The sequence below is a fragment of the Acidovorax sp. 107 genome, from assembly GCF_003058055.1.
In the GTDB taxonomy this organism is placed as follows: Bacteria; Pseudomonadota; Gammaproteobacteria; order Burkholderiales; family Burkholderiaceae_C; genus Acidovorax.
The window spans coordinates 3746026-3857669 of the sequence record NZ_QBTZ01000001.1; the positions used below are offsets into that span (position 1 = coordinate 3746026).

107 protein-coding genes (1 of these 107 running past the window's edge) are annotated in these 111644 nt (G+C 66.7%); 38 read left to right on the forward strand and 69 right to left on the reverse strand.

Features of this window, described 5'->3' with window-relative positions:
- Positions 1-103: 103 nt before the first annotated feature.
- From C8C99_RS17480 to C8C99_RS17500, 5 genes are all read right to left on the reverse strand, one after another.
- A complete protein-coding gene (locus C8C99_RS17480) occupies positions 104-1432 on the reverse strand; it encodes an ABC transporter substrate-binding protein (RefSeq protein WP_108626428.1) in 1329 nt (442 codons plus the stop codon).
- Between the two features lie 126 nt (positions 1433-1558).
- Entirely contained in the window at positions 1559-2635 is a 1077-nt protein-coding gene (locus tag C8C99_RS17485; protein WP_056647439.1) for a branched-chain amino acid ABC transporter permease, read from the reverse strand.
- 25 nt (positions 2636-2660) lie between these two features.
- The gene (locus C8C99_RS17490) at positions 2661-3590 is read right to left on the reverse strand and encodes a branched-chain amino acid ABC transporter permease (RefSeq protein ID WP_056647436.1); all 930 of its coding nucleotides are present in this window, start codon (positions 3588-3590) and stop codon (positions 2661-2663) included.
- Between the two features lie 15 nt (positions 3591-3605).
- Entirely contained in the window at positions 3606-4391 is a 786-nt protein-coding gene (locus tag C8C99_RS17495) for an ABC transporter ATP-binding protein (RefSeq protein WP_056060064.1), read from the reverse strand.
- A gap of 35 nt (positions 4392-4426) precedes the next feature.
- On the reverse strand, positions 4427-6373 hold the full coding sequence (locus C8C99_RS17500) for a long-chain fatty acid--CoA ligase (protein ID WP_108626429.1): 1947 nt from the start codon (positions 6371-6373) through the stop codon (positions 4427-4429).
- Positions 6374-6554: 181 nt separating this feature from the next.
- On the opposite strand from C8C99_RS17500, the gene C8C99_RS17505 reads away from it, so the two are divergent.
- Both C8C99_RS17505 and C8C99_RS17510 read left to right on the forward strand, forming a co-directional pair.
- Positions 6555-8312, forward strand: a complete 1758-nt coding sequence (locus C8C99_RS17505) for an AAA family ATPase (RefSeq protein WP_108626430.1) — start codon at positions 6555-6557, stop codon at positions 8310-8312.
- Positions 8313-8317: 5 nt separating this feature from the next.
- Positions 8318-9115 carry a general secretion pathway protein GspB gene (locus tag C8C99_RS17510; protein WP_108626431.1) on the forward strand — a complete coding sequence of 266 codons (798 nt, stop codon included), beginning with the start codon at positions 8318-8320 and terminating at the stop codon, positions 9113-9115.
- A gap of 133 nt (positions 9116-9248) precedes the next feature.
- Here the strand turns inward: C8C99_RS17510 and C8C99_RS17515 are convergent, their stop codons facing one another.
- Positions 9249-10460: an ABC transporter substrate-binding protein gene (locus tag C8C99_RS17515; protein ID WP_056647426.1), complete on the reverse strand. Its 1212-nt coding sequence runs from the start codon at positions 10458-10460 to the stop codon at positions 9249-9251.
- Positions 10461-10624: 164 nt separating this feature from the next.
- Here C8C99_RS17515 and C8C99_RS17520 point away from each other — a divergent pair, with 164 nt between their 5' ends.
- Positions 10625-11350 (forward strand): Crp/Fnr family transcriptional regulator, encoded by a 726-nt coding sequence (locus C8C99_RS17520; protein WP_015012356.1) that lies wholly within the window; start codon positions 10625-10627, stop codon positions 11348-11350.
- Positions 11351-11399: 49 nt separating this feature from the next.
- Here C8C99_RS17520 and C8C99_RS17525 read toward each other — a convergent pair whose 3' ends face one another.
- Positions 11400-13115: a methyl-accepting chemotaxis protein gene (locus C8C99_RS17525; RefSeq protein WP_056647423.1), complete on the reverse strand. Its 1716-nt coding sequence runs from the start codon at positions 13113-13115 to the stop codon at positions 11400-11402.
- Positions 13116-13521: 406 nt separating this feature from the next.
- Between C8C99_RS17525 and C8C99_RS17530 the strand changes: the two genes are divergently transcribed.
- The 7 genes from C8C99_RS17530 to htpG all read left to right on the forward strand — a co-directional run bounded on the left by C8C99_RS17530 (position 13522) and on the right by htpG (position 23082).
- Positions 13522-14418, forward strand: a complete 897-nt coding sequence (locus C8C99_RS17530) for a DUF4394 domain-containing protein (protein ID WP_108626432.1) — start codon at positions 13522-13524, stop codon at positions 14416-14418.
- On the forward strand, positions 14415-15059 hold the full coding sequence (locus tag C8C99_RS17535) for a methylamine utilization protein (RefSeq protein ID WP_108626433.1): 645 nt from the start codon (positions 14415-14417) through the stop codon (positions 15057-15059). Before C8C99_RS17530 ends, C8C99_RS17535 begins: the two co-directional genes overlap by 4 nt.
- The gene (locus C8C99_RS17540; protein ID WP_108626434.1) at positions 15059-17392 is read left to right on the forward strand and encodes a bifunctional diguanylate cyclase/phosphodiesterase; all 2334 of its coding nucleotides are present in this window, start codon (positions 15059-15061) and stop codon (positions 17390-17392) included. The genes C8C99_RS17535 and C8C99_RS17540 overlap by 1 nt, the downstream gene beginning before the upstream one ends.
- Before the next feature lie 162 nt (positions 17393-17554).
- On the forward strand, positions 17555-18556 hold the full coding sequence (locus C8C99_RS17545; protein ID WP_233247256.1) for a pseudouridine synthase: 1002 nt from the start codon (positions 17555-17557) through the stop codon (positions 18554-18556).
- A gap of 45 nt (positions 18557-18601) precedes the next feature.
- A complete protein-coding gene (locus C8C99_RS17550; protein ID WP_233247257.1) occupies positions 18602-19906 on the forward strand; it encodes a triacylglycerol lipase in 1305 nt (434 codons plus the stop codon).
- Positions 19907-20013: 107 nt separating this feature from the next.
- On the forward strand, positions 20014-20949 hold the full coding sequence (locus C8C99_RS17555) for a hypothetical protein (RefSeq protein ID WP_056647400.1): 936 nt from the start codon (positions 20014-20016) through the stop codon (positions 20947-20949).
- A gap of 159 nt (positions 20950-21108) precedes the next feature.
- Positions 21109-23082 (forward strand): molecular chaperone HtpG, encoded by a 1974-nt coding sequence (gene htpG / locus C8C99_RS17560; protein ID WP_108626435.1) that lies wholly within the window; start codon positions 21109-21111, stop codon positions 23080-23082.
- Positions 23083-23238: 156 nt separating this feature from the next.
- On the opposite strand, the gene C8C99_RS17565 is transcribed toward htpG, so the two are convergent.
- Complete coding sequence (locus C8C99_RS17565; RefSeq protein WP_108626436.1) at positions 23239-23547, reverse strand: hypothetical protein; 309 nt, start codon at positions 23545-23547, stop codon at positions 23239-23241.
- A 160-nt stretch (positions 23548-23707) separates the two neighbouring features.
- Here C8C99_RS17565 and xrtH point away from each other — a divergent pair, with 160 nt between their 5' ends.
- Positions 23708-24220: an exosortase H gene (gene xrtH, locus C8C99_RS17570; protein ID WP_108626437.1), complete on the forward strand. Its 513-nt coding sequence runs from the start codon at positions 23708-23710 to the stop codon at positions 24218-24220.
- Between the two features lie 32 nt (positions 24221-24252).
- A complete protein-coding gene (locus C8C99_RS17575; RefSeq protein WP_108626438.1) occupies positions 24253-24864 on the forward strand; it encodes an exosortase H-associated membrane protein in 612 nt (203 codons plus the stop codon).
- Positions 24865-24939: 75 nt separating this feature from the next.
- Here the strand turns inward: C8C99_RS17575 and C8C99_RS17580 are convergent, their stop codons facing one another.
- From C8C99_RS17580 to C8C99_RS17620, 9 genes are all read right to left on the reverse strand, one after another.
- On the reverse strand, positions 24940-25989 hold the full coding sequence (locus C8C99_RS17580; RefSeq protein WP_108626439.1) for a serine/threonine protein kinase: 1050 nt from the start codon (positions 25987-25989) through the stop codon (positions 24940-24942).
- A 52-nt stretch (positions 25990-26041) separates the two neighbouring features.
- The gene (locus C8C99_RS17585; RefSeq protein ID WP_108626440.1) at positions 26042-27136 is read right to left on the reverse strand and encodes a DUF2855 family protein; all 1095 of its coding nucleotides are present in this window, start codon (positions 27134-27136) and stop codon (positions 26042-26044) included.
- A 95-nt stretch (positions 27137-27231) separates the two neighbouring features.
- Positions 27232-28668, reverse strand: a complete 1437-nt coding sequence (locus tag C8C99_RS17590) for a bifunctional serine/threonine-protein kinase/universal stress protein (RefSeq protein WP_108626441.1) — start codon at positions 28666-28668, stop codon at positions 27232-27234.
- A 1-nt stretch (position 28669) separates the two neighbouring features.
- On the reverse strand, positions 28670-29428 hold the full coding sequence (locus C8C99_RS17595; protein WP_108626442.1) for a metallophosphoesterase: 759 nt from the start codon (positions 29426-29428) through the stop codon (positions 28670-28672).
- Between the two features lie 134 nt (positions 29429-29562).
- Positions 29563-29949 carry a DUF1304 domain-containing protein gene (locus C8C99_RS17600; RefSeq protein WP_108626443.1) on the reverse strand — a complete coding sequence of 129 codons (387 nt, stop codon included), beginning with the start codon at positions 29947-29949 and terminating at the stop codon, positions 29563-29565.
- 4 nt (positions 29950-29953) lie between these two features.
- Complete coding sequence (locus C8C99_RS17605; RefSeq protein ID WP_108627223.1) at positions 29954-30370, reverse strand: organic hydroperoxide resistance protein; 417 nt, start codon at positions 30368-30370, stop codon at positions 29954-29956.
- Positions 30371-30453: 83 nt separating this feature from the next.
- On the reverse strand, positions 30454-30918 hold the full coding sequence (locus C8C99_RS17610) for a MarR family winged helix-turn-helix transcriptional regulator (RefSeq protein WP_108626444.1): 465 nt from the start codon (positions 30916-30918) through the stop codon (positions 30454-30456).
- A gap of 269 nt (positions 30919-31187) precedes the next feature.
- A complete protein-coding gene (locus C8C99_RS17615) occupies positions 31188-32006 on the reverse strand; it encodes a crotonase/enoyl-CoA hydratase family protein (protein ID WP_108626445.1) in 819 nt (272 codons plus the stop codon).
- 216 nt (positions 32007-32222) lie between these two features.
- Positions 32223-33071: a 3-hydroxybutyryl-CoA dehydrogenase gene (locus tag C8C99_RS17620; RefSeq protein ID WP_108626446.1), complete on the reverse strand. Its 849-nt coding sequence runs from the start codon at positions 33069-33071 to the stop codon at positions 32223-32225.
- Positions 33072-33200: 129 nt separating this feature from the next.
- On the opposite strand from C8C99_RS17620, the gene C8C99_RS17625 reads away from it, so the two are divergent.
- Positions 33201-34790, forward strand: a complete 1590-nt coding sequence (locus tag C8C99_RS17625; RefSeq protein WP_108626447.1) for a GMC family oxidoreductase — start codon at positions 33201-33203, stop codon at positions 34788-34790.
- A 188-nt stretch (positions 34791-34978) separates the two neighbouring features.
- A complete protein-coding gene (locus C8C99_RS17630; protein WP_056647354.1) occupies positions 34979-35716 on the forward strand; it encodes a hypothetical protein in 738 nt (245 codons plus the stop codon).
- Positions 35717-35743: 27 nt separating this feature from the next.
- On the opposite strand, the gene C8C99_RS17635 is transcribed toward C8C99_RS17630, so the two are convergent.
- Genes C8C99_RS17635 through C8C99_RS17645 form a run of 3 tightly spaced genes read right to left on the reverse strand, consistent with a single transcriptional unit; the run spans position 35744 to position 38447 of the window.
- On the reverse strand, positions 35744-37096 hold the full coding sequence (locus C8C99_RS17635; protein WP_056647667.1) for a GAF domain-containing protein: 1353 nt from the start codon (positions 37094-37096) through the stop codon (positions 35744-35746).
- Positions 37093-37599 carry a hypothetical protein gene (locus tag C8C99_RS17640; RefSeq protein WP_108626448.1) on the reverse strand — a complete coding sequence of 169 codons (507 nt, stop codon included), beginning with the start codon at positions 37597-37599 and terminating at the stop codon, positions 37093-37095. Before C8C99_RS17640 ends, C8C99_RS17635 begins: the two co-directional genes overlap by 4 nt.
- On the reverse strand, positions 37596-38447 hold the full coding sequence (locus tag C8C99_RS17645) for an ABC transporter permease (RefSeq protein WP_056647348.1): 852 nt from the start codon (positions 38445-38447) through the stop codon (positions 37596-37598). The genes C8C99_RS17640 and C8C99_RS17645 overlap by 4 nt, the downstream gene beginning before the upstream one ends.
- A 101-nt stretch (positions 38448-38548) precedes the next feature.
- On the opposite strand from C8C99_RS17645, the gene C8C99_RS17650 reads away from it, so the two are divergent.
- The 6 genes from C8C99_RS17650 (at position 38549) to cynS (ending at position 44292) form a co-directional block, all read left to right on the forward strand.
- On the forward strand, positions 38549-39757 hold the full coding sequence (locus C8C99_RS17650; RefSeq protein WP_108626449.1) for a PAS domain-containing sensor histidine kinase: 1209 nt from the start codon (positions 38549-38551) through the stop codon (positions 39755-39757).
- Positions 39754-40449 carry a response regulator transcription factor gene (locus C8C99_RS17655; protein WP_108626450.1) on the forward strand — a complete coding sequence of 232 codons (696 nt, stop codon included), beginning with the start codon at positions 39754-39756 and terminating at the stop codon, positions 40447-40449. The genes C8C99_RS17650 and C8C99_RS17655 overlap by 4 nt, the downstream gene beginning before the upstream one ends.
- 146 nt (positions 40450-40595) lie before the next feature.
- Complete coding sequence (locus C8C99_RS17660) at positions 40596-42002, forward strand: CmpA/NrtA family ABC transporter substrate-binding protein (protein WP_056647340.1); 1407 nt, start codon at positions 40596-40598, stop codon at positions 42000-42002.
- A gap of 1 nt (position 42003) precedes the next feature.
- Complete coding sequence (gene ntrB / locus C8C99_RS17665; protein WP_056647337.1) at positions 42004-42870, forward strand: nitrate ABC transporter permease; 867 nt, start codon at positions 42004-42006, stop codon at positions 42868-42870.
- Positions 42860-43735, forward strand: a complete 876-nt coding sequence (locus C8C99_RS17670; protein WP_056647336.1) for an ABC transporter ATP-binding protein — start codon at positions 42860-42862, stop codon at positions 43733-43735. Before ntrB ends, C8C99_RS17670 begins: the two co-directional genes overlap by 11 nt.
- 113 nt (positions 43736-43848) lie before the next feature.
- The gene (cynS, locus tag C8C99_RS17675; RefSeq protein ID WP_008905293.1) at positions 43849-44292 is read left to right on the forward strand and encodes a cyanase; all 444 of its coding nucleotides are present in this window, start codon (positions 43849-43851) and stop codon (positions 44290-44292) included.
- A gap of 132 nt (positions 44293-44424) precedes the next feature.
- On the opposite strand, the gene C8C99_RS17680 is transcribed toward cynS, so the two are convergent.
- The 8 genes from C8C99_RS17680 to C8C99_RS17715 all read right to left on the reverse strand — a co-directional run bounded on the left by C8C99_RS17680 (position 44425) and on the right by C8C99_RS17715 (position 52552).
- Positions 44425-45195: an anti-sigma factor domain-containing protein gene (locus tag C8C99_RS17680; RefSeq protein WP_056647333.1), complete on the reverse strand. Its 771-nt coding sequence runs from the start codon at positions 45193-45195 to the stop codon at positions 44425-44427.
- Positions 45192-45758 carry a sigma-70 family RNA polymerase sigma factor gene (locus C8C99_RS17685; RefSeq protein WP_056647331.1) on the reverse strand — a complete coding sequence of 189 codons (567 nt, stop codon included), beginning with the start codon at positions 45756-45758 and terminating at the stop codon, positions 45192-45194. Before C8C99_RS17685 ends, C8C99_RS17680 begins: the two co-directional genes overlap by 4 nt.
- A gap of 109 nt (positions 45759-45867) precedes the next feature.
- Positions 45868-46446, reverse strand: a complete 579-nt coding sequence (locus C8C99_RS17690; RefSeq protein WP_056647328.1) for a DUF3455 domain-containing protein — start codon at positions 46444-46446, stop codon at positions 45868-45870.
- A 150-nt stretch (positions 46447-46596) separates the two neighbouring features.
- On the reverse strand, positions 46597-47919 hold the full coding sequence (locus C8C99_RS17695; protein WP_056647324.1) for an FAD-dependent oxidoreductase: 1323 nt from the start codon (positions 47917-47919) through the stop codon (positions 46597-46599).
- The gene (locus tag C8C99_RS17700; protein ID WP_056647321.1) at positions 47916-49073 is read right to left on the reverse strand and encodes an acyl-CoA dehydrogenase family protein; all 1158 of its coding nucleotides are present in this window, start codon (positions 49071-49073) and stop codon (positions 47916-47918) included. Before C8C99_RS17700 ends, C8C99_RS17695 begins: the two co-directional genes overlap by 4 nt.
- Positions 49074-49116: 43 nt before the next feature.
- Positions 49117-49686, reverse strand: coding sequence for an OsmC family protein (locus C8C99_RS17705; RefSeq protein ID WP_008905298.1), 570 nt, complete (start codon positions 49684-49686; stop codon positions 49117-49119).
- Positions 49687-49771: 85 nt separating this feature from the next.
- Positions 49772-50683, reverse strand: coding sequence for a sulfurtransferase (locus C8C99_RS17710; protein ID WP_108626451.1), 912 nt, complete (start codon positions 50681-50683; stop codon positions 49772-49774).
- Between the two features lie 234 nt (positions 50684-50917).
- Positions 50918-52552: a sigma-54-dependent Fis family transcriptional regulator gene (locus C8C99_RS17715; protein ID WP_108626452.1), complete on the reverse strand. Its 1635-nt coding sequence runs from the start codon at positions 52550-52552 to the stop codon at positions 50918-50920.
- 86 nt (positions 52553-52638) lie between these two features.
- Between C8C99_RS17715 and purT the strand changes: the two genes are divergently transcribed.
- Positions 52639-53853, forward strand: a complete 1215-nt coding sequence (gene purT, locus C8C99_RS17720; RefSeq protein WP_056647312.1) for a formate-dependent phosphoribosylglycinamide formyltransferase — start codon at positions 52639-52641, stop codon at positions 53851-53853.
- A gap of 111 nt (positions 53854-53964) precedes the next feature.
- Here purT and C8C99_RS17725 read toward each other — a convergent pair whose 3' ends face one another.
- The 4 genes from C8C99_RS17725 to C8C99_RS17740 all read right to left on the reverse strand — a co-directional run bounded on the left by C8C99_RS17725 (position 53965) and on the right by C8C99_RS17740 (position 59766).
- Entirely contained in the window at positions 53965-54900 is a 936-nt protein-coding gene (locus C8C99_RS17725) for an ATP-binding cassette domain-containing protein (protein WP_108626453.1), read from the reverse strand.
- A gap of 117 nt (positions 54901-55017) precedes the next feature.
- Positions 55018-56154, reverse strand: coding sequence for a GGDEF domain-containing protein (locus C8C99_RS17730; RefSeq protein ID WP_056647307.1), 1137 nt, complete (start codon positions 56152-56154; stop codon positions 55018-55020).
- Between the two features lie 21 nt (positions 56155-56175).
- Positions 56176-57657: an AMP nucleosidase gene (locus tag C8C99_RS17735; protein WP_108626454.1), complete on the reverse strand. Its 1482-nt coding sequence runs from the start codon at positions 57655-57657 to the stop codon at positions 56176-56178.
- A 45-nt stretch (positions 57658-57702) separates the two neighbouring features.
- The gene (locus C8C99_RS17740; RefSeq protein WP_108626455.1) at positions 57703-59766 is read right to left on the reverse strand and encodes a bifunctional diguanylate cyclase/phosphodiesterase; all 2064 of its coding nucleotides are present in this window, start codon (positions 59764-59766) and stop codon (positions 57703-57705) included.
- Between the two features lie 158 nt (positions 59767-59924).
- On the opposite strand from C8C99_RS17740, the gene C8C99_RS17745 reads away from it, so the two are divergent.
- Entirely contained in the window at positions 59925-61205 is a 1281-nt protein-coding gene (locus tag C8C99_RS17745; protein ID WP_108626456.1) for a DUF4010 domain-containing protein, read from the forward strand.
- Between the two features lie 33 nt (positions 61206-61238).
- Positions 61239-62657, forward strand: a complete 1419-nt coding sequence (dbpA, locus tag C8C99_RS17750; RefSeq protein ID WP_108626457.1) for an ATP-dependent RNA helicase DbpA — start codon at positions 61239-61241, stop codon at positions 62655-62657.
- A 93-nt stretch (positions 62658-62750) separates the two neighbouring features.
- On the opposite strand, the gene C8C99_RS17755 is transcribed toward dbpA, so the two are convergent.
- From C8C99_RS17755 to C8C99_RS17775, 4 genes are all read right to left on the reverse strand, one after another.
- Positions 62751-63443, reverse strand: coding sequence for an ankyrin repeat domain-containing protein (locus C8C99_RS17755; RefSeq protein ID WP_108626458.1), 693 nt, complete (start codon positions 63441-63443; stop codon positions 62751-62753).
- Positions 63444-63483: 40 nt separating this feature from the next.
- Positions 63484-63978, reverse strand: a complete 495-nt coding sequence (locus C8C99_RS17760; protein ID WP_008907144.1) for a heme-binding protein — start codon at positions 63976-63978, stop codon at positions 63484-63486.
- 250 nt (positions 63979-64228) lie between these two features.
- The gene (locus C8C99_RS17770; protein ID WP_108627224.1) at positions 64229-64867 is read right to left on the reverse strand and encodes a response regulator transcription factor; all 639 of its coding nucleotides are present in this window, start codon (positions 64865-64867) and stop codon (positions 64229-64231) included.
- Positions 64857-66401 carry a sensor histidine kinase gene (locus C8C99_RS17775; protein WP_056647281.1) on the reverse strand — a complete coding sequence of 515 codons (1545 nt, stop codon included), beginning with the start codon at positions 66399-66401 and terminating at the stop codon, positions 64857-64859. Before C8C99_RS17775 ends, C8C99_RS17770 begins: the two co-directional genes overlap by 11 nt.
- A 109-nt stretch (positions 66402-66510) precedes the next feature.
- On the opposite strand from C8C99_RS17775, the gene C8C99_RS17780 reads away from it, so the two are divergent.
- The 3 genes from C8C99_RS17780 (at position 66511) to C8C99_RS17790 (ending at position 68436) form a co-directional block, all read left to right on the forward strand.
- Positions 66511-67461 carry a cation diffusion facilitator family transporter gene (locus C8C99_RS17780; protein ID WP_056647278.1) on the forward strand — a complete coding sequence of 317 codons (951 nt, stop codon included), beginning with the start codon at positions 66511-66513 and terminating at the stop codon, positions 67459-67461.
- Positions 67458-67916 (forward strand): D-aminoacyl-tRNA deacylase, encoded by a 459-nt coding sequence (gene dtd, locus C8C99_RS17785; RefSeq protein WP_056647275.1) that lies wholly within the window; start codon positions 67458-67460, stop codon positions 67914-67916. Before C8C99_RS17780 ends, dtd begins: the two co-directional genes overlap by 4 nt.
- Positions 67917-67989: 73 nt before the next feature.
- A complete protein-coding gene (locus tag C8C99_RS17790; protein WP_015015916.1) occupies positions 67990-68436 on the forward strand; it encodes a universal stress protein in 447 nt (148 codons plus the stop codon).
- 179 nt (positions 68437-68615) lie between these two features.
- Here C8C99_RS17790 and C8C99_RS17795 read toward each other — a convergent pair whose 3' ends face one another.
- From C8C99_RS17795 to C8C99_RS17810, 4 genes are all read right to left on the reverse strand, one after another.
- On the reverse strand, positions 68616-69827 hold the full coding sequence (locus C8C99_RS17795) for a nitrate/nitrite transporter (RefSeq protein ID WP_233247258.1): 1212 nt from the start codon (positions 69825-69827) through the stop codon (positions 68616-68618).
- Between the two features lie 116 nt (positions 69828-69943).
- On the reverse strand, positions 69944-70690 hold the full coding sequence (locus C8C99_RS17800; protein WP_233247259.1) for a sulfite exporter TauE/SafE family protein: 747 nt from the start codon (positions 70688-70690) through the stop codon (positions 69944-69946).
- A 180-nt stretch (positions 70691-70870) separates the two neighbouring features.
- The gene (ybeY, locus tag C8C99_RS17805; RefSeq protein WP_056647268.1) at positions 70871-71329 is read right to left on the reverse strand and encodes an rRNA maturation RNase YbeY; all 459 of its coding nucleotides are present in this window, start codon (positions 71327-71329) and stop codon (positions 70871-70873) included.
- A 62-nt stretch (positions 71330-71391) separates the two neighbouring features.
- Positions 71392-72348 carry a PhoH family protein gene (locus tag C8C99_RS17810; protein WP_108626460.1) on the reverse strand — a complete coding sequence of 319 codons (957 nt, stop codon included), beginning with the start codon at positions 72346-72348 and terminating at the stop codon, positions 71392-71394.
- A gap of 80 nt (positions 72349-72428) precedes the next feature.
- Between C8C99_RS17810 and ruvA the strand changes: the two genes are divergently transcribed.
- The 3 genes from ruvA (at position 72429) to ruvB (ending at position 76122) form a co-directional block, all read left to right on the forward strand.
- Entirely contained in the window at positions 72429-73004 is a 576-nt protein-coding gene (gene ruvA, locus C8C99_RS17815; RefSeq protein WP_108626461.1) for a Holliday junction branch migration protein RuvA, read from the forward strand.
- A gap of 118 nt (positions 73005-73122) precedes the next feature.
- The gene (locus tag C8C99_RS17820; protein ID WP_056647258.1) at positions 73123-75039 is read left to right on the forward strand and encodes a trypsin-like serine protease; all 1917 of its coding nucleotides are present in this window, start codon (positions 73123-73125) and stop codon (positions 75037-75039) included.
- Positions 75040-75060: 21 nt separating this feature from the next.
- Entirely contained in the window at positions 75061-76122 is a 1062-nt protein-coding gene (ruvB, locus tag C8C99_RS17825; RefSeq protein ID WP_056647255.1) for a Holliday junction branch migration DNA helicase RuvB, read from the forward strand.
- On the opposite strand, the gene C8C99_RS17830 is transcribed toward ruvB, so the two are convergent.
- The 7 genes from C8C99_RS17830 to C8C99_RS17860 form a co-directional block, all read right to left on the reverse strand.
- Positions 76079-77881 (reverse strand): lysoplasmalogenase family protein, encoded by a 1803-nt coding sequence (locus C8C99_RS17830; RefSeq protein WP_056647253.1) that lies wholly within the window; start codon positions 77879-77881, stop codon positions 76079-76081. The genes ruvB and C8C99_RS17830 overlap by 44 nt on opposite strands.
- Before the next feature lie 79 nt (positions 77882-77960).
- A complete protein-coding gene (locus tag C8C99_RS17835) occupies positions 77961-79130 on the reverse strand; it encodes a DSD1 family PLP-dependent enzyme (RefSeq protein WP_056647250.1) in 1170 nt (389 codons plus the stop codon).
- On the reverse strand, positions 79114-79755 hold the full coding sequence (locus tag C8C99_RS17840) for a histidine phosphatase family protein (protein WP_056647248.1): 642 nt from the start codon (positions 79753-79755) through the stop codon (positions 79114-79116). The genes C8C99_RS17835 and C8C99_RS17840 overlap by 17 nt, the downstream gene beginning before the upstream one ends.
- Before the next feature lie 23 nt (positions 79756-79778).
- A complete protein-coding gene (locus tag C8C99_RS17845; protein ID WP_056647245.1) occupies positions 79779-80390 on the reverse strand; it encodes a DUF4136 domain-containing protein in 612 nt (203 codons plus the stop codon).
- 55 nt (positions 80391-80445) lie between these two features.
- On the reverse strand, positions 80446-81414 hold the full coding sequence (ttcA, locus tag C8C99_RS17850; RefSeq protein ID WP_199226449.1) for a tRNA 2-thiocytidine(32) synthetase TtcA: 969 nt from the start codon (positions 81412-81414) through the stop codon (positions 80446-80448).
- Between the two features lie 4 nt (positions 81415-81418).
- Positions 81419-81790: a dihydroneopterin aldolase gene (locus C8C99_RS17855; RefSeq protein WP_056647240.1), complete on the reverse strand. Its 372-nt coding sequence runs from the start codon at positions 81788-81790 to the stop codon at positions 81419-81421.
- A gap of 40 nt (positions 81791-81830) precedes the next feature.
- Positions 81831-82625, reverse strand: coding sequence for an SDR family oxidoreductase (locus C8C99_RS17860; protein ID WP_056647236.1), 795 nt, complete (start codon positions 82623-82625; stop codon positions 81831-81833).
- 10 nt (positions 82626-82635) lie between these two features.
- On the opposite strand from C8C99_RS17860, the gene C8C99_RS17865 reads away from it, so the two are divergent.
- Positions 82636-83754, forward strand: coding sequence for a class I SAM-dependent methyltransferase (locus C8C99_RS17865; protein ID WP_056647234.1), 1119 nt, complete (start codon positions 82636-82638; stop codon positions 83752-83754).
- A gap of 26 nt (positions 83755-83780) precedes the next feature.
- Positions 83781-83975, forward strand: coding sequence for a DUF2905 domain-containing protein (locus C8C99_RS17870; protein WP_056647231.1), 195 nt, complete (start codon positions 83781-83783; stop codon positions 83973-83975).
- Positions 83976-83994: 19 nt separating this feature from the next.
- Here C8C99_RS17870 and otsA read toward each other — a convergent pair whose 3' ends face one another.
- The 3 genes from otsA to otsB are packed head-to-tail and all read right to left on the reverse strand — an operon-like array spanning position 83995 to position 87962.
- Positions 83995-85374 (reverse strand): alpha,alpha-trehalose-phosphate synthase (UDP-forming), encoded by a 1380-nt coding sequence (otsA, locus tag C8C99_RS17875; protein ID WP_056647228.1) that lies wholly within the window; start codon positions 85372-85374, stop codon positions 83995-83997.
- 48 nt (positions 85375-85422) lie between these two features.
- The gene (locus tag C8C99_RS17880) at positions 85423-87228 is read right to left on the reverse strand and encodes a glycoside hydrolase family 15 protein (protein WP_056647225.1); all 1806 of its coding nucleotides are present in this window, start codon (positions 87226-87228) and stop codon (positions 85423-85425) included.
- On the reverse strand, positions 87225-87962 hold the full coding sequence (gene otsB, locus C8C99_RS17885) for a trehalose-phosphatase (protein WP_108627226.1): 738 nt from the start codon (positions 87960-87962) through the stop codon (positions 87225-87227). Before otsB ends, C8C99_RS17880 begins: the two co-directional genes overlap by 4 nt.
- A gap of 176 nt (positions 87963-88138) precedes the next feature.
- On the opposite strand from otsB, the gene trxC reads away from it, so the two are divergent.
- On the forward strand, positions 88139-88576 hold the full coding sequence (trxC, locus tag C8C99_RS17890; RefSeq protein WP_108627227.1) for a thioredoxin TrxC: 438 nt from the start codon (positions 88139-88141) through the stop codon (positions 88574-88576).
- Between the two features lie 55 nt (positions 88577-88631).
- On the opposite strand, the gene C8C99_RS17895 is transcribed toward trxC, so the two are convergent.
- From C8C99_RS17895 to C8C99_RS17910, 4 genes are read right to left on the reverse strand one after another with little or no spacing between them, the layout of a single operon-like run.
- Positions 88632-89105, reverse strand: coding sequence for a DoxX family protein (locus C8C99_RS17895; protein ID WP_108626462.1), 474 nt, complete (start codon positions 89103-89105; stop codon positions 88632-88634).
- 10 nt (positions 89106-89115) lie between these two features.
- Positions 89116-89877: a DNA-binding domain-containing protein gene (locus C8C99_RS17900; RefSeq protein ID WP_108626463.1), complete on the reverse strand. Its 762-nt coding sequence runs from the start codon at positions 89875-89877 to the stop codon at positions 89116-89118.
- Complete coding sequence (locus C8C99_RS17905; protein ID WP_108626464.1) at positions 89868-90716, reverse strand: DUF692 domain-containing protein; 849 nt, start codon at positions 90714-90716, stop codon at positions 89868-89870. The genes C8C99_RS17900 and C8C99_RS17905 overlap by 10 nt, the downstream gene beginning before the upstream one ends.
- Positions 90717-90718: 2 nt before the next feature.
- On the reverse strand, positions 90719-91006 hold the full coding sequence (locus C8C99_RS17910) for a DUF2282 domain-containing protein (protein ID WP_056647216.1): 288 nt from the start codon (positions 91004-91006) through the stop codon (positions 90719-90721).
- Positions 91007-91218: 212 nt separating this feature from the next.
- Between C8C99_RS17910 and C8C99_RS17915 the strand changes: the two genes are divergently transcribed.
- On the forward strand, positions 91219-91764 hold the full coding sequence (locus C8C99_RS17915) for a sigma-70 family RNA polymerase sigma factor (protein WP_056647212.1): 546 nt from the start codon (positions 91219-91221) through the stop codon (positions 91762-91764).
- On the forward strand, positions 91761-92402 hold the full coding sequence (locus C8C99_RS17920; RefSeq protein ID WP_056647209.1) for an NrsF family protein: 642 nt from the start codon (positions 91761-91763) through the stop codon (positions 92400-92402). The genes C8C99_RS17915 and C8C99_RS17920 overlap by 4 nt, the downstream gene beginning before the upstream one ends.
- 31 nt (positions 92403-92433) lie before the next feature.
- On the opposite strand, the gene C8C99_RS17925 is transcribed toward C8C99_RS17920, so the two are convergent.
- Positions 92434-92892, reverse strand: a complete 459-nt coding sequence (locus C8C99_RS17925) for a GNAT family N-acetyltransferase (protein ID WP_056647656.1) — start codon at positions 92890-92892, stop codon at positions 92434-92436.
- 131 nt (positions 92893-93023) lie between these two features.
- Positions 93024-94277, reverse strand: coding sequence for a multifunctional CCA addition/repair protein (locus C8C99_RS17930; protein ID WP_056647207.1), 1254 nt, complete (start codon positions 94275-94277; stop codon positions 93024-93026).
- A 39-nt stretch (positions 94278-94316) separates the two neighbouring features.
- Between C8C99_RS17930 and C8C99_RS17935 the strand changes: the two genes are divergently transcribed.
- The gene (locus C8C99_RS17935) at positions 94317-94772 is read left to right on the forward strand and encodes a hypothetical protein (RefSeq protein WP_108626465.1); all 456 of its coding nucleotides are present in this window, start codon (positions 94317-94319) and stop codon (positions 94770-94772) included.
- A gap of 24 nt (positions 94773-94796) precedes the next feature.
- Here C8C99_RS17935 and C8C99_RS17940 read toward each other — a convergent pair whose 3' ends face one another.
- From C8C99_RS17940 to C8C99_RS17950, 3 genes are all read right to left on the reverse strand, one after another.
- Positions 94797-95105: an NIPSNAP family protein gene (locus tag C8C99_RS17940; protein WP_108626466.1), complete on the reverse strand. Its 309-nt coding sequence runs from the start codon at positions 95103-95105 to the stop codon at positions 94797-94799.
- 5 nt (positions 95106-95110) lie between these two features.
- Positions 95111-95803 carry a glutathione S-transferase family protein gene (locus C8C99_RS17945; RefSeq protein ID WP_108626467.1) on the reverse strand — a complete coding sequence of 231 codons (693 nt, stop codon included), beginning with the start codon at positions 95801-95803 and terminating at the stop codon, positions 95111-95113.
- Positions 95804-95974: 171 nt separating this feature from the next.
- Complete coding sequence (locus tag C8C99_RS17950) at positions 95975-96547, reverse strand: 5-formyltetrahydrofolate cyclo-ligase (RefSeq protein ID WP_056647195.1); 573 nt, start codon at positions 96545-96547, stop codon at positions 95975-95977.
- 14 nt (positions 96548-96561) lie between these two features.
- Between C8C99_RS17950 and C8C99_RS17955 the strand changes: the two genes are divergently transcribed.
- Both C8C99_RS17955 and C8C99_RS17960 read left to right on the forward strand, forming a co-directional pair.
- On the forward strand, positions 96562-98547 hold the full coding sequence (locus tag C8C99_RS17955) for a lytic transglycosylase domain-containing protein (RefSeq protein WP_108626468.1): 1986 nt from the start codon (positions 96562-96564) through the stop codon (positions 98545-98547).
- Between the two features lie 114 nt (positions 98548-98661).
- Positions 98662-99258 carry a DUF4124 domain-containing protein gene (locus C8C99_RS17960; protein ID WP_108626469.1) on the forward strand — a complete coding sequence of 199 codons (597 nt, stop codon included), beginning with the start codon at positions 98662-98664 and terminating at the stop codon, positions 99256-99258.
- Positions 99259-99334: 76 nt separating this feature from the next.
- On the opposite strand, the gene C8C99_RS17965 is transcribed toward C8C99_RS17960, so the two are convergent.
- The 9 genes from C8C99_RS17965 to C8C99_RS18005 all read right to left on the reverse strand — a co-directional run bounded on the left by C8C99_RS17965 (position 99335) and on the right by C8C99_RS18005 (position 109393).
- Entirely contained in the window at positions 99335-100267 is a 933-nt protein-coding gene (locus C8C99_RS17965) for an MBL fold metallo-hydrolase (protein ID WP_108626470.1), read from the reverse strand.
- A 231-nt stretch (positions 100268-100498) separates the two neighbouring features.
- Positions 100499-100888 (reverse strand): D-ribose pyranase, encoded by a 390-nt coding sequence (rbsD, locus tag C8C99_RS17970; protein WP_108626471.1) that lies wholly within the window; start codon positions 100886-100888, stop codon positions 100499-100501.
- Complete coding sequence (locus C8C99_RS17975; RefSeq protein ID WP_233247391.1) at positions 100885-101781, reverse strand: ribokinase; 897 nt, start codon at positions 101779-101781, stop codon at positions 100885-100887. The genes rbsD and C8C99_RS17975 overlap by 4 nt, the downstream gene beginning before the upstream one ends.
- A 44-nt stretch (positions 101782-101825) precedes the next feature.
- Entirely contained in the window at positions 101826-102848 is a 1023-nt protein-coding gene (locus tag C8C99_RS17980; RefSeq protein WP_063459936.1) for a LacI family DNA-binding transcriptional regulator, read from the reverse strand.
- 56 nt (positions 102849-102904) lie between these two features.
- Positions 102905-103897 (reverse strand): ABC transporter permease, encoded by a 993-nt coding sequence (locus C8C99_RS17985; protein WP_108626473.1) that lies wholly within the window; start codon positions 103895-103897, stop codon positions 102905-102907.
- Positions 103894-105561, reverse strand: coding sequence for a sugar ABC transporter ATP-binding protein (locus C8C99_RS17990; protein WP_108626474.1), 1668 nt, complete (start codon positions 105559-105561; stop codon positions 103894-103896). Before C8C99_RS17990 ends, C8C99_RS17985 begins: the two co-directional genes overlap by 4 nt.
- Positions 105562-105632: 71 nt before the next feature.
- The gene (locus C8C99_RS17995; protein WP_108626475.1) at positions 105633-106586 is read right to left on the reverse strand and encodes a sugar ABC transporter substrate-binding protein; all 954 of its coding nucleotides are present in this window, start codon (positions 106584-106586) and stop codon (positions 105633-105635) included.
- Between the two features lie 303 nt (positions 106587-106889).
- Entirely contained in the window at positions 106890-108572 is a 1683-nt protein-coding gene (locus C8C99_RS18000) for an AMP-binding protein (RefSeq protein WP_108626476.1), read from the reverse strand.
- Positions 108573-108646: 74 nt separating this feature from the next.
- The gene (locus tag C8C99_RS18005) at positions 108647-109393 is read right to left on the reverse strand and encodes a hypothetical protein (RefSeq protein WP_108626477.1); all 747 of its coding nucleotides are present in this window, start codon (positions 109391-109393) and stop codon (positions 108647-108649) included.
- 98 nt (positions 109394-109491) lie between these two features.
- Here C8C99_RS18005 and C8C99_RS18010 point away from each other — a divergent pair, with 98 nt between their 5' ends.
- Positions 109492-110388, forward strand: a complete 897-nt coding sequence (locus C8C99_RS18010; RefSeq protein ID WP_108627228.1) for a triacylglycerol lipase — start codon at positions 109492-109494, stop codon at positions 110386-110388.
- A gap of 811 nt (positions 110389-111199) precedes the next feature.
- Here the strand turns inward: C8C99_RS18010 and phhA are convergent.
- Positions 111200-111644: the 3' portion of a phenylalanine 4-monooxygenase gene (phhA, locus tag C8C99_RS18015; RefSeq protein ID WP_056059511.1), read on the reverse strand. 395 nt of this gene lie beyond the right edge of the window; only the last 445 of its 840 coding nucleotides appear in the window; its start codon lies beyond the right edge, outside the window — the gene reads right to left on this strand; it ends in the stop codon at positions 111200-111202.

Here is a 111644-nt window from a genome sequence, read left to right on the forward strand (position 1 = left end):
ACCGTGCAAGGGCCGCCCCGCCGCACCGGTGGCGTCCCCCTTCCCGCAGCGCGAAGCGCTAAGAGAGAAGGGGGAAGCGGCGCAGCCGCTCAGGGGGATGAGCTCAAGACTGGCAGTCCGCTGCTTCGCGGCGTGTCATCTTCTTGTCGGCCAGGTACTTGTCCGCACCCGCCTTGATCATGGGCTTCAGGATCTGCTCATCGGCCTGGTACCAGTCCGACGAGAAGTTCCACTTGCCGCCGTCCCAGGTGTGCACGCGCGCCCAGGTGGAGCCCATGTGGTCGGCGCAGCTGGTGGACAGCGGACGCATCACGCCGCCAAAGCCCAGCGCGTCCAGCTTCTTCTGGTCCAGGGCCAGGTTTTCCATGCCCCAGCGCACTTGTTCGCCGGTCATGACCTTGCCCTTGCCAAAGCGCTCCTGTGCGCGGCGCACCGACTCGACGGCCAGCATCTGGATGATCACGCCGCGCGTGTACAGCACCGAGCCCACTTCGTCCTTGGGACCCGTGCCCTGGCCCTTGTCGTGCACGTTCTTCAGGATGTCCTGGATCACCTTGGGCTGCTGGCCCGAGGTGTTCAGCGCCAGCGCGTTGTAGCCCTTGGCGCCTTCGCCCACGTCACGCACATCGGGTTCGGCACCTGCCCACCACACGCCGTACATTTTGTCGCGGGGGTAGCCAGTGGCCTGGGCTTCCTTCAGGGCGGTGGAGTTCATCACGCCCCAGCCCCACAGCAGCACGTAGTCGGGACGGCTCTGGCGCACTTGCAGCCAGGTGGCCTTTTGTTCCACGCCAGGTGCGGTCACGGGCAGCATCTGCAGCTCAAAGCCGTGCATCTTGGCGCGCTCCTGCAGCAGCGGGATAGGCTCCTTGCCGAACGGGCTGTCGTGGTACACCAGCGCGATCTTCTTGCCCTTGAGCTTGTCCAGGCCGCCATTGGCCTTGCCGATGTGCTGGATCAGGATGTCGGCACCGGTCCAGTAGCTGCCCATGAAGGGGAAGTTCCACTTGAACGCCTGGCCGTCCTGCGCCACCGACAGGCCATAGCCCAGCGTCATCAGCGGGATCTTGTCCACGGGGGCCTTCTCGGTCAGCGCAAACGTGATGCCGGTGGCCTGGGGGTCGAACAGCGAGACGCCGGGACGGCTCTTCAGGCGCTCGTAGCACTCCACGCCCCGGTCGGTGGCGTAGCCCGTTTCGCATTCTTCAAAAGTGAGCTTCACCCCATTGATGCCGCCGTCGCGGGCGTTGATCATCTTGATGTAGTCCTGCTTGCCGTTGGCCCATGGCACACCGTTGGGTGCGTACGGACCCGTGCGGTACGACAGCAGCGGGAAGAACTGCTCCTTGGCTTGTGCGAAGGCGCTCGTCGCGATGGACGAGGCACCGGCAGCAACCACCGCAGCGGCGATCACGATTTTCGAAAGCTTCATGGATGTCTCCTTTGGATGAATGTGTTGAAGCACGGGAAAAAACACGACAGACAGACAGTTAACGCGGCAATGCAACAGGCTCGTATCGGGACTTGCGAGTAAGGGGTTTCCTGCAGCGCGGTCTGATCAGTGCGGGAAGGGCCACAGGCGCAGCTTCTGCTTGGCGGTGGACCAGAGCTTGGCCAGGCCATGGGGCTCCACGATCAGGAACCACACGATCAGCGCGCCGAAGATCATCAGCTCGGCATGCGACACGCCCGCCGTGGACACCTCGATGCCAAAGAGCCCCATGAAGGCGGGCAGGAACTGGTTGAGCACGATGGGCAACACCACGATGAAGGCCGCGCCAAAGAAGCCGCCCATGATCGAACCCAGCCCGCCGATGATCACCATGAACAGCAGGCGGAATGAAATCTCCACCGAGAAGGCCGCAGGCTCCCACGCGCCCAGGTGCACAAAGGCCCACAGCGCACCGGCCATGCCCACGATGAAGGAGCTGACGGCAAACGCGCTGAGCTTGGCGTACATGGGGCGGATGCCGATCACGGCGGCAGCCACGTCCATGTCGCGGATGGCCATCCACTCGCGGCCAATCGCGCCGCGCACCAGGTTCTTGGCCAGCAGGGCCACGATGACCAGCAACGCCAGGCAGAACAGGTACTTGCTGGTGGCGCTTTCGATGGGCATGCCCAGCACCTGCAGGTTGTTGACTGACACCGAGCCCGAATCGGAGTTGTTGGTGAACCACTTGATGCGCAGGAACATCCAGTCGCTGAAGAACTGTGCGGCCAGCGTAGCCACCGCCAGGTACAGCCCCTTGACGCGCAGGCTGGGCAGCCCGAAAAGGATGCCGAAGAACGTGGCGCACAGCCCGCCCAGGATCAAGGCAGGAATCAGCGGCATGCCCGGAAAGCGCACGAAGAAGTTGTAGGCCCCGTAGGCGCCCACGGCCATGAACGCGCCGGAGCCCAGCGAGATCTGCCCGCAGTAGCCCACCAGGATGTTCACTCCCAGGGCCGCCAACGCCATGATGACGAAGGGGATCAGGATGGCGCGGAAGATGTAGTCGCTGGCCAACATGGGGACGGCGATGAAGGCAATGGCCAGGATGATCCCGATGGCCAGGCGGTCCTGTGCGATCGGGAAGATCTGCTGGTCAGCGCGGTAGCTCGTCTTGAACTGGCCGTTTTCGCGGTAGAGCATGGAAGTCTCCTGTTGTTCTTATGGGTTACACGCGATCGATGATCTTCTCGCCGAACAACCCCTGAGGGCGGAACAGCAAGAACACCAGCGCCAGCACATACGCAAACCAGATCTCGATGCCGCCGCCGACGAAGGGTCCCAGGTACACCTCGGAGAGTTTCTCGCCCACACCGATGATCAGCCCGCCGATGATGGCGCCGGGCACCGAGGTAAGGCCGCCCAGGATCACCACGGGCAGCGCACGCAGCGCCACGGTGGTCAGCGAGAACTGCACGCCCAGCTTGCTGCCCCAGATCATCCCGGCCACCAGGGCCACGACGCCCGCCACGCACCACACGATCACCCAGATGCGGTTGAGCGGGATGCCGATGGATTGGGCCGCCTGGTGGTCGTCGGCCACGGCGCGCAGGGCGCGGCCGGTGGAGGTCTTCTGGAAAAACACCGACAGCAGGGCCACCAGTGCAGCGGCGATGGCGGCCGCGATCACGTCTTCCTTGTTGATCAGGATGCCGCCCTGGAACATGGACTCCAGCGCGAAGATGGGCTCCTTGGGCATGCCCACGTCGATCTTGTAGATGTCGCTGCCAAACAGCGTCTGGCCCAGGCCTTCCATGAAGTAGGTGATGCCCAGCGTGGCCATGAGCAGCGTGGCGCCTTCCTGGTTCACGAGGTGGCGCAGCACCAGTTTTTCAATCAGCCAGGCCACCACGAACATGATGGCGCCTGCGATCACAAAGGCCGCCAGGTTGGCCACGATGGGGCTGCTGATGCCCGTCCACTTGGGGATCCACTCAGCAAAGCGGGCCATGGCCAGCGCTGCGAACAGCACCATCGCGCCCTGCGCAAAGTTGAACACGCCCGAGGCTTTGTAGATCAGCACAAAGCCCAGTGCCACCAGTGAATACAGCATGCCGGCCATGAGGCCGCCGATCAGTGTTTCGAGAAAGAATGCCATGTTGTCGTCTCCTGATCAGTGCGAGGTGCCGAGGTAGGCACTGATCACGTCTTCGTTGCTGCGCACTTCGTCGGGGCTGCCGTCGCCGATCTTCTTGCCGTAGTCCAGCACCACCACACGGTCGCTGATGTCCATCACCACGCCCATGTCATGCTCGATGAGCACGATGGTCGTGCCGAACTCGTCGTTCACGTCCAGGATGAAGCGGCACATGTCCTGCTTCTCTTCCACGTTCATGCCGGCCATCGGCTCGTCGAGCAGCAGCACCTGCGGCTCCATGGCCAGGGCGCGGCCCAGGTCCACCCGCTTTTGCAGGCCGTAGGGCAGCTGGCCCACGGGGGTCTTGCGGTAGGCCTGGATTTCGAGGAAGTCGATGATGTGTTCGACATATTCGCGGTGGCGGATCTCCTCGCGCTCGGCCGGGCCGATGCGCAGCGCCTGCATCAGCAGGTTGCTTTTGATCTTGAGGTTGCGGCCGGTCATGATGTTGTCGATCACGCTCATGCCCTTGAACAGCGCCAGGTTCTGGAACGTGCGGGCCACACCCATCTCGGCCACCTGGCGCGAGTTCATGTGGTCAAACGTCTTGCCCCGGAAGGTGATGGAGCCTTCGGACGGCGTGTACACGCCGTTGATGCAGTTGAGCATGGAGCTTTTGCCCGCACCGTTGGGGCCGATGATGGCGCGGATTTCGTGCTCTTTCACGTTGAACGAGATGTCGGTGAGCGCCTTCACGCCGCCGAACCGCAGGCTGATGTTCTTGACGTCGAGGATGACGTCGCCGATCTTCTTGGTGGTCATGGTGGGGGGCTTCTCCAGCGGGTAGAGCGCGGGCTTCATGCGGCACTCTTCACAGGCGCAAAGGTCTTGGTGTCCGACAGCTTGAGCGTGGCGCTCACGCTGCCCGTGCGGCCGTCTTCAAACTTCACCTGCGTCTCGATGTACTGCTCGGTGCGGCCTGCATACAGTGCATCCACCAGCACGCCGTACTTGTCGGCAATGAAGCCGCGGCGGACCTTGTTGGTGCGGGTGAGTTCGCCGTCATCGGCATCCAGCTCCTTGTGCAGCACCAGGAAGCGGCTGACCTGGCTGCCCGCGAGCATGGCGTCGGTGGCCAGGTCGGCGTTGACCTTTTCGATGCACTCGCGGATCAGCTCATACACCTCGGGCTTTTGGGCCAGGTCGGTGTAGCCGGCATAGGGCAGGTTGCGGCGCTCGGCCCAGTTGCCCACGGCGTCGAAGTCGATGTTGACCATCACGCAGACCTTCTCGCGCTTGTCGCCCAGGGCCACGACTTCCTTGATGTGCGGGAAGAACTTGAGCTTGTTCTCCACGTACTTGGGCGCAAACATGGCGCCGTCGTTGGCGCCGCCCAGGATGCGGCCCACGTCCTTGACGCGGTCGATGATCTTGAGGTGGCCGTGCGCATCCAGAAAGCCTGCGTCGCTGGTGTGGTACCAGCCGTCGGCTGTCAGCACCTCGGCCGTGGCAGCAGGGTTCTTGTAGTATTCCTTGAGCAAGCCGGCCGACTTGACCAGGATCTCGCCGTTGTCGGCGACCTTGATCTCGACGCCACGAATCGGCACGCCCACGGTGTCGGCGCGCGCCTGGTTGTCGGGCTGCAGGCACACGAACACAGCGGTCTCGGTGGAGCCGTACAGCTGCTTGAGGTTGATGCCGATGGAGCGGTAGAAGGTGAACAGGTCGGGCCCGATGGCCTCGCCCGCCGTGTAGGCCACCCGCACGCGGGAAAAGCCCAGGTTGTTGCGCAGCGGGCCGTACACCAGCAGGTTGCCCAGCGCGTACTTGATGCGGTCCAGGGTGCCCACAGGCTCGCCGTCCATCAGGGCCGGGCCCACGCGCTTGGCCACTGCCATGCAGGCCTCGAACATCTTGCGCTTGATGGCGCCCGCGTCTTCCATGCGGATCATCACGCTGGTGAGCAGGCCTTCAAAAATGCGGGGGGGCGCAAAGTAGTAGGTGGGGCCCACTTCCTTGAGGTCGATGGTCACCGTGCTGGCCGACTCTGGGCAGTTGACCACGTAGCCGCAAGCCAGCCACTGCGCGTAGCTGAAGATGTTTTGCCCGATCCAGGCGGGTGGCAGGTAGGCCAGCACTTCCTCGCTGCTGGTGAGCTTGTCGAACTCTGCCCCTGCACTGGCGCGGTCCAGCAGCGTGCTGTGGGTGTGCACCACGCCCTTGGGGTTGCCCGTGGTGCCCGAGGTGAAGAACATTGCGGCCACATCGCCGGGCTGGGCTTTTGCCACTTCGGCCTTGAACCAGCCGGGGTTTTGGGCGGCAAAGGCCTTGCCGGACTCGATCAGAGCGTCCAGCGAGGCGAGGCCTGGCTCTGCGTAATTGCGCAGGCCGCGCGGGTCGTCAAAGTAGATGTTGGAAATCTGCGGGCATTGCTCGCGGATTTCGAGCAGCTTGTCTACCTGCTCCTGATCTTCCACCAGGCAGAAGCGCACCTCGGCATTGTTGAGCGGGTAGATGCATTCGGCGGCCACCGCATCCTGATACAACGGCACCGGGATGGCGCCCAGCGACTGCGCGGCCAGCATGGTAGCGTACAGGCGGGGGCGGTTGGCGCCCACCACCACCATGTGCTCGTGGCGCTTCAGGCCGGCGAGGTGCAGGCCGGCGGCCACCTGTTCCACCAGGCGCACCAGGTCGGCCCAGCTGTGGGTTTGCCAGATGCCATATTCTTTTTCGCGCAGGGCCGGGGCGTCGGGGCGCTCGGCGGCGTGCTTGAGCAGCAGTTGCGGGAACGTGGTCAACATTGCTGGTTCCTGAAAGTGAGAAGGTGTCAGCCCGGTGACTGCCGGGTGCGCAAGCTTGTGTTTGCGCGATGGGGGAATGCTAGGACCCACTTTGACGCCATCTTGTCTTGCCGACGACAATTTAGGGGTAACTCCCGGGTGGGTAAAACCCTGCCCACGGGCGGGCGGTATCCTCCGGGGCATGTACGCCCCGTTCTTCGGCCTTCAGCACCCGCCGTTCTCCATCGCCCCCGACCCCCGCTACCTGTTCATGAGCGAGCGGCACCGCGAGGCGCTGGCGCACCTGCTGTATGGCCTGGATGCGGGCGGCGGTTTTGTGCTGCTGACGGGCGAGGTGGGTGCGGGCAAGACCACGGTGTGCCGCTGTTTTCTGGAGCAGATCCCGTCGCACTGCAACGTGGCCTACATCTTCAACCCCAAGCTCACGGTGGGCGAGCTGCTGCGCTCTATTTGCGACGAGTTTGGCGTGCCGCACCAGCCCTCGGGGGCCGGGGTGGAAACGGTCAAGGATTACATCGACCCGCTCAATGCCTCGCTGCTCGCGGCGCATGGCGCCGGGCGCAACACGGTGCTGATCATTGACGAGGCGCAGAACCTGTCGGCCGACGTGCTGGAGCAGTTGCGCCTCTTGACCAACCTGGAAACCAGCGAGCGCAAGCTGCTGCAGATCATCCTCATCGGCCAGCCCGAGCTGCGCACCATGGTTGCCAGCCCCGCGCTGGAGCAACTGGCCCAGCGCGTGATTGCGCGCTTTCACCTCGATGCGCTGAGCGCGCAGGAAACCCAGCAGTACATCGCCCACCGCCTGGCTGTGGCGGGGCTACATGGGCCGTTGCCCTTCAGCCGCAGCGCCCTGCGGCGGGTGCCTGCGCTGTCGCGCGGCATTCCCCGGCGCATCAACCTGCTGTGCGACCGGGCGCTGCTGGGCGCCTATGCCGCCGGGGTGCGCGAGGTCAGCGCCCGCATCGTCCAGCGTGCGGCGGCTGAGGTGTTTGATGCACCCGCGTCGGCCGCTGCAGCGCGCAGCGCCCGGGGCCAGTGGCCCCGCTGGGCGGTGGCGGGCCTGGGCGTGGCGGCGGGTGCCGCCCTGGTGGCGGGCGGCTGGGCACTGGGGACCTGGCCGCAATGGTCTCGGCAGGGCGTCGTGTCATCCGCCGCGCCTGCGGGCGCCACGGCCAGCAAAACATCTGCCAGCGCGCCATTCAGCGCCCCACCCAGCAGTGCTGCCAGCACGGCAGCGGTTACAACACCCACCGCCCCTGCGGCAGGGGCTTCGGCCCCGCGCGGTGGGGCGCCGGTGGCCATGTCGGACCTGCAGCAGTTTGTGGCCGCACTGCCCGCCAGCGACAACGCGGCCTGGCAGACGCTGGCCTCGGCCTGGGGTGCCAGCGTGGCCGACAGTGCCGATGCCTGCGCCGCATTGCCGCGCTACGGCCTGCGTTGCTACCGCAACCGCCGTGCGGGCCTGAACCTGGTGCGGCAGATCGACCGCCCGGTGCTGCTCACGCTGTTCCCGTCCGAAGAGGGCGATGTGGCGGTGTCAGCCGTACTGCGCCGTCTGGAAGGCGACATGGCCACGCTCGAAGGCGCGGGCCGTACGGTGCGCGTGCCGGTGGCCGAGCTGGCGCAGGTGTGGCGTGGCGACATGGCCACGCTGTGGCGCACGCCGCCCGACATGCCCGACAAGGGCGACCTGGCAGAGACCCCCGCCGGTGCCGCCTGGCTGGACCAGCAGCTGGCGACGGCTGCGGCCGGTGGCTCGCGCGCTGGCGCACCGGCAGTCGGCCGTGCGATTACGCCGGCCCAGCGCCAGACACGCATCCAGCGCTTCCAGCTGGCCCAGGGGGTGACCCCGGACGGCCGGGCGGGGCCCTTGACCCTCATGCTGCTCAACCGTGTCAACGGCGTGAGCGAACCGCGCTTGCGCACCGGAGGCTGAACCCAGTGTCTTACATCCTTGACGCGCTGCGGCGCGCAGAAGCCGAACGGGGCCGTGGCGCCGTGCCCGGCATCCATACACCGGCGGTGCCCGTACCCGGTGCCTTGCCGGTGGCAGAGCGGTCGGCCATCAGCCCGGTGCTGGTGGCTGTGGCGGTGGTTGCTGTGGCCGCCGCGGCGGCCGGCGGCACCTGGTGGGTCTTGCAGCGGCCGGTTCCTGCGGGTGCCGTCGTGGTGGCTGCAGCGCCTGCTACTTCTGCGGCCGTGGCTCCGTCCATGCCGGCGGTAGCGTCCACGGCGCCACCCGCTGCCGTCGCCCCCCCGGAACCGGCCCCTGCCGCTGCGCCAGCGGTAACGCCCCCTCCGGCACCCGCGCCGCGCGCGGCGGCACCGGAGCGGGAGCGGCCTGCGCCCAGCCCTTCCATAGCGCCTCGCTCCCCTGCCGCCGACCCCGAGCGGCCGCGCCCTGCAGCGCCCGCCCTGCGCGAGCGCACGCCCGCAGCCCCCGCCCCGCGTGCCGCAGACGTAGCAGCGGCCAACCCCGCTCCTGCCGCAGCCCCGGCCGCCACGGGCACCGTGTTTGCGCAAGCCGATCTGCCCGAAGCCGTGCGGGCACAGCTGCCGTCACTCAAGATTTCTGGGGTCACCTATTCCAGCAACTCGGTGTACCGCATGGCCATCGTCAACGGCCAGGTGCTGCACGAGGGCGACCCGGCCGGGCCGGGCCTGCTGCTGGAGAAGATCGAACCCGGTCGCACCATCTGGTCGTTCAAGGGCTACCGGTACGGGCTGGCGTCGCAGTAACGGTATTTGAACAAAATCGGCCGGTAGCGCTAGTGCAATATGCGCTGATAGCTATCTGATTTATAGCAATTGAATGGGCGGCCCCGCCGCAGCGCGCCCCTGTCATCAGCGTGCCAGCGGCGGGCCCTTCGGGCTATCGCAAGAACCGCCCATCGCGCCCCACCAGCGTGAGTTCGACAAAGCGCGAGGCGTTGCGGTCGGGCGTGCTGGCGCTGATCTCGAACCCGCCCAGGTCCCACTTTTTCAGGTTCCAGGTGGCGTCGATGAAGGCTGCGCGGGTGGGGTTGCGGCCTGCGCGCTGCAAAGCCTCGGCAAACACGCGGGCGTTGATGTAGCCCTCCAGCGCCAGATGCGAAGGCTCGGCCGTGGCGCCCGAGGCCTTCCAGGCGGCCTGGAACTCGCGCACCACGGGCATCACCACGTTGGAGGGCAGGGGCACCACCTGCGAGATCGCCATGCCCGTGGCGTCCGCGCCCAGGGCCTTGACGGTGGCCGGGGTGCCCATGACCGACAGCGCGTACAGCGTCACGCCCCGCTTGAGCGCGCGGAACGCCTTCACAAACTCCAGCGTGGGTTTGCCCGCCAGGCCAATCACGATGGCCTCCAGGTTGCCGCCGGCCAGCTTGGCTGCGGCGCTGCCCGCGTCCGAGGCATTGTTCTCCACGGTCACCGCGACGGCCTCGGGCAGCTTGAGCCGGTCCATGGACTGCTTGGCCGCGTTGAACACCTCTTTGCCGAACGAGTTGTTCTGGTAGACGATGCCAATGCGCTGGATGCCGATGGTGGACAGGTGCTGCACCAGCTTCTCGGCCTCGTCGGCATAGCTGGCGCGGATGTTGAACACGTTGCGGGCGTTCTTGGTGCGGCTGAGCTGCGCGCCGGTGAAGGGCGCAAAAAACGGGATGCCGCTCTCGATCACCTTGGGCAGCATGGCGTCGATCATGGGCGTGCCCATGCAGTTGAACAGCGCAAAGTACCCAGGGTCGGCCAGAAACTGCTCCACGTTGGCCAGCGCCTTGGGCACGTCGTAGGTGTCGTCCTGGGTGACGAGTTCGATGGCCTTGCCGTGCACGCCGCCGCGCGCATTGATGCCCGCAAACGCGGCCTTGGCGCCCTGGTGCATGGCCGAGCCCAGATCGCCCAGCGGGCCGGTGAGGGCGGTGGACTGTGCGATCTTGATGGCGCCCTCCTGCGCGCGGGCTGCGCCGCTCCAGCCCAGCCCGGGCAGGCCCACGGCCGCTGCGGTGGCGGCTGCAGCGGCCAGCACTTGGCGGCGGGCCAGGGGGCGCAGTGCGGTGGGCGCGGGGTGGTGGGGGCGTGCGGTGGTGGAAGATGGTTGGGTCATGGTGCTTGTCTCCTCGGGGCGCCCTCCCTGTATGGCGGGGGCGCGAGGCGACATCATCCCGTCACGATTGGCATTTTTTTGTCGGTCTGACGACAATTGGGGTCGTGGTATTCCCGCATGCCCAGGCGGCCGCGGGGCCCCTTTTTCGTGAGAACCTTTGTGCCATGGACCCACGCACCCACCAGGACTTGTCGCTGCACCAGCGGCGCCGTTCGCCCACACCGCAGGAGCTGGAAGGCATTCCCTGGCTCCCCCTGCTGCTGCCCGCTGAACGGGAGCGTGCGGTGGCCTCGCTGCTGGTGGGTGACGCCAAGCCGGGCGACTATGTGTGCCGTGTGGGACGCCCGGTGACCTATTGGTTTGGGGTGGTGGAGGGTCTGCTCAAGATGAGCACCGACAACGCCCAGGGGCAGACCATGACCTATGCGGGCCTGCCGCCTGGCGGCTGGTTTGGCGAGGGCACGACCATCAAGCGCGAACCCTATCGCTACAACATCCAGGCCCTGCGCAAGAGCGTGGTGGCGGGGCTGCCCATCGACAGCTTTCACTGGCTGCTGGACCACTCCATCGGCTTCAACCGCTTCGTGATGAACCAGCTCAACGAGCGCCTGGGTCAGTTCATCGCAGCGCGCGAAATCGACCGCCTGAACAACCCCGATGTGCGGGTGGCGCGCAGCCTGGCATCGCTGTTCAACCCGGTGCTGTACCCGGGCGTGGGCGAGGTGCTGCGCATCACGCAACAAGAGCTGGCCTATCTGGTGGGGCTGTCACGCCAGCGGGTGAACGAGGCGCTGTCTGCGCTGGAGGCGCAAGGCGCCATTCGTGTGGAGTACGGCGGCCTGCGCGTGCTGGACTTGGCTGCGCTGCGGTCCAGCGTGACCGCCCCCTGAGGCGCTCTGCGCTTTCCCTCTGGGAGCGTACGCCCGTGGGAAAGTCTCGTCAGCTGCGCGGCAGTGCAGGAGCGCGTGACGGGGCAGAGGCCAGTGGGCGTGGGGCTGTGGTGCGTGTGGGCGCCGGCACCGCCGCCGGTGCTGCGGCGGGGCTGGCGGTACCCCAGCTGTCTTCGCCGCCGCCATCGTTGCGCGTGAGGCGGAAGGTGCCCACCATCTGCGTGAGGCGCCCCGCCTGGTCCTTGAGGCTGTCGGCGGCGGCCGCGCCTTCTTCCACCAGCGCGGCGTTCTGCTGGGTCATTTCTTCCAGCGCGCCCACGGACTGGCTCACATGGCCGATGCGCTGGCTTTGCTCCTGCGTGGCGGCCGTGATCTCGCCCATGATGTCGGACACGCGGCGCACCGACTGCACCAGTTCTTCAATGGTCTTGCCCGCGTGGTTGACGAGCGTGCTGCCTTCTTGCACCTGGTCCACGCTGGTGCCGATCAGGGCCTTGATCTCGCGCGCAGCCTGGGCCGAACGGCCCGCCAGGTTGCGCACCTCGCCCGCCACCACGGCAAAGCCCCGGCCCTGCTCGCCGGCACGGGCGGCCTCAACGGCGGCGTTCAGCGCGAGGATGTTGGTCTGGAACGCGATGCCATCGATCACGCTGATGATGTCGGCGATCTTGCGTGAGCTGGCGCTGATGGTGTCCATGGTGCGCACCACCTGGCCCACCACTTCGCCGCCGCGTGTGGCCGCATCGGACGCGGTGGACGCGAGTTGGTTGGCCTGGCGGGCCGAGTCGGCGCTTTGCGACACCGTGCCGGTCAGGTCCACCAGCGAGGTGGCAGCGCTTTGCAGGTTGTGCGAGGTCTGCTCCGTGCGCTGGCTCAGGTCCAGGTTGCCCGAGGCCACCTCCGAGCTGGCCACCAGGATGGAGTCGGCAGTCTGGCCGATCTCGCCCACCAGGGTGCGCAGACGCTCCTGCATGGCCGCAATGGCTTCGAGCAGGCGCCCGGTTTCGTCGTGGATGCGCACCTCCACCTGCGAGGTGAGGTCGCCGCGCGCAATGCGCTCGGCCACCACCACCGCACGGCCGATGGGGGCAGTGATGCTGGCCGTGATGCGCCAGGCGATCAGTGCGCCCAGCCCGATGGCCAGCAGCACCAGCAGCCCGCCCACCACACGGGCGCTGCTCTGGGTTTGCTCTGCAGAAGCCGTGGCTTCGGCATTCAGGGTGTTTTGCAGTTCGATCAACTCGCGCAGCTTGGCACGCCAGGCGGTTTCGGCGGGGGCCACGCGCGTCATGAGCGCCAGCGTGGCGCTCACGGTGTCGCCGTCGTCCGCCGCCTTGATGGCGTTGTCGAGCTCGGGGCGCGTCTTGCCGCCCAGGGCCTGCACCTCGCCCAGCAGCTTGAGCTCTGCGGGGGTGGCGGTGGCTGGGGTGAGCAACTGGGTCAAAGCGGCTTCCTGCGTGGCGTACTCCTTGAGCGTCTTGCCCACGGCCACGATCTGCTCGCGCGCCTGCTTGGGGTCGATGTCGTTGAGCATGGCGGCGGAGCGGCTCTGGATGCCGATGGCGCTCACGCCCTCCAGCATGCCGTTGACCAGCTTGGCCTTGTTGGCACCTACGTCGGTGATCTGAATCATCTGATCGTGCACCTTGCCAGCGGACAGTTGGCCCACCGCCGCCACAGCCACCAGGAGCACCAGCATGCAGCCGAACCCCAGGCCGAGTCGGCTGGAGATCGAGAGGGATTTGAGGGTGGAAGCAGCCGACATGGGGGTCCTTGGGTCTCGAAAAGGATCAAAGCGTGATCAAACGGTGGGCTTTTGCGCAAAGCAATAAGGGTGCCCACCGGCCGCTGTGCGCCCATTGGGCGGGCGCTGGGGTCGGTGCAGTGTAGGTAATAACAACCAAATGTGTCATGAGCGTTGCGGATGGCCCCATGCCCGATCTGCATGGCCGCCGTTGTTACAAATGCGGCCATGCACGAGCCGGGTGCGCTGGAGGCAAAGTGCAACAGAAGGTCGCGCTGAAATCATGATGAAAAACGCTGATGGCGCCATCGAAATATGGCTTTGTTGCTATCAAAAACAAAGTAAATGCAAGGCTTGGGGTTTGCCCTTGCCCACGCCGTGGGCGCAATCGATCAGGTATAAACCTGTAACACTTGCGAGGCCTTTCATGCATCCGTTTTTTCCCTCCTCCACGCTGCGCGCGGCCGCCGCCTCTGCGGCGGCCCTGGCCGTGCTGGCCGGCTGTGCGGCGCCTCGGCCCGACACCGGGTTGCGCGAAACCCTGGTGGCGGTGACGGCCTCGCAGGAGCTCATCACCTTCCAGGCTGTGCAGCCCGAGCGCATCCTGGAGCGGCGCCCGGTGACGGGCCTGGCGCCTGGCGAACGGCTGGTGGGCATCGACTTCCGCGTGGCCAAGGGCGTGCTCTATGCGCTGTCGCAAGCGGGCCGCCTGTACACACTCGACATTCCCACGGGCGCGCTGCGCCCGGTGGGCCCCGCGCCCGCTGCGCTGGCGCTGCAGGGCACCGTGTTCGGCTTTGACTTCAACCCAGCGGCCGACCGCATCCGGGTGGTGTCCAGCACCGGCCAGAACCTGCGTCTGCACCCCGACACCGGGGCTGCCGTCGATGGCGACGCTGCCGTGGAGGGCGTGCAGCCCGACCCCAGCCTGCGCTACGCCTGGGGCGACGTGAACGCCCGCCGCAAGCCCGACATTGCCGGTGCTGCCTACACCTACAACCCCAACGACAGCAAGATCACCACCAACTACGTCATCGATCGCGCCCTGGGCGTGCTGGTGATGCAGGGCTCGCGCGAAGGCACGGTGCCCGTGGTGTCGCCCAATGCCGGGCAGCTGCGCACCGTAGGCCCGCTGGGGCTGGGGCCGCTCACCGATGTGAGCTTTGACATTGCCGACGTGGGCAACACCGCCCTCATTGCCGTGCGCACCGCCGCCGATACCCAGACCCGGCTGCACCAGGTGGACCTGGCCACGGGCGCCACCCGCCCCCTGGGCCTGGTGGGCGACGGCGCCCCACTGGTGGGCCTGGCGATCGAACCATGAGCCAGAGCGGTATGCCCAGGCTGCCGGTGCGTGCGGGGCGCAGGACTTGGTGCGCGGCGCTGCTGGCCACGTTGGCCGCTGGCGCCGGTGCGGGCACGGTGCAGGTCGATGTGTCTGACGCCGCGGGCAAGCCGCTGGCCGATGCCGTGGTGTTTCTGGACTCTGCCGAGGCGCGCAAGCAGGTCAAGCCGCTGTCTGGTGCGGAGATGGCGCAGGAGAAGCGGCAGTTCGTGCCCGGCCTGCTGGTGGTGCCAGTGGGCACCGAGGTGCTGTTCCCCAACCGCGATTCGGTGCGGCACCATGTGTACTCCTTCTCGCCTGCCAAGAAGTTCGAGCTCAAGCTGTACAGCGGCACGCCGTCCAACCCGGTGCTGTTTGACAAATCCGGGGTGGTCACCCTGGGCTGCAATATCCACGACCAGATGGTGGGCTGGGTGCTGGTGGTGGATACGCCGTACTACGCACGCACCCCCGCCGCCACCGGCAAGGCGCAGCTCGACAACGTGCCGCCCGGCACCTACACGCTGCGCACCTGGCACACCCGCCTGCCGGTGGGTGCCCCGGCGCTGGAGCAGACGTTGGCCGTGCCCGCCACGGGCATGGCCACGGCCTCGGTGCGCATGACGGGGTTGCAGCCTTGATGCGGCTGCGCCTGGCCCGGCGCAGCCTGATCCTGCGGTTGGTGGGGTTGTCGCTGCTGCTGCTGCTCATCGTGCAGGCGGCGGGTTTTGCGGTGGTGCGGGCCTCCATCGACCGCAATGCGCGCGCCCAGATCGCGCGTGCCCTGGACCTGGACGAAAACATCTGGCGCCGCCTGCTGGACCAGAACGCCGAGCAACTGCGCCAGGGCTCGGCCTTGCTGGCTGCCGACTACGGGTTTCGCGCTGCGGTCAACTCGGGGGACGAGGAAACCATCCAATCGGTGCTGGAGAACCACGGCAGCCGCATCGGCGCGGCCGTGACCGCGCTGCTGGGGACCGACCTCACGCTGCGTGCGGTCAGCCTCACGGGCAGCATGGACCAATTTCCGGCCACGCTGCGGCAGGTGGTGCCCCGGCTGGCGCAGCAGCCCCAGGGAAGCCAGATTGCGGTCATGGACGGCGTGCCCTACCAGTTTGTGATGGTGCCCCTGCGGGCGCCGGTGGTCATTGGCTGGGTGCTCATGGGTTTTCGCATCGACCAGTCGCGTGCCGACGAAATGCGCCAGCTGTTGTCCGTGCATGTGACCTTGATGGTCAAGGCTCCCGACGGCACGGTGACCCTGCCCGTCAGCACCTTGCCCGCCGATGCGCGGGCCTTGCTGCTAGGCAGCGGTGGCGCCGCGGGCGAGCTGCAGACGGAAGAGGGCGCATTGCTCGCGCGCTCCAGCCGGATGGACAGCGTGGGGGGCGAGGTGCACTCGCTGCTGCTGCGCTCGGTGGACGAGGTGGTGGCGCCGTACCGGCAACTGCAGGTGCTGCTGGCCATCATCACCGTGGCGGGTGTGCTGCTGTTTGCGGCGGGCACGGGCCTGGTGGCCCAGCGGCTCACCACGCCCCTGCGCTCGCTGCTGGCGGCCACGCAGCGGCTGTCGCGCGGCGAATACGACGTACCGCTGGAGCACACCGACCGCACCGACGAGATTGGCAACCTGGCGCGCTCGTTTGACCACATGCGGGTGGACATTGGCGCGCAGCAAGCCGAGATCCGCCGGCTGGCCTACTGGGACCGGCTGACGGGCCTGCCCAACCGGGAGCGTTTTCGTGACGCCGTGGTGCAGGCCATTGCAGCCAGCACTGCACCCGTGCAACCCTTGGCGGTGCTCACGCTGGACCTGGACCGGTTCAAGCATGTCAACGATGTGCTGGGCTACGCATTTGGCGACCGCCTTCTGCAGGCGGTGGCAGAGCGCCTGAGCCAGCAGCTGCCATCCCCCGACGACATGGTGGCGCGGCTGGGCGGCAATGAATTCGCCATCCTGCTGCGACGTGCCGACGCCGCCGCCGCGCACGACATTGCGCAGCGCATCAACCGTTCGTTCGAGCAGCCGCTGGCTTTTGAAGACCAGACCGTGGACCTGAGCGCGGGCATTGGCTTTGCCTGCTGGCCGGGCGATGCGGACGATGCCGACACCCTGCTCAGCCGCTCTGAAATCGCCATGTATGCCGCCAAGCGTCAGCTCAGTGGCGCGCTGCAGTACGACGCAGCGTTTGACTCGTCCAGCGCCCAGACCCTGTCGCTGCTGACCGAGCTGCGCCAGGCTGTGGAGCACCATGAGCTGCGCCTGTACCTGCAGCCCAAGGTGCCCTTGCACGGGCAGCCGGGTCTGGCGGCCGAGGCGCTGGTGCGCTGGCAGCACCCGCAGCGCGGGCTGGTGCCGCCCATGCAGTTCATTCCGTTTGCCGAGCAGACCGGGTTTGTGCGCCACCTCACGCTGTGGATGTTTGAAGAAGTCGCGCGCCTGCTGGCAGACCCGCGCGCGCGGGGCCTGCCGCTCAGGGTGTCGGTCAACCTCTCCACCCGCGATCTGCTCGACCCCGAACTGAGCCACCGGCTGGCCGACATCCTGGCACGCCACGGGGTGCTTGCGAGTGCCTTCTGCCTGGAGATCACCGAGAGCGCGATCATGGACGACCCGCAGCGCGCCGAGGCCATGCTCAACCGCCTGTCGGAGCAGGGCTTCAAGCTGTCCATCGATGATTTCGGCACGGGTTATTCGTCGCTGGCCTATCTCAAGCGCCTGCCGGTCGATGAGCTCAAGATCGACAAGTCGTTTGTGATGGGCATGGAGTCCGGCGAGGACGACGCGATGATCGTGCGTTCGACCATCGATCTGGCGCACAACCTGGGACTCACCGTGGTGGCCGAGGGCGTGGAGACGGCGGCCATCCTGGAGCGCCTGCGTGTCCTGGCCTGCGATGAGGCGCAGGGTTACCACATTGCGCGGCCTCTGCCGGTCGATGATTTTCTGGCCTGGCAGGCGCACCAGGGGTAGGCGGCGCCAGGGCCGTTGCATTTCATTTGGGGCCCGGGCGGTCCGCAGGCGAAAATACGCGCAATGTCTTCTTCTTCCTCTCGCCCGCCTGCGGGCCCTGCTGCGGCCCCAGCCTCTGACGCTGGCGCGTCCCCTTCCTCTGCGCCCGCGTCCGTCCGACCCGTGCTGCGCCGCCCGACCCTGGCGGCCAAGCCCGCTCCCGCGCGGCCTGCGCCGCCGCCCAGGGCTCCCCGCCCCGCCCGCGCGCCCGCGCCGTCTGGCTACCGTGTGGCGTCGGGCGCATTTGTCGCGCCGGTGCGTCAGGTGCCTGCGCCCGCCACCAGCACCGTGGGAGGCTTGCCCACCTCGCGCCTGAACAAACGCATGGCTGAACTGGGCTTGTGTTCGCGGCGTGAGGCCGACGACTGGGTGGAGCAGGGCTGGGTCAAGGTCAACGGCGTGGTGGCCACCATGGGCCAGCAGGTCACGGCGGCCGACCGCATCGAGGTGGACAAGATTGCCCAGGGTTTCCAGGAGCAGCGCGTCACCATCCTGCTGAACAAGCCCATTGGCTATGTGAGCGGCCAGGCCGAAGACGGCCACACGCCCGCCGTGGCGCTGATCAACCCGCGCACCCACTGGCGCGATGACCCCAGCCGCAACCGCTTCTCCCCGCCGCAGCTGCGGGGCCTGGCGCCCTGCGGGCGGCTCGATATCGACTCGGTGGGCCTTTTGGTACTGACGCAGGACGGCCGCGTGGCCCGGCAGATCATTGGCGAGGACTCCGTGATGGAGAAGGAGTACCTGGTGCGCGTGGTCTACCAGGCTCCGGGCCAGGCAGCGCCACGCCATCCCAGCGAGCGCTCCGCGCCACTGCAGGAAATCAACGAGCGTGACCCGGTCAGCACCAATGTGCAGGCGGTGTTTCCCAAAGAGCTGCTGGAGCGCCTGCGCCATGGGCTGAGCCTGGACGGCGAGGCACTCAAGCCTGCCAAGGTCGATTGGCAGAACCCCGAGCAGCTGCGTTTTGTGTTGACCGAGGGCAAGAAGCGTCAGATTCGCCGCATGTGCGAGCTGGTGGGGCTCAAGGTGGTGGGCCTCAAGCGCATCCGCATCGGCCGCGTGACCCTGGGCAACCTGCCCGTGGGCCAGTGGCGCTACCTGTCGCCCAACGAGCGGTTCTGAGAGCCCCGGGCTCCTTGCGAATATTTTCTGAACGGAGCCCCTCTCATGCCCCTTCCTTCCGCACCTCGGCCACGCAAGCCTCCTGCTTCTACCCCTGCGGGCGACGGCGCCAAAGCTGCGGCAACCAACCCGCTGCGGCAGTTGCGAGCGTCCGACCTGCGCGCTGTGGCGCGCCTGGCCACGCAGGCCACCACCGGCATCACCCGGGTGGCCGAGGGGGTGCACCAGTCGGTGCTGGGCACGCTGGGGCTGCCGGGCGGTGCTGAGCCTGGTCGCACGCGGGGGCTGACGGGGCTGGTGTACCAAAGCATTCGCGGGGTGACGCAGCTGGTGGATGTGGGCCTGCAGGCCGGTCTGGCAAGGCTGGAGCCTTTTTTTGCCCCGGCGACGCCTGCTGGTGAGGTGCATTGGGAGCGCGAGGCGGTCATTGCCGCGCTCAACGGTGTGATGGGCGACCGCCTGCAGCGCGACAGCAACCCGCTGTGCACGCAGATGGGCTGGTACCAGCGGGGCTTGCCCCTCAACCTGCAGGCGCTGGACTCTGCGGGCGCTGCGACGGGCAAACTGCTGGTGCTGGTGCATGGCCTGTGCATGAACGACCTGCAGTGGCTGCGCCACGGCCATGACCATGGCGCCCATCTGGCCCATTCCCTGGGCTACACCCCCGTGTACCTGCGCTACAACACGGGCCAGCACACCTCCACCAACGGGGCCGAGCTGTCGGCTCTGCTCGAATCCCTGGTGGCCTCCTGGCCCGTGCCGGTGACCGAGCTGTCCATCCTGGCACACAGCATGGGCGGGCTGGTGGCGCGCAGCGCCTGCCACCAGGCAGCCCAGACACCGGCAAGCGCCAGCGGCTGGCTGCCTCGGCTGCGCCATCTGGTCTTTCTGGGCACCCCGCACCACGGCGCGCCCCTGGAACGCGCCGGGCATTGGGTGGATGTGCTGCTGGGCAGCACCGCCTATTCGCGCCCGTTTGCACGCCTGGCCCAGCTGCGCAGCGCGGGCATCACCGACCTGCGCTACGGCCACGTGCTCGACACCGACTGGCAAGGGCGCGATCGCTTTCGCAAAAGCCCCGACCAGCGCACCCCGGTGCCTCTGCCCGCCGGGGTGGCCTGCCACGCGGTGGCTGCAACGCTGGCCGCGCGCCGCAGCCCGGTGGGCGAGCGGCTGGTGGGGGATGGGTTGGTGCCCTTGCACAGTGCGCTGGGCATCCACGATGATGCCGGCCGGACGCTGGGATTTGACAAGGCTCGGCAAGCGGTGTTTTACCGCCTGGGGCACCTGGACCTGCTGGCGGATGCGGGCGTGGCCCGGCAGCTGGAGGACTGGATGAAGGTCCATTGATGGATCGATCAATGCCTGGGCGGCCTGCTTTTCGACGCAGGCGGTGCTTGCCAGGCGTCGGGGCGCGGCTACCATGTCGCGTTGCGCTATATAACAAGGAGAATTGAGTGAGTGATGCGAAATACCGCCTGGTGACCCGCAGTGACTTTGATGGCCTGGTCTGCGCGGTGCTGCTCAATGAGCTGAACCTGATCGACGAGATCACCTTCGTCCACCCCAAGGACATGCAGGACGGCAAGGTGCCCATCACCAGCCGCGACATCACCACCAACCTGCCTTACGTGCCCGGTGCGCACCTGGTGTTCGACCACCACGAGTCCGAGACCATCCGCAACTCGGGCCGCCGCGACGAAAACCACATCATCGAGGCCCATGCTCCCTCGGCCGCGCGCGTGGTTTACAACCACTACGGCGGCAAGGCCGCGTTCCCGCGCGTCACCGACGAGATGATGGCGGCCGTGGACCAGGCCGACTCGGCCCAGTATTCGCGCGAAGACATCCTCAACCCCCAGGGCTGGGTGCTGCTGAACTACCTCATGGACTCGCGCACCGGCCTGGGACGCTTTCGCGAGTTTCGCATCAGCAACTACGCGCTGATGATGGACCTGATCCAGTACTGCCGCGACCACACCATCGACGAGATCCTGGCGCTGCCGGACGTGCAGGAACGCGTTCAGCTCTACCGCGAGCACGCCCGCAAGGCCCAGGCCCAGCTGCAGAGCTGCGCCATCCGCATCGACAACTTGGTGGTGCTGGACCTGCGCGATGAGGAAACCATCTGGGCCACCAACCGGTTCATGATCTATGCGCTGTTCCCCCAGTGCAACATCTCCATCCACGTCATGTGGGGCCTGCAAAAGCAGAACACGGTGTTCGCCACGGGCAAATCCATCCTGGACCGCAGCAGCAAGACCCATGTGGGCAACCTGATGCTGGAGTTTGGCGGCGGTGGCCATGCTGCGGCAGGTACCTGCCAGGTGGCCAATGACAAGGCCGACGCCATGCTCAAGACGCTGATCCAGCGCATCACCACCGACGGTTGAGCCCCCGCGCCCCGCCTGGGTGGTGCGACGCCACCCGAAGGGGCCTTGAAAACCGGGCGCATGCCCCTAAATCACGCCTGCTGGTTCGGCAGGCGTGATTTTTTGTGCCGATTCCATTCGTTTCCGTTCAGACCGATTTCCACTGAGAGAGAACCCCCCATGAGCAAGCAAACCCTGTCGTTCCAGGCCGAAGTGGCCCAGCTGCTGCACCTGGTCACCCATTCGCTGTATTCCAACCAGGAAATCTTCCTGCGCGAGCTGATTTCCAACGCGTCGGACGCCTGCGACAAGTTGCGCTTTGAGGGCCTGAACAACTCCGCGTTGTTCGAAGACGCACCCAATCTCGAAGTGCGCGTGACCTTCGACAAAGATGCCAAGACGCTGACCATCACCGACAACGGCATCGGCATGAGCCAGCAGGAGGCCATTGACCACCTGGGCACGATTGCCAAGAGCGGCACCAAGGACTTCATGGGCAAGCTCTCTGGCGACCAGAAGGCGGATGCCCAGCTCATCGGCCAGTTCGGCGTGGGCTTTTACTCGGGCTTCATCGTGGCCGACAAGATCACCGTGGAATCGCGCCGCGCGGGCCTGAAGGCCGAAGAAGGCGTGCGCTGGATCAGCGGCGGCACGGGCGATTTCGAGGTTGAGGCCATCACCCGCGCCCAGCGCGGCACCAGCATCATCCTGCACCTGCGCGACGACGCCGAGGAATACCTCAACGCCTGGAAGCTCAAGCAGGTCATCGCCAAGTATTCCGACCACATCAGCCTGCCCATCCTGATGGAAAAGGAAGAGTGGAAAGACGGCGAGCTGATCAATCCATCGGATGAAAACGGCGGCCGCCAGCCCGGTGGCATGGTCAAGACCGGCGAGTGGGAAACCATCAACAAGGCCAGCGCCCTGTGGACCCGCCCCAAAAAGGACATCACCGAAGAACAGTACGCCGAGTTCTACAAGGCCATCAGCCACGACCACGAAGCCCCGCTGACCTGGGCGCACAACCGTGTGGAAGGCAACACCGAGTACACGCAGCTGTTGTACATCCCCGCCAAGGCCCCGTTCGATTTGTGGAACCGCGACAAGAAGGCGGGCGTGAAGCTGTACGTGAAGCGCGTGTTCATCATGGACGACGCCGAGGCGCTGATGCCCACCTACCTGCGCTTCGTCAAGGGCGTGATCGACTCGGCCGATCTGCCGCTGAACGTGAGCCGTGAGCTGCTGCAGGAAAGCCGCGACGTGCGCTCCATCCGCGAAGGCTCGACCAAGCGCGTGCTGAGCATGCTCGAAGACCTGGCCAAGCACGATAAGCACGACATCGCGGCGAATGCCGATGGCGTGACCGATGTGGTGGACGCCGACGACAAGGCCAAGGAAGGCAAGTACACCGCGTTCTACAGCGAGTTTGGCGCGGTGCTGAAGGAAGGCCTGGGCGAGGACTTTGGCAACCGCGAGCGCCTGGCCAAGCTGCTGCGCTTTGCATCCACCACCAGCGACGCCGTGACCGTGGGCTTTGCCGACTACAAGGCCCGCATGAAGGAAGGCCAGGAGGCGATTTACTACATCACCGCCGACAGCCTGGCCGCCGCCAAGAACAGCCCGCAGCTCGAAGTCTTCAAGAAAAAGGGCATCGAAGTGCTGCTCATGACCGACCGCGTGGACGAGTGGGCGCTGAACTACCTGCACGACTTCGACGGCACCCCGCTGCAAAGCGTGGCCAAGGGCGCCGTGGACCTGGGCAAACTGCAAGACGAAGCCGAAAAGAAGGCCGCCGAAGAGGCCGCCGAAGCCTTCAAACCCGTGCTGGCCAAGCTCAAGGAAGCGCTCAAGGACAAGGCGGAAGACGTGCGCGTGACCACGCGCCTGGTCGATTCACCCGCCTGCCTGGTGGTGCAGGACGACGGCATGAGCACCCAGCTCGCCCGCATGCTCAAGCAGGCTGGCCAGCAGGCGCCCGAGACCAAACCCGTGCTGGAGGTGAATGCCGAGCACGCGCTGGTCAAGAAGCTCGACGGCAGCGTGCACTTCCACGACTTGGCCCACATCCTGTTCGACCAGGCCCTGCTGGCCGAAGGTGGCCTGCCCGAAGACCCCGCCGCCTATGTGAGGCGCGTGAACGCCTTGCTGGTGTGAGGGTGGGCGATTTGTCGATGAAATGGCGGCAGGCGCTAGTGCCATAAGCGCTTGCTGCTATCAAAATATGAGACCCCGGTGGTGCCAATGCGCCACCGGGGTTTTTTGTTTCTGCGGGAGTGTGATGCGTGGTGCCGGGATTTCCTGCGGAGCCCGTCAGTCACGGGGTTCTGCCAGCGCCAGGAGGCGCGCATGTGTCTGGTTGAGCTCAGCCGGGGTTGCGTCGATCAGGGCCTTGAGCGCGCCATCGGGCAGCAGCATGCTCTTGCGACGGTCTGCCTTGACCGGCATGTTGCGCCAGCCCGAAAGCACCAGCCAGTCCCACAACTCTGCGGACACAGGGTGCGTGACCAGCATCTTGGTGCCCTCCCGCACGATGAACACCCCCACCGCAGGCAGTGAGCCCACGGGGGCCGGCTTGCGCGGCTGGCGGATCGATAAGGCGTTGCGGATCCAGTCTTTCATGGGGCACCCGGCGGTGAGTGGCTACAGCATAGCCAAGATTTGCGCGCGTGCCATCTCCGGGCCATGGCACTACGGTTGTTTCTTAGAACGCATGCGTTGCGGATAATGCGCGCAGGGCCAATGCATCCGGTGCTGGCCACTTCGTTGTTTGAGAGTGTCCATGCTGCGGTTCTTCCTGACTTTTGTCGTGCTCCAACTCACCCTGTTTGGCATCAACATGCTGGGGGTGGTGCAGCAGCATGTGGTGCTGCCCTGGACCGCGCTGCTGGCGCGCGGCTGCGCTGGGCTGGTGACATTGTTTGACGCATCGGCTGCTGCGGCGGGCAAGGTGCTGTGGAACACCGTCAGCGGTTTTGGCGTATCGATCGAGCCGGGTTGCAACGGCATCGAGGCGTGCATCGTGCTGTTTGCTGCAGTGATGGCGTTTCCGTCCACCTGGCGTCACAAGCTCGTGGGGCTGGGTGTGGGTTTTGTGGCAGTGCAAGGGCTGAATGTCGTGCGGGTGATCAGCCTTTTCTATCTGGGGCAATGGAGTACCACCGCGTTCAATTTTGCCCACGAGTACCTGTGGCAGGCCCTCATCATGCTGGACGTGTTGATTGTCTGGCTGCTGTGGGTACGCGCCGGGGACCGGGCAGCGGGGCTGGCCACTGCGCCTGCCAGCGCGGGCTGATGCACCGCACGATGCCCTTCTGGAGCTTGTGAATGCGCCGTCTGTCTCCGTTGACTCTCTTCGTGTTGTCGGCCTTTGGCTGGATCTTGGCGTTGACCGCCGCGTGGTCCGTGGTGTCTGCCTGGACGTCTTATCCCGTGGGAGTGCTGTCGCACATGGCCCTGGAGCAGGGGGCGCCCATGTGGGTGCGGCAGGTGCGCTTGTCACCGGGTGCCATGGAGGTGGATACCGCCATCTCGGTGCCGGTGGCCCAGGCTGGGGGGCGGCGGGGAGAGGTCAGCATTGAAGTGCGCCCAGCGCACTACGCGTATGGTCTGCCCATCTTTTTGGCGCTGGTGCTCGCAGCACGTGGCAAGGGTCGACTGACCCGGGCGGTGGGCGGGTATGTACTGCTGCTGCCGTTCCAGGCGTTCAGCCTCACGATGTCGGCACTCATGCAGATGGTGCTGGCTGCGCAGACCGATATCCGGCTGCTGCGCGTCGCCCAATGGCAGATGGAGGCCATCATCTACGGCTACCAATGGGGCTCTTTGGTGGTGCCCACGCTGGCTCCCATTCTGCTTTGGCTGTGGATGGATCGCCAGTTTGTGAGCGATGTGCTGGTGCGCGGGTGGCGTGGGGCCTTGCCGGTGGCGCCGTCGTGAAGGCATCTGCTGCGCACGGTCTGCCCCCACGCGGGTGCCTCCCGTATCTTGCCGCAGCGCCCGGGCCCGCCCACGTCAGGCCATCAGCGGTTCTTCCTGCATCGCCTCGATCTGCTCGATCAGCATGTCCACCTGCCCGCGCCAGTAGTCGCTACTGCCGAACCAGGGGAAATTCGCGGGAAAGATCGGGTCCTGCCAGCGGCGCGCCAGCCAAGCGCTGTAGTGGATGAGGCGCAAGGTGCGCAGCGGCTCGATGAGCGCCAGCTCGCGGCGGTCGAAGCTGCGGAACTGCTCGTAGCCGTCGATCAAAGCGGCAAGCTGGTGGGTGCGCTGGCGCCGGTCGCCCGACAGCAGCATCCACAAGTCCTGCACGGCCGGGCCCATGCGCGCGTCGTCCAGGTCCACAAAGTGCGGGCCGCCGCGGCCCCATTCATCCAGCGGGGTCCAGAGGATGTTGCCGGGGTGGCAGTCGCCGTGCAGGCGGATCTGGGTGGCATTGTTCAAGCCAAATGTGTCTGTGGTGCTAGTGGAATATGCGCTGGTAGCTATCAAATCGAGAGCTTTGTCGCACTGGGTCTTCCAGGCGGCTTGCATGTCGAGCGGGATGATCTCGTTCGTCAGCAGCCAGTCGCGCGACGCCGTGCCAAAGGTGGCCAGGTCCAGCGTGGGCCGGTGTGCAAAGGGCTGGGCGGCGCCCACGGTGTGGATGCGGGCCTGAAAGCGGCCAATCCATTCCAGCACTTCAAAATCGTCCAGCTCGGGCTGGCGCCCGCCGCGCCAGGGGCTGACGGAAAAGGCAAAGCCCTCGTGCTGGTGCAGGGTGGCGCCGTTCAGCACCAGCGGGCCCACGGCGGGCACCTCGGCCGCCATCAGCTCCGCGGCAAAGGCGTGTTCTTCGAGGATCTGCGCCTCGCTCCAGCGGCCGGGGCGGTAGAACTTGGCCACCACGCGCTCGCCCTCTTCCAGCGTGGCCTGGTACACCCGGTTTTCGTAGGACGACAGGGCCATGAGGCGGCCGTCGCCGTACAGGCCCACGCTGGCCAGCGCGTCCAGCACCTGGTCGGGGGTGAGGCGGGCGTAGGGGTGCTGGTCGGCGGGCGGATGGTCTGGGTGCGATACGGTCATGCCCGATTGTCGCCGCCCATCTGTGGGTGCCGATCGCGCCGCCTACGCTGGATCAGCCCAGCAGCATGGTGGCGATGTGCCCCGTGCGCGGGTCGCCGCTGCCTGCCAGCACGCTGGCAAACAACGCCTGCGTGGCCTGGGGCCCCGCGTGGTGCTGCACCACCAGCCAGGGCTGTGGCCCCGACGACACGGCGGTGCTGAACTGGTTCCAGGCCGCCACCAGGCGGTCGTTCAGGCCCTGGGCGCCCCAGTCGGTATGGCGCTTCTTGACCTGGGCGGGGGCAAAGAACATCACCGGGCGCGGGCCGGGCAGCTGGCCGGCGCCGCCCAGATCGCCCACATGGCTCGCGCCCACCGAGCAGCTGTAAGCCAGGCCGGTGAAGTGGGCGTGGATGCGTTGGCGCAGGCCCACGCTGCCCGCAAAGTCGATGTAGACGCTGGGCGTGGCGCCGTCGAGGGTGTCCAGTGCGTCGTAGGTGACCACGCGGTGGTAGCAGCCCAGGCTCTCGCAAAACGCCACGTTGCCGGGTGAGGTGAGGCCGATGACCTCGATGCCCTCCCGCTGTGCGAGCTGAAAGGCCGTGCCGTAGGCGGTTTTGCTCGACGCGCTGGACAGCAGCATGCGCCGGGCGCCAAAGAACTCCTGGTCGGCCAGAAAGTCGTCGATGAGCCACGAGGTGATGAACAGCGGCCGCAGCAGCGCCTGCACGTCTTCGTTGTCGGCGCGGTACAGCCCGTCGGTGCTGGTGCGCAGGTAGTGGTTGTAGACCGCATGCAGGCCCGCGCGGTGCGGTGCACCGTCGCTGAAGCCCGTGGTGTTGACGCGCTCTGGCGACAGCACGGCCTGGCTGGCCATGGGCCAGTAGCCATACAGCCGCTCGCCCACGGCCACGGCCGGGTGCAGCGACTGCACCACGGTGCCAAAGCCCCACACGGGCACGATGCCCCAGCCGGCCTCGCCGGTGGGGAAGAACTGCCAGTAGTTCAGCATGTCGCCCAGCGCGGCATAGGTGATGTTGTTGGCCGTGAGGGCAAACGACTCGACCCGCACGCGGACCTGGCCTTCGGCCAATGGGGTGTCGTCGGTGGTGGTCAGGCGGGTGGTGGCCAGCTGGTCCTGGCGCACGAGGAGGGTGGTGGTGCTCATGCCGCCACGCTAAACCAAAGCGTGCGCGCGCTCAAGCGGCGCGCGCCGCCTGGGCGACAGGTGTGCGGCGTGGCGGCGCGCCGGGGCCAAGGGGCTCAGCCCGCCGTGGGCTGCGCCAGTTGCTCGAAAGGCAGCGCCTGCTTGACCAGGATGACGGTGCAGGGCGCATCGCGCGCCACGCGCATGGGCACGGTGGCAAAAAAGCGCTGGGTCTGCAGCCCGTGTGTGGCGGCGCCCAGGATCATCATGCTCACGTGGTTGCTGGCCGCATAGCGCACCAGCGCCTGGGCCACGTCGCCGGCTTCCAGCACGTGGTAGCTCACGGCATGCCCGGTCAGGTCCAGCCCCTGGGCCCACTGGCGCAGGCGCGCCATGTGCTGGCGGTGCAGCGTGGTCTCGCTGCGCTCGCTGTCGCTGGTGCTGCTGGCGCCGGGCGACACCACCGTCACGCAGGCCAGCCGCGCGCCGGGGCGGATGCCCAGGGAGCGCGCCACCGCCTGGCGCAGCGAATAGAGCGTGGCGTCCGTCACGTCGGCATGGGGCACGGCCACCATGAGGATGGGCGTGTCCTCGATCTGCTGCGAGGGCAGGGGGCTAGGCGTGTAGTGCATGCCCGCTGCGCGCAGCCAGCGGCGCAGGTGCGTGCGCAGCGGCGTGCGCTCGGTGCGTTCGCCGCGTTCAGTGATGAGGACCTGCTCGGGGTTGGACAGGTCAAACGCCAGGTGGGCCGCCGAGGGGTAGCGGCTTGCGGCCTCGGGCTCCAGGCATCGCAGGATGACCTCCTGCAGCCAGGGCGGGATGTCGGCGCGGTGCTTGCGCGGAGGCGCGGGCGTCATCCACAGGCGCTGGCGCATGCCGCCGCTGGTGGTGGGCGCGCCAAACGGCAGCTCGCCGGTGGCCAGCTCGTACAGCATCACGCCGATGGCGAAAATGTCGCTGCGCGGGTCGCCGCGCACGCCCACCACCTGCTCGGGCGCGATCCAGGCGGGCGAGCCCACGGCCTGACGCATTTCCTCGGCCAGCAGGTCGGGGTAATGCGCGTGGCACGAGAGGCCAAAGTCCAGCAGCACGGCCGTGCCGTCCTCCTTGATGAGCACGTTGGCCGGTTTGAGGTCCAGGTGGCACACGTTCTGCTGGTGCAGGCTGTGCGCCGCGTGGGCCGTGGCCGCGCCCAGGCGGGCTATTGTTGGGATGTCGCAGCGCCCAGGCGCATCCAGCCAGTGCTGCAGCGTCTGGCCGGGGATGTATTCCATCACCAGGTAAGGCAGGCGCACCAGGTCGCCCGCTGCGACAAAACGCGGCACATGCGGGCCGCTGAGCACGGGCAGGATCTGCAGCTCCACCTCGAAGCTCACGATGTTCTCGGCCCCGTCGCCCGCCGTCATGCGCGGGATCTTCATCGCCATGGCAAAGCCGGGGCTGCGGTCGGGCTGCGCGTATTCCACCGCGTAGATGTGGGCCATGCCGCCGGCGTGGATGCAGTCCACCACGCGGAAGCCGTCGATCTCGGTGCCGGGCTCCAGCAGCTTCATCTCACTGGCCCTTTTCCAAGCGGTCGGCATAAAAGCCAGGCAGGCCCGCTGCGCGGATGGCGGCGGCGGCGGCCAGGTGGTCGTAGGGCACGCGGTAGAAGGTGATCTGCTTGGCGGTGTCGTCAAACAGCGCGTACATGGCGCGTGCATCGCCGTCGCGCGGCTGACCCACCGAGCCCACGATGCCCAGCCACTGGCGGTGCGTCGGCACGGGCACCGGCACGCAGGGCTCGGGCGCAAAGCGCATCAGCTTGGCCGTGGGCGTGAGGAAGTACAGCACCTGCTCGTGCACATGGCCGCAGAACACGTAGCGGATGGCGGGGTCGATGCCCTGGGCGGCCGTCATGCTGCGCTCGGCGGCGTTGGAGTCTTCCACATACCGCCACTGCGCGGGCATGTCGGCACTGGCGTGCACCAGCAGCGCGCTGGTGCCCAGCCGTGCGGTGAGCGGCAGCGTCTGCAAAAAGGCGATGTGGCTGTTGCCGAGCTGGTCGTGGGTCCACTGCGCGCCCAGCTCGCTGCGGTTGCGGGGGTTGGCGGGGGGCGCCAGGGCCATGGCGTCGTGGTTGCCCAGCACGCACAGGGCACCTTGCTGGGTCAGGTCACGCACTTGCTCCACCACGGCCACGGGCTCGCCGCCGTAGCCGACCAAGTCGCCCAGCAGCGCAAATTGTTCGGCACCGTGGGCGCGGGCGTGTGTCAGGCAGGCGTCCAGGGCCTGGCGGTTGGCGTGGATGTCGGACAGCAGGGCGATTTTCATGGGGTTGTCTCCAACCCCATCATCGCGCGCATGGCTGAATGCCAGCTTGCAGGTGGCAGTGCCTGCGTGGCTTCAAAGCAAAAATAGCTGACAGCGCTTGTGGATCAAGCGCTGTCAGCTATGGTTTTGGTAGCTCAGAGGCTGCGCTGTGCGGTGACTGGTTTGTCCAGCGCCAGCACCAGGCCCAGCGCAATGATCGCGGGCAGCGCCTGGCTGAAGAAGATCTTGGGCGCTGCAGTGGCAGCACCAAACACCCCGGCCACGATCACACAGGCCAGAAAGAAGACCTTGAACACCCGGTTGCCGGTGAACAGCCCAAAAAACAGGCCCGCTGCCAGAAAACCGTTGTACAGCCCTTGGTTGGCTGCCAGCGTCGTGGTGGCGTCGGCGAACTCCTGGGTCAGGTTGAAGGTCTTCATGCCCTGCGGTTTGTTCCAGAAGAACATTTCGAGCACGAGGATGTACACATGCTCGATGGCCACCAGGGCCACCGCGATGCGGGGGATCAGCAGGCGGCCCATCGTCTTAGACGATCGTGATGGTCACGTCGATGTTGCCGCGCGTGGCGTTGGAGTAGGGGCAGACCTGGTGCGCGGCGTCCACCAGCTTCTGGGCCGTGGCCTTGTCCAGGCCGGGCAGGCTGATGTTCAGGCGGGCAGCGATGCCGTAGGCGTTCGGGATGGGGCCCAGGTCCACTTCGGCGTCGATGGACACGTCTTGCGGCACGGGGATGCCGATCTTGCCGCCCACAGCCTTCATCGCGCCGATGAAGCAGGCTGCGTAGCCGGAGGCAAACAGCTGCTCGGGGTTGGTGCCGGTGCCGGACGTACCGGGCGAGGACAGCTTGACTTCCAGGCGGCCGTCATCGGTCTTGGCGGCGCCATCGCGGCCACCGGTCACGTGCGACTTGGCGGTGTACAGGACTTTTTCGAGTGTGGTCATGGTGTCTTCCTTGCGGTTGTTGCCCACGGTGGGCGGTGGAGGGAATCGGTTCTTGCGGTGTCGTTGCGTGTTTCTGCGGGCCGTCAGCGTTGCTCGCTGAGCCGGTCCCGCAGCTGCTTGAGTTCGGTGGTCAGGGCGGTCAGCTCGGCAATCGAGCACTGGCTGCTTTGCAGCACGCACTGCGGGATGGCCTCGGCCTGGTCGCGCAGCGCACGACCCTCGGCCGTGAGGGTGATGCGCACGCGGCGCTCGTCCTGCACATCGCGCAGCCGGGCAATCTGGCCCTGCGCCTCCAGGCGCTTGAGCAGCGGCGTGAGCGTGCCGGAGTCGAGAAAAAGGCGCTCGCCCAGCTCGGACACCGTCACGCCGTCCTGCTCCCACAGCACCAGCATCACGAGGTACTGGGGGTAGGTCAGGCCGATCTGGTCGAGCAGCGGTTTGTACAGCTTGGTCATCGCCAGCGAGGCGGAATACAGCGCAAAGCAGACCTGGTTGTCCAGCCGCAGGATGGCGGGGCTGGGAGTGTGGGGCGTGCTGTGGCTGGGCATGGGATGAATTGTGGTTGCAAATTCAATTGTGTGCAATTGAATTGTGAAAAACTTTGTTAATGGATGGGATTGTATGGGTGGGGAGCGGCGCCGCGCCATCGGTGCTATTCGCGCGTCCCGCTGGCGCAGGCGGGGGCGCTGTGCCCCCTCACCCTCGGTAAATTGCTATCAATAGAAGAGCATCTTGCGCATGATTCATATACGCTAGTGGTCGATTGGGCTTGAAACTTGGCGCGTGGTGGTTCGGGCGACAACGAACCACCAGGACCTCAGCGCCCGCTGAACTGCGCGGGCCGGCGCTCGACAAACGCGCGCACGCCTTCGGCCGCGTCCTCGCTGTTGGCCAACTGCTTTTGCACGGGGATGAACTCTGCCACCGCCGCCGCTTGCCCCTGCTCGATGGCCTTGAGCACGTTGAGCCGCGTGGCCACCACGGCCAGTGGCGCCTGGGCTTCGATGCGTTGGGCAATCTGCAGCGCCTCTTGCAGTTCCTGGCCTGCGGGCACCACCTTCTGCACAAAGTTCAGCCGGTAGGCCTCGGCGCTGCCGAATTCGTCGGCGGTCAGCAGGTGCAGCAGGGCGTTGCCCGTGCCCGCGCGCTCGGCCATGCGCAGCGTGGCGCCGCCCGTGGCCATGATGCCGCGCTGCACCTCCATCTGCGAGAAGCGGCAGTTATCGGCCGCCACCACGATGTCGGCGCCCAGCATCAGCTCGATGCCCACCGTGAAGCAGATGCCCTTGACCGCCACCACCATGGGTTTGGTGCGCCGCCGGTAGCCGGGCAGGCCGTAGTCGTGCGGCTCCACCAGGCCTTCGGGGATGGCTTTCTCGCCGCGCTGCATATAGGCGCTCACGGCGGGCAGGTCGAGCCCGGCGGTGAAGTGGTCGCCAAACGCATGCAGCACGCCCACACGCAGGGCGGGGTCGTCGTCGAGCCGGGTGTAGGCCTCGGCCAGCTGGCGGAACATGGGGGGCGTCCAGCCATTGCGCTTGGCCGGGCGGTTGATGCCGATCAGCAGCACATGGCCGATGACCTGGGTGTCGATGTTGCCCTCGGGCGGGGGCGTGGTGGGGGTGATGTTTGTCATGGGCGCAGGTCTCCTGGCCCATGATTGAAAACGCTTCAAGCGCTGCGCGCCGTCTCAATCGAGACAGCGCAGCCGATTAAGGCAAGCGGCCTCCAAAACCGGCGCGGCGACTTACCAGTGCCCCCGCGCAAGGGCCGCCACGACATGCAAATGTCGTTTCCACTCCATGCGCTGGGGGCGTCCCCCTGGGGGGAAGGCGCGAAGCGCCTCAGGGGGTTAGTAGGAATACACGCCCCGGCCCGTCTTGCGGCCCAGGCGGCCGGCGGCCACCATTTCCTTGAGCAGCGGGCAGGGGCGGTACTTGCTGTCGCCAAACTCGGTCAGGTACACCTCCATCACCGCCAGGCACACATCCAGGCCGATCATGTCCGCCAGCGCCAGCGGGCCGATGGGTTGGTTGCAGCCCAGCTTCATGCCTGCGTCGATGTCCTCGGGCGTGGCCAAACCTTCGGCCAGCACGAAGAAGGCCTCGTTGATCATGGGCACCAGGATGCGGTTGACCACAAAGCCGGGCGCGTTCTTCACGGTGATGGGGCTCTTGCCCAGCGCCTCGGCCAGGGCCTTCACGGCGTCGTGCGTGGCGTCGCTGGTCTGCAGGCCGCGAATGATCTCCACCAGCGCCATCATGGGCACGGGGTTGAAGAAGTGCATGCCGATGAAGCGGTCGGCGCGGCTGGTGGCTGCTGCCAGCTTGGTGATGGAGATCGAAGAGGTGTTCGAGGCAATGATCACCTCGGGCGCCACGATGGCGTCCACCTGCTTCAAGATCTTGAGCTTGAGCTCGTAGTTCTCGGTGGCGGCCTCGATCACGAGCTGTGCAGCCTTGAGGTCGTCGTAGCTGGTGGAGGTCTTGATGCGGCCCAGCGCGGCGGCCTTGTCGGCCTCGGTGATCTTTTCCTTCTTGATCAGGCGGTCCAGGCTGCTGGCCACGGTGGCCAGGCCTTTTTGCACTGCAGCATCCGAGATGTCGACCATCACCACGTTGATGCCCGACACCGCACAAGCCTGTGCAATGCCGTTGCCCATGGTGCCTGCGCCGATGATGCCTACGGTCTGAATCGTCATATAGAGAGCCCTCTTCAAAGTGAAACGGATGGACGGAATGGTAAGGGGAATCGCACGACCGTTCGGTTATCGTGCGTCAAACCTGAACCAACAAGCCGCTTCGAAGCATGGCGGAGGAGACACCACAACATGTTCGACTACATCGTGATCGGCGGCGGCTCGGCAGGCTCCGTGCTGGCCGGCCGCCTGACTGAGAACCCCGCCGTGCGCGTGTGCCTGCTGGAGGCGGGGCCTGCCGACAACAGCGTGCTCATCCACTGCCCGGCCGGGCTGGCCGTGATGGCCAAGTTCGAGCTGAATGGCTGGGGCTTCAATACCACCCCGCAGGCCGCGCTGAACAACCGGCGCGGCTACCAGCCACGCGGCAAGGTGCTGGGAGGCTCCAGCTCGATCAACGCCATGGTCTACATCCGGGGCCAGCATGCCGACTACGACCACTGGGCCGCGCAGGGCAACCCGGGCTGGGGCTGGGAGGATGTGAAGCCTTACTTTCTGCGCGCCGAGAACAACGAGCGCGGTGCCAACGACTGGCATGGTCGGGGCGGTCCCTTCAACGTGGCGGACCTGCGTGCGCCCAACCGGTTCAGCCAGTATTTCACCGACGCAGGGGTGCAGGCCGGGCACCCGCACAACACCGACTTCAACGGCGCCACGCAGGAAGGCGTGGGCCTGTACCAGGTCACGCACAAGAATGGCGAACGCCACAGCGCAGCCAAGGGCTACCTCACGCCCCACCTGGCGCGGCCTAATCTGCAGGTCATTACCGGCGCCCATGCCACGCGCATCCTGTTCGACGGCACGCGCGCGGTGGGTGTCGAATACCGCCAGGGTGGCGCGATCAAGCAAGTGCGTGCCGGGCGCGAGGTGCTGCTGAGTGCGGGCGCGCTGCTGTCGCCGCAACTGCTGATGCTGTCGGGCGTGGGGCCTGCAGCGCATTTGCAGCAACACGGCATCCCGGTGCTGCACGACCTGCCCGGCGTGGGCCAGCATCTGCACGACCACCCCGACGTGGTACAGGTGCTGGACGCCCCTGAGCTCAAGGACCTGTTCGGCCTCTCGTTGTCGGGCATGGCACAGACCATGCGCGGCATCATCGAATGGCGCAAGCACCGCACGGGCATGTTGACCACCAACTTCGCCGAGGCGGGCGGCTTTATCAAGAGCGACCCGTCAGAGGCTGCGCCCGATCTGCAATTGCACTTTGTGATCGGCAAGCTGGTGGACCATGGCCGCAAGACGGTGTTCGGCCACGGGTACTCGGCCCATGTGTGCCTGCTGCAGCCCAAGAGCCGGGGCTCGGTCACGCTGGCCAGCCGCGACCCCATGGCCTTGCCACTGGTGGACCCGAACTTCCTGGCCGATCCCGACGACATGGCGCGCATGGTGCGTGGCTTTAAGCGCACGCGCGAGATCCTGATGCAACCGGCGCTCGCGAAGTTCGGCGCCAAGGAGCTGGCGGCCTCGGCCAGTGCGCGCAGCGATGCCGAGATCGAGCAGTTCATCCGCCAGTACGCCGACACCATCTACCACCCCGTGGGCACCTGCCGGATGGGGCCTGGGCCCATGGACGTGGTGGATGCCGAACTGCGCGTGCATGGCCTCGCCGGCCTGCGCGTGGTGGACGCGTCCATCATGCCGCGCATCGTGAGCGGCAACACCAATGCGCCCACGGTGATGATTGCGGAAAAAGCGGTGGACTTGCTGCGCGCCGCGCCGTGAACGATTTCACGTTTGGCGCCCGGAACGCGATTTTTAAGGTTTTCAAAGGGTCTGTTTAAGGAGTTTTTAACAGGCAAAAACGCGGCGAATTTCTAGACTTCTTGGCATGGAAGCGGGTGCATGGTGCACCCGGCCCGGCGCCCGAAAAAAGGCGCTGAAAGAGCCCAACGAGGCCATGAAAGAACGTGATGAAGATTGATGCCCGCGAAATTGCCGCACTGACCCAAGCCCAACCCGCCGCCCCCCGCATGGACATGTACGCCAGCATCCACAAGGCGCTGCGCGCCTTCATGGCCGACACGCTGCTGGGCCTGGGCCGCATGGATGTGGACGACGACCTGGAGTTTGCCCAGACCTGCGACCGCGTGATGCAGCTGCTGGACCTGTGCCGCGCGCACCTGCACCACGAGAACCAGTTTGTGCACGCCGCCATGGAGGCGCGCCAGCCCGGCTCCAGCCAGAGCATTGCCGGTGAACATGTGGAGCACGAACAGGCCATCACGGCCCTGGCCGACGGGGTGAACCACCTGATGGCCTGCGCCAAGCCCGCACGCCCGGCCGCCACCCTGGCCCTGTACCGCCAGCTGGCGCTGTTTGTGGCGCACAACTTCGAGCACATGCATGAGGAAGAGACTGCCCACAACCGCGTGCTCTGGCAGTGCTACACCGACGCCGAATTGGCGGGCGTGCACGATGCGCTGGTGGCCTCGATCCCCCCGCACGAAATGATGGTGGTGGCCCGCTGGATGGTGCCCTACATGTCACCGGCCGAGCGCACGGCCATGCTGTCAGACATGCAGCAACATGCGCCTGCCCCTGTGCTGGCCGCAGTGCTGGCGCAGGTGCAGCCGCACCTCTCGCAGCCCGAGTGGACCAAGCTGATGCGCAGCCTGGGCCTGCCGGTGGTTCCGGGTCTGGTGCACTGACTTTGAGAAATCAGTGGCGTGAAGGCGTCAGGCGTCTTCCAGCACCACGGGGCGCAGCACGCACAGCCGAAAGCGGCCGCGCCCTGTTTTCTCGATGTGGATGTGTGGGCAGTTCTCTTGCAGGCGGCGCTGCAGCAATAGCAGGCGGGCCTCCAGGTTGTCGGCCACATCGGGCAGGCGCAGGGCGGGGTCCAGCCGCAGCTCGCGGTTGGTGAAGTCCACGCGCCCAGTGTGCTGGTGGTCGCGCAGCAGCTTCCAGATGATGGCGCCCGCCACGCCTTTGATCAGGTAGTCGTCGTTGATGAACACGCTGTCGTTGGCCGCAAAGTGGCGCACCCGCAGCGCACTGCCGCTCACCGGCGGTGCTGCTGTAGGAGCAGGCAGCGGCTCGGGCGCATCGGGCGCGGCCTGCAGCAGGTCGATGGCGGCGGCCAGCTGGCCCGCAATGGCCACCAGCAGGTCCTCATCCTCGAAGCCAAAGCGCATGTCCTCGGGGCTCTCGGCAAACAGCACGCCCAGCAGGCGCCCGGCCGACAGCAGCGGCACTGCCACCTGGCTGTGCGGTTCGGGCAAGCCGGGGTAGGGAATGTCCATGCCGCGCAGCGGGGGCGCATCGGGGGCGGCATGCGCGTCCATGCTCTCGCGGATGGCGTGGCTGTACAGGGCGGCATGGGTCATGTGGCTGATGCGCACCGGGGTGCGCTCGCGCGCGGCCATGCCGATCACGCCCTGGCCCAGGCGGATCTCGGAGCCCACGCCCGAGGTGGCGTAACCGCAGCTGGCCACTGTGTAGAGCTGCTGGGCGCTGGCGTCCAGCATCAGCACCATGGCGTGCTCGATGCCCAGCTTGTGCTGCAGGCCCTGCAGCGCGCCTTGCAGCAATTCGTCCAGCCCCGTGCAGCGCGCAATGCTTTCGCTGCACAGGCGCAGCGTGTGCAGCAGCCCGGAGCGTGGCGCGGGTGCCGGCAGGCCTTCGCCCGCCACCGATTCGATGTGCTCCACGGCGTAGATGTCGGCGCCCCTGAGCTCAAACACCTCGGCCATGCCTGAATGCGATGCAATGCCCGCCAGCTGCGCGCGCATGCTCTCGAACACCGGGCCGCAGTCCTCGGTGCGTTCGTACAGCAGGTGCAGGCGGTAGAAATGGGCGGTGAGCGGGTCCAGGACCAGCACGGACGCGCGCGGGTTGCGCAGGATGTTCTGGCGGGTCTTGTTGAAGAACTGGAACGACAGTGCCACATGCGTCGCATCCACATACACCACCTGTGAGATGTAGGCCACGTTCGGTGTGCCGTCGGGGTCGCAGGTCGCCATGACGGCGGGAATAGCACCCTCCAGGCAGGGGCGGATGCTGTGCAGGGAGGGCGCTGCAGTGCTCATGGCTGCGGCGTAGGTGGTGAGGGTGGCGCGCACAACTCTGCGCCTGCGCGCGGGCCCGGTGTCTGGTCGAACGCGCTGGTGGGCGTGAAGCTCACGGCCACCACATCCTGCAGCGGCGCTGCGAGCATGGCAGCCACATACTGCGGCCCGTAGCCGACCTGGCCCACCTCCTGCACCATGGACTGCAGGTAGGCCTGCAACACGGGCACGTCGCCGTCATGGGCCGGGCGCTGCGTGGCCCGGCGGGCCTTGAGCTGCAGCGTCTGGTGGGTGGACGGCACGCTGAAGACCACGGCAATCTCACCAGTGTGCGCAATGTCCTGCAGCAACTGCTCGGACTGGCTGCGCCGCAGGTACACCGTGACCTCCTGCTCATCGCCGCTGATGTGGCTGCCCACGGCCCGCATGATGCTCGGGCGCAGGGCCGCATCGCGTGACGCCACGATGGCCGACACGCCCTTGGCCACCATGGCGATATGGCTGGGGCCGAGCAGCACGGTCATGCCTTGAAGCGCTTGCGGGTCAGGGCCAGGGCCACCCAGAAGGCGACCACCGTGGTCACCACCAGCACTAGGCCATGGCGCAGGGGGTGGGCGGGCCACTGGTCCATGAACAACGGGCGCACTAGCTCCACCGCGTTGGTCAGCGGCAGCCAGTCGGAGATGGCGCGCACGATGGGCGGCAGCTGCTCGCGCGGGAAGAACACGCCCGAGAGAAACATCATGGGTGTGAGCACCAGCGTGAAGTAGTAGGTAAAAAAGTCATACCCCTTGGCCAGCGCATTGAAGATGAGCGCGATGCTGGAGAACATGATGCCCACGAACAGTAGCACCGGCCAGGCCACCAGCAGCTTGGGGCTATGGCTGATACCCAGGGCCAGCATCACACCCAGGATGGCCGTCACGGTGAACAGTGCCTTGAACGCCGCCCAGAGCATCTCGGCCAGCACCACGTCGTCCAGGCTCACCGGCGCGTTCATGATGCCGTCCCAGGTCTTTTGCACATGCATGCGCGAGAAGGCCGAGTACAGCGCCTCAAAGCTGGCCGCGTTCATGGCGCTCATGCAGATCGATCCACTGGCCAGGAACAGGATGTAGGGCACCTTGGTGTCGCCCGCCGCGCCGCCCACGTTCACCTGCCCCACCAGGGCCCCCATGCCGTAGCCAAAGGCCACCAGCCACATCAGCGGTTCGGCAATGTTGCCCACCAGGCTGGGGATGGCGAGCTTGCGCCAGACCAGCAGGTTGCGCATGAACACGGGCCACCAGCGCACGGACAGGCTGGGCGGGCGCCACACCGACGGCGGGGGCGGGGCCACAGAGGCCACGGAGGACGGGGTAACGGTTTGCATCCGCTTATTGTGCGATGTTGGCGGGTGGTCGCACAGCCCCTTGCGCGCCTGCTTGGGCGGCCGTCCCGCTGGCTGGGCACGTCCATTGCTTGGGTGCTGTCATGCCCACCCATGTCCTGAACCTGCCCGCCGGTGCCAGCGCCCTCTGGCAAAACCGTCTGGGGCTGCTGCTGGAGTCCACCGGGGAGGGCGTGTTCGGCATCGATCTGGCCGGCAACTGCGTATTCATCAACCGGGCGGGCGCACAGATGCTGGGCTTTGCCGCCGAGGAGGTGATGGGTCGCAACATGCACGCGCTCACCCACCACAGCCACCCCGACGGCAGACCTTACGCCGACAGCGACTGCCCCATCTTCAACGCCTTCCGCCAGGGCCTGCCCTGCCGGGTGGACACCGAGGTGTTCTGGCGCCAGGACGGTTCGGCGTTTGCCGTGGAGTATTCCAGCCACCCCATCCTCGAGGGCGAGCAGGTGCACGGCGCCGTCATTGCGTTTGTGGACATCACCAGCCGCAAGCGCGCAGCCGACGAGCTGCAGCGCGCGCACGACGACCTGGCCCGCGCCAATGACGAGCTGGAGCGCCGCGTGGCCGCGCGCACCCAGGAGCTGTCGCAGGCGCTGGCGCAGCTGCGGGAGCTGTCGGCCTACTCGGAGCAGGTGCGTGAGGACGAACGCACGCGCATTGCCCGCGAGGTGCACGACGAGCTGGGCAGCCTGCTGGTGGCGCTGAAGATGGATGTGAACTGGCTGCACAAGCGCCTGGGCGAGCAGGGCGAGCGCACGCCCGAAGCGGCTGGCGACATGCGCACGCAGATGCGGTGCAAATGCCAGAACATGAGCCGCCTGATCGAAAACGCCGTGGACAACGTGGGCCGTATCATCACCGACCTGCGCCCCAGCATCCTGGACCACCAGGGCCTGTGGGCGGCGCTGGAGTGGCAGGCGCAGGAGTTTGTGCAGTCGGCCGAGCTGGAGCTGACGTGGCACATGGACGTGCCCGCCACCCTGCACTTGCCCGAGCCCGCCGCCATCGCCGTGTTCCGCATCTTCCAGGAGATGCTGAGCAATGTGGGCCGCCACGCGCAGGCCAGCGCCATCGACATTGCGATTGACGTGCAGGACGATGTGCTGCAACTGCGCGTGCGTGACAACGGCGTAGGCGCCACCCGCCAGGCGCTGGAGGCGCCCACCGCCTATGGCGTGATGGGCATGCGCGAGCGGGCGCGGCAGCTGGGAGGCCAGCTGACCATCACCAGCGAGCTGGGGCAGGGCTCGTGCCTGCAATTGCTGATTCCTCTGGAGCTGTCATGAATTCCGTGGTTCGCGTATTGATCGGGGACGACCACCGCATCGTGCGGGAGGGACTCAAGCAGGTGCTGGGCGACCCGGCCAACGGCACGCCCGAGATCACCGTGGTGGCCGAAGCCACCCAGGGCAGCGAGGTGCTGGAGCAGGTTACTGCGCTGCAGGGGCGCACGGGCGCACCGGGGCTGGACCTGGTGCTGCTGGACATCGCCATGCCGGGCATGGACGGCCTCGAAGTGCTGCAGGCGCTGCGCAAGGCCTGGCCTGCATTGCCGGTGCTGATGCTCAGCACCTACCCTGAGCGGCAATATGCGGTGCGCTGCATCCAGATGGGCGCAGCGGGCTACCTGCACAAAAGCGCCGACCCCGACGATATGGTGGCGGCCGTGCGCAAGGTGGCGGCGGGCGGGCGCTACCTGACCGAGGCCACTGCGCAAGCCCTGGCGGGCGCAGTGGAGCGCACCGGCGTGGTGCGCACCGCCCAGCAGGGCGCGCCCGCCGGAGTAGACGCGCTCTCCTATCGAGAGCACCAGGTGTTCCGCCTGCTCACGGCCGGGCAGAGCGTGAGCGAAATTGGTGCGCAGCTCAAGCTCGCGCCCAACACGGTGAGCACCTACCGCGCCCGTATCCTCGAAAAGACCGGCGCGCGCAATGACGTGGAGCTGGCGCTGCTGGCGCGTGGCGCGCCTGCCGAGTGATTTGTGGGTGCGATATGCCCGATTTGTAGTGCTGGCCCTACACGCTGTAGACACCACACCCACGAATTCATGACAGAGGGCCGGCGCCGGCAAAAACTGGCCCGCGCTTTGCGTAACGCCTGGCACCAACTTCTTCGAGGTGTGCCATGTCCGAATTCTTCTCGCCCTACGATGCCGACCGCCCGTTGATGCTGAAATGCAGCTGTGGCCGCGACCACACGGTGGCCGACCACCATGCCGAGGTCTCGGCCGATGCTGCTGCAGCCACCTTGCGCCAGCGCAGCGAGACCCGCGAGTTCGAGCTTTACAGCAACGAGTTCATCGAAGCCACGCTGGTCAAGGCGCTGTTTCCGCAAGACGCGGTGCGCCGCCGCTTCATCAAGGCCGTGGGCAAGGGCACAGCCATGGCGGCCATTGCCAGCGTGTTGCCCGTGGCCAGCCTGCAGGCCATGGCGCAAGAGAAACAGGGCGCGCTGGAAAAGACCAACCTCAAGATCGGCTTCATCCCGATCACCTGCGCCACGCCGCTGATCATGGCCCACCCGCTGGGCTTCTACAGCAAGCAGGGCCTGAATGTCGAAGTCACCAAGACGGCCGGCTGGGCGCTGATCCGCGACAAGATGATCAACAAGGAGTACGACGCCACGCACTTCCTGAGCCCGATGCCGCTCGCGATCTCCATGGGCCTGGGCTCCAACGCCACCCCCATGAACGTGGCCACCATCCAGAACGTGAACGGCCAGGCCATCACGCTCGCCCTCAAGCACAAGGACAACCGCGACCCCAAGAACTGGAAGGGCTTCAAGTTCGCGATTCCCTTTGAGTACAGCATGCACAACTTTCTGCTGCGCTACTACCTGGCCGAGGCGGGCCTGAACCCCGACACTGACGTGCAGCTGCGCGTGGTGCCACCGGCCGAGATGGTGGCCAACCTGCGCGCGGGCAACATCGATGGCTTCCTGGGCCCCGATCCGTTCAACCAGCGCGCCGTGTTCGAGGAAGTCGGCTTCATCCACCTGCTCACCAAGGATCTGTGGAACGGCCACCCCTGCTGCGCCTTCGGCACCAGCACCGAGTTCATCCAGAAGAACCCCAACACCTTTGCCGCGCTGTATCGCGCGGTGCTCACCTCGGCCGCCATGGCGCGCGACCCCAAGAACCGCGAGCTGATCGCCAAGGTGATTGCGCCCCAGGCCTACCTGAACCAGCCCGAGGCCGTGATCAACCAGGTGCTCACCGGCAAGTTCGCCGATGGCCTGGGCAAGATCCAGAACGTGCCCGACCGCGCCGACTTCGACCCCATGCCCTGGCAAAGCATGGCCGTGTGGATGCTCACACAGATGCAGCGCTGGGGCTACATCAAGGGCGATGTGGACTACAAGCAGATTGCCGAAAAGGTGTTCCTCATCACCGATGCGAAAAAGCAGATGAAGGCGCTGGACCAGAAGGTGCCCGACGGCGCGTACCCCAAGTTCAAGATCATGGGGCGCGAGTTCGATGCGGCGAAGGCGGCCGAGTACGCCAAGAGCTTCCCTATCCGCAAGGCGGCATGACATGACTGCCACCAAAAACCTCAACCTGCGCGCGGGCCTGCTGTCCGTGCTCATCTTCCTCACGCTGCTGGGCATTTGGTATGTAGCCACGTCGTCCTCGGGCGCCAGCGGCGGCACGGCGGGCATGACGGCCGAGCAGATCGAGTACGCCAAGATGATGGGCAAGGACCCGGGCGCATCCAAGAGCGGTGGCTTTCCCACGCTGGGTGCGATGGGCAGCACGGTGTGGGGCCACCTGTCCAACCCGTTCTACGACAACGGTCCCAACGACAAGGGCATCGCCATCCAGCTGGCGCACTCGCTGGGCCGCGTGGCGCTGGGCTTTGGCCTGGCCTGCCTGGTGGCGATCCCGCTCGGCTTCATCATCGGCATGTCGCCGCTGCTGCGCCGCGCGTTCGACCCGTTCATCCAGGTACTCAAGCCCATCAGCCCGCTGGCGTGGATGCCGCTCGCGCTCTACACCATCAAGGACTCATCCATCTCGGGCATTTTCGTGATCTTCATCTGCTCGGTGTGGCCCATGCTGGTGAACACGGCGTTTGGTGTGGCCTCGGTCAAGCGAGACTGGCTCAACGTGTCGGCCACGCTGGAAGTGAACCCGCTGCGCAAGGCCTTCCTGGTGATCCTGCCCGCTGCGGCGCCCACCATCCTCACGGGCATGCGCATCAGCATGGGCATTGCGTGGCTGGTGATTGTGGCCGCCGAGATGCTGGTGGGCGGCACGGGGATTGGCTACTTCGTGTGGAACGAGTGGAACAACCTGTCGCTCACCAACGTGATCTTTGCCATCCTGGTGATCGGCGTGGTGGGCATGTTGCTCGACCTGGCGTTTGGCCAGCTGCAGAAGGTGGTGACCTATGTGGAGTGATGTTGCCCAGCGCCCGGCTGTTCCAGCCCCTCTTGCCACTGACGCACCGCAACGAAAGGCCTCTGCCGTGACCCAAGGCTTCCTCCAGATCGACCGGCTGAGCAAAGCCTTTGCGCCCGCCAAACCCGTGTTTGCCGATGTGTCGTTCACGCTCGACAAGGGCGAGTTCGTCTGCATCATCGGTCACTCGGGCTGTGGCAAGACCACCATCCTGAACGTGCTGGCGGGGCTCGATACTGCCACCTCGGGCACCGTCATCATGGACGGGCGCGAAGTGGCCGGGCCCAGCCTGGACCGGGGCGTGGTGTTTCAGAGCCATGCGCTCATGCCCTGGCTCACGGTGCGCCAGAACATCGCGTTCGCCGTGAAGTCGCGCTGGCCCGACTGGAAGAAGAGCCAGGTCGATGCGCATGTGGAGAAGTTCGTGGCGCTGGTAGGCCTGAGCCCTGCCATCGACAAGAAGCCTTCGCAACTCTCGGGCGGCATGAAGCAGCGCGTGGGCATTGCGCGCGCGTTCTCCATCCAGCCCAAGATGCTGCTGTTGGATGAGCCCTTTGGCGCACTCGATGCGCTCACGCGCGGCACCATCCAGGACGAGCTGATGACCATCGTGCGCCAGACGCAGCAGACGGTCTTCATGATCACGCACGATGTGGACGAAGCCATTTTGCTGGCTGACCGCATCCTGCTGATGAGCAACGGCAACGAGACGCCCGAGGGCTATAGACCCGGTGGCATTGCCGAGGTGGTGGTGAACCCCCTGCCACGCGAACGCACGCGCACCAGCCTGCACCACCTGGACGGCTACTACGCGCTGCGCAACCACATCGTGGACTTCTTGGTGACGCGCGCCAAAGCCCACTGAATTCCTGAGCAGCCAAGCCCTGTCGTGTTGCCCCTTGTGGCCGACAGGGAGGGCTGCACCCCGAAGTTCCTGTTCCCCGTTTCAAAACCCATCCAACCGAAGGAGCCATCACCATGAACCGCAACGACGTTACCGAAAAGATCATCAGCACCAAGGTCGCCAAGGGCCTGCAATGGGAGGCCATTGCCAAGAAGGTCGGCCAGTCCAAGGAATGGACCACCGCTCTGTGCCTGGGGCAGATGACTGCCACGCCCGAGCAGGCCAAGATCGTGGGCAAGATTTTCGGCCTGACGGCCGAGGAGCAGAAGTGGCTGCAAGTGGTGCCCTACAAGGGCTCGCTGCCCACACCCGTGCCCACCGACCCGCTGATCTACCGCTGGTACGAGGTGGTGAGCGTGTACGGCACCACCATCAAGGAGCTGATCCACGAAGAGTTTGGCGACGGCATCATGAGCGCCATCGACTTCAGCATGGACATTCAGCGCGAAGCCAACCCAAATGGCGACCGCGTGAATGTGGTGCTGTCCGGCAAATTCCTGCCGTATAAACAGTACTAACCCCCTGAGTCGCTTCGCGCCTTCCCCCTTTCTCTCGAATTGCTGCGCAATTCGGGAAGGGGGACACCGCCAGCGCGGCGGGGCGGCCCTTGCGCGGCGGTCGCTGGTATGGGCCGCCCCCCTCGGCGGCGGTCAGAGCACTTTGACGGCGCGGCCAATGAACTGGATGGGGCCTGTGGGTTTGTCAATCGGCGAGCCTGTGGGCGGTTCCAGCGTCAGCTCGAACAACTGGTTGGGCTGCAGCGGCGGTAGCTTGTCCAGCGGGATCTGCAGCGGCTGACCGGGCTGCACCAGGCCCAGCGACACGGGGCCGCTCCAGCCATCGGCCTTGGTCCAGAACTCCAGGGCCTTGTCGGCCGGTACTTCGGCCACGCCCAGCGGAATCAGGCTGATCAGCCGCGGCGAGCTGGCCTGCACCACCCAGCCGGGGGCCTTGTCCTGCGGCGCGACCAGCACCACCATGAACTGCGGCGGCGCGGCCACGGGTGCGGTGCGCGTCACGAGTACCGCCGCGAGCACCGCCGCCATCGCAAAGCCCGAGCCGGCGAGAGCCCGCCACAGGCCCAGGTGGTCCCACCAGCGGACGGACGGCTTGCGCTCGGTGTTGGCGCGGGGTGGCGCGGTAACGGGTGTCGTGGCCTGCTGCGCGCTGGCTGCTTGCAGCGATTGATCGATGCGCGCCCACAAGGCGGCGGGCGGCGCAATGGGCTCCACCAGCTGGGTCAGTGGCAGCAGGCGGGCTTCCCATTCGGCCACCGCCTGCTGCAGTGCTCGGTCACCGGGCAGGCGTTGCTGCATGGCCTGGCGCTCGGCAGCGGGCAGGGTGCCCAGCACGTACTCGCCAGCCAGCACATGCAGGTCTTCCGGCGAGGGCGTAGGCGGTGTGGTTCGCACATCGGTCATGCCATGCACTCCCGCAGCGATACCAGGCTGCGCCGGATCCATGCTTTCACGGTGCCCAGCGGGGCGCCCAGGCGCTCGGCAATTTCGCCGTGCGAGCAGCCGTCCACGTAGGCGTGCAGCACGCAGCTGCGGCGCGCCGGGTCCAGGGCCTCCAGGCAATGCTGCAGGCGGCCCAGGCTGGCGTTGAGTTCAAAGGTTTCCTCGACCTCGTGGTGGGCCTGCACAGACATGTCGGCCTCCAGGGCTTGGGTGGTGGTGTCGTCCACATCCACGTGGCGGCTGCCGTCGCGCACGGCGTTCAGGGCCAGGTTGCGCACCACGCTGTAGATCCACCCACGTGCGCTGCCTCGGCTCGCGTCGTAGCTGGCGGCGCGGGTCCAGATGTTCACGCAGGCATCGTGCACGATGTCTTCGGCCAGTGCGCGCTGGCGCACGATGCGCAGCGCCACGCCCAGCAGCCGCGCGCCCTCCTGTTGGTACAGGCGGTGCATGGCCTGCCGGTCGCCGGCCGCGCAGGCGGCCAGAGCGGCTTCGTAGTCAAAATCGCCAGGGGTGTCGGGCACGGTGTGCGGGCAGCGGGGCAGTGGCTGAAAGGTGGGCGCATCGTAGCCGCAAACCCGTCACCGCCCCGGTGGGTAGCCCCCGCTGCGCAGGGGATTGCGTGTGCGTGGTTTACGCGGCCTTCCAGAAGATGTAATCGGCCTGGTACTTCACGATCTGGCGCTCGCCCTTGTTGGCGGTGGTGCAGGCGGCAGCCGGTGCCACGCCGCCCTTCAAGGCCACGCGCTGGATGAAGGTCACGCCGGTCATGGCGCCGGAGCCCATGGCAGGGTTGGCCTTGACGAGCTGGTAGGGCAGGTTGCCAGTGCCAGAGGGTGCCACGGCCAGCTGGGTGGCCGTGAGCTTGGAGCCGTCGTTCGATTCCCAAGTGGCGGGCGGGCCGTAGTAGGTGCCGACCTGCTTGCCGCTGCGGTCATTCAGCACGGCCTTGGGCCCCACGAACACCCATTCGGTCTGGCCGGGCATGTTGGCCTTGTCGCGGCATTCGTAGGTGATCTCGCCCACGCCCACGGTTTCCATCGCCACCTTGTTGCCCGCAGGAACCTTGATGCTGTCGGGCAGGCTGTCCTGCGAGTACATGGATTTGGAAGGCGACGACATCATCGAGCCGCAGGCGCTCAGCAGCACGGCGGCGGCAACGGCACCCCCCAGGGGCAGCAGGCGGGAGATGGGAGACGTGTGGATGGTCATGGCGTTTCTCTCTGGTCTATGGGTTGATAGGACAGCAGCAAGTTGCGCTGCTGGAGGTACTACCCACGAAAACGCCGTTTGGATGCAGGAGATGTAAAAAATTTTTCCGATGCCTGCCCGGGCAGGGCCGCCGCCTGGGCGGAGGCTGCCTCAATGCAGGGTCAACGGTCGGGTGGTGGTCTTGACGCGCACCACCGCCGCCCGGTGCTCATAGGGGGCCGTCGGCTGGCCCAGGATGGCGGCCGCCAGCGTGCGCGCCTGCCGGGCAATCGGTTCGATATAGCGGCTGCACTGCCCGTTGATGCTGATGCAATCGCCCAGTGCGTGGATGCGGGGTACGCTGGTCTGCAGCGTGCCTGCGTCCACCGCAATGCCCTGGGCCCAATCGAGCCCTGCACTTTGCGCAAGCCGGGTGGGGGGGAGCAGGCCTGCAGCCGCCACCACTTCGTCGGCCGCAAAACGCTGCCCGCTGGTGGTGGTGACGCGGTAGCGCGAGTCCACTCGTTCCACCTGCTCCACCTGCAGACCGCCTTCAAAGCGGATGGACAGGTCCTTCCAGGCATCCAGCAACTGCGGGCCCGCCTGCTGGTCGTGCCAGCGCGCCAGCGGTTCGGTGGCCGTGTCCAGCAGCGTGATGTGGTGGCCGCCCAGTGCCAGGTCGTTGGCCAGCTCGCTGCCGATCAGGCCCGCGCCGATGATGAGCACGTCCTTGGGCTGCTCGCCCAGGTGCTGGCGCAGGCGCTGGTAGGCGTCCAGGTGGTTGATGCGCCAGCACAGACTGGCGGGCAAGCCCGGCGGCAAGGCGGCCTGCGCGCCGTGGGCCAGCACCAGGTGGCCGTAGCGCAGCACGCCCCGCGTGGTGCGCAGTTGGCGGGTGTCGGCGCAGATGCGCACGGCATGGGTGTGGGCCAGCAGGGTGACGCCCAGCCGCAACGCTGCATCGCGGCCGGTTTCGGACACCAGCGCCAGCGGGTCCAGCTGGCGCGCCATGGCCACCGACAGCAAAGGCTTGTCGTACCGGTCGCCTGCGCAGGCCGTCACCAGGGTGATAGGCAATGTGGCGCTGTGCTGGCGCAGGGTTTCGGCCAGCTGCCAGCCTGCACGGCCTGCGCCGACGATGACCACGCCCGGCTCGTCACGCGGGCGGATGTGGGCCGGAGGCGCTGCGCTGGCCTGCGCCCGCAGCGCCTCCAGCGTGGGGGCTTCGTACGGAGAAAAATCGGCCTTGGTCACCCCGCACAGCGGGCAGGCCCAGTCGTCAGGAATGTCCGCCAGCCGGGTGCCCGGCGGCAGGCCGCCATCGGGGTCGCCGTCCGCCTCGTGGTAGATGTAGCCGCAGGCGTTGCAGATGTAGCTTTGCCAGGGCGCTTGTGTTGCCGCTTCGGCCAACGCGTCGTATACGGCCTGCGAGGCGGCGCTCAATCCGAAGGCGGAGGCTGCCAACGGCGTGGTGGTGGTTGTGGCGGGCGTCATGCAGGCATCTCCTCGGCACTGAGCCGGGCGATCTCTTTGCGCAGGTGCTTGATGGCGGGCGTGACGATGGCCACAAAGTGCGACTCGCGCACGCGCCGCTGCACGTCCGAGCTCATGAGGTAGCCGCGCGCACCCTGGTGCATCAGGGCGGACTGGGCGGCGCGCAGGCACAGCTCCGCGCCGTGGGCGCGGGCGTCCAGCACGTCGATGAAGAAGTCGGTGCTTGTGTCGAACGGCGTCTGGGCCAGTTGCACGACGCGTGCGGTCAGGGCATCCAGCTCGGCCTGCAGCGCGTCGGGCCGGTCTTCCAGGAACTGGTTGACATGGCCCAGCTGCGCCTCCACCGCCCACATCGAGTCGATGGCGCCCTGGGTGATGCCCACGGCCATGCCACATTGCAGCATCACGAAGGCCGCGCGGATGCGCGCGATGAAAGGACGCGTAGGGTCGGCCATGATGTCGGCCGTGCCGATGAAATGGTCCTTGAGCCGCAGTGCATAGGTGCCCGTGCCCTCCATGGCCGAGAAGCTCGGGCATTCGCGCATCTCCACGCCCGGTGCGTCGCAGCGCAGCAAAAACATCACCTCGCGCTGGCTGGCCGCACCGTCGGCCTCCACCACCGCCGCGATCGCGCCACAGTAGTGGTCGGGCCCCAGGTTGCTGACCCAGGGCAGGGTGCCGTTGATGAGGTAACCGCCCTCTACCGGCGTGGCCTTGAGCAGCAGGCTTTCGATCTGGGCGTAGCTCTTCATGGGGTTGGACAGCGCCGTGCCGCCCATGCCCGCGCCGCTGGCGTGGCGCTGCAGCACATCGCCCATCAGCGCAGGGTTGCCCGATTGCTGCAGGTACAGCCCGCACACCGCCTGGCACCACATCATGAAGCCGGTGGCGCCGCACACGCGCGAGGCCTCGGCCATGGCGCGGATGGCCAGGCCGTAGTCGGCCGGGCCCGCCGTGCTGTCCAGGTGCGCGCTCATCGCGCCCACGGCGGCCAGTTGCTGCAGCTCGGCGCAGGGGTAGTAGCCGGTGCGGTCAATCGCCTCCACCTGCGCGGCCAGCGGGCCCTGGGCGATCTGGCGCACCGCGGCCAGCAGCGCATCGCCCCGCAGGGCGCCGTCCAGGTGGAGTTGGGGAGGGAGGTCGGCGGGGTTCATGGGGCTCCTTGGGTGCGCAGGGCGGGCTCGGTTGCGGGGGTATTTAGTCCGCGAGGCTGATCTCGAACGGAATGGGGTTGCGCATGCTGTTGGCCACGGGCGAGTAGAAATTGGCGTGCTGCACGATCTCGTCCAACACCTCGCGCGGTGCATCGCCCTCCACCAGCACCTTCACGCGGATGGCCTGGAAGCCCATCTCCGGCGGCGTCTTCTGCAATGCGCCACCCGCACCCCAGGCGGCGGGGTTGCCGATGTCGCCTTCCATGAACACCTCGATCTTGCTGAGCTTGACCTGCTTCCAGGTGGCCACGGCCGTGATGCCTACGGCCAGGCAGCCGCCCAGGCCTGACAGCACGATTTCGCCGGGCGCGGGTGCCGTGTCCTGGCCGAACAGGTGCAGGGGCTCGTCCACCACCACTGGTGCGTGGTTGCCCACATAACTCAGCGAGCGGTACTGCCCCTCCATCACCGTGTGGACCTTGTTGGTGCCCCGGCTGGCGGGGTTGTTGCGGCCTTTGTCGGCAAAGGCCATCAGGCCGTCGCGGTCGATGGGGCGCAGGTGCGTGTGCACGGTGGTGACGGGGGCAGAGGGTTCCAGCAGATCGGTGGACATGGTGTTCCTTGAAGAAAGAGACGGGAATGAAAAAAGAAGGACAGGGTTCGCAGCGGGCCACGCCCGCTGCAACAACGCACGGGGCTCAGGCCGCCAGCGCCAGCGCAGGCTTTTTGGGGAACTTGACCAGCGGCAGCCCGCTTTCGATCGGCAGCTTGTCGTCGCGCGACCATTCGTTCCACGAGCCGAAGTACATGCGCACATCGGCAAAGCCCGCCTGCTTGAGCGCGAGGAAGGTGTTGGACGCACGCGCGCCCTTGAAGCAATACAGGTACACCGTGTCTGCCGGGCTGATGCCGGCCGTGGCGCATTCGGCGCGCACTTCGTCTGGTGACTTGAAGACGGGGCCCTGGGGCGAGGGCTTCATGAAGCGGTACCACTCCAGCCACTTGGCGCCGGGCAGGCGGCCCTTGCGGGGCGCAAAGTCCTTGCCGTAGGGGCTGGAGCTGTCGCCAATCCATTCGTCCACATCGCGCACGTCCAGCAGCACGGTGTCGGTGCCCAGGGCCTCGATCACGTCTTCCTTGGTCAGCATCACGTCGGTGGTGGCCAGGTTGGTGGGGAAGATGGCCGGGGTGGGCACCACAGCCTCGGTGGAGACGGGCAGCTCTGCCGCCTTCCAGGCCGAGTAGCCGCCATTCAATACCTTGACCTTGGGATAGCCCAGCCAGGTCAGCAGGTAGTAGCCCCGGCACGACTGGCCGTAGCCGCTGTTGAGTGCATCCTCATAGAACACCGTCGTCTCGGCGCCCGACAGGCCGATCGCGCCCAGGTGCGCGGCAAAGGTGTCTTTCAGCTCCTGCAAGCCCTGGGGCGTGGAGGTGGCGAGGTAGGTGAAGGTCTCGCGCAGGTTCACCGCGCCGGGGATGTGCCCCAGGGCATAGGTGTCGGCGTCGCGGGTGTCGATCAGCACCACAGGCTCTGCGGCTTGCAGGGCCTGCAGCTGGGTGGGCGAGATGAGGACGGCGTCGGAGGCGGTAGCGGTCACGGTGCTCATGGAAAACCTTTCGGTGCGGTGGTGGGCGGGATGCCTGCCCTCCTTATCGCAACAGGTGTGCCAGAGCGGTTGTGGATGAGAAGATTTGAATGGAAATGGCTGAATGCGCTAGTGGAATATGCGCTGACAGCTATTGATTTGATAGTGAATGGGGTGTTGCCACATGTCGCTGGTCGGGGTGGACCAGACGGTCCTGGACACTGTGTTGACAAATTGTCGACACAGTGTCCGCCGTCACTTCAGACCCGCCTTGCGCAGCCGGTAGCTGAACTGCCGCAGCGTCAGCCCCAGGCTCTGCGCAGCGCGCGACTGGTTGCCGTGGTGCTCGGCCAGTGCTGCCTGCAGCACCAACACGCTGTGCGACTGGGCGGGTGCGTAGTCACGCACCAGCGGCGCCGGGGTGGCGGCCGGCTGTGCTGCTGCGCCGGTGGTGGCTGGGGGCGGCGGTGCAGGCGGCGGTGGCAAGGGCACGGACGCAGCCGGTAGAAACCGGTCCAGCTCCGCCCGCGTCACCAGCGTGTCATTGGTCAGCAGCACCAGCCGCTCGATCACATTGCCCAGCTCGCGGATGTTGCCGGGCCAGGGGTGTTCTTCCAGCCGCGCGAGCGCGTCGGGCGACAGGTTCACATTGCGCTGGTGCGCCTGGTTGGCGCGGCTCACAAAGTGCAGTGCCAGCGCGCGGATGTCCTCCCGCCGCTCGGCCAGCGAGGGCAGGTGGATCGGAATCACGTGCAGGCGGTAGTACAGGTCTTGCCGAAAGCGGCCGGCCTCCACATCGGCCGCCAGGTCGCGGTGGGTGGCCGCCACCAGGCGCACGTTGACCTTGACCTCGCGCTGCCCGCCCAGGCGCACCAGCGTGCCCTCTTGCAGCGTGCGCAGCAGTTTGGACTGCAGGGCCAGCGGCAGCTCGCCAATCTCGTCCAGAAAGATGGTGCCGCTGTCGGCCTGCTCAAACCAGCCCGCGCGGGCTGTGCTGGCGCCGGTGAATGCGCCTTTCTCGTAGCCAAACAGTTCAGACTCGAACAGCGCGTCCGGAATGGCCGAGCAGTTGACCTTGATGAAGGGCCGGTCGCGCCGCCCGCTGGCCAGGTGTACGGCGCGCGCAAACAGCTCCTTGCCCGTGCCCGACTGGCCTAGCAGCAGCACGGTGGCCTGGGTTTGCGACACGCGCTCCAGCTCGCTCAGGGCCTGCAGCAGTGGCGGCGAGCTGCCAATGAGCCCGTAGCGTGCGCTCTTGGTATTGAGCGCATTGGCCAGCACGGCGTTGCGCGCCTCCAGCTGCCGTGTCTGCTCGGCCACCAGCGCTTCCAGCTGCAGCAGCTGCCCCACCAGCGTGGCCAGCACGCGCAGCACCGCCAGGTCGTCGTTCAGGTGGCGTTGGCGGCTGCGGATGCGGTGGCAGGCCAGCACGCCGATGGGGGCGTTGTTGACCTCGATGGGCAGGGCGATGAAGGCCACCGTCTCGGGCGGCAGCTGGCTGCGCGCCACCGCGCGGGCCAGGAACAGCGGTTCGGCATCGATGTCCTGCACGATGGCAGGCTGCCCCGTGGCCAGCACCCGGCCCGTGATGCCCTCACCCCAGGCATAACGGCCCCGCGCCACCTCGGCCTGGGTGAGGCCGTAGGCATGTTGGATGGCGGCGGTGCGCGGCGCGCCGGCTGGGGCGGTGGGCGCTGCGTCCACCAGCACGATGCGACCCCGGTTCAGGCCCAGCAGCTCGCTCATCAGGTGCAGCATTTCGCGCAGCACCAGGCCGGGCGCCAGGCTGCGGCCGATGAGGCGCATCACCTCGCGCATCAGCAGCAGCTCCTGCGCGTGCCAGTCGGTGAGGGCGCCCTGGGAGGCGCGAGCAGAGGGCGTTGGGGGCATGGAGTCTGCATTGCAAGTTCTGCGCCCGGTTGCATTAAAGTTGCCCGCATTCCTTCCTTTAGACCTTTGCCGAAAGCAGCACCACCATGACCACCCTCGGAACCCCCCTGTCTCCCCACGCCACCAAAGTCATGCTGCTGGGCTCGGGCGAGCTGGGCAAGGAAGTGCTGATTGCGCTGCAGCGTCTCGGGGTCGAGACCATCGCCGTAGACCGCTACGACAACGCGCCCGGCCAGCAGGTGGCCCACCACGCGCGCACCATCACCATGAGCGACCCGGCCCAGCTCAAGGCGCTGATCGAAGCCGAGCGCCCGCATCTCGTCGTGCCTGAGATTGAAGCCATCGCCACCCCCATGCTCGAAGAGCTGGAAGCCGCCGGCACCGTGCGCGTGATCCCCACGGCCCGCGCCGCGCGCCTGACCATGGACCGCGAAGGCATCCGCGTGCTGGCTGCTGAGACGCTGGGCCTGCCCACCAGCCCTTACAAGTTCTGCAACTCGCTCGAAGAGCTGCAGGCCGCGATTGACGCCGGGAATGGGAACGGGGTGGGCTACCCCTGCATCGTCAAGCCCGTGATGAGCAGCTCCGGCAAGGGCCAGAGCAAGATCGACGGCCCGGCCGACGTGCAAAAAGCCTGGGACTACGCCATGGCCGGCGGCCGCGTGAGCCACGGCCGCGTGATCGTCGAGGGCTTCATCGATTTTGACTACGAAATCACGCAACTCACCGTGCGCTCGGTGGGCGCCGACGGCCAGATCGTTACCAGCTTTTGCGACCCCATCGGCCATGTGCAGGTGAGCGGCGACTATGTGGAAAGCTGGCAGCCCCACCCCATGCACCCGGCAGCGCTCGACAAGTCGCGCCAGATCGCCAAGGCCGTGACCGACAACCTGGGTGGCCAGGGCTTGTTTGGCGTAGAGCTGTTCGTGAAAGGCGAGAACGTGTGGTTCAGCGAAGTGAGCCCGCGCCCGCACGACACGGGCCTGGTCACGCTGTGCACCCAACACCAGAGCGAGTTCGAGCTGCACGCCCGGGCCATCCTCGGGCTGCCCGTGGACACCAGCCTGCGCAACCCCGGCGCCAGCGCCGTGATCTATGGCGGTATGGACGCCCAGGGCATCGTGTTCGACGGCGTAGACGAAGCCCTGCGCGTGCCTGACACCGACCTGCGCCTGTTCGGCAAGCCCGAGAGCTTTGCCAAGCGCCGCATGGGCGTGGCACTGGCGCGCGCGGCCGATGTGGACACGGCCCGCACCAACGCCAAGCTGGCCGCGAGCAAGGTCAAGCCACGCAAGGCGTAGTTGGGAAATTTGAGAGAAATTGGCTTCTGGTGCTTAATCCATAAGCGCTAGTAGCTATGTATTCAGGAGCATTGGCATGCCCGGCGTGCGGCGTTCTGTCCTTTCGCTTCATCACTCCCGGATCTGTCGCCCCGTGAGCTTGAGGAACAGGTCTTCCAGGTTCGCGGGCCGGTGCAGCGTGCGCAGGTGGCCTTGCTGGCCCAGCGCCTGCAGCAGCGGCTGCGCGTTCTGGGTGTAGAAAAACACGGTCTCGCCACTGACCTCCACGCGGGCGGCCAGGGTGCGCAGCGCGGCGTCTTCCGCCATCTGCACGGCACCCACGCCAAACACCTCCACCACGTCGGGCTCCAGGTGCTGGGCAATCAGTTCGCGCGGGCGGCCTTCGGCGATCTTGCGGCCGTGGTCCAGCACCAGCAGGCGCGAGCACAGGCGCTCGGCCTCGTCCATGAAGTGGGTGGTTAGCAGGATGGATTTGCCTTGCTGCAGCAGCAGTTGCAGCCGCTCCCACATCAGGTGGCGGGCTTGGGGGTCGAGGCCCGTGGTGGGCTCGTCGAGCAGCAGCAGGCGTGGGTTGTTGACGAGGGACCGGGCCAGCGACAGGCGCCGCTTCATGCCGCCGGACAGTTCGCCTGGCTTGGCATCGGCCTTGTGGGTGAGGGCGGCAAACTCCAGCAACTGGGGCACGCGCTCGTCCATCACCGCGCCTTTCAGGCCGAAGTAACGCCCAAACACGTGCAGGTTCTCGGCGCAGGTGAAGTCCGGGTCCAGCGTGTCGAACTGGGTGACCACGCCCAGCTGCGCCTTGATGGCCAACGCATCGCGGGGCATCAGCAGCGGGGCCGTGCCGGGCTGGGGGGTGAAGTGCACTTCGCCCCCGTCGGGCGACGCCAAGCCCAGGCACATGCGGATGGTGGTGGTCTTGCCCGCGCCGTTGGGGCCGATGACGCCCAGGCATTCACCGGGAGCAATGGCAAAAGACACGTCGTCCACCACCGTGGTCTCGCCATAACGCTTGCGCAGGTGCAGGGCTTCAAAAAGTGCGGTCATGGAGGGATTGTGTGCGACGAGTGCGCCGGTGGTGCTTGGGGGTGGCGGTTTTGCCAGAATCAGCCGCAGGCGCTAGTGGGTATTGCGCCTGCTGCTATCAAAACAGGACTCCTTGCCTCAGTCCGCAGCGACCAGCCGCCCCCGGCCCGCCGTCTTGGCTGAATACAGGGCGCCATCGGCACGGGCCATCAGCTCCGCCAAGCCGGCTTCGCCAGGTTGCAGCACGGCCATCCCGGCGCTGTAGTCCAGCGCAAAGCCCAGCTCGGCCACGCTGGCGGCATGCAGGCGCTTGCGCAGCCGCCGGTCCAGCGCCAGGCCGGCGGGCTCGCTGTTGTGCAGCAGCAGCACGCCAAACTCCTCACCCCCCAGGCGCCCGACCAGGTCGCCGCTGCGGCAGGTGCCGCCCAGCAGGCGGGCAAACAGCTGCAGGGCTCGGTCCCCCGCCTCGTGGCCGTGGGTGTCGTTGACCTGCTTGAAGTGGTCCAGGTCCAGCATCAGCGCTGTCATGGGCAGCTGGTGGCGCGCGGCGTGTGCCAGCAGGCTGCTGCCTTGGGTGGTGAAGCCGCGCCGGTTGAGCACGCCGGTCAGGCCGTCCGTCATCGCCAGCGTGCGCAGCTTGTGTTCGGCCTCCGACCGCCAGGCCACCAGCACGGCCACCGTGCCGAGCACCAGGCTCACGTTGGTGGCAACGGCCGCTGCCAGGTTGACAGGGTGGGGGGTGCGAAAGCTGGAGTACTGGTCGGTGAAGGCGCCCAGCATGCCCCGCGCCAGCGTGAACGCGGCCGACGTCAGCAGGCAGCCCAGCAGCAGGCTGCGCCAGCGCAGGTTGGCCTCGACCACGGGCGCCAGGGTGGCGCGCGCAACGATGCACAGAATGGTGGCCATCAAGAAGTTGGCCCAGCCCACGCGCCAGGCGTAGTGACCAAAGCCCAGCGTGTAGCCCAGCGGGGCGGCAATCACCAGCAGCAGCAGCAGGCGGCGCAAGGGGCGGGGGCCCAGCCATTCCTCCAGCGCCCGGTACAGCATCCACTGCGCGGCGGCGTTGCAGGCAATCGACAGGGTGGAGAGGGCTTGGTCCCACAGGGTGGATGAGGCAATGATGGCTGCCCAGGCCACCGCCTGCAGCAGCATGCTGGCCTGCACATGGCGGGCCGCACGGCTCACGTCCCGGCCCATGATCAGCGGCAGCGCGGCCGAGATCATGAACAGGTTGGCCGCCATGACCGTCATCAGGGTGAGGAAATCCAGTGGCATACGCGGCGGCCCCGGGGCGGTTTACTGAAACGCGACCTCGGCAAAGCTGCGCAGCTTGCGGCTGTGCAGGCGGTCCACGCCGCCGTTGCGCAGGATCTCGATGGCGCGCATGCCGATGCGCAGGTGCTGGTCCACCCGCTCGCGGTAGAAGTGGTTGGCCATGCCGGGCAGCTTGATCTCGCCGTGCAGGGGCTTGTCGCTCACGCACAACAAGGTGCCATAGGGCACGCGGAAGCGGAAGCCGTTGGCGGCGATGGTGGCGCTTTCCATGTCCAGCGCCACGGCGCGGCTCTGGCTGAAGCGGCGCTGGGGCGTGTTGTCGGGCAGCAGCTCCCAGTTGCGGTTGTCGGTGCTGGCCACGGTGCCGGTGCGCATCACGCGTTTCAGGTCTGCGCCGCTGATCTGCGTGACATCGGCCACGGCCTGCTGCAGCGCGAGCTGGATCTCGGCCAGCGCGGGGATGGGCACCCACAGTGGCAGGTCTTCGTCCAGCACATGGTCCTCGCGCACATAGGCGTGGGCGAGCACGTAGTCGCCCAGCTGCTGGCTGTTGCGCAGGCCCGCGCAGTGGCCCAGCATCATCCAGGCGTGTGGGCGCAGCACGGCGATGTGGTCGGTGATGGTCTTGGCGTTGGCCGGGCCCACGCCGATGTTGACCATGGTGATGCCGCTCGCGTCCTTGCGCACCAGGTGGTAAGCGGGCATCTGCGGCAGGCGGGGCGGGGCGGCGCCCAGCTCGTCGCCGGCCTCGGCGCTCAGGCCCACGCGGCGCGTGACCACGTTGCCGGGCTCGATGAATGCGATGTATTCGCTGTCCGGCTTGGCCATCTCGGCATGGCCCAGGCGCACGAATTCGTCGATGTAGAACTGGTAGTTGGTGAACAGCACAAAGTTCTGGAACCACTCGGGCGCCGTGCCCGTGTAGTGGCGCAGGCGGTGCAGCGAGTAGTCCACGCGCGGCGCGGTGAACAGCGACAGCGGCTGCGCCTCGCCCGGCGCGGCCTGCCAGGTGCCGTTGGCGATGCCGTCGTCCATGGCGGCCAGGTCGGGCAGGTCGAACACGTCGCGCATCAGCATGCGGCGGGCCTGGGTCAGCGTGCCTTCGATGTGGTCGTGCTCGGCAAACGAGAAATGGATCGGGATCGGGTGGGTGCTGGTGCCCACTTCCAGTTCCACGTTGTGGGCCGCGCGCAGCAGGCGGAACTGCTCGGCGTAGTAGTTGGCAAACAGGTCGGGCCGGGTCAGCGTCGTCTCATAGCGCCCGGGGCCTTCCACAAAGCCATAGGCCAGCTTGGTATCAGCCCGCGCCACGGTGGTGGTGTGCACCCGCACAAACGGGTAGAACGCGCGCACCGGGCCTTCAGGCGTCTCGCCCGCCACAAAGCGCTGCATGGCGTCGCGCAGGTGGCCGATTTGCTGCTGGTAGATGCGCTGCACCTGGGCCAGCGCATCGGCCGGGTCGGTGTGGCGTGTGGGGGCGATGAATTCGGGGATGAGGGGCATACCCCTATTGTCCACAAGCCGAAGGCCTCGGTAGGAAACCAGCGGCTATTGCTTCAGCCAGTGACCGGCGGCCTCGGTATCCATGGGCATTGCCACCACAAACCCCTGCATCAGGTCACAGCCCAGCCCTACCAGCAAGCCGATTTGCGCCTGCGTCTCCACTCCCTCTGCCACGGTCTTGAGTTGCAGGCTGCGGGCCATCTGGATGATGGCGGTGACGATGGCGACATCGTCGGCGTTGCCTGGGGTGTCGGCGACAAACGATCGGTCGATCTTGAGCTTGTCGATGGGGTAGCGTTTCAGGTAGGCCAGGGACGAGTACCCGGTGCCGAAGTCGTCGATGGAGATGCCGACGCCCAACGCCTTGACGGCGTGCAGGGTGTTCAGGGTCTGGCCCGTGTGGTGCATCAGCACCGACTCGGTGAGCTCGATCTCCAGGTATTGCGCGGCGAGCCCGGTTTCCTGCAGGACCGCGGCAATGTCGGCGGCCACGTCGCGCTGGCGGAATTCGAGGGCCGATAGGTTGACGGCCACGGGCACCATGGCGAGGCCCTGGTCCTGCCACGCCTTGAGCTGGCGGCAGGCCTCACGCATCACCCAGCGGCCAATGGGTGCAATGAGGCCGCGAGACTCCGAGAATGTGATGAACTCGTCCGGCCCGACCAGCCCGCGCTCGGGGTGGCGCCAGCGCACCAGCGCTTCCAGGCCCTGCAGCGTGCCATCGGCCAGGCAAATTTGTGGTTGGTAGTGCAGCACGAAGGCGTTTCGGGCGATGGCGTCGCGCAGCAGCCGCTCCTGATGCAGTACGTCGAGGGCGCCCGCTTCCATGCTGGAGGTGTAGAACTGGCGGTTGCCGCGCCCGCTGTCCTTGGCGTGTTGCATGGCTGCGTCGGCGCAGCGCAGCAACACGTCGGCGCTGTCTCCATGGTCTGGATACAGGCTGATGCCGATGGACGGGGAGATGGTGAGCGGCAACTGATCGACCGTGAACACACCATGCATCGAGTCCAGCAGCTTGTCGGCCACCATGGCGGCGTCGTCGGCTGTCTGCACGTCGGTCAGGACCACCACGAACTCATCACCGCCGATCCGCGCGACCACATCGGCGTCCCGCACGCCGTGGCGCAGGCGCTCGGCCACGTTGCACAGCAGCTGGTCGCCCGCGTGGTGACCAAGCGAGTCGTTCACGGTCTTGAAATGGTCCAGGTTCATGAACAGCACTGCCACCCGGCCATGGCGCCTGCGTGCCAGCGACAGCACCTGCGACAGCTGCTCGATCAGGAAGTGGCGGTTGGGCAACTGCGTGAGGGGGTCGTGCAGCGCAATGAAGGCCTCGCGCTCCTGGGCCTGTTTGCGGGCCGTGATGTCACGCACCACCACGATGCGGTAGTCCGCGTGGTGCAGTGGCATGGTCTTGCCCACAACCTCCACGGGGATCGCATGGCCGTCCTTGTGGCGGATGGTGACTTCGTAGGGGTCCTCCCGGCCGCTGCGGGTGTATTCCAGCGCAGTGGCGCGCCATTCGGGGCTGATGAAGTTGAAGATCGACAGGCCCAGCACCTCGTGCAGCGCAAAACCTGTGAGCCGGTGCAGCGCCTCATTGCCATCGGTGATGATGCCGTCGCGGTGGAACACGATGGCCTCGTCCGTAGCCTCGGTGAACTTGCGCATGCGCTCTTCACTCTGGCGCACGGTGCGCTCGGCGCGCCAACGCTCGGTGATGTCGGTGATCAGCACAAACGAGCCCAGCTGCTGCCCCGTGTCGCCAAAATGCGGGATCAGGTTGACCTCGATCATGCGCGCTTCGCCATTGGGCAGGGTCTGTTCGCGCGTGTACTTCACGTGCTCGCCCTGCACGCACCGTTCCACATGCGGCTGGATCACTTGCCACGCCTTGGCGCCGATGGCCTGCTCTACCGTGAGGCCCAGAATGGATTCAGTGCTGTGGCCGTTGTAGGCCGCGTAGCCCTGGTTGGCAAACCGGCACAGCAGGCCGGGCAGGTCGTAGTAAGCCATCATGGCCGGGACCGAATCGGCAATCAGCCGTAGCAATGCGTCGCTGGAGCCACTGGGGCCAGGGGTGGAAGCTGCGTTGTGGGGGTCTTGCATGGGCAGGCTCCGATGGGTTTCGTTATAGCCGATCCACCTGACATTCAGGCTAGGGGCAACTCCGCATGGCCGCCGTGCGCGGGGCGCGATGGTGGCCCTTTCTGTCACCATGGGGTGTGGTCAGAGAAACAAAAAAGCCAGAAAGGGGCGGGAGTTCCATGCAGGAGTTCGGAGGTTTTTCGACAGCGCTGGCTGTGCTGGCGAGCGCGACGGGCTGCGGTTTGCTGATGGGCATCGAGCGGGAGCGCCGCAAGGGCGCGGGGCCCGACCGGGCCCCGGCCGGGGTGCGGTCGTTCACCCTGGCCTCTCTAGGGGGGGCCGCTGCTGCGCTGACGGCCATGCCCGCGCTGGTGGCGGTGGGGGCCGCGCTGGTGGCGGCGTTGACCGTGGTGGCCTATGCGCGGGACCGCTCCAGCGACCCGGGCGTGACCACCGAGATTGCCCTGTTGCTGGCCTATGTGATCGGGGTGATTTGCGCACGCGACCAGTTGCTCGCTGCCGCCCTGGCGGTGCTGGTGACGGGGCTGCTGGCGCTGCGGGGCGCCCTGCACCAGTTCTCCAACCAGTGGTTGCAGCCCGGCGAGGTGCGCAGCGGGCTCATTCTGGCTGCGCTGGCTTTGCTGGTGTACCCGCTCGCCCCCAACACCCCCCTGTGGCAAGGGGTGCTGAACCCGCAGGTGGTGGTGCGCCTGGTCATCGTGCTGCTGGTGATCCAGTCGCTGGCGCACCTGGCCAAGCGGCTGATGCAGGCGCGCCATGCGGTGGCGCTGTCGGCGCTGGCGTCGGGCTTTGTGTCGAGCACCGCCACCATCGGCAGCCTGGGCATGGAGGTGCGCGCGGGCCGGGCACCGTCACGCGCCCACGCCGGGGCTGCGGTGCTCTCATGTGTGGCCACCATGGTGCAGATCGTGGTGGTGGCTGCTACCGTGCAGCCCCAGTGGCTGGCGCGGCTGTGGCTGCCTGCGCTGGCGGGTGGATGTGTGGCGGCGGCCGTGGGCTGGTGGGGCGGGCGGGGGGTGGCGCGCCGGTCCGCCAAGGCTGCAGATGCCGGGGTGGACGGGGCTGTTGCCGTCCCCCCTGATACCCCCATGTTCAAGCTGCGCGACGCCTTGCTGATTGCAGCCTTGCTCACGGGCATCCAGGTGGCGGTGCAGGGGCTCACCGTCTGGCAAGGCGATGCGGGCATGCTTGTGGGCGCCTTGCTGGCGGCCCTGGCCGACGTACATGCGGCCACCGCCGCCGTGCTGGTGCGCGGTGGCCCGGACAGCGCGTTCGCACCCGCCATCGTGCAGGCGTTGATGGCCGCGCTGCTGGTGCATGCGGGCAGCAAATGCGTGGTGGCCCTCGCCAGTGGTGGCTGGCGCTACGTTGTGGCCGTGGCACCGGGCGTGCTGGCGCACACCCTGGCCTTTGTGGGGGTGCTGGCCCTGCAGGCATAGCGGCCTGAGAGGGCCGGGCCGGATAATCGGCCCATGACCTCCAAAGAAAACCAAGCCCGCACTGATTTCAGTGCGCTGGCCCTCAGCCCCGCCATGCTGGCCAACCTGCAGCAACTGGGCTACACCACGATGACCCCCATCCAGGCGTCCAGCCTGCCGCCGGCCCTGCTGGGCAAGGACCTGATCGCCCAGGCCAGCACCGGCAGCGGCAAGACCGCCGCGTTTGCCCTGGCCCTGCTGGCCAACCTCAACCCCCGCCGTTTTGCCGTGCAGGCCCTGGTGCTGTGCCCCACGCGCGAACTGGCCGACCAGGTGACCACCGAGATCCGCCGCCTGGCGCGTGCCGAAGAAAACATCAAGGTCGTCACCCTGTGCGGCGGCGTGCCGCTGCGTGGCCAGATGCTGAGCCTGGAGCACGGCGCCCACATCGTGGTGGGCACGCCCGGCCGCGTGATGGACCATCTGGAGCGCCAGCACCTCACGCTGGAAGCCCTCAACACCCTGGTGCTGGACGAAGCCGACCGCATGCTGGACATGGGCTTCTTTGACGACATCGCCACCGTGGCGCGCCAGTGCCCCAAAGAGCGCCAGACCCTGCTGTTCTCAGCCACCTACCCCGAAGGCATCGCCAAGCTCAGCGCCCAGTTCATGAAATCGCCCGAGCAGATCACGGTGCAGGCGCAGCATGCCGAGGGCAAGATCGAGCAGCGCTGGTACGAGGTGAAAAACAGCGAACGCCTGCATGTGGTGTCGCAGCTGCTCAACCACTTCCGGCCCGACTCGTCCATCGCCTTTTGCAACACCAAGCAGCAGTGCCGTGACCTCGTGGGCGTGCTGCAGGCGCAGGGCTTCAGCGCGCTGGCGCTGTTTGGCGAGCTGGAGCAGCGCCAGCGCGACCAGGTGCTGGTGCAGTTTGCCAACAAGAGCTGCTCGGTGCTGGTGGCCACCGACGTGGCCGCGCGGGGCCTTGATATTGCCAACTTGGCCGCCGTCATCAACGTGGACGTGACGCCCGACCCCGAGGTGCACATCCACCGCATCGGCCGCACCGGTCGGGGCGACGCCGAAGGCCTGGCGCTGAACCTGGCCAGCCTGGACGAGATGGGCAGCGTGGGCAAGATCGAGCAACTGCAGGGCCGCGAATCGCGCTGGTTCCCGCTGGCGGACCTCACGCCCACGGGCAGTGGCCCGTTGGTGCCGTCCATGGCCACGATCCAGATCATCGGCGGCCGCAAGGAGAAGATCCGCGCGGGCGACGTGCTGGGCGCGCTGACCGGCGACATGGGCTACACGCGCGAGCAGATCGGCAAGATCAATGTGAACGACTTTTCCACCTACGTGGCGGTGGACCGTGTCATCGGCGCGCAGGCTGTGCAGCGGCTGAACCAGGGCCGGGTAAAGGGCAAGACGGTGAAGGCGCGCCTGGTGACTGGAACGCAGGAATTTGAATAAAAAGCGCTGGATGTGCTAGTGAATAAAGCGCTAATAGCTATTGAATTAATAGCGTTTTGTGTCCATGCCTCATCGCCTCATCGCCTCATCGCCTCAACGCCGGGCGGCGGCTGCCTCCAGCATCTGCACCATCTCGCCATAGCCGCGCTGGCGCGCCAGCTGCAGGGGCGTGTTGCCCTGCCGGTCGGTCAGGGCCTGGCTGGCGCCGGCCTGTAGCAGCGCCTGCAGCGTGGCCTGGTGGCGCGCGCCCCCGTTGCCCAGCACGATGGATTCGATGAGCGCCGTCCAGTGCAGGTTGTTCACATGGTCCAGTGGCGCCCCGGCTGCGATCAGCTGGCGCACCACGCCGTCATGCCCCAGGTGGGCAGCGGCGATCAGGGCCGTGCCGTCGTAGCGGCTGGTCACCTGTTTGGCGCTGGCGCCCAGTTGCAGCAGCAGGCGCAGCGTGGCCTCGTCATCGGCCACGGCGGCGATGGTCACGGCGTCGTAGCGATCGTTTTCCAGCGCGTTCAGATCGGCCCCGGCCTGGGCCAGGGCGCGGATCGCGTCTGCCTGCCGGGCAAAGGTGGCCACATGCAGCGGCGTGCGGCCGTAGCCATCGCGGGCATTCACATCGGCCCGCGCCGCGATCAGTTTGGAGAGTGCTTGCAGGTCGCCCCGCGCCGCAGCCGCATGCATGCCCTGGTAGGCCGCCGTTTCTGCCGCCGTGGGAGGCACCTGTGCCTGGGCTGGAGTGGCGCTGGCCAGTGCTGCGGCCAGGGCAAAAACTAGGTTCCAGGGCTTCATGGGGCCTCCGATGGCGTGCGTTGTGGGTGAGGATGGGTGATTACTTCAGCAGATCCTGCACCTTGGCGATGCCCGCCACGGCGCACTGCTCGTCCAGGTGGCCGCCGGGCGCACCGCCCACGCCCACGGCGCCGATCACTTCGTTGCCCACCTTCACCGGCACGCCGCCGCCCAGCAGCAGATAGCCGGGAATGTTCACCAGGTTGGCGGCCGCAGGGTTCTTCTGCGCGCCTTCCATCATGGCCAGCGTGGTGTTCTTGGCCGATGCCGAGGTGTAGGCCTTGAGGCGGCTGGCTTCCAGTGTGTGGGGGCCCGCGTTGTCGGCGCGATGCACGGCGCGCACGGTGCCTGCACGGTCTACCACGGTGGCAGTCACGGCGTAGCCGTTGGCGGTGCAGGTGGCCACGGTCTGGGCGGCGATCTGCGTGGCCAGGTCCAGCGACATGTTCTTTTCGGTGCGCACGCCTTCGGCGCTGGCGGCGGTGGCGATCAGGGACAGGGTGAGGGCGGCGGCTTTGACGAGGGTGCTTTGCATGGTGTTCTCCGGTGTTTGTGACGTCGGTGCCACCCTTTGTGGCGCCGTGGGAGAACTGTAGAAACTGCCGCTGTTTTCAGCCATTCGGGTGGTTACGCGCGCGCCTCCGTAGAACTACTGAATACACGCATCCCCCTGTGGCGCTGCGCGCCTTCCCCCTTCTCTCGCCCCGCTGCGCGGGTCGGGAAGGGGGACGCCGCCAGTGCGGCGGGGCGGCCCTTGCACGGCGGCCGCTGGCGAAACCTCGGCTTCACGCGCCAGGGACTGAATCCACCAGTGCCGCGTACCGCCGGATCAACTGCGCCAGCGACTCGGCCCCCAGCTTGGCAAACAGGTTGGCGCGGTGGGTTTCGACGGTGCGGGGCGAGAGTTCGAGCGCCCGGCCGATTTCCTTGTTGGTCAGGCCTTCGACGATCAGGCCCAGTACCTCGCGCTCGCGGGCAGACAGTTGAACAAAGCGTTCACGCGCTTGCTGGTCGGCCTGGTGCCGCTCGCGCGAGCGCACATGCTGGCGCACGGCGTTCTGCAGGGCCTCGATCAGCACCTCGTCATCCACAGGTTTTTCGAGAAACTCTGCCGCCCCGGCTTTGAAGGCGCGGCGGCACATCTCCACCGTGCCGTGGCCGGTGAGCAGGATCATGGGCTGGTCCACGCCCTGTGCCAGCAGTTGCTCCAGTACCGTGAGTCCGCTGATGCCGGGCATGCGCACGTCGAGCACGATGGCGCCGATGCTGGCGCGGTCAAACCCCGCCATGAACGACTGCGGGTCGGCCCAGGTCTGCACACGCAGGCCGACGGTACTGATGAGCAGGCCCAGGCTGTCACGCACGGCGGCGTCGTCGTCCACCAGGTGGATCAGGGGCGAGAGGGAGCGGGCGTTATCGGTCATGGGCGGGCGGCGCTGCACACAGGGTCAGCACAAACTCGGCCCCCCGGTGAGTGGCGGAGGGGGGCGTGGCTTCGGGCGCCAGGGTCAGTTGTGCACCCATGGCCTGCGCCAGGCTCTCGCACAGCGTGAGGCCCAGGCCCAGTCCGCCGGTGCGGGTGGTGTAGAAAGGCTCGAACAGGTGCTGGCGTGCCTCGGGCGGTATGCCCAGCCCATGGTCGCGCACCGAGAGGGCCACGCGCCCGGCGTCCACGCGCACCATGGCCAGGTGCAATTGGCGTTCTGCCAGTGGCACCTGCTCCAGCGCCTGCAGGGCGTTCATCAGCAGGTTGTGGATGATCTGTTGCAACGCCACGGGTTCGGCCAGTACGTTGGGCAGATCCGGTTCGGCAGCCACCTCGGGCACCACGCCGCGCTGCGCCAGCTCGGGCTCCAGCAGGTGCAGCACGTCTTGCACGGCGGTGGGCAGTGCCAGGGGCTGGGCCTGGCCTGCCAGGTCGGGCCGCTCCACCAGACGGCGCAGGCGGCCCACCACGGTGGATGCGCGGCGCGCCTGCTCCACCGCGCGGGCCATGGCGGTCTGCGCGGTGGCCAGTTCGGGCGGGTCGTCGGCCAGCAGGCGCTGGGCGGCCTGCGTGCTGGAGAGCAGCGCCGTGAGCGGCTGGTTCAGCTCGTGCGCCATGCCCGCGGCCAGTTCGCCCAGCGTGTTCAGCCGCGCCACCTGGCCCAGGCGCAGCAGCTCTTCGGCCCGCTGGCGGGCCACGCGCTGGCGCCACAGGGCGCGGCCTGCGGCCCACAGCGCGGCCGTCAGCAGGCACCAGCCCAGCATGCGCCACCAGGGCAGTTCGTGCAGACCCACGCTGCGGCGGGCCACCACGTCCAGCGGCTGGCTGGGGGCGGCCAGCAGTTTGTGAAAGTCGTAGGTGCGGATGCCGCTGCCCCGGTCGACCTGGCCGGGCTGCACCACAAAGGCCGTGCCGCCGTGCTCCAGCGTCACGCGCACCGGGCTGGTGGCCAGGTCCATGGGCCACTCGTCGGTGGGGATGGTGGTGCGCAGGTCGATGTGCAGCGCGTAGCTGGCGGGCGTGCCTGCCAGCACCAGGTAGTAACGGCCTGCGGGCAGGTTCAGCCCCGCCATGGCTGCGTGGCCCGTGCGCCGTGAGGTGGCCTCGGCCGCTGCCAGCTCGGCCTGCAGTGCGGGCGGCCAGTCGCTGTGGGCCGAGCGCTGCAGCACGTCCAGGATTTGCGGGTACACCGACGGGAGGCGGGGCAGGGGCGAGGCCGCGTTGTGCGGGCCATCCGCCGCAGTGGCGGGCTGCAGCAGCGCCAGCGTGGCCATGATGGCGTCGTGCTGCACCACGCGCTGGCTCAGCAGCCGGTGCACGATGCGTGCGTCGGTCTCAAATGCCGCGTGGAGTTGCTGCAGGCGGTCCATCACCAGCCAGCCGCAACCGATGCAGGCCACCACCACCCACAGCAGCAGGCTGGGCAGGTGCAGGGCGTGTCGGGGCAGAAGGCGGCGCCAGGCGGGGGGCATGCGCGGATTCTGGCATGGGGGCTGCGCCGGGGTCTTCCGTTAAACCGCGCTTAAGGTGGCTCTGGTGTAATTTCCGACTCGCCCGTTTCCGCTTCTTCTCCTACCCACCATGTCCGCTGCTTCGCCCGCACCTCACCCCTGGCTTTCACCCCGCAACCTTTTGTGGGCGTCGATTGCGGTGGCGGCGGTCACCATCGCGCTCAAGACGCTGGCCTGGGTAGTCACGGGCTCGGTAGGTCTGTTGTCGGATGCGATGGAGTCCTTCGTGAACCTGGCCAGCGCCATGTTTGCGCTGGCCATGGTGACGGTGGCCCAGCGCCCGGCCGATGACGACCACCCCTACGGCCACCACAAGGCCGAATACTTTTCGTCGGGGTTCGAGGGCATCCTCATCATGGGCGTGTCGGCAGGCATCCTGTGGGCGGCGGGGCACCGCTTGTTCGACCCGCAGCCCATCGAGCAGGTGGGCTGGGGCCTGGGCCTGTCGGTGCTCAGCTCGGCCCTGAACGGGCTGCTGGCCTGGGTGATGTTCCGCTCGGCGCGCGAGCACCGCTCCATCGCGCTGGAGGCCGATGCCCGCCACCTGGTCACCGATGTGTGGACCTCGGCCGGTGTGCTGGTGGGCATTGCGGGCGCAGCCTTGACTGGCTGGCTGTGGCTGGACGCGGTGGCGGCGATTGCCGTGGCGCTGAACATTCTGAAAGAGGGCGTGGAGCTGGTGTGGCGCTCGTCCCAGGGCCTCATGGATTCAGCGGTGGAGCCCGAGGTGCAGTCCACCATCGACGCCACGCTGCAGCAGTTTGTGGCGGCCCAGGCGCCGGGCGCTGTGCGCTTCGACCATGTCTCCACCCGCCGCGCAGGCCAGCGCCAATTTGTGGACATGCACCTGCACATGCCCGCCGACTGGACCCTGCGCCACGCCGCCGAGCTGCGCGGCCAAGTCGAGCGCGCGCTGATGACGGCCGTGCCCGGCCTGCGTGCCACCATCGAACTGCTGCCCACCGATGTGGAGGCGCATTTCGACGACCCCCGTGACGATGTGAAGGATGCCGTGAAGTGATCAGCGTATTGCAACGTGTGCGCGAAGCGCGAGTGGATGTCGATGGGCAGACCGTGGGCGCCATTGGCGCGGGCCTGCTGGTGCTGGTGTGCGCCGAGCGCGGCGACACCGAGACCGAGGCCGACAAGCTGATGGCCAAGATCCTCAAGCTGCGGATTTTTTCGGACGCGGCGGGCAAGATGAACCAGAGCGTGCAGGATATTGGTGGCGGCCTGCTGCTGGTCAGCCAGTTCACGCTGGCAGCCGACACCACCGGCGGCAACCGCCCGAGCTTTACCCAGGCGGCGGCGCCGGACGACGGGCGGCGGCTGTTTGACTACCTGGTGGCCCAGGCGCGCAAAGTCCACCCCGTGGTCGCCACCGGCCAGTTTGCGGCCGACATGCAGGTGCACCTGGTCAATGACGGGCCGGTGACGATCCCGCTGCGGATGCCGCCCGCCGTGGTGGCCGCTTGAGTGCTGCACAGAGCCGCCTGGGGTGTGCCTGCGCACGGTGAGGCGCTACGATGGGTTTTTAAGGGGAACTCTCATGTACGAAAAGATCCTGGTGCCTGTGGACGGCAGCCCCACTTCGCTCGCGGGCCTGAATGAGGCCATTGCCCTGGCGCGTGTGATGGGCTCCACCATCAAGCTGCTGCATGTGGTGGATGAAATTTCGCTGATGACGAGCTTTGAGGCCGCCATGGCGTTGCCGCCCAACGTGTTCGATCTCTTGAAGGAAGCGGGTCAGCAGGTGCTGTCGGATGCCGAGGCGCGGACGAAGGCCGCTGGCATTGCGGTGGAGGCCGAACTGTTCGAGAGTTATTCCGGGCGGGTCAGTGATCTGATCCTCACCAAAGCCAAGGAATGGGGCGCCCAGATCATCGTTCTGGGCACCCATGGCCGACGGGGTGTGGGGCGCATGCTGCTGGGCAGCGACGCCGAGCAGGTGTTGCGCCAGTCACCCGTGCCCGTGTTGCTGGTGCGCGGCGGCTGACCGCCATGTGGGCGGCGGTCCTGACCACGGGGTAGGTCAGCCCGTCACTGCCGCCAGAAGAGCACCGTCGGCATCACCGTCCCGGTGGCCATGATGGCCCAGCGCAGCACGTTGGCAGGCGTTGGCGCGCCCCGCGGGCGCGGCCGTAGCCGTCAGTCTTGATAGGCCGGCGCTACAGGCTATTGGGGTTCTGGTGTCTGCGAAGAAACCAGTGGCGACACAGGCAAAAACCGAAACGCCGTCGACGCCAGCGCCAGCCAGGCCGCAATGGCCAGCATGACGGCCGTGTGGGCATCCCAGCCCAGACGCTGGGCGCCGGTGGCCACGATGCCGGTGAACCACTGCATCAGCGCCACGCCCAAAAACATCGCCATGGTGTAGGCGGACAGGGCCCGGCCCGTGAGTGCGGGCGGGTACGACGCGCGCACATCGGCGTACTGCAGCACGCCGTAGCCCGACAGCAGGCCCATCAGCAAAATCAGCACCACGCTGGCCGCAGGGTGCACCCGCAAAAAGGCCAGCAGCGCGAACAGCCCGGCCATGAGCAGCGAGGCATTGCCAATCCACCACCGGCGGCGTTTGACGCCAGGATCCAGCCGGCCCGCCAACCCGGGGGCGAACAGTGCAATCAGCGACAGCCCCAGCGCCACGTTGCCGCTGTCCACCAGCGTGAGGTGGTAGCGGTCCATCAGCAGCGGCGCCAGCCACAGGCCCCGCAGCGACAAAAATGCGGCGTAGCCCGACATGCCCAGCAGCAGAATGCCCCAGGTGTGCGGCACCGTGAGCAGGTGGCCAAAGCCCAGCAGCGCCTGGCCCCAGGTTTCGCGCTGCGCCGGGGGCGGCACCAGCGGGGCGGGCTCGTGCACCCGCAGCCAGATCAGCAGCCACGACAGCGCGCTGAGCACTGCCAGCACGAAATAGCCCGTGCGCCAGCCGCCGCCGTGCTGCACCAGCCAGGCCAGCGGTGTGCCCGTGAACAGCAGGCCCAGCCCACCCACGCCCATGGCCACGCCCGACAGGTAGGCAAACCGGTCGGCCGGAAAATGCCGCGCAATGAACAGCGTGCAGGCCAGAAACGCGGGCGAGCAGCCCACGCCGATCATCAGCTGGCCCACCATCAGCCACGCATAGCCGGGCGCTGCCGCCGAGAGCGCAGCACCGCCAATCGCCAGCGGGAAGGCGGTGAGCACCGTGCGTCGCAGGCCCCACAGGTCCAGCCCCACACCCATCAGCAACTGGGCCACGCCGAACGACAGGCCGAACAGCCCGGCAAAGGCCCCCAGAGACCCCGGCGACAGCCCGAACTCGGCAGTCAGCCCCTGGGCCAGGATGGCGGTGGTGGTGCGAAACGCCTGGCTCAGCGCAAACCCGCTGAGCAGCGTGAGCAGCATGGCCCACAGCACGCGGGTCGGCGGGCGGCCGCTCTCTGCCCTGGGTGTCGGCGCGGGTGCCGGTGCCGCCGCAGGCGTGTACCTGGGCGTTGGCGGCGGGGCTGAGGGGCTGCTGTTCACTGCCGCCAGAAGAACACCGCCGCCATCACCAGCCCGGTGGCCACGATGCCCCAGCGCAGCACGTTGGCAGGCAGCTTTCGTGCCACGCGGGCGCCGCCGTAGCCGCCGGCGGTGGCGGCCACCATCATCACTAGCGCCTGGGGCCACAGCACGATGCCGCCCGCTGCGTAGATGGCTACCGCAATCGCGGTGAGCAGGGCCGAGACCAGGTTCTTCATGCCGTTCATGGCGTTGAGCTGGGTTTGCCCCAGCAGGCCGAACAGCGCCAACAGCAGGATGCCCAGCCCGCCGTTGAAGTAGCCACCATACCCCGCCACGGCCAGCATGCCCAGGGCCGCCTTCCACGGCGCAGCAGGGCCATGGGCCGACGCACCGGCCCACTGGCGCAGCCGGGGGCCCAGCGCAAACATTGCCGTGGCCGCCAGCAGCAGCCAGGGCACGACCTTGCGGAAGGTGGCGTCGGGCGTGATCAGCAGCAGCGCAGCCCCGGCCGAGCCGCCGATGAGGGCCAGCACCACCACCGCCCGCATGGACAGGCCGGGCGGCGGCTGCATGTCCTCCCGAAAGCCCCAGGCACCTGCCATGTAGCCCGGCAACAGCGCTACGGTGCCCGTGGCATTGGCCACCACGGGCGGCACGCCGGTGAAGACGAGGGCGGGCAGCGTCAGAAAGCTGCCGCCACCGGCGACGGCATTGAGGGCGCCGGCGACGAAGGCGGCAGCGACGAGAAGGGCGGTTTCCAAAGTATTTCCTTGGCCACGGCGTTGCGCACGCGGCATTGCACCGATGTTAGGTGGAGATGTTGGGCGTTGCAGTCCGGATTGCGACTGTAAAAGGTGCGACTGCTTTGCCTGCGGCTGCGTTTTAAGGCGGCGTTTTAAAAGTGGGTTGTCCACCGAGTCGCGGGGGAGCCCTGCAGCTGGTCAGGTCGCGTAGGGGTCTTCAAACCCCAGCTCTTGCAGGATGTCGGTCTCGTATGCCTCCATCTCCTCGGCGTCGGCCTCGCTGGTTTCGTGGTCCCAGCCCTGGGCGTGCAGCGTGCCATGCACCAGCATGTGGGCGTAGTGTTCTTCCAGGCTCTTGTTCTGCTCCTTCGCTTCGCGCTCGATCACCGGGGCGCACAGCACCAGGTCGGCGGTCACCATGGGTTCCTGGGTGTAGTCGAAAGTGAGCACGTTGGTGGCGTAGTCCTTCTTGCGGTACTCGCGGTTGAGCTGCTGGCCTTCTTCAGCACCCACGATGCGGACGGTGATCTCGGCGTCGGTGGCCAGGGCGTGGCGAATCCAGCGCGTGACCTTGTGGCGCGTCAGCACCGCGCGGTGGGCGGTCACGCCGTCAAAGGCGCCGAACTGCAGCGACAGGGAGAGTTGGTTCAGTGGCATTTGGATTGCTTTTGGCACTTAGCGCTTGATGCGTGAGCGCAAGCAGCTATCAAATTAGGAGTTCAGTCGCGTGCACGCACAGCGGCCGCGCGGCGGGGGGCGTCGTAGGCGTCCACGATGCGGGCGACCAGCGGGTGGCGCACCACGTCGGCGCTGGTGAAGTGGGTGATGGAGATGCCCTTGACGCGCTTCAAAACGCGCTCGGCGTCGATCAGGCCGCTCAGGGTGCCCTTGGGCAGGTCGATCTGGCTCACGTCACCGGTCACCACGGCCTTGGCGCCAAAGCCGATGCGGGTGAGGAACATCTTCATCTGCTCGGGCGTGGTGTTTTGCGCTTCGTCCAAAATCACAAAGGCATTGTTCAGCGTGCGCCCACGCATGAAAGCCAGCGGTGCGATCTCGATGGCGTTGCGCTCGAAGGCTTTTTGCACCTTGTCATGCCCCATCAGTTCGTACAGCGCGTCGTACAGCGGGCGCAGGTACGGGTCCACCTTCTGCGTCAGGTCGCCAGGCAGAAAACCCAGGCGCTCGCCCGCCTCCACCGCCGGGCGGGTCAGCACGATGCGCTGCACGCTGCTGCGCTCCAGCGCATCCACAGCGCTGGCGACGGCAAGGTACGTCTTGCCGGTGCCTGCGGGGCCAATGCCGAAGGTGATGTCGTGCGTGGCGATGTTCTGCAGATACAGATTCTGCGTGGGGGTGCGCCCGCGCAGGTCGGCGCGGCGGGTGTTGAGGATGATGGCGTCGTCCGGGGCCTCCAGCAGCTCGCTGTCGCCCGCCAGCATCAGCTGGATGTAGTCCTCGCCAATGGGGCGCTCGGCTATTTCATACAGGGCCTGCAGTAGCTCCATCGCCTGCGTGGCCTTGGCCTTGGGGCCATCGACCTTGAACTGCTCGTGCCGGTGCGCAATGCTCACCTGCAAGGCCACCTCGATGGTGCGCAGGTGCGCATCGGCCGGGCCACACAAGTGGGTGAGCCGGGTGTTGTTGTGGGGGGTGAAGGTGTGGCGCAGGATCACGCGGATAATTCCAGTCAGGCAACGGAAAACGGCAAGAACGACGGCGCGGCATGTCACGCCCGCGTCGCCAAAGGACATCAATGATAGGCAAATTGACCGGCACCCTGCTGGAGAAGAATCCCCCCGAGGTGCTGCTGGACTGCCACGGTGTGGGCTACGAGGTGAATGTGCCCATGAGCACGTTCTACAACCTGCCCGCCGTGGGCGAGCGAGTGAGCTTGCTGACGCAGTTCATCGTGCGCGAGGATGCACAGTTGCTGTACGGCTTTGCAACCGCTCCTGAGCGCCAAGCGTTTCGCGAGCTGATCAAGATTTCCGGCGTGGGGCCGCGCACGGCGTTGTCCATCTTGAGTGGGATGGGCGTGAGCGATCTGGCCCAAGCGATTTCGTTGCAGGAGGCGGGCCGTCTGGTGAAGGTGCCGGGCATCGGCAAGAGGACGGCCGAGCGTTTGCTGCTGGAACTCAAGGGCAAGCTGGGTGCCGACATCGGTGCTGTGCGTGGCGCGGCTACCAGCGATGCGCAGGCCGACATTCTGCAGGCGCTGTTGGCTTTGGGCTACAACGACAAGGAGGCCGCGGCCGCGCTCAAGGCGTTGCCAGCGGAGGTGGGGGTGAGCGAGGGGATCAAGATGGCGTTGAAGGCGTTGGCGCGCTGATAATCGCTCTCGAAAACCCGTGCCCGGCGTTGTGGGCCGGGACTGATGTGCGTGGCCTCTCGCCGGCCTGTCTCCGGGATGGGGCGTGTGAGTTGTGGCGAATTCAAGGATGCAGACAATGAAGAAGTTTTCTATTTGGCGCTGGATGCCTGCCGTCCTCACCGCGGCCGCGTTGCTGGTCGGTTGTGGCGGTGGCTCGGGCGACGCTGCCGTCAATGCACCGCTGCTCTCCAAGGTGGACAGCCGGGTTCAGCCCGCAGAGGCTGTCCAGGACGTTGTCCGCATCAAATCGCGCAGCGCCGCTGCTGCGCCCGAAGCAACAGCGGTTGCGTTGGAAGCGCTGGCTGCGGAAAAAACCCTGTCTGTGGACTCCGTGGGTCCTCGGCTCGTGGGCCAAGGCCGCAGCGTAGAGGCTACAAAGTCTGCATCGGCCATGGGAGCCCTGTGGCAGTGGCGCAAAACATCCGCAGGCGGCTTGGTTGCGGCGGTGAGCTTCAGCGCAGAAGGGGCCTATGGTTTGCGATTGGGTGTGCTGGTTCAGCAACTGCCTGGCAGTGCCGTCGTGCGCGTTTACACCCAAGCAGCGCCTGGCAAGGTGTTCGAGATCTCCGGGCAGGAAATTCTGCAGCTGATTGAGCGCAATCAGGCGGCGGGTGACCGTTCGGAAGCTGCTCGCACCTGGTGGACACCCGACACCGGGGCTGGTGAGGCGACGCTGGAAGTGGAGTTGCCGCCTGGCCTGGCCGCGAATACCTTACAAATATCGGTACCCCAGCTGTCGCACATCTTCGCGAATCTGGCCGTGCCTACGGAGCAGGAATACCAGGCGCAGGTGCAGCAAGGCACGAAAGCCATTGGAGACGCGGATACCTGTAACCTGGATGCCACTTGCTATAACGACGGTGCCAGTGAGCGCAACGCGGTCGCGCGCATGGTCTTTGTGAAGGGGGCGAGCGCCTACCTTTGCACCGGCACCTTGCTCAACGATGGCAGCTCCAGTGGCAAGCCCTACTTTCTCAGTGCCAACCACTGCATTTCAGATCAGACCGTGGCTTCGACCTTGCAGACGGACTGGTTTTTCCGTTCATCCAGTTGCAACAGTGGTGCGCTGCAGAGCTCGAGCACCAAGAAGGTGGGTGGGGCCAAGCTTCTCTACGCCAGCGCTGACAGTGATACCTCGTTCCTCTTGCTGAACGACACGCCTCCTGCGGGAGCCGTTTTTGCCGGGTGGGATGCGTCCACCGTTGCGGCTGGGGTCTCCACCATTGGCTTGCACCATCCCCGCGGAGACTTGCTCAAGCTGAGCTATGGCGCGGTGGTCAGTCAATCGTCATGTACTACCGCATCTGACACGACGTTCACGTGCACGGGGACCAGCGGTAACTACTACCGGGTCAACTGGAGCCAGGGCACCACCGAGGGGGGGAGCAGTGGCTCGGCGCTGTTCCGAAACGGCAAAGTTGTGGGTACCTTGTACGGTGGCGTGGCCATCTGCACCAACAAGTCGTCACCCGACTACTATGGCCGATTCGACGTGGCCTACAACGCAGCGCTGAAGAACTGGCTGGCATCGACAGCCAATAGTTCGGGTCGCACGGCTATCTACAGGTTCTACAACAGCAAAACCGGGGCCCATTTCTTCACCTCGAGCGCCGCCGAGCGTGATTTCGTAATCAGCACTTACCCGGAATTCGCCTACGAGAACATCGCGTTCTACGCCTATGCACAGCCTGCTGTGGGGCAAAGTACTGTGTATCGCTTCTTCAATACCGGCAACGGGGCACATTTCTACACCATCAGCCAAGCGGAAAGTGACTTTGTTCGCGCCAACTACCCCGTGTACAACTACGAGGGCCCAATTTGGTACGCGCAGACGGCAGTGAGCGATGGTTCTACACCGATCTATCGGTTTTACAGGCCTGTAACAGGAACCCATTTCTTCACGATCAGTGCCGCAGAGCGTGATTTTGTGATCGCTAATTACAAGGACTTCAATTACGAAGGCATTGCCTATTACGCATGGACGGGTAACTGAGTAAGTGAGCGGTTCTGACGCATGACCATCCAAACCGACGACTTCTCCCCCGCCCCCGCCAAACGCGTCATCTCTGCCGCCCCCGCCTCGCCCCAAGAGGAGGCCATCGAACGCGCCCTGCGCCCCAAGCTCCTGCAGGAGTACGTGGGCCAGGCCAAGGCGCGGGAGCAGCTGGAGATCTTCATCGGCGCTGCGAGGAAGCGTGAGGAGGCGCTGGACCACGTGCTGCTGTTCGGCCCGCCGGGCCTGGGCAAGACCACGCTGTCGCACATCATCGCGGCTGAGCTGGGGGTCAACCTGCGCCAGACCAGTGGCCCCGTGCTGGAAAAACCCAAGGATCTGGCGGCGCTGCTGACCAACCTGGAAAAGAATGACGTTCTCTTCATCGATGAGATCCACCGCCTGTCACCCGTGGTGGAGGAAATCCTCTACCCCGCGCTGGAGGACTACCAGATCGACATCATGATTGGCGAAGGCCCTGCGGCGCGCAGCATCAAGCTGGACCTGCAGCCCTTCACCCTGGTAGGCGCGACCACGCGCGCGGGCATGCTGACCAACCCGTTGCGCGACCGGTTTGGCATCGTGGCGCGGCTGGAGTTCTATACGGCCGAAGAGCTGGCGCGCATTGTCCAGCGCAGTGCCGGGTTGCTCAATGCCCCCATGGACGAGGACGGTGGTTTCGAGATCGCCCGCCGCTCGCGTGGCACACCGCGCATTGCCAACCGCCTGCTGCGCCGCGTGCGCGACTATGCCGAGGTCAAAGGCGACGGCCGCATCACCAAGCCCATTGCCGACAAGGCCTTGGCCATGCTCGACGTGGACCCGCAAGGCTTTGACGTGATGGACCGCAAGCTGCTTGAAGCCGTGATCCACCGGTTTAACGGTGGCCCCGTGGGGCTCGATAACATCGCCGCCAGCATTGGTGAAGAGGCTGGCACCATCGAGGATGTGATCGAGCCCTATCTGATCCAGCAGGGCTTCCTGCAGCGCACGCCGCGTGGGCGCATTGCCACGCTGGCGGCGTTCCGACACCTGGGGGTTACGCCGCCGAAGGCGAGCGGGCAAGATCTGTTTGGGGTGTGAGGGGTATGGCGGGGGTTGGCTCTGCGCGGGCTGCACCCCGCAGAAGGCCCGCCACGATGAATGCCTGCGCTGCGTAGTACGTCGCCAGTACCCAGACCTGTGCCATGGGCAGGTGCGTCACAAACCGGTTCGTGGCCAGCAGCGAGTCGCTGAGCATGAAAAATCCGGCGCCGATGGCGACACACAGCGAAGCGGCGCCGCGCAACACGGTGGCGCGGCCAATGGCCTGGGCCGCCATCAACGCAATCACCAGCACATAGGCCGCGACAGGCTCGCGCAATGCAGACGGCAGGCCGCCCGCCCACAGAAAGGCGTACATGGCCACGCCGATGCCCAGCGTGGCCACCAGCGCACCTCGGTGCGGAAACCATGTCTGTCCACTTTTGAACAGCGCCACATAGAACAGGTGCGCCACCAGAAAGCTCACCAGACCGGGGATGAAGAAACCCGGGAACATGAGGAACACGTCCCCCGCCAAGGACCCGCCCAGGGCTGCCATCAGCAAGACCGAGGGCGTACTGGAGCCTGATGCGCCCCTTGCGTTAGTCGAATATACGCTGGTAGCTACCAAAATAATAGCAATTACCATGGTCAGCGGCTTGAACAGCCAATGCCACTGCGTGAACCCCAGCGCGCTGGTGGCCGTGGCCAGCGCCGCGCTTTGCAGCATCAGCGCCATCAGCACGCCGATGCGCCCTTGCATCACCGCACCCAGCGACCATTGCATCGTCAGCAGCACGGCAAACCAGAGGGCGTCGTGCGCCAGCGGCGCTGCATCGGCCTGCCACAGAAAGGCCGCCACGCCTGTGAGCAGCAGCGCGAACTGCACCAGCGCAAACCACTGCACGGCACGCGACATGGGTGGGTGGTACAGCTGCATCTGCGCCATGCTGAAGGCGGGCTTGGGGAACCGCTCCGCCACATCCGCAGGCCGCCAGCCCGGCGGCTTGATCCAGACCTTGAGCTTGTCGAGCCAGCTGCGCGCGTGCCAGCTGTCGTGCGCCAGCCCGGCGTACACCTGGGCGTTGGCCCACAGCGGGTCCCAGCTGTTGAGCAGGCCGCGGGTGCCATACACACATTTCTCTTGCGCGTCTTCGTCCTTGAAGGTGCCAAACATCCGGTCCCAGAGAATCAGAACGCCGCCGTAGTTCTTGTCCAGGTAAGCGTCGTTGACGGCATGGTGCACGCGGTGGTTGCTCGGGCTGCAGAACCAGCGGTCGAACCAGCCCAGGCGACCCACCTGCTCGGTATGCACCCAGAACTGGTAGAGCAGGTCGATGAGCGCCACCACGCCAAACACCAGGGGCGGCACGCCGGCCAGCGCCATGGGCACATAAAAGATCCAGCCCAGCAGCGCGCCCGAACTCGTTTGCCGCAGCGCGGTGCTGAGGTTGTAGTCCTGGCTCTGGTGATGCACCGCGTGCGCGGCCCACAGCACGGCCGACTCATGCCCCATGCGGTGCAGCCAGTAGTAGCAGAAGTCGTAGAACACCAGCGCCAGCAGCCAGCCCGGCAGGCTCGTCCAGAACGCATCGTTGCGCCACAGCGCCACGTGCTCGAACAGGGCGGTGTAGATGCCGATGCGCAGCAGTCGCGTGAACACCGCGCTGGTCTGGCTCAGCATGCCCAGGCTGATACTGCTCACAGCATCGGCCAGCCGGTAGGTGTTGCGCTGGCGCTTGAAGCCAATGGCCAGTTCGATGGCGATCAGCAAAAAGAAGACGGGCGTCGCAAGGACGATGATCTGGCTGGGGCTCATGCTGCCGGATTGTGGTCCAGCAGCCAGCCCACACCGGGGCAGGTGAACCCCTATAGCGCCGGTGTTTAGAGGGCTGCGCCTACGTCAGCGCCCCCCGTGCATCCACTCGGATGATCCGCTCCACGACCCCATCCATCAGTCCGCCGCGCACGCCGATCAAAAAGTCGTACAGATTCACCGTGGGGTCGCAATGTCCTGGGATGAGCCAGAGCATGTGGCCCAGGCTGGGTAGGTGGGCTTCGGGGCCGTCGGCGTACAGCAGGCCGTGTTCGTCGCCCCCGTTGGCGTAACGCAGGGTGCGGTCGGCGGGCAGCAGGGCCACGGTGGGCAGGCCCGAGTCGATGGCGTGGCTCTTGTGGCCCGCGTCACACACCGCGTGGGTGTCGTGCACCGACACTACCTGGGTCTTGACGTACAGCGCGTGTTCAAACGAAGGCTGGGCTGGCTCGCGCTCGTTGCGGGCGTAGTCAGCATCCATGAACAGGAACGAGCCTGCCTGCAGCTCGCCAAACACACCGCTGGCGGCCTCATGCACCAGGGTGCCGGTGCCGGATCCGGTGATCAGCGGCACGGGCAGCCCGGCGGCTTCGATGAGCTGGCGCGTGTGGTCGGCGGCGCGCACCACAGCGGCGATGGTCTCCCGGCGGCCCACGCTGCTGGCCAGGTGCTGCGCGCGGCCATGGTAGGCCTGCAGGCCGGCAAACCGCAGGCGGGGGCTGCGTGCCACGGCCAGCGCCAGCGGCACGGCGGCCTCGCCGGGGCGCACGCCGCAGCGGCCCTGGCCTACGTCGATCTCCACCAGCACGTCGATGCCGGCATCGCTGCCATACTGCGCCATGGCTTCAGCCAAGCGTTCAATGCCATCGGCATGGTCCACGGCCACCCCCAGTCGCCCGCCGCGTGCCGCCAGCTGGGCGGCCAGCCGCGCCAGGCGGTGCAGCTTGGGCATGGCGATGACCTGATTGGTGATGGTGATGTCATCCACCCCTCCGGCCGCTAGGGCCTCGGCCTCGGCGACCTTCTGCACGCACACGCCCTGGGCGCCCGCCCGCTGCAGTTGCAGGGCCAGCTCGGCGCTCTTGTGCATCTTGGCGTGGGGGCGCCAGCGCACCTGGTGCTTGCGCGCAAAGTCGGCCAGGCGCTGGATGTTGCGGTCCATGGCGTCCAGGTCTACCACCAGAGCCGGGGTGTCGATCAGGTCCACGCGTTGACCCACGGTGGACTGCAAGGCTTCAGGAATGGGTTTCATCGCGGAGGGTGTTGTTGTCTAGGTGCTGGGTATCTGCCCAACCGATCAGGGTGAGGCCGTTCTCCGTCCACAGCAGGCGGTTGATGGCGGCGTTGGACAGCTGCCACGTGCGCGGCGCCTGAATGTCCTGGCGCGTGGCCAGGCGGTACAGCACATCCAGCACGCCGCCATGGGCCACCATCACCACCTGCTCGCCCACATGCTGCTGCGCCAGCGTGTTCACGGTGCGCTCGATGCGGTCACGCAGGGTCACGAGCGACTCACCGCCTTCGGGCGTGTAGTGCGGGTCGCGCTTGCGCCAGCGCAGCGCATCTTCGGGCAGCTTGGCCTCGATCTCGGCAAACGTCTGGCCCTGAAAGTGGCCAAAACTGCGCTCGCGCAGGCCGGTCTCGGTCATCAAGGGCGCGCCCGTGGTGCGGGCCACGGCCTGGGCCGTGGCGTGGGCCCGTTGCAGGTCGCTGGTGTAAATGGCGGCAATCGGCTCGCCCGCCAGGGCCTGCGCGACCTGGTCGGCCTGCCACAGGCCTGTGTCGTTGAGCGGAATGTCCAGGTGGCCCTGGATGCGGGTGTCCACATTCCAGGCGGTTTCGCCGTGGCGGATGGCAACGATGCGGGTGGCTTGCATGCAGTGGGGAGGGTCTGGGGATCTCAGGGAGCGGGGGGTACCAGAGGTAGCCGCACCTGCCGGGGGCCCTGGGGCGGCTTCGGAAAGCCATTGAGCGCGGCGTCGAACAGCACGCCATAGACGGCCGGGTCGCTCACCCACACGTCTTCGTGCACGGCCGAGGTCTCGTACACCACGGCCTGGGTGCCGGCATCGCGCATCACCATGCTGACCGCGCGGCGGTGCAAGGGCGTGGGCTCGCCAAAACGCCACGTGCCATGCACGCCCCAGCCCCGGCCATACCAGCCACCCATGCCCCAGGGGCCGGGACCGTAGGGGCCGTAAGGACGGAAGGGGTCATAGCGGGGCACGGTGTCGGCCTGCACACCCAGCTGCACCAGCAGGCGGGGCGCGGCATCGTCGCGCTGCAGGCCCGCGCGGGCTAGGGCTTGGTTGGCCAGCGTGGCAATGGCGTCAAACGAGGGGGTTTGCTGGGAGGGCAGGCGCTCAATGCGGTACGTGGCGGGTGCGGGCGCGGCCTCCAGGGTCGAGAAGCTCTGCACTTGGCCCTCGACCACGCGGGTAGTGCTGCAGCCTCCAAGCAGGGCGGCGGTGAGGCCCAGAAGCAGAGCGGGAAGCCATCGGCGTTGTGTCATGGTCAGAGAGTTCTGAAACAAGGATCTCCGTGAGAGTGCCGCTGGCCCCCGCAGTTCACGACAGCTGCACCACCTGCACGCCAGGCAGCGAAGGCGATGGCGCTACGAACTCTTCCTTGTCAAACGCCTTGTCGCCGTCTTCGCTGGCAATGCCTGTGGCCTTGGCGTTCTGGAAGTCGTACAGGCTGCCGTCCAGCAGGTGCGAGGGCACCACGTTCTGCAGGGCGTTGAACATGTTCTCCACGCGGCCGGGGAATTTTTTCTCCCACTCACGCAGCATTTCGCCCACCTGCTTGCGCTGCAGGTTCTCCTGGCTGCCGCACAGGTTGCAAGGGATGATGGGGAAGTTGCGGTGCGCAGCCCAGCGGGCGGTGTCTTTCTCGGCCACGTAGGCCAGCGGGCGGATCACCACATGCTTGCCGTCGTCGCTCACCAGCTTGGGCGGCATGCTCTTCATCTTGCCGCCAAAGAACATGTTGAGCAGCAGCGTCTGCAAAATGTCGTCGCGGTGGTGGCCCAGTGCGATCTTGGTGCAGCCCAGCTCATCCGCCACGCGGTACAGAATGCCCCGGCGCAGGCGGCTGCACAGGCTGCAGGTGGTCTTGCCCTCAGGGATCAGCTTCTTGACGATGCTGTAGGTGTCTTCGTTCTCGATGTGGAACGGCACGCCGGTGCTGGCCAGGTACTCGGGCAGCACATGTTCAGGGAAGCCCGGCTGCTTCTGGTCCAGGTTGACGGCCACCAGGTCAAAGTGGATCGGCGCGCGGGCCTTGAGCTTGAGCAGGATGTCCAGCAGCGCATAGCTGTCCTTGCCGCCCGACATGCACACCATCACCTTGTCGCCTTCTTCAATCATGTTGAAGTCGACGATGGCCTTGCCCACCTCGCGGCACAGGCGCTTTTCGAGCTTGTGGGTCTCGCGCTCGATCTTGATGCGCGTCGCGTTGGCGGTGGCGGGTTCTTGGGGGGCGTCTTCCGCCTCCGTCCAGCTGTTTTGCATGGGGTTGTCGATCACTGCATTCATAGATTTACCACTGCCCTGTCTCAATGCGAATCGCCACTTCGCAGTCGTCAAAAATTTCGAGTTTGGCGATTTTCACGCGCACACCCAGCACGCCGGGCAGCTGCATCAGGCGGTGGGCCAGCTTGCCGATCAGGCTCTCCAGCAGGTTCACGTGTTCCGCCGTGCACTCGTCGATGATGATCTGGCGCACGCGGCGATAGTCCAGCACATGGCCGATGTCGTCGTCGCGCGGGGCCAGTGGCTGCACGCCTAGGCTCAGCTCGGCATCCACCTGGATGGGCTGCGGGTCGGTCTTTTCGTGGTCGAGGATGCCCAGGTTGGCGTCAAAGCGCAAACCGGTGAGCGTGAGGATCTGGGTGCCAACAGCGTGGGTCATGGGAGAAGGTCCTGGCTTGAGTGAGCGGGTGTGCGTGCGCTCACATCAGCGAAAAATCGCGGTCAAACTTCATCAGGTGCTGGCCACCATCGACCAGCAGGGTGGTGCCGGTGAGGGACCGGTTTTCCAGCGCAAACTTCACAGTGGCGGCCACGTCCTCGGCGGTGGACGAGCGGCCCAACGGCGAGAGCGCATGCAGCTGGGCAAACTTGTCGTCGCTGAGCATGTGGCTGGTCAGTGTGAGGCCGGGCGCCACGCCCACCACCCGCACGCGCGGCGCCAGGGCCAGTGCCAGCATGGTGCCGGCGGCTTCCAGCGCGGCCTTGGAGAGCGTGTAGCTCACGAAGTCGGGGTTCTGGTTCCAGAGCTTCTGGTCCAGCAGGTTGACCACGGCGCCCTGGGCATCGGCCTCGCCCGCCGCCGCCCGGTCGGTCAGATGCTGGTGCAGGGCCTGGGCGAGCAGCACCGGGGCGGCAGTGTTGCTGCGCAGGTGCTTTTCGAGCGCGGCAAAACCAAAGGTCTCGGCATTGTCATGTTCGAACAGCGAGGCGCTGTTGACCACCGCGTCCACACTGCCGAAATGCGCCACCACGCGGGGCAGCAGACCGCGCACGGCGGCCTCGTCATCAAAATCGGCCTCAAAATGGGCGCTTGCGCTAGTCAATTTTGCGCATTCAGCTACGCTATTGATAGCGTCTTGGGCTGAAGAGCGGTAGTGCACGGCCACCTGCCAGCCACCCGCTGCCAGGGCCAGCGCAATGCTGCGGCCCAGGCGCTTGGCGGCACCGGTCACCAGCACGGTGCGGGGGCGATGGGGCAGGGAAGGGGTGGACATGTGGGAGACAATGCGGGCCGTGACCCAAAGACCCGACAGTTTAACGACCGCCCTGCACCAGCACATCGCCCAGGCCATTGCCGCCGAGGGCGGATGGCTGGGGTTTGACCGCTTCATGGCCTTGGCGTTGTACACGCCCGGCCTGGGCTACTACGCCAACGATTCCACCAAATTCGGCGCCATGCCCGAGTCGGGCAGCGACTTTGTGACCGCGCCCGAGCTCACGCCCCTGTTTGGCCAGACGCTGGCCGTGCAGGTGGGCCAGGCTCTGGCGCAGACCGGTACCTACGAGGTGTGGGAGTTCGGCGCAGGCTCGGGCGCGCTGGCGCTGCAATTGCTCGATGCCCTGGCCGACCAGGTGCAGCGTTACACCATCGTCGATCTGTCGGGCAGCCTGCGCGCCCGCCAGCAGGCCAGGCTGGAGGCCCATGCGCCCAAACTGCGCTGGGTGGATGCGCTGCCAGAGCACATCGAAGGCGTGGTCGTGGGCAATGAGGTGCTCGATGCCATGCCCGTTCAGCTGCTTGCGCGCCACGGCGGTCAGCAAAGTGGGGTGTGGCACGAACGCGGCGTGGTGGTGGCCGAAGACGGCCGCTTTGCCTGGGCCGACCGCCCCACGGCCCTGCGCCCTCCCATCGTCATCGAAGGTCCGCAGGACTACCTGACCGAGATCCACGCGCAGGGAGAAGGCTTCATGCGCATGCTGGCCGACCGACTGACGCGCGGTGCCGCGTTCTTGCTCGACTACGGTTTTGGCGAAGACGAGTACTACCACCCCCAGCGCCACATGGGCACGGTGATGTGCCACCAGGGGCATCTCGCCGATGGCGACCCGCTGGTGGCGGTGGGCTTGAAGGACATCACCGCCCACGTGAACTTCACGGCCATGGCGCTTGCCGCGCAGGACGCGGGGCTGCAGGTACTGGGCTACACCACGCAGGCGCACTTTCTCATCAACTGTGGATTGCTCCCAATAATGGAGCGCCTACCGCAGGCGCAGCGTGCTATAGCGGCCAAATTGATCATGGAACACGAGATGGGTGAGCTGTTCAAAGTGCTGGCCGTGGGCGCTGGCGAGCCATGGGAGCCCATGGGGTTTGCGCATGGGGACCGGTCCCACCGGCTTTGACACCCTGAACAGGCCCTGGCCCGACCATGTTCCGCTGGCTCATCGTGATCTTCCTGGCCCTGATGTTCATCAGCTGGCTGTCGCCGCTGCTGCGCCGCATGGGCTTTGGGCGGTTGCCGGGGGATTTCCGATTCCGCTGGCTGGGGCGGGACTGGGACGTGCCGCTCGCGTCCACGCTGCTGCTGAGCTTTGTGGTCAGCCTGCTGACCAAGCTCCTCTGATGGCCCGGCCTTCTGCCCTCTAGTCGCCCGATGCCTGCAGCGCTTTCAGGAACGCGTTGCGCCACCAGTGCACATCGCGCTCCCTGATGCGCGCCATGAGTTTCTGGTGACGTGCCTGCCGTTCGGCCAGCGGCATCTGCAGCGCCTGCTGGATGCTGTCGGCCATGCCCTGGGTGTCGTAGGGGTTCACCAACAGCGCCTCTTTCAGCTGTTCGGCCGCACCGGCAAACCGCGACAACACCAGTACGCCGGGGTTGTCCGGGTCTTGTGCCACCACGTATTCCTTGGCCACCAGGTTCATGCCGTCGCGAAGCGGCGTGACCAGGCCCACGGCGGCGGCGCGACACAGACCCGGCACGCGCTTGCGCGCCACCATGCGGTGGATATAGCGCACGGGCATCCAGTCCAGTTCGCCGTAGTCGCCGTTGACGGAGCCGCACAGGCCCTCCAGCTCGTGGCGCAGGTCGGCATAGGCATGCACGTCGTCACGGGTGGGTGACGCGATCATGATGAGTGTGGCGCTGTCGCGGTTTTCAGGGTAGCGGTCCAGCAGCTCGCGGAACGCGCGCACACGGTGCGGAATGCCTTTGGAGTAGTCGAGCCGGTCAATGCCCAGCAGCAGGCGCCGGCGGGAATACTCGTCGCGCATGTTCTCGTAGGTCTCCACCGCGTCGGGGGCGTGCGTGAGGCGCGTGAACTCGTCCACGTCGATGCCGATGGGAAACGACTGCACCACCACCGTGGCCCCGAAGGCGCGCACGCGTTTTTCGTCCAAGGATTCCGCGCTGCCTTCGTTGCGCACGTAGCGCGTGAAATGCGAAACATCAGCCTCGCTCTGCAGCCCCACCAGGTCATAGGCAAACAGCGAGCGCATCAGCCACTCATGCTGCGGGATGGCCGCCATGATGAGCGGCGGTGGCATGGGAATGTGCAGGAAAAACCCGATGCGCTGCTTGCAGCCCATGGCGCGCAACTCGGCCGCCAGCGGGATCAGGTGGTAGTCATGCACCCAGATCACATCGTCGTCGCGCAGCAGCGGCAGCAGCTTGCGCGCAAACATCTGGTTCACGCGCCGGTAGCCTGCGATGTAGCTGGCGTTGAAGTCGGCGAGGTCCAGCCGGTAATGGAACACCGGCCACAACACGCTGTTGCTGTAGCCGTGGTAGTAGCTGTCGTGGTCCTCGCGGCACAGGTCCACGGTGGCCAGTGTGACGGCGCCGGCCTGCCGGGTGTGGAGTTCGCCCTCGCCGGGCGTGCCGCCTTCGACCACGGTGCCGCTCCAGCCAAACCACAGCCCGCCTGTCTGGTTCAGGGCCTCGCCCAAGGCGACGGCCAGGCCGCCTGCAGCGGGTTTGCGGGGATCTGCGAGGCGGTTGGAGATGACGACAAGACGGCTCATGGACCGATCATCGTTGTGGATCGGTCCCGGCCGTTGTCGGACAGAGCCTCAAATCACGCTGTCCCAGGGGGCAGAAAGCCGCACGGCCGCGTTGATCACGCCCACCATCGAGTAGGTCTGCGGGAAGTTGCCCCACATCTCGCGGGTTTCGGGGTGCGTGTCCTCGGACAGCAGGCCCAGTGGGTTGCGGGCGGCCAGCATGGTCTCGAAGATGGCCCGCGACTCGGCCTTGCGGCCAATACGCGCCAGCGCATCAATGCGCCAGAAGGTGCAGATGTTGAAGGCTGTCTCGGGCTTGCCGAAGTCGTCGGCCGCCTCGTAGCGGCGCATGTAGGGACCGTCGCACAGGCTCTTTTCCATGGCCTCCACGGTGCTCACAAAGCGCGAGTCCTTGGGGTCGATGAGGCCCACCTCGGCCATCAGCAGCACGCTGGCGTCCAGCTCGTGCCCGCCAAAACTCTCGGCAAACGCCTGGCGTTCTTCGCACCACGACTTGTCGAGGATCTCGGCGCGCATGCGGTCGGCATGTTGCTGCCAGTGGCTGGCACGGTCGGCCAGCTGCAGCGTGGCGGCGATCTTGGCCAGGCGGTCGCAGGCGGCCCAGCTCATCAGGGCCGACGAGGTGTGCACCCGCGCACGTGTGCGCAGCTCCCACATGCCCGCATCGGGCTGGCCGTACACGCGCACCGCGTTGTCGCCCACCTGTTCCAGTCGCGTGAATTCGGCCAGGCCCGCGCGGTGCAGCAGGCGGTGGTCGTGGAAGGCCTGGGCCGCGCCCAGCACGATGTTGCCGTACACGTCGTGCTGAAAATGCTCGGCCGCCTGGTTGCCCACGCGCACCGGACCCATGCCCCGGTAGCCTGCCAGCTGCGGCACCAAGCTCTCGGGCAGGTCCTTCTCCAGTCCAATGCCGTACAGCGGCTGGATGTGGCCGTCGCCGCCTTCGACCACCACGTTGCTCAGCCAGCGCAGGTAGTCCTCCATGGTGCCTACCTCGGAAATGCTGTTGAGCGCGCGCACCACAAAGAACGCGTCGCGCAGCCAGCAGTAGCGGTAGTCCCAATTGCGGCCGCTGTGGGCGGACTCGGGGATGCTGGTGGTCATGGCCGCCACGATGGCGCCGGTGTCTTCGTACAGCGACAGCTTGAGCGTGATGGCCGCACGGATCACCGCGTCCTGCCACTCCAGCGGCAGCGCCAGGGCGCGCGCCCAGTTGCGCCAGTAGGAGGTGGTTTCCTGCTCGAACAGGCGCGCGGTGTCGGCGATGCCTTCGGTGAGGGTTTCGTCGGCGCCCAGCAGAAAGTTGTGCTCGCGCGTGAGCACAAACGCCTGACCCGACAGCACATGAGACACCGGCGCATCGGTGGACAGGCGCAGCGTCATGTTCTCCCCCACGTAGCGGATGTGGTTGCTGCCGCGCGTGATGTGGGGCTCCGTCTGGCCCCAGTCGTAGCGCACCTTGAGCGCCACGCGGATGCGCGGCGCGCCCTGGATGGGGCGCACCCGGCGCACCAGTGTCATGGGCCGGAAGAAGCGCGAGCGGCTGTGGAAGCGCGGCGCAAAGTCGGTGATCTCTACGCCGTGCCCGGCCTTGTCGAACAGCTGCGTGCGCAGGACGGCGGTATTGGGCTCGTACCACTGGTGGGTCGAGGCCAGGTCTTCCAGCTCGATCGCAAAGTGGCTGCCCTCGTCACCGGGTTGCAACAAGGCGTTGAACACCGGGTCGCCATCAAAGCGGGGCAGGCAGCACCACACCATGCGGGCATGGTCGTCGATCAGTGCGCTGATGGCGCAGTTGCCGATCATGCCCAGGTTCAAGGTCCCGGACTGGGGTTCGGTGGCGGCTGTGTTCATCGTTCGCGCTCCAGGGTCGTGCGTGCAGACGACAGCCAGCCACGCAGTGCGGCCGATGTCATGCAGCGGTGTTGTGCCATGGTCGGCCCTTCGCCCACCTTGATGCCCCAGCCGCCGAGCGCCTGCACGGCGGCAAAGCCGGCCTCATCGGTGACGTCATCGCCCACAAAGACCGGTGTGCGGCCCGCAAAGGGCGGCTGGGTCATGAAATCGACGATGGCCTGGCCCTTGTGGACACCACGGGGCTTCACTTCAAAGACACATTTGCCGCGCAACAGTTCCACGCCCTCCACCTGGCGCATGGCGTGCGCGAGCGTGTCGTGGCACAAGGCCTCCAGCTGGGGGGCCAGGCGGTAGTGCAGGGCCACGCTGGCACGCTTGGTCTCCACCAGCAAGCCGGGGTGGCGGGATGCCAGGTCCTGTGCGGCCCGCAGCACGGGCTCCAGGGCGGGTGGTGCGGTGGCGAGGACAGAGGTCTCGCCCAGCCGGTATTGGGCCCCGTGCTCGCTGGCCAGCGGCAGCCGCAGCGGTGCCAGGAATCCGTCGATGTCGGCCTCGGGCCGCCCGGTCACGATGGCCAGTGCGCCGTCCAGATGGGTGTGCAGCGAAGACAGCGTGGGCACCAGGCCCGACGCAACGCGCACTGCCTCGGGGCGCGGCGCCAGTTCGGTGAGCGTGCCGTCGAAATCCAGAAAAAGCGCATGGGCAGTTGTCAGTGTAGGGAGCAGCCGCATGCGCGAAACCATAGCAGACACTGCAATGCGGATACGGCCACCAGGGGGATTCGGGGCAAGTAACTGGGCGCAAGGTCTGCGACCTGCTGCAACCGGGGCAACGGGGATTCCGCGGCGTGCCCTTGAAACGGCATGTCTGCGCCGCCATGTGTTCAGCAACCTGTATGCCCCACGCCATGACCGAAGCCCTGCACATCGTTTGCCCCCATTGCCACACCACCAACCGCGTGCAAAGCGCCGACCTGGGCAGCGCACCCGATTGCGGCAAGTGCCATCAGCCCCTATTTTCGGGGGCTCCGCTGGAGTTGGACGCCACCAGCTTTGACAAGCATGTGGCACGCAGTCACCTCCCGGTGCTGGTGGACTTCTGGGCCCCTTGGTGCGGGCCGTGCCGCCAGATGGCGCCTGCCTTTGCGCAGGCGGCCCGCGAGCTGGAGCCCGGCGTGCGTCTGGCCAAACTCAACACCGAAGACCACCAGGCCATTGCCGCGCGGTATGCGATCCGCAGCATCCCGACCATGATCCTGTTTCAGCAGGGGCGCGAGGTGGCGCGCATTTCGGGCGCGCTGGGGGCTGCGGACATCGTGCGCTGGGTGCGCACAGCGGCGGCATAAAAGCTCAAATCGTGAGAGCCCGTAGACGATCCCCTGACGGATCGTCTACGGGCTGTTAGCGGATTCCGAACGCCCGGTCGAGCGACAGGGCCCCCGCACCACGCCCGACCAAGTACAGCATCAGCCCTGCCCACGACAGGTGGGTGGGCCAGGCATCGGGGTACACAAACACCTGAATGACCAGTGTCATGCCCAGCAAGGCCAGCGCCGACAGGCGCGTGAACAGGCCCAGCACCAGCAGCACGGCGAAGAGGTGCTCGGCCACTGTGGCCATCTGCGCCGCCAGCTCGGGCGGTAGCAAGGGCAGCTTGTATTCGTCGCGGAACAGGGCGTAAGCGCTGTCGGACACCGTGAACCAGCCCTCGACCTTGGTACGTGCGGACAGCCAGAAGATCCCTGCCACGGCCACGCGGTTGACCAGCGCCAGGAGGCTGTGGGGGGTGAGGAGGGTTGCGGCATCGGCCAGGCGGTCCAGCAGCAAGCGCGGGCCGTTGGCGGAGGCAGGGGAGATGTGGGTGGTGGTGTTCATGGCGGGCACCTCAGTCTGTGTGGGAATCCGTTGGAATCAAGGCGCCCGCGTCCAGCAGGCGGCCCATCAGGGCGGCAAAGTCGATGCCCGGGTCGGCCTCCAGGGCGCGGGTGGCGGCGGCCTCCAGGGGCAGGCCTTGGGCGCAGGCGTCCAGAAAGGCCACTCCTGCACGCGGTAGGGGATGCCACACCACTTCGGCATGGGGCCGGGTGAGCAAAGCCCCATCACCCGTCCACTCCAATGCTTCATTGGGGAGCAGACCTTCGCGGTGGCTCTGCCACAGGGCATATGCCGGATGCTCGTCGCACCAGGTCCAGCGTGCGGTGGGGTGCGGACGCAGCGGCACAAGGGGCAGCGTGTCGGGGGCCTGCTGCGCAAGCCAGCCACGGTCGATGGCGGTGGCATTCCCTGCCAGATGGCATTCGGTCCAGCACCGGTCCAGGCGCGCCACAGGGGGTAAGTAGGGCAGCTCGGCCGCCGGTGTAAACCCGGCCAGAAAGTCGGCAAACCCCGCGCCGTAGTTCACCAGCAGCCCGTCAACTGGCGGCTGCGCGCGGGCGTACACCGCAGCGGCGGCGCGGAACCAGTCTTCGCCCACCAGCTGGCTCACCGTGGGGTAGTTGGCTTGCAGCGCATCGATGCAGCCTTTGAGCGCGGTGTTGCGATACACGGCAAATCCCGGTTGGGACTCCAGCGCAGACAGCCACGGTGCTTGCGCGGCGTGGCCGAGCAGCGCGGCAGAGAAGCCGTCCTGGAAGGTGCTCAGCTGCATGCGGCCTCCTCGGGCTGCACCGCGGTGAGTGCGCTGTGGGCCTGATCACGCTCGGCCAGCAGTTCCCCGAAGGGTGGCAGGTGGTCGTCGCGCTCGATCAGGGTGGGCACGGGGCCGGTGCGTGCGATCACCTGCTCGTACAGCGCCCACACGGCGGGCGCCACGGGCGCATCGTGGCTATCGATGAGCAAGGCGTTGCCGTGCACCGGGTCCGTATGGTGGCCTGCCAGGTGGATTTCGGCCACGGCGTGCAGGGGGAAGGCGCCGAGGTAGGCCTGTGCGTCAAAGCCCAGGTTGTTGGCGCTGATGTACACGTTGTTCACGTCCAGCAGCAGGGCGCAGCCGGTGCGCTGCACCAGTTCGGCCAGAAAATCGGTCTCAGGCCAGTCGTGGCCGTCGATGTGCAGATAGTGCGTGGGGTTCTCGATGGCGATGGGGCGTTGCAGCACGTCCTGCGTGCGGGCGATGTTGCCAGCGATGCGGTGCAGCGCCGCTTGCGTACGGGGAAACGGCAGCAGGTCGGGCAGGTACTGCCCGCGCCAGGTGGACCAGGCCAGGTGCTCAGAAATGAGGGCAGGATTCACGCGCCGTGCGAGGGCGGCGAGGCGCTTCAGGTGGGCCGCGTCGGGCGGGGCATCGGCCGCGAGCGACAGCGACACGCCATGCAGAGCCACCGGGTGGCGCGCACGGATGGCCTCCAGCCAGGTCAGGCGCGGGCCGCCATCGGCCAGGTAGTTCTCGGGGTGCACCTCCCACCACAAGCCGGGGGCGGTGCACCGCAGCGCCTCGTCGTAGTGCTGGGGCTTGAGGCCCAGGCCAGCGGTGAGAGGGGGGGCCATGGTCAGCTCTTCATGGGCGTCAGCATGCCCATGCCCTTGGGTGTCTTGATCGAGGCGCAGGTGCCTGCGGGCACGAACTTCCAGGCGTTGCCTTGGTAGTCCATCTTGGAGGTGCCCGCGCAGGTGGTGCCGGGGCCGGCGGCGCAGTCGTTCTTGCCTGCCATCGAGACGCCGTAGCACTTCTCCATGGCGGGCTTGGCGCCGTCCATGGGGGCGGTCTGGGCCATGGCGGCGCCAGAGGTCAGGGCAACGAGGGCGAGGGCGCCGAGACTGAGGGTGCGGGTGGTCATGGTAGGAATCTCCGAAGGTTGGGTAAGGGTTGAGTCCGACCGGGGTGCTGCCCAGAGGCTGCGTGGAACTGCCCGATCTGCGTTGTAATTCGCGCTGTGCAGCGGTCGGGTTACAGCGCTGCGCAAAAAATCGCGACGGCATGACGAAAATATTTTTTGTGCTGCCTGTAACCCATCCGCCCCGGGATACGAATTCCTTGCAGGGAGACACCATGGAGATAGTGGAAGAGCGCCTGCGTGGCTTGTTGCTGCAGGGGCTGGATGCCGACGCAGCCGCCTACCAGCGCTTTTTGAAGGAGCTGAGTGCCCATCTGCGCGCCTTCTTGCGCCGCCGCCTCGCGCAGCGGCCTGATGAGGTGGAAGACCTGGTGCAGGAGACGTTGCTGGCCGTGCACAACCAGCGCCACACCTACCGGCCCGAAATGCCGGTGACGGCCTGGGCGCATGCGATTGCGCGCTACAAGCTTATCGACTGGCTGCGCTCGCATGCCGCCAAGGAGGCGCGCAATGACCCGCTGGACGATGCGGACGAGTTGTTTGCCAGCAGCGACAGCGAGGCTGCTGAAGCCCGGCGCGACCTGGGGCAGTTGCTTCAGACCCTGCCGGACAAGCAGCGACTGCCGATTGAGTATGTGAAGCTGGAAGGGTTGTCGGTGGTCGAGACGGCGCGCCTCACGGGGCTGTCGGAGTCGGCCGTCAAAGTCGGCGTGCACCGGGGCCTGAAGGCCCTGGCTGCGAAGATCAGAGGAATGACATGAAAACCGATGAATTGATCCACCTGCTGGCTGCAGACGAGCGGCCCGTGCGGCGCACCGCCATCGAGCAACGGATTGCCGTGGCCAGCGCTGTGGGCATTGCCGGCGCCGGGGTGCTGATGCTGACCTTGTTCGGCCTGCGCCCCGATCTGCTGGCGACCATGGCGCTGCCCATGTTCTGGGGCAAGCTGGTGTTTGCGGCAGCGCTGGCGGCTGCAGGCCTGGCGCTGCTGCGCCGCATGGCCCGCCCGGGCATGCCGCTAGGCCACGCTGCCCTGTGGCTGGCGGTGCCGCCGCTGGTGCTGTGGGCCATGGCCTTGGGGGCGTTGTCGCAGGTGTCTGCCGCAGAGCGCATGCCGATCATCCTGGGCAGCACCTGGCGCACTTGCCCCTTCAATATCGCCTTGCTCTCGGTGCCCGCATTTGTGGCCGGGTTCTGGGCGCTCAAGGGCGCGGCCCCTACGCGCCTGGCGTGGGCAGGAGCGGGCGCCGGATTGCTGGCGGGTGCGCTGGGGGCTCTGGTGTATGCGCTGCATTGCCCCGAAATGGCCGCGCCGTTTCTGGCGGTGTGGTACGTGGCAGGCATGGCCATGCCGACGGCGCTGGGGGCTGTGCTGGGGCCGCGCCTCCTGCGTTGGTGAGGGCGGCTGATACAGCAAGCGCCATGGCGGCTCAGGCGCTGACGCGTTTGCTGTAGGCGCGAAACACCGTGTCCAGCGTCCACCCCAGCGATTCGTAGAGTGACTGCGCGGCGATGTTGGTGTGTGCCGTGGTCAAGTCCATGCGCACCCTGCCATGGGCGCGGGCCGTCGCCTCTGCTGCCACCAGCAGGCTGCGCCCGGTGCCGGTTTGGCGCGCTGCGGGCACCACGAACAGGTCGTACAGCGTGTAGATGGGGGCCGCCTCCACCGAGCAGAAGGTGGGATAGAGCTGGCAAAAGCCCATTGCGGCCTGCGAAGCATCCATTGCCAGCAGGATCACCGACTCTCCACGCTCTAGCCGTTCTGCCATGAAGGCCCGTGCTCTGGACAGGTCTGGCGCCTGCTCGTAGAACTGCCGGTAGGCATCAAAAAGCGGCGCGATGGTGTCGGCGTCGGCCGGTGTGGCGGGGCGGATGTGCGCAGCGGTCATGGTGGCGTCGGGATGGCAGAAGGGCCCCAAGAGGCGCCCAGCGGTTGGCAGAGGCGCACTCCTGAAGGGGTGCGGGCGGACGCGGATTGTAGAAAGGGTTCTGCCGCGTCTTGGGGATGCCGTGCGCGGGGTCAGGCCGCGTCGATGTGGGCCTGCAGCCACTGCGCCACCGCTGCCACTCGCGCCTGGTGGATCAGCGCGCCCACCTTCGGGCCGCTCACGCCCTTGGCGGCAGCCTGTGCGGCAATGTCGCGCGTGACCACCGACTGCACCGCCGTCAGCACGGAGGCCAACCGCTGGCGCTGGGGGTAGGCTGATTCCTCAAACCCCAGCCGCCCGCGTGCATCACACTCGCAGGCCAGCAGGATGTCGGCAAAACGCTCGGGCTTGCGGATGGCGTCGCAACGCTCCAGCAGGCGTACCAGGGCAGCGGCCGCAAGGTCGCCGCTGCGGTGGATGTTGCCGTGTTCGCGCGCCACCACGTCGGCAGTCTCGCGGCAGTCCACGGGCACGCGCAGGCGTTCGGCCACGTCTTTCAGCAGCCTCGCGCTGCGCTCCTCGTGCCCGATGTGGCGGGGCAGCACATGGGCAGCCGTCGTGCCCTTGCCCAGATCGTGCACGAGGCAGGCAAACCGCACCGTGAGCGGCGCCTGCAGCCGCGCGGCCATGTCCAGCACCATCATCAGGTGCACGCCCGTGTCCACCTCGGGGTGGAATTCGGCGCGCTGGGGCACGCCCCACAGGCGTGCCACCTCGGGCAGCAGCACGGCCAGCGCGCCACACTCGCGCAGCACCTCAAACATGCGCGAGGGTTGCTCTTCCATCAGCCCGCGCGCCAGCTCCTGCCACACGCGCTCGGCCACCAGGTGGTCCACCTCGCCATGCGCGACCATTTCGCGCATGAGCTGCATCGTCTCGGGCGCCACCGTGAAGTCGGTGAAGCGCGCCGCAAACCGCGCTACGCGCAGGATGCGCACCGGGTCTTCGCGGAAGGCGTCGGTCACGTGGCGCAGTACGCGGGCCTGAAGGTCTTTTTCGCCGTGATAGGGGTCAAAAAGGCGGGTAGCGCCGGATTCATCTGTGCTGAATGCTATTGAATTAATAGTGAGATCACGGCGTGAGAGGTCTTCGTCCAGCGTCACGTCGGGCGAGCTCTGCACCACAAAGCCCCGGTAGCCACGCCCGCTCTTGCGCTCGGTGCGGGCCAGCGCGTATTCCTCGCGTGTCTCGGGGTGCAAAAAGACCGGGAAGTCGCGCCCCACGGGCAGGTAGCCCTGCGCCAGCATCTGCTCGGGCGTGGCGCCCACCACCACCCAGTCGTGGTCATTCACCGGCCGGCCCAGCAGCTTGTCGCGGACCGCGCCGCCCACCATGTAGATTTGCATCGGCGTAGTTTAGGGTGGGGGCCGTATAGTCCCGCCACCATGTCCCTATCGTCTGATCTCACCATTGCCCAGCTCAACCCCGACGGCAGCGTGCCCGTGCCTCAGGCGCCCGACGCCGCCGCCAACGCGGCTGCCGAGGCCTTGCAGCGCGAGGCGCAGTTCGAGGCCCTGAAGGCGCAGGTGGAAGGCTTGCAGGAGATCCTGGCCAAGCCGCTCAATGAAATCCTGGCCGACCGCGACAAGTTCAAGGAGGCCGCCGCCGCATGGGACGCCTTTGGCGCCATGTGGATGCTGTCCCAGCGCGCCATGAAGCGTGTGGCTTTGGACCTGGCCGCGCAGCAGGGGTTGAGCGACGAAGAGGTGGTCGCGCGTGCGCTGGCCTATGCCAATCGGGTCCTCAATGCGGAGGAGGAAGACCTGGGCGGAACCATCGCTCCCGCCCAGCTGGCGCACATCGCGCGGCACAAGCCGTTCTTGCGCAAGCAGTTCCGTTAAAAGACTGCCTGTGCGCGCCTTCATTCAGGCGAATACCGGCCTGAAAAAGCTCCGTTCATAGCTCACGATGCACCCCGTCTCCTCGGCATAGCGGAAGATCGCCAGGCAGTCCGCGTCTTGCATCGACGCCTCGCGGTAGCGCTCATAGGCCGCGAGGCTCTCGAACGTGAACAGTGCCAGTGCAATGTTGTTGGCGCCCTCGCTGGGCATGAAGTAGCCGTGGTGCTGGCCGCCGAACTTCTCGACCAGCGGAATCCACAGCTTGCCGTAGTGCTCGAACTCTTTCAGCTTGCTGGTGTTGAGCACGTAGCGCAGGTAGATGGTGGCGGCCATGGGGCTCAGCCTTCGGTATGGCGCAGGCGGTAGGGCTCTTCGAAGTCCAGAAAGTCCTTCTCGGCCAGGGCCTCGTCGATCCAGGCTTTGACGCCGGGCAGGGCGCGCACGCGGTCCACATAGGCTTTGATGGGCGCAGGCACGGGAAGGGCGTAGGTGTGCAGCCGCATGCACACGGGGGCGAAGTAGGCGTCGGCCACGGTGAATTCGCCAAACAGCAGGGGGCCGCCGTGCTCCTGCAGCAGCGCACTCCACATCTCTACCAGGCGCTGCACGTCGGCCCGCACGCCAGCCTGGTCGCGCCAGATCAGGGCCCCTGTGTCGGCCAGCTGGGCTTCGATGTTCATGGGGCAGTGGCTGCGCAGGGCGGTGAAGCCGCTGTGCATCTCGGCACAGACGCTGCGGGCGCGTGCGCGGGCTTTGGCGTCCGTGGGCCAGAGCTTTTTGTCGGGATGGGTTTCGGCCACGTACTCCGCAATCGCCAGCGTGTCCCACACCACCAGGTCGCCATCGACCAGCACGGGCACCTTGGCGGTGGGGCTGACGGCGCCGATGGTGCGCTTGAACTCCGATTGCGCGTCAAAGCTGTCAAAGCGCACGCGCACTTCCTCAAAGACGATGCCCGCCTGCTTGAGCAGCACCCAGGGGCGCATGGACCAGGACGAGTAGTTCTTGTTGCCGATGTAGAGCTTGAGCATGGTGGGCACCTGAAATGAAGAGGTCAGCCCGCCATGCTAGCCGCTGCGGCGCGCGCCAGCGATGCGAAAAACCGGTCCGAATGATGCGCGGCAGGCATCACAGGCCTTCGTGCCGACCGGCAAGTGCCCGTGGGCGGTCTGCCGGGCGGCCGCCAGCGGGCACTGAGGGGATCAGACCGGCCAGACCACGCCGTTGTCGTTCAGGATGGCATCGAGCGGCAGGTCGAACGCCTCGGGCTCGAAATCGTCCAGGTAGCCGTGGGTGAAGCCCAGGCCCACGGTGAACGGCTTGGGCTGCAGCGTGGCCAGCGTACGGTCATAAAAGCCGCCGCCGTAGCCCAGTCGGTAGCCACCCGGCGCATAGCCCACGCAGGGCACAAACAGCAGCGTGGGCACGATGACCTCGGTGTCCTTGGGCTTGGGGATGCCGTAGGCGTCTTCTTCCATGGGGCAGCCGGGGTACCAGGCGTGGAAGGTCAGGGTCTTGTGCTGCTTGTTGACCACCGGCAGGCCGATGCGGCGGCGCAGGGGTTCGTCCAGCAGCTCACCGTCTTCCTTCCAGCGGTGCAGGGCAGGCAGGGGGTCGAACTCGCCTTTGATGGGCCAGTAGGCGCCGATCACCGTGTCCGGCCGGTTCACCAGCCAGATGCGCATCACCTGCTGTAACAGGTCGGCCCGCTGTAGGCGGTCGGGCAGGTTGAGGCGTTCTTCTATCAATGTGCGCCGAAGGGCTGCTTTGTCCATCAGATAATTCCCCCATGCAATTTCTCAGAGCCATTCTGACACCCCTTGTGGCAGCCACCCTGTTGGCCGCCACCGCGCCCCTTGTCATGGCGCAAAACCGCGGTGACGATACCCTGCTGGAGATGCAGCAGGCCTTCCGCAAGGGTGACCGCAACAAGCTCGCGCAGCTGCTGCCTGCCGCGCGCGGCCATGCGCTGGAACCCTGGGCGGCCTACTGGGAGCTGCGGGTGCGCCTGGGCGAGGCGTCGCCGCAGGAGATCCAGTCCTTCATGCAGCGCTACGCCGGCACCTACCAGGAAGACCGCCTGCGCAACGACTGGCTGCTGCTGCTGGGTCAGCGGCGCGACTGGAGCCAGTTTGCCGAGCAGCACCCCAGCTACCGCATGTCGGACGACCGCGAGGTGCGCTGCTACGCGCTGCTCATCGACCACATCAAGGGCACGGCACCCGCCACGGTGGCGGACGATGTGCGCAGCAACTGGTACGCCATTCGCGACGCCGACGATGGCTGCAACCATGCGGCGGGCGAGCTGTACTCCGCCAAGAAGCTCTCTGCCCTGGACATCTGGCGCAAGGCGCGGCTGGGCGTGGACGCCAACCGGCCCCGCGTGGTGCGCAATGCCGTCGAAATCGTGGCGCCCGATGCGCTGCCCCAGCTCAAGGAAGCGCTCGACACTCCCAGCAAATACCTGCTCGGCCGGGCCACGGCGCGGGGCAAGGTGCGCCAGGAGCTGATCGTGCTGGCACTGATCAAGCTTGCAGGCAGCGACCCGGACGGCGCTGCCCGCCAGCTTGACAGCAAATGGAGCGTTCACCTCTCGCCCGAGGAGCGCAACTGGGCCTGGGGCGTGATCGGCAAGGCGGCTGCACAAAAGCTGTCCAGCGATGCCATGGGCTACTTTGGCAACATCACCAAGGACGGCGACCTCAACGACGACCTGCTGGGCTGGAAGGTGCGCGCCGCGCTGCGCGCCGGCCAGTGGAAGGCCGTGGCCAAGGCCGTCGACGCCATGGGCCCCGAAGGCCGCCAGGACAGCACCTGGGTGTACTGGAAGGCGCGTGCGCTGCTGGCCGGCAAGCCCAGCGACGCAGACCGTGCCGAGGCGCGCCAGCTGTTCGAAAGCATTGCGGGCACGCGCGGGTTCTATGAGCAGCTGGCGCTGGAGGAACTGGGCCAGCGCATCAGCGTGCCGCCTGCGCCCGCCCCTCTCACCGCCGAAGAGAAAGCGGCTGCGCGCGCCAATCCGGGGCTCAATCGCGCGCTCTACGCCATTTTGCTGGGGCTGCGCAGCGAAGGCGTGCGCGAATGGAACTACACCACCAACCTGCACCAGCCCGGGGGCATGCCAGATCGCGAACTGCTGGCCGCTGCCGACTTTGCCTGCCAGCGCGAGGTGTGGGACCGGTGCATCAACACCAGCGAGCGTACCAAGGGCGTGATCGAGGTGAACCAGCGCTTCCCCATGCCGTTCCGCAGCACCGTGGTGGAGCGCGCGCAGGGCATCGGCATCGATCCGGCCTATGTGTACGGCCTGATCCGCCAGGAAAGCCGCTTCGTGATGGACGCGCGCTCGCATGTGGGCGCCTCGGGCCTGATGCAGGTGATGCCCGCCACGGCCCGCTGGACGGCCAAGAAGATCGGCCTCACCAACTTCACGCCCGACCAGATCACCGACCGTGACACTAATATCATCATCGGCACCGCCTACCTCAAGCTGGCGCTGGACGACTTTGCAGGCTCCATGCCCATGGCTGCTGCCGCCTACAACGCGGGCCCCGGCCGCCCACGCAGCTGGCGCAACGGCCCGGTGCTGGACGCTGCCATCTGGGCCGAGAACGTGCCTTTTGCCGAGACGCGCGACTACGTGAAGAAGGTGCTGTCCAACACCACCAACTATGCAGCCATGCTCACCGGCCTGCCCCAGTCGCTCAAGAGCCGCCTGGGCACCATTGGCCCGCGCGATGCGGCTTTGCCCGAGGTGAACAAGGACCTGCCGTGACGCCAACTCCCGTTGACGGGCGTCGGAGAGCAAATTGATTGCTATAAAAATCAGAGCTATAAGCTCATGATAAATGTGCGCCTGAGCATGTTTGCATAAAAGGGGAGGGGTGGAATGGGCAAACTGGCATGGATGGCTTGCGTGGCCACAATCGGCGCGGTCGTGGCGTGGGGCGCGGGCGCGCAGGCACAGCCCGTGTACAAGTGGGTGGATGCCGATGGCAAGACCCACTACGGGTCGCAGCCCCCACCCGCCAAGCAGGACGCCGAGCCGCTGAAGCTGCAGAGCAACAACGGCACCAGCGGGGGCAGCGGCTCCTCCAGCGGCAAGGGCGCCAGCGCCAAGGCGGGCCAGCAGTACAACCCTGACGGCACCAAAAAGGTCTCGAAGGACGTCGAGGAGTTTGGCGAGGGGCTCAAAAAATCGCTGGGCACCGTGGACAGCAAGCAGGTTCCCCTGAACTGCGCCGTGGCCGTGGACAACATCCACTACCAAGCCGACCTGATGCTGGAAGTGGGCCAGAAGAACGTACGGGATGGCTACATGACCCAGACGGCGTTCGATGCCACGGCACCCAAGATCCGCGAAGCCAAGGGCAAATACAGCGTGTCTGACTGCCAGGGCGCATCGGGCAACAAGAAGTCGTTTTACCAGTGCATGTCCAGCAGCAAGAACCACGTCACGGGCTGCGACAAGCAATACAAACATTGAAGGCGTGGGGCTGACCTTCTCGGTAGTTTTGTGCCTGCGGTGTCGCGTTCAACCCCGCAGGCGCATGCGCCACGCCTCACACGTTGTGCAGCACCTCGCCCTGGCGCACCGCAGCGCCTGACCGCACCAGTTCATCCGCCAGACTCTGCAGCCATTCGGCCTCGGTCTGCGCTGCAAAGTGCCGCGTGCGCAGCATGCCGAAATACGGCGTGGCATGCGCCCAGGCCGTGAGGTCGGGGATGCCGATCTGCTGCCATTCGAGCAGCTTGTACTTGAGCAGCACCTTGGCCGCGTAGAGCGCGTGCTTGCCCGGGTTGCGCACAAAACCGTCCAGGCGGCGGCGGGCGCCGTCGATGGCGCGGGGCGCATCGGCAAACACCGGCCCGTGGCCCGGGATCACGATCTGCGGCGACAGCGCTTCAATCAAGTCCAGTGTGGCCCCCACCTGGGCGAAGGCATCGTCGCCCTCCAGCTCGGGAAACACCACGCCAAAGCCGTTCTCCCACAGCGCATCGGCCGAGATCAGCACGCGGCCCTGGGGCTCGAACAGCACCACCGAATGCGGGTCGTGCCCCGGCGCGGCATGCACCTGCCAGGGCTTGTCGCCCAGCAGCACACACGAGCCCGGCACCAGCAGCGTGTCGGCCCGAAAGGGCGGGCACTCCTGCCCGGTGGGCGTGTAGCTCAGCGCGTAGGCATCCCACTGGCGCACATGGTCGGCCTGGCCGGGCGGGATGGCGGTGAGCACGCTGGGCCAGGCCCTTTGCAGCGCGGCATTGCCGCCGCAGTGGTCGCTGTGCAGGTGGGTGTTGAGGATGCGGTCCAGCGCGCGGCCCTGCAGCGTGCCGCGTACCAGGTCCACGGTCTGATCGGCATGGCTGCAGTAGCCGGTGTCCACGATGGCCGTGTCGTGGTGGCCGATGAAGAGGATGTTGTTGGCCGACAGCCAGCCGCGTTCGAGGACGGTGATTTCAGGGGGCAGGAGGTCGTGGGGCTCGGAACTGGGCATGGGGCAGGCAAAAGGTGATGCCCCAGCGTACCCCAGGTGCGCCCTGCCAGACGTTCTCCAAAACCCGCAACGCCCGGCTCGCTGCGGGCTCGGGCTGTTGGATTGATTCGGCACGCACTGGCTTGAACCGTTCACGCTGAGCTTGCCGAAGCGCCGCGCAAGGTTTCGACAGGCTCAACCCGAACGGGTATCCCAGGTTCAAAGAGGTCTGCTCAATAGAACGTCAGAACCTCAGAACGTCACGCCCGCCACCAGGATCACGTTGGCATACGGCGTGCACTCGCCCGTGCGCACCATCACGCGGGCTTGCTGCGTCAGGCGCTTGAAATCGTCGTGCGACACCGCCTGGGGAGTGACCGGCAGCTGGCACCAGGCGGGCAACTGGCCGCCGTTGTGCTCCACCGCCTCGGTGGCGATCACGGCCTTTTCGACCTGCATTTCTTCCAGCACCACCCGCAGCACATCCGCCACGGCGGGGATGCCCGGCGTGAGCGCCAGGTCAACGCGGCGCGGGCCGTTGGGGATGGGCAGGCCCACGTCGCCAATCACCAGCATGTCGCCATGGCCCAGGGTGGCGATGGCGTGGGAGAGTTCGGCATGCAGCAGGGCGGTGCGTTTCACAGGGGGCTCCAGGCGGGCGGTTGGGGGCTTTGCGCCACGGCGGCGCGGGTGGGGATGGAGGGCTGGGCGCCGGGTTGGGTGACGCACAGCGCCGATGCGCGGATGCCTTCGCGCACGGCGGCGTCCAGCGACTCGCCGCGCGCCAGCGCCACGGCCAGCGCACCCAGGAAGGTGTCACCAGCGGCCGTGGTGTCCACGGCTTTCACGACGAGGCCGGGGTGGTAGCGGTTGCCAGCGGCATCGGCGGCCACGGCGCCTGCTGCGCCCAGGGTCACCACCACCTGGGCGGGGCCCTTGGCGCGCAGGGCTTGTGCGGCCTGCGCGGCATCTGCGGGCATGGTCACGTTCTGGCCCGCCAGCGCGGCGGCTTCCACCTCGTTCACCACCAGCGTGTGTACCAGCGGCCACATCGCTGCGGGCAGGGGCTGAATGGGCGAGGGGTTGAGCACCACCGGGCAGCCAGCGGCATGCGCCATCTCGGCGGCGGCCAGCACCTGGGGCAGGGGCGTTTCGAACTGCAGCACCAGGCCGCCTGCGCCTTGTAGCGCGGCGCCCAGGGCGGCTTCATCCAGCACAAAGCGGCCGTTGGCACCGGGCACGACCACGATGCGGTTTTGCCCCGTGGCCTCCACGGTGATAGCGGCCACGCCGGTGGTGGTGGCGGTATCGGTCTGAACGCCGCTGTGGTCGATGCCGTCGGCGTCCAGCCCGGCGCGCAGCGTGTGGCCGTAGCCGTCGTCGCCCACGCGGCCAAACAAGGCCACCTGGGCGCCCTGGCGCGCGCAGGCCACGGCCTGGTTGCCGCCCTTGCCGCCGGGCACCAGGTGCAGGGCGTCGGCCAGCACGGTTTCGCCAGGGCCCGGCGCGTGTTGCACCTGCAGCACCAGGTCCATGTTCAGGCTGCCGACGACGGCGATGCGGGGTGTTTGGGTGGTGCTCACGCCGCACCTCCAGGCGCATGGGCCGTGGAGGCGCGCACGCGCAGCTCGGGCTGCAGCATCACCTTGCGCGCATCCTGGCGCTTGCCGTCGATGCGCTCCAGCAGCATGTCCACGGCCAGCGCGCCGATGCGCTGCTTGGGCTGTGCCACGGTCGTCAGAGGCGGGCTGGTGAAGGCGGTGAGTTCGATGTCGTCAAAGCCAACGATGGACAGCGCCTCGGGCACGCGCAGGTCGCGTTCGTGCGCCGCGCACAGCGCGCCCATGGCCATGAGGTCGTTACAGACGAAGACGGCGGTGGGGGGCTCGGGCGCGCGCAGCACGGCGTGCATGGCCTCGTAGCCGCCCTGGCTGGTGAAGTTGCCGTGCCACAGGAGGCCCTCACCCGTGCCGCAGCCCGCATCGGCCAGCGCCGTGCGCCAGCCGGCAATGCGCTGCTCGCTGGGCGCAATGCCTTCGGGGCCGCCAATGCACGCGATGCGGCGGTGGCCCAGCGACAGCAGGTGGCGCGTGGCCAGCAGGCCGCCCTGCATGTGGGCGGTTTCCACCAGGTCGCAGGGTTGTTGTTCGGCGATGTCGATTTCGCGGTCCACCAGCACGGTGGGGATGGACAGGCCTGCGAGCTGCGTGGCCAGCGTGGCGTCGTGCCCGGTAGAGACCACGATCAGCCCGTCGATGCGCCGCTCGGCCAGCACCTGCAAGTAGGTGCCCTGGCGGTGCGCCTCATCGTTGGTGTTGCACAGGATGACGTTGTAGCCCGCGCCAAAGCAGCGGTCTTCCACGCTGTGCACGATCTCGGCAAAGTAGGGGTTGGAGCTGTTGGGAATCAGCATGCCCAGCGTGCGCGTGTTGTTGCTCTTGAGGCTGCGCGCGATGGCGCTGGGAACGTAGCCCAGGGCGCGGATGGCAGCCTCGACCCGCTCGCGCCCCTCGGGGCTCACGCGGCGCGTGCCGTTGACCACGTGCGACACCGTGGTGACCGACACCTCGGCGTGGCGCGCAACGTCCTTGATAGTAGCCATGCAAAAAGAAGAATGAGGTCGTGGGTGGTGGGGCGGCTGGATGCGGGGTCAGTCTCTCAGACCTTGGCGCGGCGCTGGCGCAGCGTGTCCACAATGACGGCCGCCACGATCACAAAACCCGTGATGATGCGCTTGCTGGGCTCGCTGGCGCCCACCTGGGCCAGGCCTGCTTCGAGCACCGCAATGATGAGCACGCCAAACGCGGTGTTCACCACCGAGCCGCGCCCGCCCATCAGGCTGGTGCCGCCAATCACCACGGCCGCAATCACCTGCAGCTCCATGCCCGTGCCTGCGTTGGGGTCGGCGGCTTCGAGCCGGGCCGACTGCATCAGGCCCGCAAGGCCCGCGAGCAGGCCGGTCATGGCAAACACGATCACGCGGATGGGGCGCGGGTCCACGCCCGCCAGGCGCATGGCTTCCTCATTGGTGCCAATGCCCACCACGCAGCGGCCAAACACCGTGCGCGACAGCACCAGCTGCGCCACCACCACCAGCACCACGGCCAGCAAAAAGGCGAACGAGATGCCGCCAAAAAACGGTGCCGACAGCCAAGAGATCGCATCGCCCACGTACTGCGTGCGCGAGTCGGTCACCACATACGCGCTGCCGCGCACGGCTTCGAGCATGCCCAGCGACACGATGAACGAGGGCAGCCGCCATGCGACAGAAATCATGCCGGTGATGGTGCCGCACACCAAGCCGGTGGCCAGGGCCAGCGCGGCGGCGGCGGGCACCGTCCAGCCCCACTGCAGGATGGCGGCGGCCGAGGTGGCGGCGGCCAGCGCCATCACCGAGCCCACCGACAGGTCGATGCCCGCGATGATGAGCACAAAGGTCATGCCCACGGCCATCACGGCCAGGGCCGGGATTTCGTTGGCGATGGTGATGAAGGTCTCGGCGCTCCAGAAGTATTCGGACAGCGACGAGAACAGCGCCACCATGCCCGCCAGCACGGCCATCAGGCCCAGGTAGGTGCCCAGCTGGCTGCGCCAGACCGAGGTAGAGGAGGGCGCCGCAGCGGGCGCGGCAGATGCGGTGGGGGCGTTCATGCGGTGACAGGAGAAGGGGTTGAAGGGGTGGTGCTGGTGTGTGGGCGCCCGCCGGGCTCGGAGAACGCGGCTGCCAGCAGCGATTGTTCGGACCACTCGCCGCGCTCGAACACGGCCACCAGGCGGCCCGCGCTCATCACGCCGATGCGGTCGGCCATGGCCATGAGTTCGCGCAGGTCGGACGACACCATGAGCAGCGCGCGGCCTTCCAGGGCCATGCGGTCCAGCTCGCCATACAGCTCGGCGCGCGCGCCCACGTCCACGCCGCGCGTGGGCTCATCGAGCAGCAGCACGCGGCCTTCGCGGTGCAGCCAGCGGGCGAACACCACCTTTTGCTGGTTGCCGCCGGACAGTTGGCCCACAGGTTGTTCCGGGCCGTGGCAGCGCACGCGCAGGGTGCGGATGAATCCCTGCACCAGGCGGCTTTCGAGCCCGCGCTGCAGCCAGCCGCCGCGCGACACGGCCGACAGGTCGGACAGCGTGGCGTTGATGCGGATGGGTTGCGACAGCAACAGGCCCTGGGATTTGCGGTCTTCGGTGACCAGGCCGACTCCAGCGGCAATGGCCTGCAGCGGTGACGCAAAGCCCCGCTGCCAGGTGCGCGGTGCGGTGGGAGCTGGTGTGGGTGGTTTTGCTATGTTTTGTGTAGCTGCTTGCGCATGATCTTCTAGCGCTTGCGGCTGTTTTTGCTCTAAAACTGGGTGCAACGTCACGCTGCCACGGTCTGCACGGTCGGCGCCAAACAGCAGACGGACCAGCTCGGTGCGGCCTGATCCGACCAGCCCGGCAATGCCAAAAATTTCACCGGCCCGCAGTTCCAGGCTCACGTCCTGCACGGCGGTGCCACGGCCTAGCTTGTCAGCGCTCATCACCACCGGGCCGACGGGGCGGCGCGGGCGGTGGTCCAGGTCGCTCACCACGCGGCCCACCATGCGCTGCACGAGGTCGTCTTCGCTCATGCCCGCCATGGGGCGCACATCCACCAGGCGGCCATCGCGCAGCACGGCCACGCGGTCGGCAATGCGGCGCAGTTCTTCGAGCCGGTGCGACACGTAGATGATGGCCACGCCACGTGCGGTGAGGTGGGCGATCTGCTCAAACAGGTAATTGGTCTCGCGCGGCGTGAGCATGGCCGTGGGCTCATCGAGCACCAGGATGCGCGTGTCGTCCTGCAGGTTGCGCGCAATCTCCACCATCTGCTGCTGGCCAATGCCCAGTTGCGAGACGGGTGTGGCGGGGTCGATGCTGTCGAGCCCGATCTTGGCCAACTGCGCGCGGGCGGCGGCGTGCAGCACATCGCGCTGCAGCCAGCCCAACCGGTGCGGCAGGCGGCCCATCAACAAATTCTCGGCCACGGTGAGCGTGGGCACCAGGCCCAGCTCCTGCATCACCATGCGCACGCCGTGGCGCTCGGCATCGCGGCGCGACGAGGGCGCGTACGCCTGCCCCGCCAGCTGCATGCCGCCGCGCGTGGGCTGTTCCAGCCCGCAAAGGATTTTGGACAGCGTGCTCTTGCCCGCCCCGTTCTCCCCGGTCAGCGCCAGCACCTCGCCTGCAAACAGCTCCACGTTCACGCCATCGAGCACGGTGGCGGTGTAGTCCTTGCCCACGGCCTGGATGGCGAGCAGGGGCGTACGTGGTGAGTCAGGTGACGGGCTGGGCATGGCAGTGTGTGCGGTTTTTAATTTTGGAGCAGAGAACAACGCCAGAAGAGCTTTGTTCTCCGCGCCTGGGCTTACTTGCTGTCCTTGGTCACCAGCACCACGTCGGTCTTCACCGTGGCGGGCAGCTGGTTTTGCGGCGTCTTGGCGGCCAGGGCCTTCTGCGCCAGTTCGATGCCGAACACGGCCTGCTTGGCGGCGTACTGGTCGGCGGTGGCCAGCACGCGGCCGTCGGCCAGCATGGGCTTGATGGCGCCGATGTTGTCGTAGCCCACCACCTGCACCTTGCCGGTCTTGCCAGCGGCCTTCACGGCGGCCACGGCGCCCAGGGCCATGCTGTCGTTGCCCGCCAGCAGGGCCACCAGGTCAGGGTGCTCACGCATCATGCCGGCGGCCACGGTGTTGCCCTTTTCAATCTCCCAGTTGCCGGACTGCACGCCCACCACGGTGATGTTGGCGGTCTTCATGGCGTCCTGGTAGCCCAGGGTGCGCTGCTGCGCATTGAAGGTGGTGGACACGCCTTCGATGATGCCGACCTTGTCACCGGCCTTCAGCGTCTTGGCCAGGTGGTCGCCCACGAGCTTGGCGCCCGCACGGTTGTCGGGGCCCACAAAGGGCACGGTGATGTTCTTTTCCTTCAGCGCATCGGCATCGAGCTGGTTGTCGATGTTGACCACCAGGATGCCTTTGTCGATGGCCGCCTTGACCACGGGCACCAGCGCCTTCGAATCTGCCGGGGCCAGCACGATGGCGCTGACCTTCTGCGCCATGGCTTGCTCGATCATCTTGATCTGGGCTGCCGTGTCAGTCTCGTTCTTGATGCCGTTGGCCACCAGCGTGTATTCCTTGGCGTGGGCCTTCTGGTGCGCCTTGGCGCCGTCTTCCATGGTGCGGAAGAACTCGTTGGCCAGCGACTTCATGATGAGCGCGATCTTGGGCTTGTCCTGCGCAAACGCAGGGCTGGCCAGCAGGCTGCCCACAACGGCGAGGGCGGCGGCGGTCTGAACGGAACGGCGGGTGAACTTCATGGGTGTTGTCTCCAGGTTGGAATGTGGACCAAGGCGACCGACAGCGTGGATGGAACCCCGGCAGACCCCGCAAAAAAGGAGCGGCTGCGGAGGCCCGGTGCCTTGTCGCGATCGGGATGATAACGAAAGCAAACGTTTGCGCAAACGTTTGCTAATCGGTAAAAACCCGGAGATGCAGACATTGGGGGACCCGATGCACGCGGGCGGATTGCAGGGTTTACGCCCAAGAAAAAGGGCGCCGAAGCGCCCTGGGGGAGGTGATGGAGGGCAGCGTTTGTCGCTCTGCCCTTAGGAACAATGGCCTCAGGCCTTGCGCAGCTCTCGGCGCAGGATCTTGCCCACGTTGCTCTTGGGCAGCTCGTCGCGGAACTCGATGTACTTCGGGCGCTTGTAGCCCGTGAGGTTCTGGTGGCAGTAGTTGGCCACTTCGTCCTCGGTCAGGGCCGGATCGTTCTTGATGATGAACACCTTGATGGCCTCGCCCTGCTTCTCATCGGGCACGCCGATGGCCGCGCATTCGACCACGCCGGGGCACAGGCTGATGACCTGCTCCAGCTCGTTGGGGAACACGTTGAAGCCGCTCACCAGGATCATGTCCTTCTTGCGGTCGATGATGCGGGTGTAGCCCTGCGGGTCCATGATGCCGATGTCGCCCGTGCGCATGAAGCCATCGGGCGTGAAGGCCTTGGCGTTCTCTTCGGGCTGGTTGTAGTAGCCCGTCATCACGTTGGGGCCGCGGATGCAGATCTCGCCCGACTCGCCCTGGGGCAGGCTGTTGCCCTCGTCGTCCTTGATGGCGATGTCGATGCCCGGCAGCGGCAGGCCGATGTTGCCGCTGAAGGTGGTGCTGATCACCGGGTTGTTGGTGCCGATGGCGCAGGTCTCGCTCATGCCCCAGCCTTCGATCATGGTGCTGCCGGTCACCTTCTGCCACTGCTTGGCCGTGCCCTCGCTGGCCGCCATGCCACCGGCCTGCGACACGCACAGGTGCGAAAAATCCAGCGTCTTGAACTGCGGGTTTTGCAGCAGCGCGTTGAACAGTGTGTTCACCGCAGGCAGCATGTGGAAGGGGCGCTTTTTGAGTTCGGCAATGAACTTGGGGATGTCGCGCGGGTTCGGGATCAGCGTGAGGCTGGAGCCCTGGCGGATGGCCAGCAGGCACAGCGTGAGCGCGAAGATGTGGTACAGCGGCAGCGCGGCAATGCTGTTGGCCTTGGAGAGGTCGCCCACCTTGGACAGTGCGGGCGTGAACCACGCCTCGGCCTGCAGCGTGGCGGCCACGATGTTGCGGTGGGTCAGCACTGCGCCCTTCGACAGGCCCGTCGTGCCACCGGTGTACTGCAGGAAGGCAATCGAATCCAGCGTGGCCTGGCTGGGTGCGAGCGACTTGTGCTCACCCAGCGACAGCGCCTTCTTGAACGTGACCACCTTGCGGCCGCCCGTCAGCGGCAGGTCATACGCAGGCACCATCTTGGCCAGATGGCGCACGGCAAAGGTGATCCACTTGCCAAACCAGAAGCCCAGCAGATCGCCCATGGAGGCCATCACCACATGCTTGACGGCCGTGTGGTCCACGACCTCGGCCAACGTGTGGGCAAAGTTCTCCAGGATCACGATGGCCGTGGCGCCCGAGTCCTTGAGCTGGTGCTCCAGCTCGCGGGCGGTGTACAGCGGGTTCACGTTCACGCAGGTGTAGCCAGCGCGCAGCACGGCGGCCATGGTCACGCCAAACTGCGGGATGTTGGGCAGCATGATGGCCACACGCGCACCGGGCTCCAGCCCCAGGCTTTGCAGATAGGCGCCCAGCGCGGCCGAGCGGCGTTCCAGCTCGCCGTAGGTCATCCACTGGTCCATGCAGACCGAGAACGGGCTGGATGCGTGTTTGCGGAACGACTCTTCCAGCAGGTGGGCCACAGAGCGGTATTGCTCGGGCTTCACGTCATGCGGGACGCCCGGGGGGTAGCTCTTGAGCCAGATCTTTTCCATGCGCGTGTTTCCTTGTGCTCGCCAAATGCCGTTGATAGGTGGGCACAGATTGTGGAAGGCGGGCGCATTGCGGGCTATCGGGCTTGTCCTAGTGTGTGGTTAAGCTGGGTCCCGCAGGTGACAGGGTCGGTATCGAAGAGCAAATCCATCAGCGCCCGCTCACGCTGCTCGATGGTGGCCAGGAACTGCTCCACCCCGCCGCGCTGGCGCGCGAGCTGGCCGAAGGTGTCAAACCCTGCCTCCAGAAACTTCTGCAGCGCGCCCATGCCCGCCGCGTTGGCCGGGCCGCGCATCATGCGCAGCATCATCCGCAAGCCCGGTGTGCGCGTGAGGCGCGCCAGGTCGGTGCCCATGGCCAGCACGCGCTGCAGCTGTTGCTGGCGGGCGTGGCGCTGGCCTACAGTGCGCCAGGCGGCGGCGTAGCGGGCGGCGTCGTTGGATGCATCGGCACCTTCTTGCGCACGCCATGCGCGGCCCATATCCTGGTCCAGCTCCTCGGTCTGCGCGTGCAGCACCGCCAGGGCTACAGCGGTGTTCACGACCGGTTGGGGGAACATGGTCTGCAACGTGCCAGCGATGCGGCCAAACTGCAGATCGCGGTCGGTGTAGTCGGTGTCGCTGTACAGCTCTTCCAGAAAGAACTGCGCTGCGGGCCCGAACGAGGGCGAGCCCATCAGGTCTGCATAGGTGCCCCGAAAGCGTCGCGCTTGCAGGCTTTTGACGCTGCCCACCGCTGCCCCCAGCGCCGGGTCGCCCGTGCGGTGCAGGCGCAGGGCGGTCACGTCGGCAATGGCATCGCGGATGGTCTGGGCGGCATCCATGGGGCGGGGTCCTTTCAGCGTTCTGCGGGGTGCGGTGTCGGGCTGTGGTCAGACCGCACAATGCGGCTGGTCGATTACAACATTTGCCCATCACCACCATGATTGCGCGCTGGCAACGAATCCTTCTCCTGTGCATCCTGCTGGCCATGGCCGCCTGGCTGGTGTGGCAATGGCCCCATTCACCCTGGCGCGCCGTGCTGGGGTCCTTGGTTCCGCTGTGTCTGTACCTGGTGGTGATGGCAGTGGAGTTTGTGCTGATGCACATCACCAACCGGACCGACGCGGCACCGCGCGCGCGCCTGTCGCAGGTGGTGGGTGCCTGGTGGGCCGAGGTGTGGGTGGCGCTGCTGGTCTTCTGCTGGCGCCAGCCGTTTCGTCACCAGTCCGTACCCGACTGGCTGCCTGCGCAGCCCACCGGAAAGCGCGGCGTGGTGCTGGTACACGGCTTCATGTGCAACCGGGGGCTGTGGCTGCCGTGGTTTGCGCATTTGCAGGCGCGGGGGCATGCCTATATCGCGGTCAATCTGGAGCCGGTGATGGGCTCGATTGACGAGTATGCGGACATCATTGAAGACGCTGTGCGCAAGGTGACGGCGGCCACGGGGCAGGCGCCGGTGTTGTTGTGCCACAGCATGGGCGGGTTGGCGGCGCGGGCGTGGCTGCGGGCGCACCAGGCGGACGGGCGGGTGCACCGGGTGTTGACGCTGGGAACGCCGCATGGGGGTACGTGGCTGGGGCGTTTCAGTCGCGCGGTGAATGGGCGGCAGATGAGCCTGGCGGGGGACTGGGTGGTGGCGTTGCAGCGGGCGGAGCCTGCGGGGCGGGCGGCTTTGTTTACTTGCTGGTTTTCGAACTGCGACAACATCGTCTTCCCGGCGACCACGGCGGCGTTGGTGGGGGCGGACAACCGGTTGGTGGAAGGGTTGGCGCACGTGGAGATGGCGTTTGACCCTGGGGTGATGGCGGTTTGTCTGGAGGAGGTTGATCGGGGGTGATGTTTTGGTTTTATTGGCTGGATGCGCTAGTGGGATATGCGCTGGTAGCTATTGATTTTGTAGTGTTTGGTTGCGTGCGCTGATTGGGTGGCGTGCCTTTGTTGAGGGCGGAGGCCGGGAGTCGCCCCGGCGGGCGAGGTACTTTTCTTTGCTTCGCCAAAGAAAAGTACCCAAAAGAAAGGCGACCCCCAGTCTGCGACCCCTTCGCTTGGCGAAGGGGCAAACCTGCGGCGGGGCGGTTGCGGGGTGCGCCGCAGAACTCACTGCGCGCCTGCAGCGCTCCGTTCAAACAACTGCGGCGGGTCAGTTCACGAAGCACGCGCGCTGCGACGCGCGTGCCACCCCACAACCGCCCCGCCGCAGGCGCAGCCAGCAGGGGTGGGGAGCCAAACATCCAACAGCCGAACAGCCACACGGGCCATCGCTGCGCTTGGCCTGGCCTGCGCAGCGCGTGGCGTTTGCGCCCGCGAGACGGGGCCGAGCGCAACGCAGCGAAGCAATGGCCCGTGTGGGTGTCCGTTTTTGGGTTCCCTTCTGCGCGTGCCGAGCATCGCAGGTTGCCCGTAGCGAAGCGAAGGGACGCGCGCAGTAGGGTCGCCCTTTCTTTGGTGACTTTCTTTCGGCGACGCGAAAGAAAGTTACTCGCACGCCGGGCGACTCCCGGCCTCCGCCCTCAACCCAGGCACAGAGCCCAATTCATCCACAAGCTCCAACAACCTCAATCAGGTATTGCTGGATAAAGAGGGGTGCTATTAAATGTGTAGCTATTAAGGAATGACTCACTAGCGCTAGCAGCCAATACCACCAGAAATCAAGCCGCCACAGCCTCCCGCTCATCCGCAGCAAACTCCGGCAACCCCCGCAGCCGCTCATAGATCGGCGCAAAGTCCGCCGCCGTCATCTCAAACAGCTGCTCAAAACTGTCGATCACAAAATACGTCTGCTGGTACGTATCGATCTTGTAGCGCGTGCGCATCGTCCGCTCCAGTTGCAACGGAATGCGCTGCGGCTCGGGGCTCTGCACCGAATACGCCAGTTCGCCCGACGAGCTCAAGATGCCAGCGCCATAGGCCCGCAACTGCCCCGCCTCGCGGATCAGCCCGAACTCGATCGTGTACCAGTACAACCGGCTCAGCATCTCGCACGACCCCAGCCCCTGCGCCTTCAGCCCGCCCTGGCCGTAGCGCTGCACATAGTCCGCAAACACCGGGTTGAAAAGCAGCGGCACGTGCCCGAACAGGTCGTGAAAAATGTCG

Bases quoted from the DNA above. Each gene is read 5' to 3' on its own strand.
- C8C99_RS17515 (WP_056647426.1), bottom strand. From the start codon at position 10,460: ATGACCCAACCATCTTCCACCACCGCACGCCCCCACCACCCCGCGCCC.
- C8C99_RS17650 (WP_108626449.1), top strand. From the start codon at position 38,549: ATGCCCACCCATGTCCTGAACCTGCCCGCCGGTGCCAGCGCCCTCTGG.
- C8C99_RS17630 (WP_056647354.1), top strand. From the start codon at position 34,979: ATGAAGATTGATGCCCGCGAAATTGCCGCACTGACCCAAGCCCAACCC.
- C8C99_RS17950 (WP_056647195.1), bottom strand. From the start codon at position 96,547: ATGGACAAAGCAGCCCTTCGGCGCACATTGATAGAAGAACGCCTCAAC.
- C8C99_RS17480 (WP_108626428.1), bottom strand. From the start codon at position 1,432: ATGAAGCTTTCGAAAATCGTGATCGCCGCTGCGGTGGTTGCTGCCGGT.
- C8C99_RS17590 (WP_108626441.1), bottom strand. From the start codon at position 28,668: ATGAAGCTGCTGGAGCCCGGCACCGAGATCGACGGCTTCCGCGTGGTG.
- xrtH (WP_108626437.1), top strand. From the start codon at position 23,708: ATGCTGCGGTTCTTCCTGACTTTTGTCGTGCTCCAACTCACCCTGTTT.
- C8C99_RS17955 (WP_108626468.1), top strand. From the start codon at position 96,562: ATGCAATTTCTCAGAGCCATTCTGACACCCCTTGTGGCAGCCACCCTG.
- C8C99_RS17745 (WP_108626456.1), top strand. From the start codon at position 59,925: ATGCAGGAGTTCGGAGGTTTTTCGACAGCGCTGGCTGTGCTGGCGAGC.
- C8C99_RS17725 (WP_108626453.1), bottom strand. From the start codon at position 54,900: ATGACCGCACTTTTTGAAGCCCTGCACCTGCGCAAGCGTTATGGCGAG.
- C8C99_RS17490 (WP_056647436.1), bottom strand. From the start codon at position 3,590: ATGGCATTCTTTCTCGAAACACTGATCGGCGGCCTCATGGCCGGCATG.
- C8C99_RS17535 (WP_108626433.1), top strand. From the start codon at position 14,415: ATGAGCCAGAGCGGTATGCCCAGGCTGCCGGTGCGTGCGGGGCGCAGG.
- C8C99_RS17655 (WP_108626450.1), top strand. From the start codon at position 39,754: ATGAATTCCGTGGTTCGCGTATTGATCGGGGACGACCACCGCATCGTG.
- C8C99_RS17980 (WP_063459936.1), bottom strand. From the start codon at position 102,848: ATGGCTACTATCAAGGACGTTGCGCGCCACGCCGAGGTGTCGGTCACC.
- C8C99_RS17975 (WP_233247391.1), bottom strand. From the start codon at position 101,781: ATGGACCTGGTGCTGCAGGTGCAACACGCGCCGGGCCCTGGCGAAACC.
- C8C99_RS17580 (WP_108626439.1), bottom strand. From the start codon at position 25,989: ATGACCGTATCGCACCCAGACCATCCGCCCGCCGACCAGCACCCCTAC.
- C8C99_RS17660 (WP_056647340.1), top strand. From the start codon at position 40,596: ATGTCCGAATTCTTCTCGCCCTACGATGCCGACCGCCCGTTGATGCTG.
- C8C99_RS17985 (WP_108626473.1), bottom strand. From the start codon at position 103,897: ATGAACGCCCCCACCGCATCTGCCGCGCCCGCTGCGGCGCCCTCCTCT.
- C8C99_RS17495 (WP_056060064.1), bottom strand. From the start codon at position 4,391: ATGACCACCAAGAAGATCGGCGACGTCATCCTCGACGTCAAGAACATC.
- C8C99_RS17680 (WP_056647333.1), bottom strand. From the start codon at position 45,195: ATGACCGATGTGCGAACCACACCGCCTACGCCCTCGCCGGAAGACCTG.
- C8C99_RS17695 (WP_056647324.1), bottom strand. From the start codon at position 47,919: ATGACGCCCGCCACAACCACCACCACGCCGTTGGCAGCCTCCGCCTTC.
- otsA (WP_056647228.1), bottom strand. From the start codon at position 85,374: ATGAGCCGTCTTGTCGTCATCTCCAACCGCCTCGCAGATCCCCGCAAA.
- C8C99_RS17620 (WP_108626446.1), bottom strand. From the start codon at position 33,071: ATGACGATTCAGACCGTAGGCATCATCGGCGCAGGCACCATGGGCAAC.
- C8C99_RS17485 (WP_056647439.1), bottom strand. From the start codon at position 2,635: ATGCTCTACCGCGAAAACGGCCAGTTCAAGACGAGCTACCGCGCTGAC.
- C8C99_RS17945 (WP_108626467.1), bottom strand. From the start codon at position 95,803: ATGCTCAAGCTCTACATCGGCAACAAGAACTACTCGTCCTGGTCCATG.
- C8C99_RS17625 (WP_108626447.1), top strand. From the start codon at position 33,201: ATGTTCGACTACATCGTGATCGGCGGCGGCTCGGCAGGCTCCGTGCTG.
- C8C99_RS18005 (WP_108626477.1), bottom strand. From the start codon at position 109,393: ATGGATGCCGCCCAGACCATCCGCGATGCCATTGCCGACGTGACCGCC.
- trxC (WP_108627227.1), top strand. From the start codon at position 88,139: ATGACCGAAGCCCTGCACATCGTTTGCCCCCATTGCCACACCACCAAC.
- C8C99_RS17755 (WP_108626458.1), bottom strand. From the start codon at position 63,443: ATGAAGCCCTGGAACCTAGTTTTTGCCCTGGCCGCAGCACTGGCCAGC.
- C8C99_RS17585 (WP_108626440.1), bottom strand. From the start codon at position 27,136: ATGAGCACCACCACCCTCCTCGTGCGCCAGGACCAGCTGGCCACCACC.
- C8C99_RS17935 (WP_108626465.1), top strand. From the start codon at position 94,317: ATGTCCCTATCGTCTGATCTCACCATTGCCCAGCTCAACCCCGACGGC.
- C8C99_RS17740 (WP_108626455.1), bottom strand. From the start codon at position 59,766: ATGCAAGACCCCCACAACGCAGCTTCCACCCCTGGCCCCAGTGGCTCC.
- C8C99_RS17895 (WP_108626462.1), bottom strand. From the start codon at position 89,105: ATGAACACCACCACCCACATCTCCCCTGCCTCCGCCAACGGCCCGCGC.
- C8C99_RS17925 (WP_056647656.1), bottom strand. From the start codon at position 92,892: ATGACCGCTGCGCACATCCGCCCCGCCACACCGGCCGACGCCGACACC.
- C8C99_RS17910 (WP_056647216.1), bottom strand. From the start codon at position 91,006: ATGACCACCCGCACCCTCAGTCTCGGCGCCCTCGCCCTCGTTGCCCTG.
- C8C99_RS17905 (WP_108626464.1), bottom strand. From the start codon at position 90,716: ATGGCCCCCCCTCTCACCGCTGGCCTGGGCCTCAAGCCCCAGCACTAC.
- C8C99_RS17705 (WP_008905298.1), bottom strand. From the start codon at position 49,686: ATGTCCACCGATCTGCTGGAACCCTCTGCCCCCGTCACCACCGTGCAC.
- C8C99_RS17860 (WP_056647236.1), bottom strand. From the start codon at position 82,625: ATGTCCACCCCTTCCCTGCCCCATCGCCCCCGCACCGTGCTGGTGACC.
- C8C99_RS17770 (WP_108627224.1), bottom strand. From the start codon at position 64,867: ATGACCGATAACGCCCGCTCCCTCTCGCCCCTGATCCACCTGGTGGAC.
- otsB (WP_108627226.1), bottom strand. From the start codon at position 87,962: ATGCGGCTGCTCCCTACACTGACAACTGCCCATGCGCTTTTTCTGGAT.
- C8C99_RS17940 (WP_108626466.1), bottom strand. From the start codon at position 95,105: ATGGCCGCCACCATCTACCTGCGCTACGTGCTCAACACCAGCAAGCTG.
- C8C99_RS17670 (WP_056647336.1), top strand. From the start codon at position 42,860: ATGTGGAGTGATGTTGCCCAGCGCCCGGCTGTTCCAGCCCCTCTTGCC.
- C8C99_RS17690 (WP_056647328.1), bottom strand. From the start codon at position 46,446: ATGACCATCCACACGTCTCCCATCTCCCGCCTGCTGCCCCTGGGGGGT.
- C8C99_RS17595 (WP_108626442.1), bottom strand. From the start codon at position 29,428: ATGAAAATCGCCCTGCTGTCCGACATCCACGCCAACCGCCAGGCCCTG.
- C8C99_RS17645 (WP_056647348.1), bottom strand. From the start codon at position 38,447: ATGCAAACCGTTACCCCGTCCTCCGTGGCCTCTGTGGCCCCGCCCCCG.
- C8C99_RS17920 (WP_056647209.1), top strand. From the start codon at position 91,761: ATGAAAACCGATGAATTGATCCACCTGCTGGCTGCAGACGAGCGGCCC.
- C8C99_RS17900 (WP_108626463.1), bottom strand. From the start codon at position 89,877: ATGCAGCTGAGCACCTTCCAGGACGGCTTCTCTGCCGCGCTGCTCGGC.
- C8C99_RS17530 (WP_108626432.1), top strand. From the start codon at position 13,522: ATGCATCCGTTTTTTCCCTCCTCCACGCTGCGCGCGGCCGCCGCCTCT.
- C8C99_RS17715 (WP_108626452.1), bottom strand. From the start codon at position 52,552: ATGCCCCCAACGCCCTCTGCTCGCGCCTCCCAGGGCGCCCTCACCGAC.
- C8C99_RS17710 (WP_108626451.1), bottom strand. From the start codon at position 50,683: ATGAGCACCGTGACCGCTACCGCCTCCGACGCCGTCCTCATCTCGCCC.
- C8C99_RS17610 (WP_108626444.1), bottom strand. From the start codon at position 30,918: ATGCCCAGCCACAGCACGCCCCACACTCCCAGCCCCGCCATCCTGCGG.
- C8C99_RS17575 (WP_108626438.1), top strand. From the start codon at position 24,253: ATGCGCCGTCTGTCTCCGTTGACTCTCTTCGTGTTGTCGGCCTTTGGC.
- C8C99_RS17775 (WP_056647281.1), bottom strand. From the start codon at position 66,401: ATGCCCCCCGCCTGGCGCCGCCTTCTGCCCCGACACGCCCTGCACCTG.
- C8C99_RS17880 (WP_056647225.1), bottom strand. From the start codon at position 87,228: ATGAACACAGCCGCCACCGAACCCCAGTCCGGGACCTTGAACCTGGGC.
- C8C99_RS17915 (WP_056647212.1), top strand. From the start codon at position 91,219: ATGGAGATAGTGGAAGAGCGCCTGCGTGGCTTGTTGCTGCAGGGGCTG.
- purT (WP_056647312.1), top strand. From the start codon at position 52,639: ATGACCACCCTCGGAACCCCCCTGTCTCCCCACGCCACCAAAGTCATG.
- C8C99_RS17635 (WP_056647667.1), bottom strand. From the start codon at position 37,096: ATGAGCACTGCAGCGCCCTCCCTGCACAGCATCCGCCCCTGCCTGGAG.
- C8C99_RS17865 (WP_056647234.1), top strand. From the start codon at position 82,636: ATGCGGGCCGTGACCCAAAGACCCGACAGTTTAACGACCGCCCTGCAC.
- C8C99_RS17780 (WP_056647278.1), top strand. From the start codon at position 66,511: ATGTCCGCTGCTTCGCCCGCACCTCACCCCTGGCTTTCACCCCGCAAC.
- ybeY (WP_056647268.1), bottom strand. From the start codon at position 71,329: ATGCCACTGAACCAACTCTCCCTGTCGCTGCAGTTCGGCGCCTTTGAC.
- C8C99_RS17795 (WP_233247258.1), bottom strand. From the start codon at position 69,827: ATGCTGCTCACGCTGCTCAGCGGGTTTGCGCTGAGCCAGGCGTTTCGC.
- C8C99_RS17700 (WP_056647321.1), bottom strand. From the start codon at position 49,073: ATGAACCCCGCCGACCTCCCTCCCCAACTCCACCTGGACGGCGCCCTG.
- C8C99_RS17540 (WP_108626434.1), top strand. From the start codon at position 15,059: ATGCGGCTGCGCCTGGCCCGGCGCAGCCTGATCCTGCGGTTGGTGGGG.
- C8C99_RS17855 (WP_056647240.1), bottom strand. From the start codon at position 81,790: ATGACCCACGCTGTTGGCACCCAGATCCTCACGCTCACCGGTTTGCGC.
- htpG (WP_108626435.1), top strand. From the start codon at position 21,109: ATGAGCAAGCAAACCCTGTCGTTCCAGGCCGAAGTGGCCCAGCTGCTG.
- ruvA (WP_108626461.1), top strand. From the start codon at position 72,429: ATGATAGGCAAATTGACCGGCACCCTGCTGGAGAAGAATCCCCCCGAG.
- C8C99_RS17820 (WP_056647258.1), top strand. From the start codon at position 73,123: ATGAAGAAGTTTTCTATTTGGCGCTGGATGCCTGCCGTCCTCACCGCG.
- C8C99_RS17960 (WP_108626469.1), top strand. From the start codon at position 98,662: ATGGGCAAACTGGCATGGATGGCTTGCGTGGCCACAATCGGCGCGGTC.
- C8C99_RS17550 (WP_233247257.1), top strand. From the start codon at position 18,602: ATGCCCCTTCCTTCCGCACCTCGGCCACGCAAGCCTCCTGCTTCTACC.
- C8C99_RS17525 (WP_056647423.1), bottom strand. From the start codon at position 13,115: ATGTCGGCTGCTTCCACCCTCAAATCCCTCTCGATCTCCAGCCGACTC.
- C8C99_RS17615 (WP_108626445.1), bottom strand. From the start codon at position 32,006: ATGACAAACATCACCCCCACCACGCCCCCGCCCGAGGGCAACATCGAC.
- C8C99_RS17835 (WP_056647250.1), bottom strand. From the start codon at position 79,130: ATGAAACCCATTCCTGAAGCCTTGCAGTCCACCGTGGGTCAACGCGTG.
- C8C99_RS17995 (WP_108626475.1), bottom strand. From the start codon at position 106,586: ATGAAGTTCACCCGCCGTTCCGTTCAGACCGCCGCCGCCCTCGCCGTT.
- ntrB (WP_056647337.1), top strand. From the start codon at position 42,004: ATGACTGCCACCAAAAACCTCAACCTGCGCGCGGGCCTGCTGTCCGTG.
- ttcA (WP_199226449.1), bottom strand. From the start codon at position 81,414: ATGAATGCAGTGATCGACAACCCCATGCAAAACAGCTGGACGGAGGCG.
- C8C99_RS17600 (WP_108626443.1), bottom strand. From the start codon at position 29,949: ATGGGCCGCCTGCTGATCCCCCGCATCGCGGTGGCCCTGGTGGCCATC.
- C8C99_RS17830 (WP_056647253.1), bottom strand. From the start codon at position 77,881: ATGAGCCCCAGCCAGATCATCGTCCTTGCGACGCCCGTCTTCTTTTTG.
- C8C99_RS17990 (WP_108626474.1), bottom strand. From the start codon at position 105,561: ATGCCCAGCCCGTCACCTGACTCACCACGTACGCCCCTGCTCGCCATC.
- C8C99_RS17930 (WP_056647207.1), bottom strand. From the start codon at position 94,277: ATGCAAATCTACATGGTGGGCGGCGCGGTCCGCGACAAGCTGCTGGGC.
- cynS (WP_008905293.1), top strand. From the start codon at position 43,849: ATGAACCGCAACGACGTTACCGAAAAGATCATCAGCACCAAGGTCGCC.
- ruvB (WP_056647255.1), top strand. From the start codon at position 75,061: ATGACCATCCAAACCGACGACTTCTCCCCCGCCCCCGCCAAACGCGTC.
- C8C99_RS18010 (WP_108627228.1), top strand. From the start codon at position 109,492: ATGATTGCGCGCTGGCAACGAATCCTTCTCCTGTGCATCCTGCTGGCC.
- C8C99_RS17730 (WP_056647307.1), bottom strand. From the start codon at position 56,154: ATGCCACTGGATTTCCTCACCCTGATGACGGTCATGGCGGCCAACCTG.
- dbpA (WP_108626457.1), top strand. From the start codon at position 61,239: ATGACCTCCAAAGAAAACCAAGCCCGCACTGATTTCAGTGCGCTGGCC.
- C8C99_RS17735 (WP_108626454.1), bottom strand. From the start codon at position 57,657: ATGCCCCTCATCCCCGAATTCATCGCCCCCACACGCCACACCGACCCG.
- C8C99_RS17790 (WP_015015916.1), top strand. From the start codon at position 67,990: ATGTACGAAAAGATCCTGGTGCCTGTGGACGGCAGCCCCACTTCGCTC.
- C8C99_RS17870 (WP_056647231.1), top strand. From the start codon at position 83,781: ATGTTCCGCTGGCTCATCGTGATCTTCCTGGCCCTGATGTTCATCAGC.
- C8C99_RS18000 (WP_108626476.1), bottom strand. From the start codon at position 108,572: ATGGAAAAGATCTGGCTCAAGAGCTACCCCCCGGGCGTCCCGCATGAC.
- C8C99_RS17845 (WP_056647245.1), bottom strand. From the start codon at position 80,390: ATGACACAACGCCGATGGCTTCCCGCTCTGCTTCTGGGCCTCACCGCC.
- C8C99_RS17965 (WP_108626470.1), bottom strand. From the start codon at position 100,267: ATGCCCAGTTCCGAGCCCCACGACCTCCTGCCCCCTGAAATCACCGTC.
- C8C99_RS17760 (WP_008907144.1), bottom strand. From the start codon at position 63,978: ATGCAAAGCACCCTCGTCAAAGCCGCCGCCCTCACCCTGTCCCTGATC.
- C8C99_RS17500 (WP_108626429.1), bottom strand. From the start codon at position 6,373: ATGTTGACCACGTTCCCGCAACTGCTGCTCAAGCACGCCGCCGAGCGC.
- C8C99_RS17605 (WP_108627223.1), bottom strand. From the start codon at position 30,370: ATGACCACACTCGAAAAAGTCCTGTACACCGCCAAGTCGCACGTGACC.
- C8C99_RS17520 (WP_015012356.1), top strand. From the start codon at position 10,625: ATGGACCCACGCACCCACCAGGACTTGTCGCTGCACCAGCGGCGCCGT.
- C8C99_RS17565 (WP_108626436.1), bottom strand. From the start codon at position 23,547: ATGAAAGACTGGATCCGCAACGCCTTATCGATCCGCCAGCCGCGCAAG.
- C8C99_RS17840 (WP_056647248.1), bottom strand. From the start codon at position 79,755: ATGCAAGCCACCCGCATCGTTGCCATCCGCCACGGCGAAACCGCCTGG.
- C8C99_RS17640 (WP_108626448.1), bottom strand. From the start codon at position 37,599: ATGACCGTGCTGCTCGGCCCCAGCCATATCGCCATGGTGGCCAAGGGC.
- C8C99_RS17505 (WP_108626430.1), top strand. From the start codon at position 6,555: ATGTACGCCCCGTTCTTCGGCCTTCAGCACCCGCCGTTCTCCATCGCC.